88 protein-coding genes and 2 pseudogenes (1 of these 90 cut by a window edge) are annotated in these 105,423 nt (G+C 63.9%); 36 read left to right on the top strand and 54 right to left on the bottom strand.

The features are described 5' to 3' along the window. Positions 1–179 precede the first annotated feature (179 nt). Positions 180–1,610, bottom strand: coding sequence for an aldehyde dehydrogenase family protein (locus QQL28_RS28810; RefSeq protein WP_284270896.1), 1,431 nt, complete (start codon positions 1,608–1,610; stop codon positions 180–182). Between the two features lie 289 nt (positions 1,611–1,899). Beyond that, the gene (locus QQL28_RS28805; protein WP_284270895.1) at positions 1,900–4,263 is read right to left on the bottom strand and encodes a transketolase; all 2,364 of its coding nucleotides are present in this window, start codon (positions 4,261–4,263) and stop codon (positions 1,900–1,902) included. A gap of 132 nt (positions 4,264–4,395) precedes the next feature. Here QQL28_RS28805 and QQL28_RS28800 point away from each other — a divergent pair, with 132 nt between their 5' ends. Then, positions 4,396–4,857 carry an Lrp/AsnC family transcriptional regulator gene (locus tag QQL28_RS28800; RefSeq protein WP_027525536.1) on the top strand — a complete coding sequence of 154 codons (462 nt, stop codon included), beginning with the start codon at positions 4,396–4,398 and terminating at the stop codon, positions 4,855–4,857. Positions 4,858–4,873: 16 nt separating this feature from the next. Here QQL28_RS28800 and QQL28_RS28795 read toward each other — a convergent pair whose 3' ends face one another. Next, positions 4,874–6,355 (bottom strand): hypothetical protein, encoded by a 1,482-nt coding sequence (locus QQL28_RS28795; RefSeq protein ID WP_284270893.1) that lies wholly within the window; start codon positions 6,353–6,355, stop codon positions 4,874–4,876. Positions 6,356–6,520: 165 nt separating this feature from the next. Between QQL28_RS28795 and ppk2 the strand changes: the two genes are divergently transcribed. Both ppk2 and QQL28_RS28785 read left to right on the top strand, forming a co-directional pair. Continuing rightward, the gene (gene ppk2 / locus QQL28_RS28790) at positions 6,521–7,441 is read left to right on the top strand and encodes a polyphosphate kinase 2 (RefSeq protein ID WP_284270892.1); all 921 of its coding nucleotides are present in this window, start codon (positions 6,521–6,523) and stop codon (positions 7,439–7,441) included. 42 nt (positions 7,442–7,483) lie between these two features. Beyond that, positions 7,484–8,923 carry a TAXI family TRAP transporter solute-binding subunit gene (locus tag QQL28_RS28785; protein ID WP_284270891.1) on the top strand — a complete coding sequence of 480 codons (1,440 nt, stop codon included), beginning with the start codon at positions 7,484–7,486 and terminating at the stop codon, positions 8,921–8,923. Here QQL28_RS28785 and QQL28_RS28780 read toward each other — a convergent pair. The 12 genes from QQL28_RS28780 to QQL28_RS28725 form a co-directional block, all read right to left on the bottom strand. Then, positions 8,901–9,980 carry a zinc-binding dehydrogenase gene (locus tag QQL28_RS28780; RefSeq protein ID WP_284270890.1) on the bottom strand — a complete coding sequence of 360 codons (1,080 nt, stop codon included), beginning with the start codon at positions 9,978–9,980 and terminating at the stop codon, positions 8,901–8,903. The genes QQL28_RS28785 and QQL28_RS28780 overlap by 23 nt on opposite strands. Positions 9,981–10,040: 60 nt before the next feature. Next, positions 10,041–10,982, bottom strand: coding sequence for a DMT family transporter (locus tag QQL28_RS28775; RefSeq protein WP_284270909.1), 942 nt, complete (start codon positions 10,980–10,982; stop codon positions 10,041–10,043). Between the two features lie 187 nt (positions 10,983–11,169). Beyond that, the gene (locus QQL28_RS28770) at positions 11,170–12,009 is read right to left on the bottom strand and encodes an aldo/keto reductase (protein WP_284270889.1); all 840 of its coding nucleotides are present in this window, start codon (positions 12,007–12,009) and stop codon (positions 11,170–11,172) included. A 102-nt stretch (positions 12,010–12,111) separates the two neighbouring features. Beyond that, on the bottom strand, positions 12,112–13,008 hold the full coding sequence (locus QQL28_RS28765) for an SMP-30/gluconolactonase/LRE family protein (protein WP_284270908.1): 897 nt from the start codon (positions 13,006–13,008) through the stop codon (positions 12,112–12,114). A gap of 295 nt (positions 13,009–13,303) precedes the next feature. Beyond that, positions 13,304–16,006 (bottom strand): nitrate reductase, encoded by a 2,703-nt coding sequence (locus QQL28_RS28760; protein ID WP_284270888.1) that lies wholly within the window; start codon positions 16,004–16,006, stop codon positions 13,304–13,306. Between the two features lie 14 nt (positions 16,007–16,020). Then, entirely contained in the window at positions 16,021–17,238 is a 1,218-nt protein-coding gene (locus QQL28_RS28755) for an NAD(P)/FAD-dependent oxidoreductase (protein WP_284270887.1), read from the bottom strand. Positions 17,239–17,247: 9 nt separating this feature from the next. Beyond that, positions 17,248–17,676 (bottom strand): globin family protein, encoded by a 429-nt coding sequence (locus QQL28_RS28750; RefSeq protein ID WP_284270886.1) that lies wholly within the window; start codon positions 17,674–17,676, stop codon positions 17,248–17,250. A gap of 124 nt (positions 17,677–17,800) precedes the next feature. Then, complete coding sequence (locus QQL28_RS28745; RefSeq protein ID WP_284270885.1) at positions 17,801–19,180, bottom strand: MFS transporter; 1,380 nt, start codon at positions 19,178–19,180, stop codon at positions 17,801–17,803. Between the two features lie 340 nt (positions 19,181–19,520). Continuing rightward, positions 19,521–20,315, bottom strand: a complete 795-nt coding sequence (locus QQL28_RS28740; RefSeq protein WP_284270884.1) for an ABC transporter ATP-binding protein — start codon at positions 20,313–20,315, stop codon at positions 19,521–19,523. Between the two features lie 14 nt (positions 20,316–20,329). Further along, positions 20,330–21,223, bottom strand: coding sequence for a nitrate ABC transporter permease (ntrB, locus tag QQL28_RS28735; protein WP_431309657.1), 894 nt, complete (start codon positions 21,221–21,223; stop codon positions 20,330–20,332). A 65-nt stretch (positions 21,224–21,288) separates the two neighbouring features. After that, on the bottom strand, positions 21,289–22,608 hold the full coding sequence (locus QQL28_RS28730; protein WP_284270882.1) for a CmpA/NrtA family ABC transporter substrate-binding protein: 1,320 nt from the start codon (positions 22,606–22,608) through the stop codon (positions 21,289–21,291). 345 nt (positions 22,609–22,953) lie between these two features. Further along, positions 22,954–23,871 carry an intradiol ring-cleavage dioxygenase gene (locus QQL28_RS28725; RefSeq protein WP_284270881.1) on the bottom strand — a complete coding sequence of 306 codons (918 nt, stop codon included), beginning with the start codon at positions 23,869–23,871 and terminating at the stop codon, positions 22,954–22,956. 156 nt (positions 23,872–24,027) lie between these two features. Between QQL28_RS28725 and QQL28_RS28720 the strand changes: the two genes are divergently transcribed. After that, positions 24,028–25,302, top strand: a complete 1,275-nt coding sequence (locus QQL28_RS28720; RefSeq protein ID WP_284270880.1) for a serine hydrolase domain-containing protein — start codon at positions 24,028–24,030, stop codon at positions 25,300–25,302. Positions 25,303–25,465: 163 nt separating this feature from the next. On the opposite strand, the gene QQL28_RS28715 is transcribed toward QQL28_RS28720, so the two are convergent. Both QQL28_RS28715 and QQL28_RS28710 read right to left on the bottom strand, forming a co-directional pair. Beyond that, a complete protein-coding gene (locus QQL28_RS28715) occupies positions 25,466–25,699 on the bottom strand; it encodes a hypothetical protein (protein WP_284270879.1) in 234 nt (77 codons plus the stop codon). Between the two features lie 203 nt (positions 25,700–25,902). Continuing rightward, positions 25,903–27,624 (bottom strand): SulP family inorganic anion transporter, encoded by a 1,722-nt coding sequence (locus tag QQL28_RS28710; RefSeq protein WP_284270878.1) that lies wholly within the window; start codon positions 27,622–27,624, stop codon positions 25,903–25,905. Positions 27,625–27,929: 305 nt separating this feature from the next. Between QQL28_RS28710 and QQL28_RS28705 the strand changes: the two genes are divergently transcribed. Further along, a complete protein-coding gene (locus tag QQL28_RS28705) occupies positions 27,930–29,387 on the top strand; it encodes a sensor histidine kinase (protein WP_284270907.1) in 1,458 nt (485 codons plus the stop codon). Positions 29,388–29,717: 330 nt separating this feature from the next. Next, entirely contained in the window at positions 29,718–30,119 is a 402-nt protein-coding gene (locus tag QQL28_RS28700) for an ACT domain-containing protein (RefSeq protein ID WP_284270906.1), read from the top strand. 6 nt (positions 30,120–30,125) lie between these two features. Here the strand turns inward: QQL28_RS28700 and QQL28_RS28695 are convergent, their stop codons facing one another. Then, the gene (locus QQL28_RS28695; RefSeq protein ID WP_284270877.1) at positions 30,126–30,857 is read right to left on the bottom strand and encodes a cytochrome c biogenesis CcdA family protein; all 732 of its coding nucleotides are present in this window, start codon (positions 30,855–30,857) and stop codon (positions 30,126–30,128) included. A gap of 205 nt (positions 30,858–31,062) precedes the next feature. After that, the gene (locus QQL28_RS28690; protein ID WP_284270876.1) at positions 31,063–31,578 is read right to left on the bottom strand and encodes a hypothetical protein; all 516 of its coding nucleotides are present in this window, start codon (positions 31,576–31,578) and stop codon (positions 31,063–31,065) included. 201 nt (positions 31,579–31,779) lie between these two features. On the opposite strand from QQL28_RS28690, the gene QQL28_RS28685 reads away from it, so the two are divergent. The 7 genes and pseudogenes from QQL28_RS28685 to QQL28_RS28655 all read left to right on the top strand — a co-directional run bounded on the left by QQL28_RS28685 (position 31,780) and on the right by QQL28_RS28655 (position 39,997). Further along, entirely contained in the window at positions 31,780–32,823 is a 1,044-nt protein-coding gene (locus QQL28_RS28685) for a LysR family transcriptional regulator (RefSeq protein WP_284270875.1), read from the top strand. A 29-nt stretch (positions 32,824–32,852) separates the two neighbouring features. After that, the gene (locus QQL28_RS28680) at positions 32,853–33,224 is read left to right on the top strand and encodes a helix-turn-helix domain-containing protein (protein WP_020608151.1); all 372 of its coding nucleotides are present in this window, start codon (positions 32,853–32,855) and stop codon (positions 33,222–33,224) included. Positions 33,225–33,732: 508 nt separating this feature from the next. Next, positions 33,733–35,088, top strand: a complete 1,356-nt coding sequence (locus tag QQL28_RS28675) for a L,D-transpeptidase family protein (protein WP_284270871.1) — start codon at positions 33,733–33,735, stop codon at positions 35,086–35,088. 70 nt (positions 35,089–35,158) lie between these two features. Continuing rightward, on the top strand, positions 35,159–35,977 hold the full coding sequence (locus QQL28_RS28670; RefSeq protein ID WP_284270869.1) for an enoyl-CoA hydratase: 819 nt from the start codon (positions 35,159–35,161) through the stop codon (positions 35,975–35,977). A gap of 324 nt (positions 35,978–36,301) precedes the next feature. Continuing rightward, positions 36,302–36,577: pseudogene (locus QQL28_RS28665) on the top strand (hypothetical protein). Between the two features lie 118 nt (positions 36,578–36,695). Further along, entirely contained in the window at positions 36,696–37,952 is a 1,257-nt protein-coding gene (locus QQL28_RS28660; RefSeq protein ID WP_284270868.1) for a tetratricopeptide repeat protein, read from the top strand. Positions 37,953–38,674: 722 nt separating this feature from the next. Further along, entirely contained in the window at positions 38,675–39,997 is a 1,323-nt protein-coding gene (locus QQL28_RS28655; protein ID WP_284270867.1) for a hypothetical protein, read from the top strand. Positions 39,998–40,272: 275 nt separating this feature from the next. Here QQL28_RS28655 and QQL28_RS28650 read toward each other — a convergent pair whose 3' ends face one another. From QQL28_RS28650 to QQL28_RS28640, 3 genes are all read right to left on the bottom strand, one after another. After that, on the bottom strand, positions 40,273–41,352 hold the full coding sequence (locus QQL28_RS28650; RefSeq protein ID WP_284270866.1) for an isocitrate/isopropylmalate dehydrogenase family protein: 1,080 nt from the start codon (positions 41,350–41,352) through the stop codon (positions 40,273–40,275). 158 nt (positions 41,353–41,510) lie between these two features. Next, positions 41,511–42,578, bottom strand: a complete 1,068-nt coding sequence (locus QQL28_RS28645; protein WP_284270865.1) for an alcohol dehydrogenase — start codon at positions 42,576–42,578, stop codon at positions 41,511–41,513. Between the two features lie 111 nt (positions 42,579–42,689). After that, the gene (locus QQL28_RS28640) at positions 42,690–43,829 is read right to left on the bottom strand and encodes a CaiB/BaiF CoA transferase family protein (protein WP_284270864.1); all 1,140 of its coding nucleotides are present in this window, start codon (positions 43,827–43,829) and stop codon (positions 42,690–42,692) included. A gap of 194 nt (positions 43,830–44,023) precedes the next feature. On the opposite strand from QQL28_RS28640, the gene glgA reads away from it, so the two are divergent. Beyond that, a complete protein-coding gene (gene glgA, locus QQL28_RS28635) occupies positions 44,024–45,439 on the top strand; it encodes a glycogen synthase GlgA (RefSeq protein ID WP_284270862.1) in 1,416 nt (471 codons plus the stop codon). A 131-nt stretch (positions 45,440–45,570) separates the two neighbouring features. Here glgA and QQL28_RS28630 read toward each other — a convergent pair whose 3' ends face one another. Next, on the bottom strand, positions 45,571–46,521 hold the full coding sequence (locus QQL28_RS28630; RefSeq protein ID WP_284270905.1) for an oxygenase MpaB family protein: 951 nt from the start codon (positions 46,519–46,521) through the stop codon (positions 45,571–45,573). 94 nt (positions 46,522–46,615) lie between these two features. Next, positions 46,616–47,758 carry a patatin-like phospholipase family protein gene (locus QQL28_RS28625; protein WP_284270861.1) on the bottom strand — a complete coding sequence of 381 codons (1,143 nt, stop codon included), beginning with the start codon at positions 47,756–47,758 and terminating at the stop codon, positions 46,616–46,618. Positions 47,759–47,961: 203 nt separating this feature from the next. On the opposite strand from QQL28_RS28625, the gene QQL28_RS28620 reads away from it, so the two are divergent. Beyond that, entirely contained in the window at positions 47,962–48,849 is an 888-nt protein-coding gene (locus tag QQL28_RS28620; protein ID WP_284270860.1) for a LysR family transcriptional regulator, read from the top strand. 175 nt (positions 48,850–49,024) lie between these two features. Here QQL28_RS28620 and QQL28_RS28615 read toward each other — a convergent pair whose 3' ends face one another. After that, complete coding sequence (locus QQL28_RS28615; RefSeq protein WP_284270859.1) at positions 49,025–49,741, bottom strand: peroxiredoxin-like family protein; 717 nt, start codon at positions 49,739–49,741, stop codon at positions 49,025–49,027. Positions 49,742–50,003: 262 nt separating this feature from the next. On the opposite strand from QQL28_RS28615, the gene QQL28_RS28610 reads away from it, so the two are divergent. Both QQL28_RS28610 and QQL28_RS28605 read left to right on the top strand, forming a co-directional pair. After that, a complete protein-coding gene (locus tag QQL28_RS28610; RefSeq protein WP_284270858.1) occupies positions 50,004–50,486 on the top strand; it encodes a cupin domain-containing protein in 483 nt (160 codons plus the stop codon). 80 nt (positions 50,487–50,566) lie between these two features. Beyond that, a complete protein-coding gene (locus tag QQL28_RS28605) occupies positions 50,567–51,775 on the top strand; it encodes an MFS transporter (RefSeq protein WP_284270857.1) in 1,209 nt (402 codons plus the stop codon). 99 nt (positions 51,776–51,874) lie between these two features. On the opposite strand, the gene ccoS is transcribed toward QQL28_RS28605, so the two are convergent. From ccoS to QQL28_RS28555, 10 genes are all read right to left on the bottom strand, one after another. Next, positions 51,875–52,057, bottom strand: coding sequence for a cbb3-type cytochrome oxidase assembly protein CcoS (gene ccoS / locus QQL28_RS28600; protein WP_284270856.1), 183 nt, complete (start codon positions 52,055–52,057; stop codon positions 51,875–51,877). Continuing rightward, complete coding sequence (locus QQL28_RS28595; protein WP_284270855.1) at positions 52,045–54,249, bottom strand: cation-translocating P-type ATPase; 2,205 nt, start codon at positions 54,247–54,249, stop codon at positions 52,045–52,047. The genes ccoS and QQL28_RS28595 overlap by 13 nt, the downstream gene beginning before the upstream one ends. Positions 54,250–54,260: 11 nt before the next feature. Beyond that, a complete protein-coding gene (locus tag QQL28_RS28590) occupies positions 54,261–54,755 on the bottom strand; it encodes a FixH family protein (RefSeq protein WP_284270854.1) in 495 nt (164 codons plus the stop codon). 21 nt (positions 54,756–54,776) lie between these two features. Then, entirely contained in the window at positions 54,777–56,243 is a 1,467-nt protein-coding gene (gene ccoG, locus QQL28_RS28585; RefSeq protein ID WP_284270853.1) for a cytochrome c oxidase accessory protein CcoG, read from the bottom strand. Between the two features lie 103 nt (positions 56,244–56,346). Then, the gene (gene ccoP / locus QQL28_RS28580; protein WP_284270852.1) at positions 56,347–57,219 is read right to left on the bottom strand and encodes a cytochrome-c oxidase, cbb3-type subunit III; all 873 of its coding nucleotides are present in this window, start codon (positions 57,217–57,219) and stop codon (positions 56,347–56,349) included. Positions 57,220–57,225: 6 nt separating this feature from the next. Next, entirely contained in the window at positions 57,226–57,390 is a 165-nt protein-coding gene (locus QQL28_RS28575) for a cbb3-type cytochrome oxidase subunit 3 (protein WP_284270851.1), read from the bottom strand. A 13-nt stretch (positions 57,391–57,403) separates the two neighbouring features. After that, entirely contained in the window at positions 57,404–58,138 is a 735-nt protein-coding gene (ccoO, locus tag QQL28_RS28570; RefSeq protein ID WP_284270850.1) for a cytochrome-c oxidase, cbb3-type subunit II, read from the bottom strand. A gap of 11 nt (positions 58,139–58,149) precedes the next feature. Continuing rightward, entirely contained in the window at positions 58,150–59,799 is a 1,650-nt protein-coding gene (gene ccoN / locus QQL28_RS28565) for a cytochrome-c oxidase, cbb3-type subunit I (protein ID WP_284270849.1), read from the bottom strand. A 213-nt stretch (positions 59,800–60,012) separates the two neighbouring features. Next, complete coding sequence (locus tag QQL28_RS28560) at positions 60,013–60,438, bottom strand: CBS domain-containing protein (RefSeq protein ID WP_284270848.1); 426 nt, start codon at positions 60,436–60,438, stop codon at positions 60,013–60,015. 32 nt (positions 60,439–60,470) lie between these two features. Continuing rightward, entirely contained in the window at positions 60,471–61,304 is an 834-nt protein-coding gene (locus QQL28_RS28555; RefSeq protein WP_284270847.1) for a universal stress protein, read from the bottom strand. Positions 61,305–61,520: 216 nt separating this feature from the next. Here QQL28_RS28555 and fixL point away from each other — a divergent pair, with 216 nt between their 5' ends. The 4 genes from fixL (at position 61,521) to QQL28_RS28535 (ending at position 64,947) form a co-directional block, all read left to right on the top strand. Then, complete coding sequence (gene fixL / locus QQL28_RS28550) at positions 61,521–63,038, top strand: sensor protein FixL (RefSeq protein WP_284270846.1); 1,518 nt, start codon at positions 61,521–61,523, stop codon at positions 63,036–63,038. 3 nt (positions 63,039–63,041) lie between these two features. Continuing rightward, positions 63,042–63,659, top strand: coding sequence for a response regulator FixJ (gene fixJ / locus QQL28_RS28545; RefSeq protein ID WP_284270844.1), 618 nt, complete (start codon positions 63,042–63,044; stop codon positions 63,657–63,659). Between the two features lie 59 nt (positions 63,660–63,718). After that, complete coding sequence (locus QQL28_RS28540; protein ID WP_284270841.1) at positions 63,719–64,141, top strand: response regulator; 423 nt, start codon at positions 63,719–63,721, stop codon at positions 64,139–64,141. 116 nt (positions 64,142–64,257) lie between these two features. Next, positions 64,258–64,947 (top strand): helix-turn-helix domain-containing protein, encoded by a 690-nt coding sequence (locus QQL28_RS28535; protein WP_284270839.1) that lies wholly within the window; start codon positions 64,258–64,260, stop codon positions 64,945–64,947. A 60-nt stretch (positions 64,948–65,007) separates the two neighbouring features. Here QQL28_RS28535 and QQL28_RS28530 read toward each other — a convergent pair whose 3' ends face one another. The 4 genes from QQL28_RS28530 to QQL28_RS28515 form a co-directional block, all read right to left on the bottom strand. Next, complete coding sequence (locus QQL28_RS28530) at positions 65,008–66,303, bottom strand: MFS transporter (protein WP_431309654.1); 1,296 nt, start codon at positions 66,301–66,303, stop codon at positions 65,008–65,010. A 22-nt stretch (positions 66,304–66,325) separates the two neighbouring features. Then, positions 66,326–66,823 (bottom strand): PRC-barrel domain-containing protein, encoded by a 498-nt coding sequence (locus QQL28_RS28525; protein WP_431309656.1) that lies wholly within the window; start codon positions 66,821–66,823, stop codon positions 66,326–66,328. A gap of 32 nt (positions 66,824–66,855) precedes the next feature. Further along, positions 66,856–69,060 (bottom strand): amylo-alpha-1,6-glucosidase, encoded by a 2,205-nt coding sequence (locus QQL28_RS28520; protein WP_284270836.1) that lies wholly within the window; start codon positions 69,058–69,060, stop codon positions 66,856–66,858. Positions 69,061–69,131: 71 nt separating this feature from the next. Beyond that, positions 69,132–70,895 carry an ABC transporter ATP-binding protein gene (locus QQL28_RS28515; protein ID WP_284270835.1) on the bottom strand — a complete coding sequence of 588 codons (1,764 nt, stop codon included), beginning with the start codon at positions 70,893–70,895 and terminating at the stop codon, positions 69,132–69,134. 306 nt (positions 70,896–71,201) lie between these two features. On the opposite strand from QQL28_RS28515, the gene QQL28_RS28510 reads away from it, so the two are divergent. Then, complete coding sequence (locus tag QQL28_RS28510; RefSeq protein WP_284270834.1) at positions 71,202–72,272, top strand: glycosyltransferase family 4 protein; 1,071 nt, start codon at positions 71,202–71,204, stop codon at positions 72,270–72,272. A 217-nt stretch (positions 72,273–72,489) separates the two neighbouring features. On the opposite strand, the gene QQL28_RS28505 is transcribed toward QQL28_RS28510, so the two are convergent. The 8 genes and pseudogenes from QQL28_RS28505 to QQL28_RS28475 all read right to left on the bottom strand — a co-directional run bounded on the left by QQL28_RS28505 (position 72,490) and on the right by QQL28_RS28475 (position 80,042). Beyond that, positions 72,490–74,433, bottom strand: coding sequence for an alkyl/aryl-sulfatase (locus QQL28_RS28505; protein ID WP_284270833.1), 1,944 nt, complete (start codon positions 74,431–74,433; stop codon positions 72,490–72,492). 103 nt (positions 74,434–74,536) lie between these two features. Continuing rightward, the gene (locus tag QQL28_RS28500; protein ID WP_284270832.1) at positions 74,537–75,163 is read right to left on the bottom strand and encodes an ATP-dependent Clp protease proteolytic subunit; all 627 of its coding nucleotides are present in this window, start codon (positions 75,161–75,163) and stop codon (positions 74,537–74,539) included. 43 nt (positions 75,164–75,206) lie between these two features. Next, positions 75,207–75,563 (bottom strand): SRPBCC family protein, encoded by a 357-nt coding sequence (locus QQL28_RS28495; protein WP_284270831.1) that lies wholly within the window; start codon positions 75,561–75,563, stop codon positions 75,207–75,209. Then, the gene (locus QQL28_RS28490) at positions 75,560–75,874 is read right to left on the bottom strand and encodes an ArsR/SmtB family transcription factor (RefSeq protein WP_284270830.1); all 315 of its coding nucleotides are present in this window, start codon (positions 75,872–75,874) and stop codon (positions 75,560–75,562) included. Before QQL28_RS28490 ends, QQL28_RS28495 begins: the two co-directional genes overlap by 4 nt. A gap of 66 nt (positions 75,875–75,940) precedes the next feature. Beyond that, a complete protein-coding gene (locus QQL28_RS45955; RefSeq protein WP_348522528.1) occupies positions 75,941–77,224 on the bottom strand; it encodes a TRAP transporter large permease in 1,284 nt (427 codons plus the stop codon). 237 nt (positions 77,225–77,461) lie between these two features. Continuing rightward, positions 77,462–77,896, bottom strand: a pseudogene (locus tag QQL28_RS45950) (TRAP transporter small permease); the annotation flags it as partial. A gap of 176 nt (positions 77,897–78,072) precedes the next feature. Continuing rightward, positions 78,073–79,074 (bottom strand): DctP family TRAP transporter solute-binding subunit, encoded by a 1,002-nt coding sequence (locus tag QQL28_RS28480; RefSeq protein WP_284270828.1) that lies wholly within the window; start codon positions 79,072–79,074, stop codon positions 78,073–78,075. 197 nt (positions 79,075–79,271) lie between these two features. Beyond that, positions 79,272–80,042 (bottom strand): methyltransferase domain-containing protein, encoded by a 771-nt coding sequence (locus QQL28_RS28475; protein ID WP_284270827.1) that lies wholly within the window; start codon positions 80,040–80,042, stop codon positions 79,272–79,274. A 137-nt stretch (positions 80,043–80,179) separates the two neighbouring features. On the opposite strand from QQL28_RS28475, the gene QQL28_RS28470 reads away from it, so the two are divergent. Then, positions 80,180–80,923 carry an SDR family NAD(P)-dependent oxidoreductase gene (locus QQL28_RS28470; protein WP_284270903.1) on the top strand — a complete coding sequence of 248 codons (744 nt, stop codon included), beginning with the start codon at positions 80,180–80,182 and terminating at the stop codon, positions 80,921–80,923. 87 nt (positions 80,924–81,010) lie between these two features. Here the strand turns inward: QQL28_RS28470 and QQL28_RS28465 are convergent, their stop codons facing one another. The 3 genes from QQL28_RS28465 to QQL28_RS28455 all read right to left on the bottom strand — a co-directional run bounded on the left by QQL28_RS28465 (position 81,011) and on the right by QQL28_RS28455 (position 86,196). Beyond that, on the bottom strand, positions 81,011–82,978 hold the full coding sequence (locus QQL28_RS28465) for a sigma-54-dependent Fis family transcriptional regulator (RefSeq protein ID WP_284270826.1): 1,968 nt from the start codon (positions 82,976–82,978) through the stop codon (positions 81,011–81,013). 309 nt (positions 82,979–83,287) lie between these two features. Next, entirely contained in the window at positions 83,288–84,481 is a 1,194-nt protein-coding gene (gene acmB / locus QQL28_RS28460; RefSeq protein ID WP_284270825.1) for a methyl acetate hydrolase AcmB, read from the bottom strand. An 80-nt stretch (positions 84,482–84,561) separates the two neighbouring features. Beyond that, the gene (locus QQL28_RS28455) at positions 84,562–86,196 is read right to left on the bottom strand and encodes a flavin-containing monooxygenase (RefSeq protein WP_284270824.1); all 1,635 of its coding nucleotides are present in this window, start codon (positions 86,194–86,196) and stop codon (positions 84,562–84,564) included. A 338-nt stretch (positions 86,197–86,534) separates the two neighbouring features. Here QQL28_RS28455 and QQL28_RS28450 point away from each other — a divergent pair, with 338 nt between their 5' ends. After that, positions 86,535–87,923, top strand: coding sequence for an MFS transporter (locus QQL28_RS28450; protein WP_284270823.1), 1,389 nt, complete (start codon positions 86,535–86,537; stop codon positions 87,921–87,923). Here the strand turns inward: QQL28_RS28450 and QQL28_RS28445 are convergent. Further along, entirely contained in the window at positions 87,904–89,526 is a 1,623-nt protein-coding gene (locus QQL28_RS28445; protein ID WP_284270822.1) for a B12-binding domain-containing radical SAM protein, read from the bottom strand. The genes QQL28_RS28450 and QQL28_RS28445 overlap by 20 nt on opposite strands. A gap of 286 nt (positions 89,527–89,812) precedes the next feature. On the opposite strand from QQL28_RS28445, the gene QQL28_RS28440 reads away from it, so the two are divergent. The 12 genes from QQL28_RS28440 (at position 89,813) to QQL28_RS28385 (ending at position 101,905) form a co-directional block, all read left to right on the top strand. Then, positions 89,813–90,202, top strand: a complete 390-nt coding sequence (locus tag QQL28_RS28440; RefSeq protein ID WP_284270821.1) for an SPW repeat protein — start codon at positions 89,813–89,815, stop codon at positions 90,200–90,202. Between the two features lie 245 nt (positions 90,203–90,447). After that, the gene (locus QQL28_RS28435; RefSeq protein WP_284270820.1) at positions 90,448–90,897 is read left to right on the top strand and encodes a (2Fe-2S)-binding protein; all 450 of its coding nucleotides are present in this window, start codon (positions 90,448–90,450) and stop codon (positions 90,895–90,897) included. Between the two features lie 10 nt (positions 90,898–90,907). After that, positions 90,908–93,094 carry a xanthine dehydrogenase family protein molybdopterin-binding subunit gene (locus tag QQL28_RS28430; RefSeq protein ID WP_284270818.1) on the top strand — a complete coding sequence of 729 codons (2,187 nt, stop codon included), beginning with the start codon at positions 90,908–90,910 and terminating at the stop codon, positions 93,092–93,094. A gap of 59 nt (positions 93,095–93,153) precedes the next feature. Then, a complete protein-coding gene (locus QQL28_RS28425; RefSeq protein WP_284270902.1) occupies positions 93,154–94,419 on the top strand; it encodes an FCSD flavin-binding domain-containing protein in 1,266 nt (421 codons plus the stop codon). A 264-nt stretch (positions 94,420–94,683) separates the two neighbouring features. Beyond that, positions 94,684–95,055 (top strand): sulfur oxidation c-type cytochrome SoxX, encoded by a 372-nt coding sequence (gene soxX / locus QQL28_RS28420; protein WP_431309653.1) that lies wholly within the window; start codon positions 94,684–94,686, stop codon positions 95,053–95,055. An 8-nt stretch (positions 95,056–95,063) separates the two neighbouring features. Continuing rightward, positions 95,064–95,522, top strand: a complete 459-nt coding sequence (locus QQL28_RS28415; protein WP_284270816.1) for a SoxY-related AACIE arm protein — start codon at positions 95,064–95,066, stop codon at positions 95,520–95,522. Then, on the top strand, positions 95,522–95,842 hold the full coding sequence (gene soxZ, locus QQL28_RS28410; protein WP_284270814.1) for a thiosulfate oxidation carrier complex protein SoxZ: 321 nt from the start codon (positions 95,522–95,524) through the stop codon (positions 95,840–95,842). The genes QQL28_RS28415 and soxZ overlap by 1 nt, the downstream gene beginning before the upstream one ends. Beyond that, positions 95,839–96,618, top strand: coding sequence for a sulfur oxidation c-type cytochrome SoxA (gene soxA / locus QQL28_RS28405; RefSeq protein ID WP_284270813.1), 780 nt, complete (start codon positions 95,839–95,841; stop codon positions 96,616–96,618). Before soxZ ends, soxA begins: the two co-directional genes overlap by 4 nt. 84 nt (positions 96,619–96,702) lie before the next feature. Beyond that, the gene (locus tag QQL28_RS28400; RefSeq protein ID WP_284270812.1) at positions 96,703–98,028 is read left to right on the top strand and encodes an ABC transporter substrate-binding protein; all 1,326 of its coding nucleotides are present in this window, start codon (positions 96,703–96,705) and stop codon (positions 98,026–98,028) included. Beyond that, on the top strand, positions 98,025–98,963 hold the full coding sequence (locus QQL28_RS28395) for a carbohydrate ABC transporter permease (RefSeq protein ID WP_284270811.1): 939 nt from the start codon (positions 98,025–98,027) through the stop codon (positions 98,961–98,963). The genes QQL28_RS28400 and QQL28_RS28395 overlap by 4 nt, the downstream gene beginning before the upstream one ends. After that, positions 98,960–99,784: a carbohydrate ABC transporter permease gene (locus QQL28_RS28390; protein WP_284270810.1), complete on the top strand. Its 825-nt coding sequence runs from the start codon at positions 98,960–98,962 to the stop codon at positions 99,782–99,784. The genes QQL28_RS28395 and QQL28_RS28390 overlap by 4 nt, the downstream gene beginning before the upstream one ends. 189 nt (positions 99,785–99,973) lie before the next feature. Then, entirely contained in the window at positions 99,974–101,905 is a 1,932-nt protein-coding gene (locus QQL28_RS28385; RefSeq protein WP_284270809.1) for a S9 family peptidase, read from the top strand. 71 nt (positions 101,906–101,976) lie between these two features. Here QQL28_RS28385 and QQL28_RS28380 read toward each other — a convergent pair whose 3' ends face one another. The 3 genes from QQL28_RS28380 to QQL28_RS28370 form a co-directional block, all read right to left on the bottom strand. Further along, positions 101,977–103,641 carry a regulator gene (locus tag QQL28_RS28380; RefSeq protein ID WP_284270807.1) on the bottom strand — a complete coding sequence of 555 codons (1,665 nt, stop codon included), beginning with the start codon at positions 103,639–103,641 and terminating at the stop codon, positions 101,977–101,979. A gap of 9 nt (positions 103,642–103,650) precedes the next feature. After that, the gene (locus tag QQL28_RS28375) at positions 103,651–104,349 is read right to left on the bottom strand and encodes a cysteine hydrolase family protein (protein ID WP_284270805.1); all 699 of its coding nucleotides are present in this window, start codon (positions 104,347–104,349) and stop codon (positions 103,651–103,653) included. Positions 104,350–104,590: 241 nt separating this feature from the next. Then, a protein-coding gene (locus QQL28_RS28370; protein ID WP_284270803.1) for a hotdog fold domain-containing protein crosses the window boundary here: on the bottom strand, positions 104,591–105,423 show its 3' portion. The gene runs 118 nt beyond the window's last position; only the last 833 of its 951 coding nucleotides appear in the window; its start codon lies beyond the right edge, outside the window; the stop codon is at positions 104,591–104,593.

Below are 105,423 nucleotides of genomic sequence, written 5' to 3'. Positions count from 1 at the left end.
CCCGTCCTCCGCAGCTGCCAGGCCGTCCTTGACGGCCGCGAGCACGGTGTCACGCTAGACCAGTACGGGCGATCACACGTTCTTATGGTTGCTACGAGGTTTGTTCCTTGCAATGACGCAACAAAAAAACGCCGGAGCGGTTGCCCGCTCCGGCGCTTGGTTTGTTCGAGCGCTGACGCTTACGCCGCGTTGAAGCCGGCGACCGCCTTCACCTCGAGGAAATCCTCCAGACCGTACTTGCCCCACTCGCGGCCGTTGCCGGACTGCTTGTAGCCGCCGAACGGCGCGCTGCGATCATTGGGCACGCCCTGGAGGTTGACGTTGCCGGCGCGGATCTGGCGACCGACGCGCTTGGCGTCCTCGACCGAAGCGCCGGAGACATAGCCAGCGAGGCCATAGGGCGTGTCGTTGGCGATCTGCACGGCGTCGGCTTCGTCCTTGGCGCCGAGGATGGTCAGCACCGGTCCGAAGATCTCCTCCTTCGCAATCGTCATCTCAGGGGTGACGTCGGCGAAGATGGTCGGGCGAACGTAGAAGCCCTTGTTGACGCCCTCGGGCAGGCCCGGGCCGCCGGCGACGAGCGTTGCGCCTTCGTCGATGCCCTTCTTGATCAGCGCCTGGATCTTGTCCCACTGGCCGCGGTTGACGACCGGACCGATGGTGGTGCCTTCGCCGCGCGGATCGCCCGCCTTGGTCTTGTCGGCGACCGCCTTCGCGATCGCAGCCACTTCCTTCATCTTGGACAGCGGCACGATCATGCGCGAGGGCGCGTTGCAGGACTGGCCGGAGTTGTTGAACATGTGCATCACGCCGCCCGTCACCGCCCTCGCGAGATCGGCGCCTTCGAGGATGACGTTCGGCGACTTGCCGCCGAGCTCCTGGCTGACGCGCTTCACGGTGGGAGCTGCGCGCTTGGCCACATCGATGCCGGCGCGGGTCGAGCCGGTGAACGAGATCATGTCGATATCGGGATGCTCGCTCATGGCGGCACCGACCTCGGGGCCGAGACCGTTGACGAGGTTGAACACGCCCTTCGGCACGCCAGCTTCATGGAGGATTTCCGCGAAGATCAGCGCCGAGGTCGGCGTGAACTCCGACGGCTTCAGGATCATGGTGCAGCCGGCGGCGAGCGCGGGCGCCACCTTGCAGGCGATCTGGTTGAGCGGCCAGTTCCAAGGTGTGATCATGCCGACCACGCCGACCGGCTCGCGCAGCACCATGGCGGTGCCGACCGGTTCCTCGAAATGATAGTTCTTGAGCACGTCGAGCGTGGTCATGAGGTGGCCGAGGCCGGCGCCGGCCTGGAGCTTCTCCGCCATCGGCAGCGGCGCGCCCATCTCGTCGGACACGGCCGCGCCAATCTCCTTGAGACGGCCCTTGTAGATCTCGATGACCTTGGAGAGCAGCGCGACGCGCTCCTCGCGGCTGGTCTGGGAATAGGTGGCAAAGGCGCGCTTGGCGGCAGCGACGGCCTTGTCCACGTCAGCCTTGGAGCCGAGCGCAACCTCATACATCGCCTCTTCCGTCGCCGGATTGACGACCGGCGTGGACTTCTTGACGGCGGGATCGACCCAGGCGCCGTCGATGTAGAATTGCATGCGATTGACCATCGTTAACCTCTTCTTGGGGGCATGGTGGGGGCGTTTCGGCAGGCATCCTTGCACGAAAGCGCCGGCAATTGAACCCGCCATATGCGGGGCCAGCGTTGCGGCGGACGGGGAGTATATGAGCCGATGGTGGGAACGTGGCAAGGTCTCGCCACACTCACGATGTCGTCCCCGCGAAAGGCCGGACCCATAACCACAGGGCGGAGTTGGCTTGCTCAGGCGTCTACCAGCCGCGGCCGACAACATCCGCCGCGGAGTATGGGCTCCGGCCTTCGCCGGGGCGACGGGGATTTTACACCGCCATCTTCCGATGCAGCACCGGCGCGCCGGTGGTGAGGCTTTCGGCCGCATCGATGATGGCGTTCGCGTCCAGACCATGGTGGCGATAGAGGTCGGCGATGGTGCCGGTCTGGCCGAACTGCTCGACGCCGAGCGCCTCGACGCGATGGCCGCGGACGCTGCCAAGCCAGCCGAGCGCGGCCGGGTGGCCATCGATCACGGTCACGAGACCGCAATCACGCGGCAGCGGTGCCAGCAGTTTTTCGATATGGCTCAAATGCTGCACGCCACGGCGGTCGCGCCGCAATTTCCGCGCGGCGGTCCAGCCTGCGTGAAGGCGGTCGGCCGAGGTGATCGCAAGCAGGCCGACGTCGCGGCGGCTCTCGCCGATGAAGCCGGTCGCCTCGATCGCCTCCGGCGCCACCGCGCCGGTATAGACGATCACGACCTCGGCATTGGGGCCAGGCTTGCGCAGCCAGTAAGCGCCGTCGGTGATGCCCTGCGCGAGCTCGGGAGTCATGATCCGCTGCGCCTGCTCGATCGTGCGCGTCGACAGACGCAGGTAGACCGAGCCACCCTCGCCCGCTTCGCGCTGCATGTGGTCAAAGCCCCAGCCCATGATCACGGCGAGTTCGTCGACGAAGGCCGGTTCGAAGGACGAGAGCCCGTCCTGCGCCATGCCGATCAGCGGCGTTGCGATCGACTGATGCGCGCCGCCTTCGGGTGCGAGCGTGATGCCCGACGGCGTCGCAGCCACCATGAAGCGAGCATCCTGATAGCAGGCGTAGTTCAGCGCATCGAGGCCGCGCTCGATGAAGGGATCGTAGAGCGTGCCGACCGGCAGCAGCCGCTCGCCATTGATCTGGTGCGAGAGCCCCAGGGCCGACATCATGATGAACAGGTTCATCTCGGCAATGCCGAGCTCGAGATGCTGCCCCTTGGGCGAGGCATCCCAGTTGAAGGTCGATGGAATTTTCTCGCTGCGGAATAAATCCGCCTTCTCGGCGCGCGCGAACAGGCCGCGGCGATTGACCCAGGGACCCAGATTGGTCGAGACGGTGACGTCGGGCGACGTCGTGACAATGCGCCTTGCAAGCTCGCTGTCGCTGCGCGCGATCTCGTTCAGCACCAGCCCAAAACCCTGCTGGGTCGACATCTGCGCCGACGGCTTGAAGGTGAGCTGCGAGGGCACCTCGACAACGGGCGCAGTCAGCCTGCGGCCGTCCTGGTTGAAGGGCACGCGCGCGAGGAAGGCTTCGAGCCCGGCGGCATCCTGCGCCATGCCTTCGAACTTCTCCCACTCATGTCCGGGGCGGATGTTCTGGGTGCTGCGAAACTTCTCCATCTGCGCGACCGTCATCAGGCCGGCATGGTTGTCCTTGTGACCCTGGAACGGCAGGCCGACGCCCTTGATGGTGTAGGCGATGAAGCAGACGGGCCGATCGTGATCGATGTTTTCGAACGCCTCCAGCATGCTCGCCATGTCGTGGCCACCGAGATTCGACATCAGCGCCAGCAATTCGTCATCGCTGCGCCGGTCGATCAGTTTCGTGATCGGCCCCTGATCGCCGATCTCGTCATGCAAATGCTTGCGGAAGGCCGCGCCGCCCTGGAAGCACAGCGCCGCATAGAGCGCGTTCGGGCAGTTGTCGATCCACCGCTTCAGCGCTTCGCCACCGGGCTCGGCAAAAGCCTCGCGCATCAGCCGGCCGTATTTCACGATGACCACGTCCCAGCCGAAATTGCGGAACATGGTCTCGAACTTTTCCCAGAGCCCCTCGCGCACGACGGCGTCGAGCGACTGCCTGTTGTAATCGACCACCCACCAGGTGTTGCGCAGGCCGTGCTTCCAGCCCTCCGCGAGCGCCTCAAAGATGTTGCCTTCGTCCATCTCGGCATCGCCGACGAGCGCGATCATCCGCCCCTCGCGACGATCCTTCATCCAGCCATGCGACTTGACGTAGTCCTGCACCAGCGACGAGAACAGCGTCTGCGCGACGCCGAGGCCGACCGAGCCGGTCGAGAAATCGACGTCGTCGATATCCTTGGTGCGCGAGGGATAGGACTGCGCGCCCTTGAAGCCGCGGAAATTCTCCAGCTTCTCGCGCGTCTGCCGACCGAACAAATACTGGATGGCGTGGAACACCGGGCTCGCATGCGGCTTCACCGCGACGCGATCCTCAGGTTTCAGCACGTGGAAATACAGCGCCGACATGATGGTCGCGAGCGAGGCGGACGAGGCCTGATGGCCACCGACCTTCAAGCCATCCGCATTCGAGCGGATGTGGTTGGCGTGATGGATGGTCCAGGACGACAGCCACAGCACCTTGCGGGCGAGCGCGGTCAATGTGTCGAGACGGGCGGAATCAACGGGCATGGCAATGCTCCGGAAAATGATGGCCCATGATACGCCTGCGGGAGCCGGCAAAATTCTCAATTTTTCGCGCCATACCCGCCAATATTGGGATATTTTACCAATTCATCGCCGCTCCACACAGGTTTCATCCCAATGCCAGAGCTCGACGCCATCGACCGAAAGATCCTCGCCCTGCTCCAGACCGACAGCAGGCTGACCATGCAGGAGCTCGCAGACAAGGTCGGGCTGTCGGTCTCGCCCTGCCACCGCCGGGTCAAGCTTCTGGAGGAGCGCGGCGTGATCACACGCTACATCGCGACCGTCGACCAGAAGGCGCTGGGCCTGCATGTCAGCGTCTTCATCTCGATCAAGCTGGCACGGCAGAAGGAGGAGGACCTCAACCGCTTTGCGCGGGCGATCTCGAAATGGGACGAGGTCTTGGAGTGCTATCTGATGACCGGCAATCGCGACTATCTCTTGCGCGTCGTCGCCGCGGACCTCTCGTCTTACGAGGCGTTCCTGAAGAACAAGCTGACGCGCCTCGATGGCATCGCCTCGATCGAGTCGAGCTTTGCGCTAAGCCAGGTGAAATATTCGATCGCGCTGCCGGTGTAGCGAAGCTGCCTGCCGCTCAGCGCTGCAACTGCGTCAGCGTCGCGAGCATCTCTGCCCGGCCGGGGGACTCCCGATAGGCGTTGACCAATGCGGTCGCCCCCTTCAGTTCAGCGTCCGCGGCACAGCCGTTCCGGGCGAGCCAAATCAGGGCACGCAATGGCTCCGTGCGTCCGAGCCGCTCGAGCAATTCAGAGTAAGGTGGCGGCTCGTCGTTCGGGCCAGGCCGGTACACCTCCGCAATCTCGTGGTGCAACTCGCTCAACGCATTCGTGCATAGTGGCACAGTTGCCTCGAGATCAAGCTCGCCGAGATACTGGAGTAGCGTATATCGCATGCCTGGATCATGCTCGCTCAGGATTTCAACGGCCTCGTCCATCCGACGATCGAGCTTGCGCGCACCCGCAAGCGCCTGGTCCCGCAGGCTCTTGTCGTCGGTAAACTTCAGCCATGCCTTGAGATGCGATTTTGGACCCAGCATCGAAAAACGCTCGGGCCGCTCGCGCAATGTCCGGCCTAATCGCCCGGGGTCACGCAGCTCGGCCAGCTCGTGGATCGTGTAGTTGGGGCGGACATAGTCCTTCGCCATGGCTTCCCAGGCCATCGCCTCAACATCGCACGAGCAGTCATAGCCGACCAGCCAGCTCATCGCTGCAACAGCATCCGATACCTGTAACGCGATATCCGAATACGGCCTGCTATTGGGCGTCTTGAGCATCAGAGGCTCGACGCGCTTGCGCAGCAGGCGGCGCGCCTTCTCGCAAAGCGCTGGCGTCGGATCGAGATCGAAATATCCGAGATTGCCGAGCGGGAAGTCACCACGGTCGAGCATGGTTTCCGCTTGCGTCTGCCGCTGATCGAGGCGTCGGATGCTATCGATCACCTTCACCCGCCTGTCGTTGTTTTGCGTATCGAGAAATGGCGTCCAGTCCCACATCGCGGCATCGGCCGGCACCCGCGCGATGTCCTCATCGTATTTGGCACGCCGCGCGTCCTCCGCATCTTCCGTCGCGTTGCGCATCCGCGACAACGGCTCAATCAGCAGGCACACCGCCAGGATCGCGACGGGAAGCGCGCCGCTGGCGATGCGCGACATCCGGCCCCGCCCCAGCAGAACCAGAAAACACCACCCCACGGCCAAGGGCGGCACAGCGGCGAGAATGACGATCGGCCAGCGAAACGGCGGCAGATCGGACTGCGCCAACAGAGCCATGGCGGTCAGGGCGACCCAGCCGGAGATGGGAACGATGACGAGCACTGACGCCTTCGCCAGGCGCGGAGCGCTGCCTTTCAGGCTCGCAATCGCGGTCATGATCGTCAGCAACGACCAGAGCACGTTGACCATGATGGCGGCGTAGGCCCGGCCGAGGGCGTCGCCCGCCGGATCGCTGTGCCCGGGGTCCACGGCCCCATCCAGTAAAAGGAGCCAAAGCAGGCCGGTGACAACGCCAAGCGCAATGCTGGCGATCAGCGCGCCCCTCGACACTTCAGCAGCCGGCATTCTTGCTCCACTCCGAGCCATTGGTCGCAGCTACAGTCGTACAGGTTCGTTGCCTGACCGGATTTGCACTACGGCCACCCCCCTGCCCGGCCGCCGGTGTCACATGGGCGCAATAAAGGCCGCCGATGGTCGTGGCCACAGGCACCTTAGCCGAGAGAAGGACCCATGACCGCAGCCGACCATACCGCCGAAGCCGCCAAGCGCGAGCGCATCATCCAGGAGATGGCCGACAATCTCGACGAGGAGCTGGAGCTGGAACTCGACGACAGCCGGCTCGACGACCTCCTGGACGAGACCAATACGCTCCACCCAACGCTGGACCGCAGGCTCTACTTCAAGGAACTGCTGCGGCTCCAGGGCGAGCTCGTCAGGCTCCAGGACTGGGTGCAGCATGAGAAGAAGAAGGTCGTCGTGCTGTTCGAGGGCCGCGATTCCGCCGGCAAGGGCGGCGTCATCAAACGCATCACCCAGCGCCTCAACCCGCGCATCTGCCGCGTCGCAGCCCTTCCGGCGCCGAGCGAGCGCGAGCGCACGCAGTGGTACTTCCAGCGCTACGTGGCGCACTTGCCCGCCGGCGGCGAGATCGTGCTGTTTGACCGGAGCTGGTACAACCGCGCCGGGGTCGAGCGCGTGATGGGCTTCTGCACCGAGGAGCAGTACCGGGAGTTCTTCCAGTCGGTGCCGGAATTCGAGCGGATGCTGATCCGTTCCGGCATCATTCTGGTCAAATACTGGTTCTCCATCACGGACGACGAACAGCAGTTCCGCTTCACCATGCGCATCCAGGACCCGCTGAAGCAGTGGAAGCTGAGCCCGATGGATGTCGAGGCGCGCAGCCGCTGGGAGCAGTACACCAAGGCCAAGGAGACGATGCTTGAGCACACGCATCTGCCGGACTCGCCGTGGTGGATCGTCGATGCCGTGGACAAGAAGCGCGCTCGGCTCAACTGCATTGCGCATCTCCTCGGCCAGATCCCCTACCAGGACGTTGCGCGCGTGCAGGTGGTGCTGCCGCCGCGCGTCCGTAACCCCGATTATCACCGCGGACCCATTCCGCAGGAGATGTACGTGCCCGCGAGGTATTGACACCGCCCGCCAGCGGGCGGGCTTCCGGATAAGGAAGGCAAGATGCCCGTGCCGAGCGATTTGAGCGTGAACAGCGAGACCCTGCCTCGCCGCCGCAATCGCTCCGGCCCGTGGCTCCTGCTTGCGAGTGCGCTTTCCGCGGTGACGGTGGCGCTCGCGATCGCCTATTGGGCGTGGCAGCCGGCGAGCTTGCGCATCGCCGTCGGCCCGCCCGGCAGCGACGACCTGACCGTGGTGCAGGCCCTCGCCAGGGCCTTCGATGCGAAGGGCGGGCCGGTGCGACTCACGCCGATCGAGACCGACGGCACGCTGCAAAGCCTCAACCTGCTCGGCAGCGGCAAGACTGATCTTGCGGTGGCGCGTGGCGACATCGAGATGCCCGCGGAAGCGAATTCGGTGGCGATCCTGCGCCGCAATTTTGTGGTGCTATGGGCGCCCACGGGCCGCAAGGGCGCCGCAAAATCGAAGGTGACGGAGATCGCAGGCCTCAGCGGTCGCCGCGTCGGCGTGGTAGGCCTCGGCGACGCCAACGTCATCCTGCTGCGCGTGATCCTGGCTGAGTCCGGTGTCAATCCGCAGAAGGTCGCGGTGGTGCAGTTCGGCACCGACCACATCTCCGAGATGACGCAGGACACAACGCTCGACGCCTTCATGATGGTCGGGGGGCTCGACGCCAAGGTCATCTCTGACACGATCGCGGCGACCGCACGCCTGCGCGGTGAGCCCAAATTCCTCGGCGTCGACGTCTCGGATGCCATCGCCGAGCGCCATCCGCTCTACGAATCCGAGGAGATCCCGGCCGGCGCGTTTGCTTCCTCGCCGCAGCGACCCGACGACAAGATCGACACCATCGCCGTCAACCATCTGATCGTGGCGCCGGCCTCGCTGTCGGAGGACACGGTCGCCGCCTTCACGCGGGAGCTGTTCACGATCCGGCCACAGCTCGCGAAGGAGCTCCCGGCTGTCAGCCACATCCAGAAGCCCGACACCGACAAGGACGCCGCGCTGCCGGCACATCCCGGTGCGGCCGCCTACATCGACAGCAATGAACGCAGCTTCATGGACAAGTACAGCGACTACATCTGGGGCGTGGTGCTGATCCTCTCCGGCCTTGGCTCGGTGGCTGCATGGCTTCGCCATTACCTCAGACGCAATGAGCGCAAGCTGAACACGCTGCACCGCGACCGCCTGCTCGGCGCGATCGTGAGCGTGCGCGAGGCGGCCTCCGTCGATGAACTGGCGGCGATGCAGCGCGCAGCCGACGACATCCTGCGCGAGACGCTGGTCTGTCACGAGGACGGCGCGATCGAGGATGGCGACCTCGCCGCCTTTGGCCTGGTGCTGGCGCAATTCCATCAGGCGATCGTCGATCGCCGCGCTGCGATCGGCAAGACAGCCGAGCCCGACGAGAGCGCCGCCGTGCCGACCCAGCCCGATGCTCCCGCCCGTCAGCTCGCCGCTATCTCCACGGCTCCACGATGATCTTGGTATGCGCCTCGGGGTTGGCGAGGTCGGCGAAGGCCCTCGCCACGCCGTCGATCCCGACTGTCGCCGTCACCATCGCGGCCGCATCGACCTCGCCTTCCGCGATCAGGCGCAGCGAGTAGGAAAATTCCTCCGGCGTGTAGCCGAGCACATATTGGACGTTCAGCTCCTTCATGATGCCGAGCATCGGCTCGCTCCTGTCGCTCTCCATGCAGACGCCGACCACGACGATGCGCGCATCGCGCGGGGCGCCTTCGAACACTTGCTGGAGCAGGCCGGGCACGCCGACGCATTCGAAGATCAGCGCGGGCTTCAGCGCCGGCAGCATCGCCTGGAGCGGCGGCCGCGCGGCTTTTTCCTGCTCCGACATCTGCGCGTGCTCGGCCCAGGCCGCGTAGGGCTGCGATACCCGGGGATCGACGACAATGTCGGCGCCGAGCTTTGCCGCAAGCGCGCGCCGCGCCGGCGAATAGTCCGCGGCCACGATCGGATGCAGGCCCTTGATCCTGAGCGCCGCTATGACCGCTAATCCCACAGGGCCGCAACCGATGACGAGCGGCACCTCGCCGCCGCGCACGTTTGCCTTGGCAACGGCATGGACGCCGACCGCGAGCGGCTCGGTGAGCGCAGCGTGCTCCGCGGCGAGGCCGTTGGGCACTTCGAGCAGCAGCGGTTCGCTGAGCAGCATCGCCTCGGCATAGCCGCCGATGTTGTCGTTGGAATAGCCGATGCCCTGGATACCCGCCGGCGTCAGCAGCGCCGGCAGCGAGCAGACGCGCGTACCAGGCTTCAACTTGCGTTCGGTACCCGGACCATGATCGACGATCTCGCAGCAGAACTCGTGGCCGAAAACGACGTCGCGCGACAGGTCCATCGGGGTGCGCCCAGCCTTCTTCGCCATCTCCGCCATGCGATGGGCGTGCTGGCGCGCGTGCAGGTCGGAACCGCAGATGCCGCAGTCGAGCGTCTTGACCAGCACCTGGCCGGGGCCCGGCTTCGGCTCCTGCATCCTGTCGACGACAATCTCGCCGTTTCTGAAAATAGCGGCCCGCATCCGGCTCCTCCCATTCTTGTTGGAGCCATTGATAGCACGAGCCAGCCCAGAGATATTGCGTCAGGCGTTCGGCGAACGCTCTTCGAGCACCAAAAGCTGCGCGCGGCGGACGCGCTCGCGATGGGCGATATAGAGGCCGCTCGCGACGATGAACGCGGCGCCCGTGATGGTCCAGGCGTCCGGCAGCTCGCCGAAGATGAAGAAGCCCAAAATGCTGACCCACAGCAATTGCGTGTAGGAGAACGGCGCCAGCACCGAAGCATCGCCATAGCGATAGGCGAGCACGATGATCCACTGGCCCACCGTAGAGGCGATCCCGATGAAGATACCGAGCCCGATGGCAGTCCAGCTCGGCGCGACCCAGACGAACGGCACCATCGCGGTGAGGATGGCAAGGCCAGTCAGCGCCGAATAGGCCATTGTGGTGACGACGGCTTCACGTCCGCTGATCATCCGCGTCAGGATCAGCGCGGCCGCCCAGCAGAACGCCGAGACGATCGGGAAGAACGCGGCGACGTGAAACGCGTTCGAGCCCGGCCGCAGGATGATCATGACGCCGACGAGGCCCAGCGCGGTTGCGAGCCAGCGACGCACGCCGACCTTCTCGCTCAGGAAGATGATCGACAGCGCCGTGACGAACAGCGGCGAGACGAAGCCCGTGGCGGAGGCCTCCGCGATCGGGAGAAAGCGCAAGCCGGTGATGAAGAACAGCGAGGAGCCGAGCAGCGCAGCGCCACGCATCAGTTGAAGACCGAGCCGCTCGGTACGCATCGCATAAAGCGGCGAGGCCGGCAGCATCACCGGCGTGAACATCAGTGCGAAGGTCAGGAAACGGATCCAGGTGATCTCGATCGACGGCAGGCTCGTCGAAAGGTATTTCGCGGTGACGTCGGAGCAGCCGAGGAATACCGTCGACAACAGGACCAGCGCAATGCCCTTGAAGGGATGGTCGACGCGCGCGGGTGCGCGGCGCACGGCCTGCTTCTTCTCTGGCATAGGCACGGAAATACTGTCGAGCCTTGCGGCTGCGGCGGGCGGCGGTGTCACGGCTGGAACTCGGGAAAATGCGAATCTATCAGCCTATAAAAACGCCAATTGCGCCGCGTTCACAACGCCCGAAAACAGGAAGCCGATATGCGCTGATGGGCGCGCGTGTGAACACTCCGTTAATAAAAGCGCCTTTTTTGCACTACAGCATCGGCAGGCTGCGCGGCTTGCTTCCGCGCGGAAACGCCGCATCCAGCGCGGCGATGTCGTCTCTGGTCAACACGAGATCGCCACTCGCCGCATTTTCGCCAGCATGCTCGGCGGACGACGCCTTCGGGATCGCGAACACCGTAGTTGCTCGGGTGAGGAAGCTCAGCGTGACCTGACGCGGCGTCGCACGATGCGCCTCTGCGATGCGCGCGAGCACCGCGCCGCCCTTGCTCGCGCTTGCCGGAAAATCATCATGGCCGAACGGCGAATAGGCCACCACCGCGACACCCTGCCGCTCGCACCACGGAATCACCGCGTGCTCGATCGCGCGCTCCTTCAGATGGTAGAGCACCTGATTGCAGGCGATCTTGCCTTCGCCCGCGACGTCAAGGATGTCGTCGAGATCGTCGGCGTCGAAGTTGGACACGCCCCAGGATTTGATCTTGCCGACCTTCACCAGCTCCTCGAACGCGGCAACGGTGTCCTCCAGCGGATAGGAGCCGCGCCAGTGCAGCAAATAGCAGTCGAGCCGGTCCGTCTTCAGCCGCTTGAGCGAGCGCTCACAGGCGGTGATGGTGCCGCGGCGCGAAGCATTGCTCGGCAGCACTTTTGAGACCAGGAACACCTCGTCGCGGCGACCGGCAATCGCATCCGCAATGACGAGCTCCGCATCGCCATACATCTCGGCGGTGTCGATATGTGTCATCCCGAGATCAAGCCCGCGCTGAAGCGCCACAATCGCGCGCTTGCGGTCGCCGTGGTCGAGATACCAGGTGCCCTGCCCGATGACGGAAACGTTGGCGCCGGTGCGGCCGAAGGGCTTCGTGTTCATGTTCTTCTCCACAGGCGAGATTGGAATGCTCCCTCTGCCCACTTTCGGGGGAGGCGAATGGAACGTGGCGCGCGAATTTCGTCAGACAACAAGTATCGAGGATTAGAGTTCACTGATATCCGCGACCAGCACGCTACCGGTCGACGACTCCGTAATATAGAGCCGATCCTTGTTTGCGCCACCGATTGCAACGTTGGTGCAGTTCGACCCGGCGCAGGACTTGATCCGCGCGATCAGCTCACCGTTCGGCGCGAACACGAAAACGTGTCCGAGCGAGGCGTGACCGACGAACAGGCGGCCGGCGCGGTCCATGGTCATGCCGTCGGGGCCGGAGGTGCCGAACAGCGAGCAGAAGCGGCCGACCTTCGAGACGCTACCGTCTTTCATGAACGGCAGGCGCCACACCGCATTGTCGCGCGTCATGGCGACGAACAGCACGGTCTCGGTTGGATCGAGCACGAGCCCGTTCGGACTGATGCCGGTATCGATCAGGCAATCAAGTCGACCGCCCGGGGTGAGCCGATAGACGCGGCCGCTCGGATCGTGCAGGCCGGTCTGCCCCTGGTCGGTAAAATAGATGTCGCCGTTGGAGGCGAGATGCAGGTCGTTGCAGCCGCGGAACGACTCCGAGTTGCGCGCGGTGAGCACCGGGGTGATGCGCCCCGCCATCGCATCCAGCTCCATGATGCCATGCATGTAGTCGGCAACCAGGATGCGACCGTCGGCTGCGATCTTCAATCCGTTCGGCCAACCCTCGTAATCGATGACCAGCGACCACACCCCATCGGGCGCGATGCGAAAAATGCGGCCGAACGGAATGTCGACGATGTAGAGATTGCCGTCCGCATCGAACGAGGGACCTTCGATGAAGGAGTCGGTCGCAACTCCCGGCCGGTTGGCATCCGCCCAATCCGTCCGCACGCCCTTGCGGCGGAAATGTTCGGGCATAGCGGAGAACAGCCTTGTCTGGGTCAGGCGGGGCGGCGTTTCCAGGTACATCATGCTTGTTGTAATTTTTATGTGACGTTGCGCGAGAAGCGCCGACACCATAAGCGACAATTGAGAAGCCGTCGATTGGCGCTCATATCATGGCGGCATTCGCGCAAGCTGGCGCTCTACGCTCCGCCGTTGTCTTGGCCTTCGCCAGGACAACGAATGGGAGGCAATGCGCAAGCTGCCTCCACCGATTCGTCATTGCGAGGAGCCCCTGCGACGAAGCAATCCAGAACCCCTCCGCGGAAGGATTCTGGATTGCTTCGCTGCGCTCGCAATGACGGCTGCGTAGCCAGGACTCTTAGCTCGCAGCACCCGCGAACTTTGCTTCCTTCGCAGCCCCACCCGTCTCCGCAATCAGCCGCTTCAGCTCGGGAATGCAGGAGCCGCAATTGGTGCCGGCCTTGAGTTTTGCGCCGATCTCGGCTGCGCTGCGCGCGCCGGCGGCGATGGTGTCGCAGATGGTGGCGCGGCCGACGCCGAAGCAGGCGCAGACCACGGGACCGGTCGAGGCGACACCCTCGGTCGACTTGCCGGAGAGCAACATGCGGCGCTGCTCGTCGCTGACGCTGTCTGCCGCGAACAGGCTCTTCACCACCTCCCAGTCACCGGCATCATGGGCTGGGCCGATGAACAGGCAGGCCTCGATGCGGTCGCCGACGAAGGACGCCGCGCGATAGACGCCGCCGCCGAAATCGCGGTATTCGGCGATATCCTCGCCCCCGATATCGTGCAGCCAGGCCGGCCAGCGCGACAGATCCGCGTTGTCGGCGAAGAGATAGCCGAAGCCGCCGCCGATCGCGGCGCGCGCCCACCACAAATGCGGCGGCAGCGCGAGTTGCTTGCGCGACAGCGCAAAGCCGCGGAAGACGTATTCATACGGCGCGATCGCGGCCGGCGTTGCCTTGGCTTCCGGCTGCCCCGAAAACGGATCGTTGAACGACTGCACCAGCGCGCCGATGCGGCCGTGCGAAGTGTTCATCGCGCTCCAGTGGATCGGCACGAACAGCGTGCCGCGCTGCTGGCGCTCGCTGACGACGACTTTCAGGATGCTCTGGCCGTAATCGGTGGTGACGCGGGCGAAGCTGTCGTCGACGACACCGTATTTGTTGGCATCATCCGGATGGATCTCGACGAAAGGCTCGGGCAGATGCGCCCCCAGCCGCTGGCTGAGGCCGGTGCGGGTCATGGTGTGCCACTGGTCGCGGATGCGTCCCGTGTTCAGGCGCAGCGGCCGCCCCGCATTGGTCTCGCTGCGCAGCGCCGGCACGTCTGGCGCGACGAAGCGACCTTTGCCGTCATTGGTGAAGAAGCCGCCGTTCGCGAAGAAACGCTCGCCAGGGCTCTGGCCCTCGCGCGCAGGCCATTGCAACGGAACGAGCGCGTCATAGGCCTCGTCGGACACCGATTGCAGCGCGCCGATGTCGAAGTCACGGCTGCCATCGTTCTCGAACGCCGAGAGCGCGGCGTGCTCGCGGAAGATCTCGGCGGCGGATTTGTAGTTGAAGCCCTCGCGGAAACCGAGGCGCTTTGCGACCTCGCTCAGAATCCACCAGTCCGGCCGCGCCTCGCCCGGCGCCGGCAGGAACGAACGCTGGCGGGAAATGCGGCGCTCGGAATTGGTCACCGTGCCCGACTTCTCGCCCCATGCGAGCGCGGGCAGCAGAACATGCGGCCCCGCCTCGACCGTGTCGTTGGAGAGCACGTTCTCCGAAACCACGAACAGCTCGAGCTTCTTCATCGCCTCGCGGACGATGTCGGCATCCGGCAGCGACACCGCAGGATTGGTGCCCATCACCCACAACGCCTTGACCTCGCCGCGGTTGATCGCCTCGAACAGCTGCACCGCCTTCAGTCCCTCATGGGTGGCGATGCGCGGCGCCTTCCAGAACCGCCGCACGCGATCGATCTCCGGCGGCGTGAACATCATGTGCGCGGCGAGCTGGTTGGCAAGCCCGCCGACCTCGCGCCCGCCCATCGCATTGGGCTGTCCCGTGAGCGAGAACGGCGAGGCCCCTGGCTTGCCGATGCGACCCGTGGCGAGATGGCAGTTGAGGATGGCGTTGACCTTGTCGGTGCCCTGCGCCGACTGGTTGACACCCTGCGAGTACAGCGTGACGACGCGCTCCGTCTCGCGGAACATCGCAAAGAACGCAGCGACGTCCTGCTCGGACAGGCCGGTCGCGAGCGCCGTAGCCGTGACGCTGCCGGCGATGCTGCGCGCGCGCGCCAGCGCATCGTCGAAGCCCGACGTGTTGTTCGCGATGTAGTCCTTGTCGAGGGCGCCGTTGTCGGCGAGATGAACGAACAGGCCCGCGAACAGCGCCGTGTCGGTGCCGGGCTTGACGCCCAGGAACAGATCGATATCGCTCGCGGTGTCGGTGCGGCGCGGATCGATCACGATGATGCGCGCGCCGCGCTCCTCCTTGTTCCTGCGCATGCGCTGGAACAGGATCGGATGACACCAGGCCGCATTGGAGCCGACCAGCACGAGCAAATCGGCCTTGTCGAGATCCTCGTAGCAGCCGGGCACGGTGTCGGCACCGAAAGCGCGGCGATGGCCGGCGACCGATGACGACATGCAGAGTCGCGAATTGGTATCGACATTCGCCGTGCCGACAAAACCCTTCATCAGCTTGTTGGCGACGTAATAGTCCTCCGTCAACAACTGGCCGGAGAGATAGAAGGCGACCGCATCCGCGCCGTCGCGGGCCACGATATGCTGCATGCGATGGGCGACATGGTCGAGCGCGTCGCTCCAGGCGACACGTTCCAGGACACCTTTGCAGCGGATCATCGGATAGAGCAGACGGCCCTCGAGTCCGACGGTCTCGCCGAGCGCCGAGCCCTTGGAGCAGAGTCGGCCGAAATTGGCGGGATGCTCGGGGTCGCCGGCGATCGCAGCGCCGCCACTGCCGTCGGGCGTAGCCAGCACGCCGCAGCCGACGCCGCAATAGGGGCAGGTCGTTCTGGTAGTGCGGAGCGTCGGGTCGATCGCTGTCATTCAGGCGGCATCCATCAAGCGGCTTTGGGCGGGAGCGCGAGCGCGCGGCCGAACATCATGTCGGTGCGGATCGCTGCGACCGCTTCGCGATTGCGGATCAGCTCGAGATACCAGAGCGCGTCCACGGTATCGCCGATCAGCACGGCGCCGGTGAGCCTGCCGTCGGCGATGACCAGCTTCTTGTAGGTGCCGCGCCTGCGATCGGAGAGCACGAGGCTCTCGCTGCCCGCGCCGCCGACGAAATCGCCCGCCGAGAACACGCTGACGCCGGACACCTTCAAATTGGTCGAGACCACGCTGCCCTGATAGGCCGCGCTCTTCCCGGCAAGGTGCCGCGCCAGCACGCGCGCCTGCTCATAGGCCGGCTCGACCAGTCCGTAGCAGGTGCCGCGATGCTCGGCGCACTCGCCGAGCGCGAAGATGTCGGACTCGCTGGTCTGGAGGCAATCGTTCACGACGATGCCGCGGTTGACGGCAAGCCCCGCCTCCTTCGCGATCGCGACGTTCGGCCGGATGCCGGCCGCAAAGATCACGGCATCGGCCTCGATGCGGCTGCCGTCGGCAAGCTCGACGGCCTCGACGTGGCCGTCGCCGTGAATGCACTTGGTGCTCGCGTTCAGGAGGACGTGGATACCCTTGCGCTCGACCAGCGTCTTGAGCAGCTCGGCCGCCGGCAGATCGAGCTGGCGCTCCATCAGGCGGTCCATGAGATGCAGCAGCGTCACCGGTGCGCCGGCTTTCGCAAGACCATAGGCCGCTTCGAGGCCCAAGAGGCCGCCGCCCACCACGACGACGCGCTTCCTCGCTGCTGCGAGCGTCAGGAGCAGGTCGACGTCGCGGCTGTCGCGAAAGGTGTGGACGCCCGCAAGATCCGCGCCCGGCACGTTCAGCCGCAGCGGCGTCGAGCCGGTGGCGAGGACGAGCTTGGAATATTCCATGCTCTCCTCGCCCACGATCTTCAGCTCGCGACGGCCGACATCGATCTCGGTAACGCGATAGCCGTAGCGCACGGTGACGCCGCGCTGGCGCCACCAGTCGGCGGGCCTGAGTTCGATCTCGTGCGAGCCGGTCTCGCCCGCGAGCACGGACGAGAGCAGCACGCGGTTGTAGGCGAGCCGCGGTTCTTCACCGATCACAGCCACTGCGTAGCGGCCGAGCGAGGTCTTGGCGAGTTCATCGACCAGACGGGCGGCCGCCATACCGTTACCGACGATGACGAGCGGTTCACTCACTTTGGTCCCCTATTCTGCAGCCTGCGGCCGCTGGCCATAGGCCTCGGAAATCATGAAGTTCGACAGCAGGCCGTAAGCCGCGGTCCACGCCGCCGCGACGTCGGGCGTCCAGGCCTCGCCCAGGCCCTTCTCCAGCGTCCACAACAACGTCGAGCCGACGACGGGATAGTGCTCGGGCTTGGCGCCGTAGGCAACGTGACGCTGCGCGAGCGCAGACGCCGCCGGCAGGATCGAGTCAAGATTGGTCAGACCGTTCACGACGACGGTGAGCGTCGCCATCAGCTTCTTGCGCTGCTCGGTCATGTCAGCAGGAAACATCGCCTTCACCGATGGCGCGACCTCGAACAGGCGGTCGTAGAACAGCACCGCGGCGGCTTCCGAAATCGGCGCGACCTTGGCGAAGCTCTGCTGGACGAGGTTGATCTGTTCGGGCGTCATATTGGTCTCCTTGCTGGTTTGAAGTCTGCCTTTGTCCGCGCCGTTGCGGATAAGGTTCATGGGTCAAACTCTCCGGCAAAACTTCTCCCCGCGTACGGGGAGAAGCGAGATTCGTACCAAGTCTCTAGACTCTTGCTTCGGCGAGGCTCGGCGCGCCTTCGGCCTGCGGGCCGCGACGCAGGTAGAACCACCAGGTAATCCCGAGGCAGGAGGCGTAGAAAGCGAGATAGATCGCGAGCGCGAGCTGCGGTCCGCCGGTCATGGCGATCGACTTGCCGAAGCCGCTCGGGATCAGATAGCCGCCGACGGCGCCGACCGCGCCGATGAAGCCGACCGCCGCACCGCTCTCGATGCTCGCCGTCTTCAGCGCAAGCGCGCGCGCCGCATCGCCCTTGCCGCGCACCTTGAACAGGTTCTCCTCACGGAAGATCGAGGGGATCATCCGGTAGGTCGAACCGTTGCCGACGCCCGTCGTGACGAACAGGATCAGGAACATCGACAGGAAGCCGATGAAGTCCTTCTGCCCGACGAAATAGAGCACGCCGATCGTCGCCGCCGCCATCGCGATGAAATTCCAGAACGTGATGATGGAGCCGCCGACCTTATCGGCCAGCCAGCCGCCGAACGGCCGCGACAGCGAGCCGACCAGCGGACCCAGGAAGGCGATCGAGATCGTCATCGCCGGGAACTGGGTCTTGATCAGCAGCGGAAACGCGGCCGAGTAGCCGATGAATGAGCCGAAGGTTCCGATATAGAGATAGGCCATGATCCAGGTGTGCTTGCGCTTGACGATCGCGAGCTGGTTCTTCACCGACGACTTGGCCGAGGTCAGGTTGTTCATGAAGAACACGGCGCCGAACACGGCGATCGCGATCGGCAGCACCCACATCAACCCGGCGTTCTGCAGGAAGATGCCGTCGACCGGGGTCGCCTGGAACAGGTTGATGACGCCGAGCGTCATCAGGATGGGGGTGAGGAGCTGCACGCTGGAGACGCCGATATTGCCGCCGGCAGCGTTGAGACCCAGCGCCGATCCCTTCATCCGGTCAGGGAAGAAGAAGGAGATGTTGGTCATGCTGGAGGCGAAATTGCCGCCGCCGAGGCCTGCGGTCGACGCAACGAGCAGCATCAGCCAGAACGGGGTGTCGGGCTGGCTGACGAAATAAGCAAGCGACAACGTCGGGATGAACAGGATCGCCGCGCTGAAGATGGTCCAGTTGCGGCCGCCAAAGGTCGTGACCGCGAAGGTGTAGGGGAAACGCATCAAGGCGCCGATCAGGCCCGGCACGGCGACGAGCTGGAAGAGCTGGTCGGTCGTGTAGTGAAAGCCTGCCTGCGGCAGCTTGGTGGTGACGATGCTCCAGATCAGCCAGACCGAGAAGCCGATATGTTCGGCCACGATCGACCAGATCAGGTTGCGTCGCGCGATAGTCTTGCCAGTCGCATTCCAGAACGCCTCGTCTTCGGGGCGCCAGTCTGAAATCCAGGTCGGATTCTTCGTCATTGATAATCCCTTCTAGGCTCACCGCTGCGTCGTTGCAGGCTCAGCCTCCAGGCATGGAGGCACGCTCCGAGGCTTCTCCCCGGTGGCGAGTTCACGATGCTGATTGATGATGTTGAGGGACGTCGTCGTTGGCGTCGCAAAATGACATTTCAAATTCCATGCCAAGTGCGCACATTCTGGAAATGCAGGGATTTCAGCGAGTTATTCGCGTGGCCCGAAATTCTTGCAGGACTTTTTCGCACGCAAATTTTGCGATTCGCTCAATCCTTGTGCGGCGCACAAGAATTGAGCGAGGTGTCGATTATTTAGGCGCGGACACTTCCGCGCGTTAACCACTCGTTTACGCGGCTTCGACGAAGCGATGACGCTCGTAGAGGAATTCGAGCACGCGCTGGCGGCACTTCAAGTAGGTGGCATTCGACGCGAGCTCGAGCCGTTTGCGGGGACGCGCGAGCGGCACGTCCAGCACCTCGCCGATGCGCGCGCTCGGACCGTTGGTCATCATCACGATGCGGTCGGATAGGAGCACGGCCTCGTCGACGTCGTGGGTGATCATCAGAATGGTGTTACCGAGCTTCTGATGCAGCGCCATCACCGAGTCCTGCAGATGCGCGCGGGTCAGCGCGTCGAGCGCGCCGAAGGGCTCGTCGAGCAGGAGCACCTTCGGCTCCATCGCGAGCGCGCGCGCAATGCCGACGCGCTGCTTCATGCCGCCGGAGATTTCCGACGGACGCTTGTCCTTGGCATGAGCCATCTGCACGAGGTTGAGATTGTGCATCACCCAGGCCTCGCGCTCGGCCCGCGTCTTGGTTCTGGCAAATACCTTGTCGACGCCAAGCTTGACGTTCTCGAACACGGTCAGCCAAGGCAGCAGGCTGTGGTTCTGGAACACCACGGCGCGATCGGGTCCGGGCGAGTTGACCTCGCGGTTCTCCAGTAGCACGCCGCCGGTCGAGGCGACGGTCAGGCCTGCGATGATGTTGAGCAAGGTCGACTTGCCGCAGCCGGAGTGGCCGATGATCGAGACGTACTCGCCCTTCTCGATGGTGAGATTGATGTCTTTCAGCACCTCGGTCGTGGCGGCGCCGCGGGTAAAGATCTTGTCGATGTGATCGAGCTTCAGATAGGCGGTCATGTGCTGCGCTCCCCTTAGCTCTGCGCGGTGCCGTGAGTGACGAACTTGCCGAGGCCCGCGATCAGGCGGTCGAGCACGAAGCCGATGATGCCGACATAGAACAGCGCCAGGATGATCTCGCTGATATGCGAGGAGTTCCAGGCGTCCCAGATGAAGAAGCCGATGCCGACGCCGCCGATCAGCATCTCGGCCGCGACGATCGCGAGCCAGGAGAGGCCGATGCCGATGCGCAGGCCGGTGAAGATATAGGGCGCGGCCGCCGGGATCATGATCTTGCCGAAGAACTCGAGCGGATTGAGCTGCACGACGGCCGCGACGTTGCGGTAGTCCTGCGGGATGTTGCGGATGCCGACAGCGGTGTTGATAATGATCGGCCACACCGAGGTGATGAAGATGACGAAGATCGCCGAGGGCTGGCCGTCGCGGAAGGCGGCGAGCGAGAGCGGCAGCCAGGCAAGCGGCGGGATGGTGCGAAGAACCTGGAACAGCGGATCGAGCCCGCGCATCGCCCAGACCGATTGCCCGACCAGCGTGCCGAGCGCGATGCCGACGATGGCCGCGATCGAATAGCCATAGGCGACGCGCTGGAGGCTGGCCGAGAGATGCCAGAACAGGCCCTTGTCGATGCCGCCATGATCGAAGAAGGGATCGAGGATCAGCTCCTTCGTGTCCTTGAACACTCTTGACGGCGGCGGCAGCGTCGAGCCGGCACGGCGGCAGATGAGCTCCCAGACCAGCGTCAGCAGCGCGAGCACGACGAGCGGCGGGATGACGCGGACAGCAGCCTCCTTCGCCATCCGGGCATAGGTCTCGCTGCGCGGCGGGCGCTTCGGTGTCATCGCGACGACCGCCGCGGCGGCGCCGGCGGAAGGCGCAACACCTTCAGCGTCGATCTTCTTCACGGACATGTTCATCGAATCTGTTCTCCGGCTGCAATGGTGATGCGGCCGCCCATGGGCGGCCGCGGGACCTATCAGACTTCGACGCGCTTGATCGCGAGCGACTTCAGATAGGCGGCCGGATTTTCGGGATCGAACACCTTGCCGTCGAAGAAGGTCTCCTTGCCGCGCGAGGTAGACGTCGGGATCTCGGCGGACGCGACGCCGAGCGTCTTGGCCGCGTCCTTCCAGAGGTCCTCGCGGTTGACCTTGGCGATCAGCGCCTTGGTGTCGAAGCCAGGCTCGTACTTGCCCCAGCGGATGTCCTCCGTGAGGAACCAGAGATCGTGGCTCTGGAACGGATAGGAAGCGAAGTCGCGCCAATACTTCATGATGTGCGGCGAGTTCTCGACCACCTTGCCGGGGATGCCATAGTCGAACTTGCCCGAGGTGCGATCCAGCACGTCCTCGACCGGGCAGTTCATCCACTGACGCTTGCCCATGATGGCGGCGAGCTCGGCCTTGTTCTCGGCCTTGTCGGCCCATTGCTGGGCTTCCATCACCGCCATCAGCAGAGCCTTCGCGGCCTTCGGATATTTGTCGACGAAGGCGGCGCGCATGCCGAAGGATTTTTCCGGATGCTTATTCCAGAGCTCGCCGGTATTGACGGCGGTGTAGCCGATGCCCTGATGGATCAATTGCAGGTTCCAGGGCTCGCCGACACAGAAGCAATCCATGGTGCCGACCTTCATGTTGGCCACCATCTGCGGCGGCGGCACCACGATGGTCTCGATGTCCTTGTCAGGATCGATGCCGCCGGCAGCGAGCCAGTAGCGGATCCAGAGATCATGGGTGCCGCCGGGGAAGGTCATCGCGGCCTTCACCGCCTTGCCGGAGGCCTTCTTCTTCTCCAGCGCCGCCTTGAAGGGGGCGGCATCGACGCCGAGCTTGAGGTCCGCATATTCGTTCGCAACCGAGATGCACTGGCTGTCGAGGTTGAGCCGCGCCAGGATGTACATCGGCGTCGGCTGATTGTTCTGCGTCACCTTGCCCGCCGAGATCAAATACGGCATCGGCGTGAGGATATGCGCGCCATCGATGCCGTTACCTTCGGAGCCGAGCACGAGGTTGTCGCGCGTGGTGCCCCAGGACGCCTGCTTCTGCACGTCGACGTCGGGCATGCCGTACTTGGCGAACAGGCCCTTGTCCTTGGCGACGAAGAGCGGGCCGGCGTCACTGAGCGCGATGAAGCCGAGCTTGGCGCCCTTGACCTCGGGGCCTGCATCCTGGGCGAACGCACCGGCGGGAAAATTCAGCTTGGCGGCGGCGAGCAGTGCGGCGGTGCTGCCGGTCGCCTTCAACAATTGACGGCGGCTGAGGCCGCTCTCGGAGGGGCGGCGAATGCGCTTGGTCATAGGTCGTGTCGTCCTTTGCGTCGTTGCAGAAATGGTGCGTCAGTGCACACGAGCCCGTCCGTCCGGTGACGCCGCCGTTGGCGCATGCGAACGCATGACGGGAGAGACCCCCGTCTGGTGGCGTCGGCAAATTCGGATAAGAAGTCTCGCGGGACGGCGTCAATGGCGTCGGCACAAACTATTCAAGCTTTGTGCCAAGCGGAACGAGACGAATATTGTTTATAAATCAATGCATTAAGGCATTTGAACAGATTGTCGCAGGCCGCTTCTCCGCGCGCGGAACTTGCGCTCTGCCCAGTTCTTGTGCGCCGCACACAAACTAGGCAGGCGCTCGGAAGGCCGCTCTCAGGCCTGCTCCGCGACCTTCACCCCGAGCGGTTTTGGCGCCAATCCGCCGCCCGGCTTGAGGTGGAATTCATAGGTCATCAGGTGCCAGGGCGCGGCCGCCTTGCCGCCGTCGGGCATCGCCGGATCGGTACGTTTCTCAACCTTGGCGATCAGCTCGTCCTTGACCCCGAACACCACGTCGGATTCGAGATATTTGTCGCCGTCGAGGAAGACGTGGGTGATCAGCGGCTCATAGCCCTTGGCATTGACCAGGAAGTGCACGTGCGCAGGACGCATCGGGTGGCGGTTGGTCTGCACGATCATCTCGCCGACCGGACCGTCGGTCGGAATCGGATAGCTGCACGGCAGGATGGTGCGGAAGAAGAAGCGGCCGTCGGAATCGGTGATGAAGCGCGCCCGCGCCGAGGCGCCGATCTCGTCGTAGCTCGGCTTCTGGGAATCGTAGAAGCCGTCGTCGTCGGCGTGCCAGACGTCGACGGGAACGTTCGCAAGCGGCTTGCCGCCGAGATCCGTGACGCGGCTCTGCACGAACATCTTCTCGCCGGTCAGATTGTGCGGCGAGATATCGGTGCCATGTGCGGTCACCTTGTGCTCGCCGACATAGAAGGGACCGAGCACCGTGGTCTCGGTGGCGCCGTCGCGGTCGCGGTGGTTCACCGCGTCGACCAGCATGGAGACGCCGAGCACGTCGGAGAGCAGGATGAACTCCTGGCGGGTATCGGTGCACTTCTGTCCGGTGCGGGTCAGGAAATCGATCGCATAGTCCCATTCCTCGAAGGTGAGACCGGTCTTGCTCACGTAATCGTGCAACGACTTCACCAATTCCTGGAGCAGGAATTTCGCGCGCGGGTTTGGCGTGTTGTCGAAGCTTTTGACGACGGCTTCCGTGAGCTCGGTTTCGCTGAACTGGGTCATTTCTCTTTCCCGCTGTCCGATTTTCTCGTTGTTTGGCCTGACGGCGTTCCGCTGCGAAGCCTACACCAGTCGGGTGGGCAGCGTTAAGCGCGACCGGCTTGGAATGGGGTCCTCATTTCGGCTATCACCTGTCCATAAAACCGTCCGGAGGAACTGATGCTCGCCCCCACCCCCGCCTCGCCCGAATCCGTCGGCATGTCCAAAGCCGCGCTCGACCGCGTCGATGCGCATCTGAAGAACCGGTATGTCGATGCCGGGCGCTTTCCGGGAACGCAGCTCCTGGTCTATCGCCGCGGCAAGATCGCCCATCGCTCGCTGCTTGGCCTTGCGGATGTCGAGCGCGAGGTGCCGGTCAAGGACGACACCATCTACCGCATCTATTCCATGACCAAGCCCCTCACCAGCGTCGCCTTCATGATGCTGGTCGAGGAAGGCCTCGTCGCGATCGACGAGCCCGTCGCCAAATACATTCCGGAGTGGAAGGACCTTGGCGTCTTCGTCGCCGGCACGCACCCGACTTTCCTCACCAGGCCGCCGTCACGGCCGATGCTGATCGTCGATCTCCTGCGCCACACCTCAGGGCTGACCTACGCCTTCCAGCAGCGTTCCAACGTCGATGCCGCCTATCGCGAGCAGAAGATCGGCGAGGTCGAGAAGGCCGGCACGCTTGAGACGATGATTGAAGGCCTGGCCAAGATCCCGCTGGAATTCTCGCCGGGAGATGCCTGGAATTACTCGGTTTCCACCGACGTGATCGGCTATCTCATCGGCAAGATCTCAGGCATTCCCTTCGAGCAGTTTCTGAAGCAGCGCATCCTCGATACGCTCGGCATGACCGACACCGATTTCCACGTGCCGGCCTCCAAGGTGCACCGCTTCGCCGCCTGCTATTCCGCCGACCCGCAAGGCGGCATGACCTTCCACGCCGGCCAGCGTCGTCAGGGCCTGACGCTCCAGGACGACCCCGCGACGAGCTCGTTCCTCGCCCCGCCTTCCTTCATCTCCGGCGGCGGCGGCCTGTGCACGACGGCGGCCGACTATCTCACCTTCTGCCGCGCGCTGCTGGGTGGCGGTGAGCTCGGCGGCGTCCGCCTGATCGGGCCGAAGACGCTGGCCCTGATGGCGACCAACCACATCCCGGGCGGCCGCTTCTTGCCCGAGGTCTCGCGCTCGCTGTTCTCCGAAGCGACCTATAACGGGATCGGCTTCGGCCTCGGCTTCGCCGTCACCATGCGCCCGGCGGAGACGCTGATTGCGGGCAGCGCCGGCGAGTACAGTTGGGGCGGCGCCGCAACGACCTCGTTCTGGATCGACCCGGCCGAAGAGCTGATCACGATCTTCATGACGCAGGTGCTGCCGTCGAGCGCCTACCCGATCCGGCGCGAGCTGCGCAGTATGGTCTACGCCGCGATCACCGAGAGTAATCTCTAGGATTTTGCAGCCTCACGGCACGGGCCCCGGCGATTCTTCGCCGCGGCCCAGCTGTATCGCGCTCAGTGCATATGACCAATCAGATAGATGCCGCCGCCGATGACCAGAATCGTCGGCACGGCCCACAGAATGAAGACCGAAATGATTGGCATCATCACCTCCGTCAGTTGGATGTGCAGACCTTGACGGTCTTCATGCCAGTCTCGGCTTCGGTACGCGATTTATAGACGGCGCCAGCCGGACCCACGACGGTCATCGACGATTCCGTCGGCTTCTTGTCGACGACGGTGCATTTCTTCGTCTTGACGTCCTGGACGACGTAAAATTCGTCGGCGGCAAAGGCTGGGACGACGAAGGCAGCGATCATCAGCGCCGCGGTAGTAGTTCTTAGTTTCATGCTTCCTCTCCTCCAATCGCCGAAGTCGTTGCTTCGGCAATTCGACAACGGGAAGAAGCGGCAGGTTGTTCCTCGTCGTTAGGAACGCGGTGAGCCTCGCACGGTTGTTGCCGCGCTCGTTTCAACGAGGAGGACATCATGAAGAAGCTGTTGCTGCTTTTCGCAGCTGTCGCGCTGATCTCGACCGGCGAGGCCCGTTCGCGCTAGCGTTCGATTTCGTCCTCCCAGTCCTCCCATTCCACATGATGGGTTTCGAGATAACGCGAGACGGCCACGCCGATGGTCGGGAAGAAGTAATTCTCGCCAAGCTGCGCGAACAAGCCAAATCTCTTCAACTTGTCCTTTACGGGGTCCTTGAGTTCGGCAAAGCACAGCTCAATCCCCTGCGCGTGCAGCGCTTCATCGAGTTCGGCGACCACGTCGCAGGCTGTGACGTCTACGCTCGTAACCGGCTCTGCTGCAACGACCAGCCAGCGTACGGGCGTCGGCGACGTCGCCATGGCATCAAGGATGCGTTCCCTGAAGAATTCGGCGTTGGCAAAGAACAGAGGCGCATCCCACCGAAACAGGACCAGCCCGGGGATTCGATGTGCATCCGGATATCTTGTGATGTCGTGATAACCTTTGACGCCATGGGCGCGACCCAATACGGCGGAATGCGGGCGCCAACCGTCCCAGAGGAACTCGGCGATGGCAATTACGATTGCCAGACCTATTCCTGGAATCACTCCGAGCACTGCGACACCGACAAAGCAGACGATCGCCAACCAAAACTCCCACCGCTGAATGCGATAGATTCGTTTCAGGTCGGTGACCTCGATCAAGCCGATCGCCGAGGTGATCACCACAGCGGCCAATGCTGCGCTCGGCAAATGCTGAAGGAGGTTTGGCGCCGCCAGCAAGAGCGCAACGATGGCCAGCGCGCCAACGACGCTGGTGAGCTGGGTGCGCGCGCCGGCGGCTTCCGCAACGGGTGTACGCGAACTGCTGCTGCTGATCGAGAACCCCTGAAAAAAGCCGGTCGCCAGATTGGAGACGCCGAGGCCCACCAACTCCTGGTTGGGGTCGACCCGAGTCCCCAATCGTGCGGCATAGGCCCGCGAAAGCACGCTGGTATCGGCAAATGATATCAGCGCTATTGCAAAACCGCCGACCAGCACAGGGACCATGTCGCCATAGCTGATCGAGGGAACGACGAAACCCGGCAGGCCCTGAGGAAGGGGACCCAGAACCTTCACGTCATAAGGCGCTGCGAGACCCAGCGCGCCGACGACGACCGTCGCGCCAAGTACCGCTATCAGAATGCCCGGGAGCCGCTTGCTGTTCCTGAGAAGCAGTATCACGACCAACGTGCCGAGCCCGATCCCAAACGCAACCCAGTTCGTCCGCCCTTCATAGATTGCGCCGCCGATCACCAACAAGCTTCGAAGGGGTCCTTCGCTCTCAATCGAGAAGCCCATAAGCTTCGGCAGCTGGCTGATCAATACGGTCAACGCGATTCCGTTCATGTAACCGTAGCGTATCGGCTTGGAGAGAAGCTCGGTCACAAAGCCCAGGCGCGCGATACCTGCCAGAATGCAGACCATCCCCGAAACGATCGCCATCATGGCGGCGAGCGTCGCAGCCCGCAGGGGATCACCACCGGACAACGGAGCGACTACGCCGAGGATGACCCCTGCCAGAGCAGAGTCGGGGCCGAGGACGAGGATACGGCTTGGGCCGAACAACGCATAGACCAGTAGCGGCACGATCGTTGCGTACAAACCATAGATGCCAGGCAAGCCCGATGCTGCGGCGTAGGCAATTCCGACCGGGACCAGCATTGTCGCCAGGACGATCCCGGCGAAGATATCGTGCGCAAGCCACGCTGCCTCATATCGACGGAGAGTATCGAGCCCCGGCAACCAGCGGATCCAATGCTTCATCGGCGATCACCCCCAAACCCAGACAGGGCTCGTTGGCCGCGCTAGATGCGCTGGCCGAGATCGGCGCGGCTGTAGGCTAGTACGCTCTTGGCAAGCTGAACAGTGGCGCAGTGTCACGCGAGTGACCAGGAACGCAGTGCAAAATCCGACGCGCCGTCATCTGCCATCAATTCGAAACCCGTGGCGCAAGCGAGAGGCTGCTCGTATGCTCTTTCGTCATCCGGCGCCGTCGCGCCGGAACCAGGGCGCCCGCGTTGTCAAAGTTCACACTGCCCGTACGACTCGCGCTCCTCGTCATGGGGACGATGCTGCCCTTGATCGTCTTCGCCGTCGGCATCGTCTTTTATAATTACACGCAGGACCGCAACGACGCGAACCGTCGCGTGCTCGAAACGGTGCGCAGCATCCGCCTGGTGCTCGATTCCGAGGTGCAGCGGATGACCGGGGGCCTGCAGGTGCTCGCGCTGACCAATGCGCTGCGAAGCGGCGACTTCCAAAGCTTTCGTCGCATCGTCACGGGCTTTCTCGACCAGTACGGCAAGGACGGCGTTGTGCTGGTCTCGGACCGCCAGGGACGGCTGCTGTTCTCGTCGGTGACGGATGACCCGGCGAGCCTGCCGCCGCGCAACAACACCGAGATCGTGGAAAAGGTCTTCGCAAGCAAATTGCCGCAATATTCCGACCTGTTCCTCGGCGCCATCAAGCAGCGCCAGGTCGTCACCGTGGAAGTGCCCGTGATGCGCGAGGGCGAGGTGGTCTACGATCTCGCCTTCAGCCCGCCGCTCGACATCTTCCAGACGCTGGTCGAGAAGCAACGGCCCGACGAGCATTGGACGGTGTCGCTGCTGGACAGCAAGGGAATCGTGTTCGCACGCGCGCCCAACCCCGGCGACACCTTCGGCAAGCGCGCCACGCCCTCGCTCTATGACGAGATGTTCCGCAAGGGCGAGGCGTCCTTGTCGGCGGTCTCGCTCGACAACGTTCCGCTCAGCGCCGCCTATACCCGCTCGCGGCTGACCGGCTGGACGGTTGCAGCCGGCGTCGCCGAGAGCTCGCTGGTCGCGCCGCTCTGGCGCAACATCGCGATCACGAGCCTGATCGGCGGCGTGCTGCTGCTGACCGGGCTTGCCTTCGCCTTGCGAATGGCCGCCACTATCGCGCGCGGCGAGATGCTGCACAATCTCTTGGTCGAAGAGCTCAACCACCGCGTCAAGAACACTCTCGCCCTGATGCAGGCGATCGCGGTGCAGTCGTTCCGCAGCGCGAGCCGCGACGAGCGCGTCAAGTTCGAGGGACGCCTCGGCGCACTCGCGGAAGCGCACAATCTCCTCAGCCAGGAGAAGTGGCAGGGCTCCGATCTGAAGGATGTCATTGCCCGTGCACTGGACCCGTTCCTGCTGAACAATCCGGACCGCATCCGGATGAACGGACCGGCGGTGCCGTTGTCGCCGCGCCTTGCCGTCGTGCTGTCGATGATCGTACACGAGATCGCGACCAACGCCGCCAAATACGGCGCGCTGTCGAACGAGACCGGGACGGTAACGCTGGACTGGGAGGTGACGGCGGATACGCCCAAGCCGCGGCTGCGGCTGATCTGGGCCGAGCGCGGGGGCCCGCCGGTGACGGCTCCCGTGCAACGCGGCTTCGGCTCCCGCCTGATCGAGCGCAGCGCGCGCGACCAGCTCGGAGGCGAAGCGACGGTGGACTTTCTGCCGCGCGGCGTCGTCTACACGATCAGCTGCGCGCTGGACGAGCCGCGCTAGACAAAAATATCGGAAACAACCCCATGCAAAGGAGCCAGCGAGGGCTGGCACGGAACTTCGTATTTTACGAAATTTCTTGACGCGTCGGGCAAATCAGGGGTATAGTGCCATGATCGCGAGGCTTGGACGTCCCCATCTTCCGCCGAGATGGAGCTGACGCATCGGGGTCCAACGCGAGGCAGCCCGCATCATGTGTTCGAGGCCGTGAATGGAAGCCTGAGCGCCGGCGCGAGCCGCGCCGACCTCCACTCATGCCGCATGCCGCCGGGGCTGACCGGTTCGCGGTCCAGTGACGTGAAGCGCTCGGGCGCAATTGAAAGGCGCATGGTCGTGGCAGGCGAAACCAACCTTGAGGCGCTATTGGGAGATATGCGGCCCGAGTTGCGAGAAGGTGTATTCGTGTTCTGCACGGTTACGGCAGACATCGAGCTCGCAGCTGCAATCAATCCGCTGCTGACATTCCGCGAGCATGAAGGAACGACACTCGTAATACGGCGTGAGGAGGCCGAAAAGGCAGGGCTGCGCTACCAATTCCCGTCGCGTTTGATCACCCTCACGGTTCATTCCTCGCTCGAGGCGGTGGGATTTCTCGCCGCAATCACGACTCGTCTCGCCGAAGCCGGCATCAGCGCGAATGCGGTTTCGGCCTACTACCACGATCACCTCTTCGTGCCCGATCACAGGGCCATTGAAGCTCTCGGTATTCTTCAACAGATGCGCAGTTCGCAGTAGCCGGAGCTAGCCGATGCTCTGGAGCACCGGAAAGGTCTCGAGCAGCCAGATGCTCATGTTGCTGATCGCACCGGTGAGAAAGAAGATGCCGGTGATCACCATCAGCACGCCCATGGCGCGCTCGACATTGACGAGATGGCCCTTCATGCGCGCGAACAGCGCCGAGAACTGCTCGATCAGGAGCGCTGCGATCAGGAAGGGAATGCCGAGCCCCGCGGAATAGACCGCGAGCAGGCCGGCGCCCTTGGTCACCGTCGCTTCCGCAGCGGCAATCGACAGGATCGCCGCGAGGATCGGCCCGATGCACGGCGTCCAGCCGAAAGCGAAGGCGAGCCCCATGATATAGGCGCCCCACAGACCGACCGGCTTGGGGATCGGCAGCCGCCCTTCCCGCATCAACAGGCTGATGCGTGTCAGCCCAAGGAAGTGCAGGCCCATCACGATGATGACGACGCCGGCGAGGATCGAGAGCTCGGCCGACCAGGCCCGGATCACGCTGCCGATCAGGGAGGCGCTGGCGCCGAGCGCAATGAAGATGGTCGAGAAGCCGAGCACGAACAGCAGCGCCGACATCATCACCGCGCGCCTGGAGGCGGACGGCTGCTCGTCGCTCTCGACGTGCTCGATCGTGGCGCCGGTCAGATAGATCAGATAGGGCGGAACCAGGGGCAGGACGCAAGGAGAGAGGAAGCTGACGAGGCCGGCAAGCAACGCCGCCGTAATCGAAACATTTTGCATGATGCAGTCGGGGCCATCTCGAGGCCCGCACCGCGCGCAGGGGGAGCGCGCCGGAACTTGGGCCGAACGGCCCTTGGTGTAACCGATGCAGGGCAATGCGCAACAGAGGCGCGGGAAACCAAGGCTCCTCCCGATGCCGCCTGTGATCACAGGTACGGCATCGGGACACGCACAAGTCTCGCGGATGCGAGAGATGGCGGCGCGGCTATTTCACCACGCGGAGCAGCGGACGCCGGGGCTGGTCCTGCGTCTGCTTGGAACGGGAGGCGGATTCGCTGGCAGCGCCCCGCAGCATTTCGTCGCACAATGCCCGCAATTCGGCATTGTCGACACCTTTGACCTTCATCCGCAAATCGAGGATGGCGATCGACAGCAATTCCACCGTCTCGCGGACATGGTTCTCACCGAGAACCCGACGGCACTCCTCGAGCGTTTCGAGCACCGACTGTAATTGTTCGTCTGAATGCGGCACCGACGTTCTTTCCGTTAGTTCAACCTGTAAGAATGAAAGGCAACGGTCCCCGCGGCCCATGGTTGCCGACGAGGATAGCATGATGAATCCGGGGCTTCGAATACGATTTCGGCGCGTCCCGGCGTGAAAATCAGGGTTCCATTGGAAACATGACGTCGTCTGAGCGAGGAACGGGCGGCAGCGCCACGCCTTGCCACGCGCCTCGACTTGCGGTCGATACTCTCCGGCTTCGGAGAACCCGATATCCACCCAGTCCTCTCAAGGCTCGCAACGAAACGCACGCGATACCCCTCTTCCGGACAATCCGTCTGTCCGATTCCCAGCCCTTTGGCACACTGCGATACCACAAAACCCTAGGTAAGGATGGCGTTAAAAACTCGCCACCCCGCAACCCGCCGTGGTTGTGGTTTGCCGAAGATTCTGCCAGTTTAGCTAGCCGAAAGGACTTGTATGCACCTCTTGGCGGAAAGGGGCGTTCCTCTGGAAGAACGCCAAAAAGCACTCCTCGGCGGCCTCTCGGATTGGGACGCGGCGAGGATTTTCCTTGAGGTCGTGCGTTGCGGCAGCTTCCGTTCGGCGGCCGAGCGCCTTTCGCTCTCCATTAATGCCGTCCGGCGACGAATCGACGATTTCGAGCGCCAGATCGGCTCCACCCTGTTCACCCGCGACGTCCACGGCACCCATCTCACCGATGAAGGCGCGATGGTGGTCTCGGCCGTGGAGCGCATGGAGGCCGCGACCTTCGACGTGATGCGCGCCAGCGATACGCTCGCCGGCACGTCCGGCGAGGTGCGGGTCGCCGTCACCGAGGGGCTAGGCACCTTCTGGCTGGCGCCGCGGCTGGTCGAATTCCAGCAGAGCTATCCGAACATCCTCGTCGACCTGCACTGCGCGATGCGCTCGGCCGATGTCTCCCGGCACGAGGCCGACGTCGCCATCCATCTGTCGCGCCCCTCAGCGCTCGACATCAAGCTGGTGCGGCTCGGCCGCATGCACCTGATGTTCTGGGCGGCCGAAAGATACATCGAGAAACACGGCGCGCCGCGCAACGCCGCCGAATTGATCAAGCACCGCCTGGTGCTGCAATTCGCCGACCAGCTCGCCGCCAAGGAAACATTCGAGAGCTTCTTCCCGGGCGTTGCGGAGCGTGACCTTCTGGTCATGAAGACCAACGTCTCAAGCGCCAACTACTGGGCTGTCGCGAACGGCGCCGGAATCGGCGTATTTCCGAGCTATGCCATCGCGCTTGGCGGGAAGTTGATACCACTGGAGGTCGCGCTGAACCGCCCGCTGGATATCTGGTTGTCCTACCATCCTGGTAGCGGCCGGATTCCACGGGTGCGGCACATGATTGACTGGCTCTTAGAAGCCTTCAATCCGGCGCGCTTCCCGTGGTTCAAGGATGAATTCGTGCATCCGCGCGAATTCAAGGAAGTGTACATGGGCGAACCCCTGACCCAACTCTTCGGGGGATTTTCAACCGAGGAACGGTGAAAAAAAGTATGAAAACAGCGGCGAAGAGAATGAAGCAGCGCAGTGCCGGCAAGCCGGACATTGAGCTTGGCAAACGGATCAGGTTGCGGCGCGTCGAGATGAAAATCTCGCAGGCTGAGCTTGGCGAGAAGCTGGGCGTCAGCTTCCAGCAGGTCCAGAAGTACGAAAAGGGCGTCAATCGCGTCGGCGCAGCCCGTCTGCAGCAGATCGCTTCGGCGCTCGATGTGCCCGTTACTTTCTTCTACGACGGCGACAACAAGGCGCGCGAAGTCGAGAGCCTTTTGTTCCTCGACAGTGCCTTCAGCCTCCGGCTGCTGCGCGCCTATAGCAAGATCAAGGACCAGACCGTGCAGCGTCAGCTCGTGTCGCTGATGGAATCGATCGCAGCGAACGAAAGCTAAGCGATCGACGGCTGGGCAGTCGGCCGTCCATCGTACCTGATGTTCAATCCGCCGCGTCGCGGGGGCGCGGCTGGATTGGACAGGACTTCGCCGCGCGACCGACGCGCGGCTTTTATTTATTTGGGCCTCCTTCCGAAGGGGCCTCAAAGCGCGATGGGATTGGGATGCATCTTCATCGCGCTTTAGGTTATTGTTTGAGCATGATCTCCGCGCAAACGCGTTCCGCTTTTGCCGCGAGGGAAAACCGCTTCACACTTTTCCGGATCATGCTCTAGCTGCTTTTCGCCCCTCTCCAGCGCGTTTTTTGCGAACCGATCCGAGCCGTCGAACGACCAAATCGAGGGCGGATGGGCCGGGACGCCTGCGTTTAATCGGACCGCAACCCCCAGGCCCTAGCCTGCCGCCGCCTCCGCGAATCGCCGAAAGCCGCGCCCGCGGCATCGCTGCAAGTAAAACGTCATGCGAGCGCCCGTCCGGGCCTCGTCTTTCCAAGGGGAAGATCAGACACATGTTGAAGCGCCAAGCCATCATCGTTGCGATTGGCCTGCTCGCGAGCGCCTCGGCCCTTGCGCAAACCGAAACCACCGGCCAGGCCGGCCCCGCCAAGCCCGCGGCCGCAGCGCCGGCCGGCACGACGCCCGCGACGGCCAATCCGGCCCACACGGCGGCGCCGAAGGCCGCTGCAACGCCTGCCTCGACCCCGGAGTCGCGCTCAGCCGCCGCACTTGCGCTGTCGCATGAGCCGACCTTCGACGAAGGCTCGGCCCAGCGGATCAAGGACGCCGCGCTGAGCTACTCCGACCTCGCCGTGCGCGGCGGCTGGCCGACGCTTCCTGCGGACGCGAAATTCGCGCTCGGCACGCAGGGGCCCAATGACGAGTTGCTGCGCAAGCGCCTGATCGTCTCCGGCGACCTCGCCTCCGACAAGGCAGGCGGCGCCTTCGACCAGGATCTGGCCGATGCAGTGAAGCGCTTCCAGGCGCGCCATGGCCTCGCTCCAACCGGCACGATGACGCCGCGCACGATCGCGGCGATGAACGTCTCCGTGCAGAAGCGCATCCGGCAGCTCGAGGCGTCGCTGGAGCGGCTCCAGAACACCAACTTCGGCTTCGGGCAACGCTATGTCGTGGTCAACATCCCCGCGACTTTTGCCGAAGCGGTCGAGAACGACGTGGTGGTGCGGCGCTATCGCGTCATCGTCGGCAAGACCGAAAAGCCCTCGCCGACCTTGACGGCCGAGATCACCGGCGTCGTCCTCAATCCGACCTGGACCGTGCCCTCCTCGATCGCCAAGACCGAAATCTCCGCGCATATGCGCAAGGATCCGACCTATCTGTCGCGCATGCACATGGAGGTGCTCGACGGCCACGACAATCCGATCGATCCGCATTCGGTCGACTGGTCGGGCACGCACACGCCGAACTTCACCGTGCGCCAGCAGAACGGCACATTCAACGCGCTCGGCGCGGTCAAGATCGACATGCCGAATTCTTACTCGGTCTACATGCACGACACCAACCAGCGCAATCTGTTCAGCGACGACTACCGCTTCGATTCCCACGGCTGCTCGCGCGTCGACAACGTCCGCGATCTCGCGGCCTGGCTGCTCAAGGACCAGCCGAAGTGGAACCGCGCCGCGATCGACGCCGAAATTGCCACCGGACAGCATCTCGAAGTCGCCATGGCCAAGAAGGTACCGGTGGCCTGGATCTATCTCACGGCGTGGATGACCAAGGACCAGACAATCCAGTTCCGCAACGACGTCTATAACCAGGACGAACAATTGCTGGAGGCGACCGCCGAAGAAGCCGCGTTCTTCAGCAACGCGGCCAACCATCCGCTGACGGCGCACATGGCGCAGTAGCCCCTACCCCGGTTGACCTCGCAGCACGGCCTGCCGCACATTGCCATCCGCCAACACGAGCGGGTGCGCGATGCCAGACATCTTCCAGCCGGACACTTCATTCGCCGACGGCAAAATCCTCAAGACGATCACCGACGGCGTCGGCGTGATCATTTTCAACAATCCCGACAAGCGCAATGCGATGTCGCTGGAGATGTGGGAAGGATTTGGCCAGGCGCTGACGAGCTTGCGCGACGACGACGCCGTGCGCGTGGTGATCCTGCGCGGCGCCGGCGGCAAGGCGTTCGTCGCCGGTGCCGATATCAGCCAGTTCGAGACGCAGCGCCACAACGCGGCAGCCTCCGAGGACTACGCGAAGCGCAGCGCCGCGCAGCGGGCGCTGCTTGCGTACTATCCCAAGCCGACCATCGCCTGCATCCAGGGCTTCTGCCTCGGCGGCGGCATGCAGGTCGCAATGCTTGCCGATATTCGCATCGCCGCCGCGAGCAGCCAGTTCGGCATTCCCGCTGCGAAACTCGGCATCGCCTACGGCTATGACGGCTTGCGTCACCTGGTGTCGCTGGTCGGACCGTCCTGGGCGCGACTGCTGATGTACACGGGCATGCGGATCGATGCGGCGGAGGCGCTGCGGATCGGACTCGTGGAGCGCGTGACCCCGGACGATCAGCTCTGGGGCGAGACGATGTTGATCGCCGAAACGATCTCGCAGAACGCACCGCTCGCAATCAAGGCTGCGAAAATCACCATCGCGGAGGTGCTGAAGGACGAAAGCCAGCGCGACATGGAGGCTATCAAGGCGATCGGCACCGCCTGCATGGACAGCGAAGATTTTCGCGAGGGCCGGCAGGCCTTCATGGAAAAGCGCAAGCCGCAGTTCCGGGGGCGGTGACGACGCGAGACCCGGGGTGAGTTGGTTCGCGCGCGCTCCTCAACCTCCGTCATTGCGAGGAGCGGAACGACGAAACCAATCCAGAAGTCTCCGCGGAAAGATTCTGGATTGCTTCGCGGAGCCTGTCATCGGGCCGCGCTTCGCGCGGACCCGGTGGCTCGCAATGACGATGTGGAGAGATCGAATCACGCGTCGATTTGGAACCGCTCACACCAGATGACGTGAACCGATATTCAGGAAGATTAAATTCCTCGCGGCCGCCTTCGCATATTGCAACCATCTGATCTCGCGACGGTTCTCTCGGCAACAACGAGGGAGATGACGATGAAACTCAGATTTGCTGTGCTTGGCCTCGCAGCCATCGGCGGCGTTGCGCTCGCGTCAGGGCAAGCTCTGGCGGCGATGCCGAATGGCATTCCGCAGGCCGACCGGATCGCCAGTGGCCCGGCTGCGAATGTCGATCAGGTCCGCATGGTGTGTAACGCCTGGGGCCGCTGCTGGTGGTGACCGAACTACTACGGCGCCTACGGCTATTATGGTCCTCGGCGGTTTCATGGCCCCGGGTGGGGCTGGGGCCACCGCCACTGGCGCCGCTGGTGATCGACGAAGGGGCCCGATGGGCCCCTTTTTCTTGACCCGGGTTGAGATACAGAATGTCTGCCGTTGATGCTAAAGTCGTCACGCCTGTACGCGTCGCGTCGGGCGGAGGGGAGACAGCATGGCAGCGCGCGGATTGGGTGGACTGCTGCTTTGCGTGGGTCTCCTGCTTGCGATGCCGGCGCTGGCCGCGGCGCCGGCCGACCGGGACGAGTGCGGCGCCAGCGCCGACAGGCCCGAAGCTGCAAGCACGGCCTGCAGCCGCATCATCGGCGATGCAAGCGAGCAGGTGGCAGAACGCATCCAGGCGTTCAAGAACCGTGGCCGCGGCTCCTTCAACAGGAAGGATTACGATCGCGCGATTGCCGACTACAGCGAGGCCATCAAGCTCAGCCCGACGGACGCCTGGGCCTTTGCGCATCGATGTGAGGCCTACGAGAGCAAGGAGGACCACAACGCGGCGATTGCGGATTGCAGCGCGGCGATCAAGATCGATCCGAAATATGCCTGGGCCTACAACAACCGCGGCATCGCCTACTACGGCCTGCATGACTACGACGCAGCGCTGGCCGACCACGCCGAGGCGATCAGGATCGATCCGGGGGACACGTGGGCCTATGCCCGCCGCGGCATGGCGCGGACGGAAAAGGGGGAGTTCGACCAGGCGATCGCCGATCTCACCGAGGCAGTCAAGATCGATCCGAAATACGCCTTTGGTTTCGGCCAAAGGGGTCAGGCGCTCTTCAAGAAGAGGTTGATCACGAAGAAAGGCGGATGGGAGCCCGCGATCGCGGACTACAGCGAGGCCATCAAGCTCGATCCAAACCTGCTATGGCTGTACAGCTCGCGCGGCGTTGCCTACAGCAACAATCGCAAATACGAGCTCGCCGTTCCCGATTGCAGCGAGGTCATCAAGCGTGAGCCCAACAATGCCGGCGGCTACAATTGCCGCGGCGTCGCCTACGAAGGCCTGATGGAATTTGGCCGCGCGATCGCCGACTATGATCAGTCGATCAGCATCAATCCAAGGAACGGCGTGGCGTATTGGAATCGCGGCAATGCCCGCAGGTCGCAGCGCAAATACGATGAGGCGATCCGCGACTATGACCAGGCGATCGCGATCAACCCCAAGGACTTCAACGCCTTCAACTCCCGCGGCAAAGCCTACTTCGCAAAGGGTGACCGCAACCAGGCGATTGCGGATTTCACGCAAGCCACCCAGCTCGATCCGTCCTATGTCGAGGCCTACGACAACCGCGGCCTCGTATACGAAGAGCTGGGCCGTCGCACTGATGCGATCGCCGATTTCCGCAACGCGCAATCGATCGACCCGGGCGACCCGCTCAGCAGGCAACGGCTCCGCGTGTTCGGTTTCTGACCGCGTGCCGCGCTCCGACTTCGGCACGGGTCTATCGGTACACGGCTTAGAGCGCGGCAAGTACCGCGTTGGCGATGTCGGCGGTGCCGTTGTTGCCGCCAAACTCCATTCGGCTTGATGCCGCCGGCATTGACCTGATTATTGTCGTTGAGTCGAAGGTATTCTGGGTTTCGGGAAAAGATTGGCTCGAAACGCTTCTGCTTGCGAGAGGAAGGAATCCCTCGAACAAAACTGCTAACCGGATTCTCGAGGGGGGCCGGTCCTTCAGTTCCATCGCGACCAGGGGCGCCGTCCAGCGAACTTTGGTCTTGCTTGTGAGCTGCGTCACAAACCTGACCCGCTTAATCATGTTAGGTCGTTGCCAGTAAGGGTCCGCGGCTTCGAAGTTCGATACCCGACGCCCATTGATAATGCGAAGTCTCCTGGCTTTACCGGCTCGAAACGCCAGCAAACAGCCACCTGAGCGGCTTGCGGGCGGAACTCAGCAGTCAAGCAGTTTGCGTAGCGCGACTAACGCTCATGCAACGACAGACACGCTATCCACCGCTGCGGTTCCAACTGATCAAAAACTCGGTGGAGGAGCAGGCTTAGCAGGGCTAATCGAGGCCGTCTGGAAATGTCGGTTAGAGAGGCGATCGGAGAAATATCCGGTCTGGTGTGTGATGGCTCTATTCAGTGAGGAGAAAAAGCACACGGCGCCACCGGCGGCTCGTCGAACGCCCGTGTCATTCTCACTGACAGGGGCGCTGCAGACTGGATTGTGGCTACCCTTCACCCTGTTAGTCAGCTACGTGCGCACGCTAAGGAAACTTTGCGAGCCGTTTCTTCCTCGCTTCTATAAGGTCTACTCCGCGGGTCAACGACGTCGGTATAAGGACATCTATCGAGCCGCATTCGCCAATGGAGAGAAACCACCCTTAGAGGTCGCCAGAAAGGCCGTTCAATACTTCAACAGCATTGGCACAACCGAAGCTTGGCTCGTCGCCGTAACGTTGTTTGGAGGGCTGATTATTGTTGTTCCCTTATTTGTGTTTGTTCTTCCGTCGCATCTCCTGCCTTTGGTTCAAGCACTGGTAAATCCCAACGAATACCCGATTTCCAAGGCAAGTGGCACCTCGATGTTTACGCTTGCCTTCCTAGTTGCGCTTACCTCGATCTTTTCCTCTCGAGGAGAAGAGCGCAAAGCCATGATATTCTGCGCTCTTGGCTTTATTGCATTTGTGGTGCTCGGGATTTCTGTCGAATACGATCCAAGTATGGGAATCGCAAAATTTGCAAATCTGGTCGCGATAGGTGGTGTTCTGTACCTCTTGTACTTCGCTTCCTACATGACAGCACTAGCTGCAATTGGTCGACTTGCCCGCGTGTTCAAGGAAAGATATTTGGCGCGCGCCTACCCTGATGCAGCTACATTTCTCGCCATAATGAATATTGCAGCGGATTGTAATAAAGGTGAAAGAGATTGGAATAATCTGAATTTCAGAGCCGGCATCATCGGCCAATTGGATCGGGCCGCCAACATAATTGAGAACAATCTGGCAAAACAACTGGCAAGCTTGGCATCGGACTCATCGGATGTGGTGAAGGACCAATGGCATCAGATCGCCAACGGTATTCGCAGCAAGGTTCAATGGATAACAACTCCTCGAGACAGCACTCGGCAAGACATGGTCGTCCGATTGCAAGCGTTCCTAATCAACTTCGCTTCGGGCAGGTGGTACGCTCTCATCGAGAACGAAAAATTCGAGACGACGACGTTGCGCAACGCATCGACGGCAAAGCGCATCGTAACCGCTGGCCGTTCGTGTTTGCTCGCGGTGGCGCCAATAGCATTGACATATGGCTATCAGCGATTGGTGGCGCCACTAGGTGAGCCCGTGGGAAGCTATGCTACGGGTTTCTCACTATTGTGGCTTTTTGCGTGCGCGCTTCCAATCATAGACCCGCAATGGAAGGAACGTCTCGCCAACGTGAAGGACGTTGTCGGCAGCGTGAAGGATGCCAAAGATCTCTTTAAATCTGGAGATGCCAAACCAACCGCCTAAAGCGCGATGAGATTAGGATGAATCGTCATCGCGCTTCAGGTTGTTGTTTGCGCATGATCTTTCCGGAAAACCGCTTCACACTTTTCCGGATCATGCTTTAGCGTGTTGCACTGTTGCCAAGTTAGGAGCCACTTGCAGCATGCTAACGCGCGATGGGATCGGGATGAACCGTCATCGCGCTTTAGGTTGTTGTTCGAGCATGATCTCCGCGCAAGCGCGTTCCGCGTTTGTCGCGAGGGAAAGCCACTTCATACTTTCCGGATCATGCTCCAGATCTACAGCACCGCAAGTACCGCGTTGGCGATGTCGGCGGTGCCGTTGTTGCCGCCAAACTCCATCGGCTTGATGCCGCCGGCATAGACCTGATCGACCGCGCGCTCGATCTGCTCGCCGGCTTCGGCGGCGCCTTCCACACCGTGCTTCTCGGCGAGCCAGTCGAGCATCATTGCCGCCGACAGGATCATGCCGGTCGGATTGGCCTTGCCCTGCCCCATGATGTCGGGCGCAGTGCCGTGGCAGGGCTGGAACACGGCGTACTTGTCGCCGATGTCGGCCGACGGCGCCATGCCGAGGCCGCCGATCAGGCTCGCGGTGATGTCGGAGACGATGTCGCCGAACATGTTCTCCATCACCATCACGTCGAAATCCCAGGGCCGCTTCACCAGCATCGCCGAGCAGGCGTCGACATAGAGGCGATCGGCCTCCACGTCCGGATGCCGTTTGGCGGCTTCATCAAAAATCCCGCGGAAGAACGCAAAGGCCTTGAACACGTTCGCCTTGTCGACGCAGGTCAGCGCACCCGGCTTGCCCCGCGCCTTGCGCCGCTCGGCAAGACGGAACGAGAACTCGAACAGGCGCTCGGACGTCTTGCGCGTGATCACCATCGTCTCGCGCGCATCCTCGTGGGTAACGACGCCTTTGCCCATCGAGGCGAACAGGCCCTCGGTGGATTCGCGGATCACGACGAGATCGATGCCGCGCTTGTCGGCGCCGACGATCGGGCTCGGCACGCCCGGAATGAGGCGCGCCGGGCGCACGCCGGCATAGAGATCGAAGATGAAGCGCAGCTCGATCTGCGGCGCGATCTCGGTGTTGTCGGGGTAGCGCACCGACGGCAGGCCGCAGGCCCCGAGCAGGATTGCATCGGCCTCCTCGCACAACCGAACCGTCGACTCCGGCATCGACTTGCCGGTGGCGAGATAATTGTCGGCGCCAGCCGGCGCCTCGGTGAAACGGAAGCTCAGCCCGGACTTCTCGCCGACCTTGCCCAAAACCTCCAGCGCCGGCGTCATGACTTCGGGACCGATGCCGTCGCCGGCGAGCACGGCAATGTGGAAAGCGTTATTTGCGGACATGGGGATTCCTGAGCGAAGAACGAGGCCACACTGTCATTGCGAGCGAAGCGAAGCAATCCAGAAATGCAACCGCGGAACCAGCCTGGATTGCTTCGCGGATCCTGTCATCGAGCCGCGCACCGCGCGGACCCGTTGGCTCGCAATGACGGCGGATAAAGCTACGGCGTCAGCACCGTGCGTCCGACCACCGCGCCCTGCTGCAATTGTACGAGAGCGTCGTTGGCCTTGCTGAGCGGTAATGGCGTCACCGGGATCGGTGGCACTTTCTTGGCACGAACGAGGTCGAGCAATTCCTGCGTCTCGCGCAGATTGCCGACATAGCTGCCCTGGATCGTCACCGCCTTAATCGGGATCAGCGGCAGTGCCCAGGTGGCGCCGCCACCGAACAGGCCGACGATCACGAGCTTGCCGCCCTTGGTCAGGCAGTCAAAGCCGAGCTGGGTGGTCGCGGCGTTGCCGACGAGATCGATCACCGCGCGGAGCGGGCCGCCTGCCTTCCTGGCGAGCTGCTCCAGCGCATCCGGCGCCATGGGATCGACGGTGGCGAGCGCGCCGGCCTTCTCGGCCGCCTCGCGCTTCTTCGCATCGATATCGACCATGATCGCGCCCTTGCCGCCCATCGCCTTGAGCAGCGACAGCGCCATCAGGCCGAGGCCGCCGGCGCCGAACATCACGATCGGCGTGTCGAAATGCTGCTCGACCTTTTTCAGCGCGCTGTAGGTGGTCACGCCGGAGCAGGCATAGGGCGCCGAGGTGGCAGGATCGAGTCCCCTGAGATTGAGCAAATAGCGCGGATGCGGCACCAGCATGTGATCGGAATAGCCGCCATCGCAATAGACGCCGAGCGAGCGCGGCGTCAGGCACATGTTCTCGTCACCGGACAGACACGTCGCGCACTTGCCACAACCGATCCAGGGATAGACCAGACCAACATCGCCCTTGTTCAGGTCACCCTGATCGGACGGTTTCACATCGGGACCAAAGGCCAGGACCTCACCGACCGTCTCATGGCCCATCGTCAGAGGCAGCGCGATGCCACGGTCCTTGAGCGAGAGCGGCTTGCGGCCATGGCCGAGATCATAGCCGCCTTCCCAGATGTGCAGGTCGCTGTGACAGACGCCGGCCGCCTTCACCTTGATCAGCACCTGCGTGCCCGAGGGCTGCGGCGTCGGCTCGTCGAATTCCTTCAGCGGCGCTTTGAAATCGGCGACCTTGAAGCTCTTCATGGCGTCTCTCCCGCAAACTTCTTGTTATGGCCGTCACCATGCCATGGCCGGCCGCAGTAGACAAACGGCGCTGGCTCGGCTTTCGCGAGCCACTGCATTCGAAAGACCTGTCTACTCGAGCAGCTCACGCGTATGCTCGCCGAGCGCTGCGATGTGCTTGCCGGGCGTCGTGTCCGCACCCGACATCCGGAACGGCAGATTAAGCACCTGGAACGAGCCGCCCTCGTCCTCCACGTCCGACAGCGCCTGACGATGGGCAAGCTGCGGATCGCGCAATGCTTCGGCGACGGTGCGATAGGCCGAGGCCGGCACGCCCTCGGCGCCGAGCGCGGCGAGACATTGCTCGGTCGTGATCTGCCGCGACCAGGCTTCGACACCGTCCATCAAGTCGGCCCAGTTGTCGCGCCGCACGCCATAGGCTGCGAAGCGCGCATCCGAAACCCAGTCCGGGCGGCCGATCACCTTCATCAGGCCCTGGAAGGTCTTCTCGCTCGCGACGGTGATCATGACGTAGCCGTCGGCCGTCTCGGTCGGACCGAACATCGGACGCGGCGGCGGCTTCACCTCGAATTGCGAGCTCTGCAGCTCGATCACCGTGAGCGTGAGCATCGACTCCAGCATGGAGACGTCGATGTGCTGGCCAAGGCCCGTGACAGTGCGCTGGTAAAGCGCCGACGCAATCGCGCCAAAGCCGTAGGTCCCGGTGACGACGTCGGCATGATAGATGCCGCAATAATCGGGGCGGTTGCGACCGGGCTGATAGGCAAGATGCGCCATGTCGTAGCCGGAGGCGGCATGGATCACCGGCGCATAGGCCGGCAACTCCGCCGACGGGCCGGTCTGCCCGTAGCCCGAGATGGAGCAATAGATCAGCCTCGGATTGAACGGGCGTAGCGTGTCGTAATCGAGCCGCAGGCGGCGCATCACGCCGGGACGGAAATTCTCGACCAGGACGTCGGCGGTGGCGACGAGGCGTCGCACCGCCTCTTTGCCGTCCTCCGACTTCAGGTCGAGCACCATGCTCTTCTTGCCGACATTGAGCTGGCCGAACACGGTGCTGCAGCCGTTGCGCACCGGCGGGCGCGTCCGCATCGTCTCGCCGCCGTCGGTCTCGATCTTGATGACCTCGGCGCCCATGTCGGCAAGCATCCGCGCGCAATGGGGACCGGCGATGGTGGTCGAAAAATCCAGCACACGCAGGCCGGCGAAGGCCTTTGTCGTCGTCCCCTCATGCTGATCTGCTAGCTGCATCCCTGAACCTTGTCCTTGCCCTTCCCCGGAACCACGCGCGTTCTTGCTTGTTGTTGCGCCGACCCTAGATGGCGGCAGCCTGGTAGGAAAGTCTTTACCCGAACAGCAGCTTCCCGGGGCGGGCTTGGAATTCCGAGGGCAACTGGACCCGATCTTGCATAGCAGCAAACGGGCTCGGCAGAGGGCGGCTGTTCTTGAGGGTCTTATTCGTCACGACAGAGATGGACGATTTTGTCCGCGTCGGCGGACTTGGCGCCGTTTCTGCTGCCCTGCCGAGAGCGCTCCGCCCCTTCGCCGATATCCGGATCATGCTGCCCGGCTATCGCGACATCATCGAACAACTCACGCATATTCAGATCGTTGGCCGCTGTCCGGCGTTCGCGGAGATGCCGGCCTGCACGCTTGGCCGGGCCGCGACGCGCGACGGCCTGCCAGTCTATGTGCTGCTCTGCTCGCAGCTCTACGACCGCCCCGGCAATCCCTATGGCGACGAAAGCGGGCACGACTGGCCGGACAACGACATTCGCTTTGCGCGCTTCGCCTCGGCAGCCGCTGAGCTCGCGACGGGCAATTTGGACAAGAATTGGGCAGCAGACCTGATCCATGCCAATGACTGGCAGGCTTCGCTCGTGCCGGCCTACCTCGCCTGGCGCGGCTCGAAGCTGCCGTCGATCCTGACCATCCACAATCTCGCCTATCAGGGCCTCTTCCCGAAAGACGCGCTGCGGCGGATCGGCGCACCCGAGAGCTCCTTCCACATCGACGGCGTCGAGTTCTACAACAAGCTGTCCTTCCTGAAGGCCGGCCTCGTCTACGCCTCGCATCTGACCACCGTGAGCGCGACCTATGCGCGGGAGATCACCACGTCGGAATTCGGCTGCGGCCTGGAGGGCCTCTTGCGCGCCCGCTCCGACGCGGCCGAGCTCACCGGCATCCTGAACGGAATCGATGAGAGCTGGGACCCCCGCTATTGCGCGCAGCTCGCGCAGCAATTCGGCGCCGGCGATTGGGTCGGCAAGAAGGCCAATGCAGACTACGTGCGCAAGCAGTTCGGACTCGCGGTGTCGCGCGGGCCGATGTTCGGCATCGTCGCGCGGCTGGTGCATCAAAAGGGCATCGACCTCGTGCTGTCGGCGGCCGACGAGATCATCGAGGCCGGCGGACAGATCGTCGTCACCGGCTCCGGCGAGCCGGCGCTCGAGCAGGCGCTGATCGACGCCCATCGCAGGCGGCCCGATGCGATCGGCGTCGCCATCGGCTTCAACGACGCGCAGGCGCGGCGCATCTTTGCCGGCAGCGATTTCACCCTGATGCCCTCGCGCTTCGAGCCCTGCGGGCTCAGCCAGATGTACGCCCAGCGCTTCGGCTCGCTGCCGATCGGCCACCAGACCGGCGGGCTTGCCGAAACCATCACCGATGGCGAGACCGGCTTCCTGTTCACGCAGCCGTCCTACGAATCCTTCCTCGGCGGGGTTCGCCGGGCCTTCACGACGTTCATGGCCCAGGAGCGTCTCGACTCCATGCGCCGCACTGCGATGTCACGGTCTTTCAGCTGGAACATTTCCGCCGCCTGCTACAGCGCGCTCTATCGGAAGATCGCGTCGGCGTAAGGAGGTGGCACGGCCTCCGCATATTTCGTCATTGCGAGCGCAGCGAAGCAATCCAGAATCTTTCCGCGGCGACAGTCTGGATTGCTTCGCTGCGCTCGCAATGACGGTGTTTGTGGCACCGGCAGAGAACTTCAACCCCTGCCACGCTCATCCATTTGCGGCCGGCCGATCCAGGCCCGGTTGAGACAGCGCGTCATCCAGTCGGGTTGCGGCTCGCCGCGCAATCGCGCCTGGGCTTCCTGATATGGACCGACATAGCGCAGGCGATCGGGCAAGCGGGGATAGACGCGCCGTATCCACCTCAGCGCGTTATCCGCGGCCCTTTGGTCCCGTTCGTCGAGAGCGAGACCAAAGCCTATGCGCAATCGCTCCGGCAACATCCTCGCCGTCAGCGCCCGATACCATCGCGGCGGCCGCAACCACGGACGTCCCCCGCTCAGGATCTGGGTGGCGACGTCGCGCGCCGCCGCACTGACCGAGAGCGTGTCCGACTGAACCATCGCCTCGGTGTAGGCCGCAAAGGCGGCCCAGTCCGCCGGAAGGTCGGACGGCGTCAACCCGAACAAGGCGCCAAAGAGCCGGCTCTCAGCCCAGTACTGCTCGCGTTCTTCGACCGAGAATGGCGGCAGAATCAGATCGTGAACGATGAGAGCGGTATCGACCAGCGTTGCGTGGACCCAGCGCAGCGCCGCAATGTCGTTGGCGCAATAGGGCGAGCCCGCCGCGAAGGGACCGGCAGGTTCGGGCATGCGGCCCACAATCATCGTGTGACGCCGGTGGAGCTGTCGGGCCGAAGCCAGCGCCCGGTCGAGCGAGCCGAACACCATGGCAAACACGATGTCGAAGGTGCGATGGAATCGACCGATCGGATCGGCAAAGGTCCGGGAATGCTCGGCGATGGCGGCGGCGACCCAGGGGTGGGCGAGCTGGAGCAGCAGCGCACGGCCAGCGCCCAGAAAGACGATGGCCTCCCGATCGATTTTCCAGGTCAGAGACTCCGGACCGAATATGCCTTCGACCCGTCCATCGGCTTGGGCCCTGACGAGCTCAAGTGTCGTTTCCAGATCTTTCGCGGAGACCAATTGCAAACCTTTCGACAGCACGGCTACCGCAAGATAGACCAACCCTGCGGTACCGCGAAGTCGTCACGCGAGGTGCGTCGGCTGCAATGACGGGTTACTCCGCCGCCATCGGCATCTCCTCCATGTGCTCGTGCAACACCACGCCCGAGAGCGGGTCGAACTCGCCGATCCACGGCGCGCGTGCCAGCACCGATCGCGTATGGAGATAGCCTGCGTCCCAGCGCCGCATAATGCCGGATGGGCTGAAATCGATGTCCTTGGTGTGGGTCTCGCGGTCGAGCTGCGGCGCAAGCAGCCGCACCACGTGCATCCGCGTCGGACAACCATAGCTCGTGAGCTCTCGCACCGCAGGATCGTTGCGCTCGCTTTCGGGCATCCGCGCGGCGAGCTGGTTGATGACGTGGCGCAGGCGGTGCGCCTGCTGCTGCCGCGCGATCTGGCTTGCGATCCGGCTGGAATATTGCACGTCCTTGTGGCGGTTCAGCACCTCCGCCATCGTGGTCGGCTCCGCGCCGACCGGATTCCATAGGTGCACTGCGAAGATCAGCGAATTCTTGCGCGGATTGTCGTCGAACACGGCTTCGGTCGGCGTGTTCGAGAGGATGCCGCCGTCCCAATAGAGCTCGCCGTCGATGCGCACGGCCGGAAAGGCCGGAGGCAGCGCGCCCGACGCCATGACGTGCTTCACCGTCAGCTCGCCGTCGCGGCTGTCGAAATAGCGCATCTGGCTGGTGCGAACATGCGCGGCTCCGACCGTGAGGCGCGGCGTGCAGCGGTTGACGAGCTTGAAATCGACGAGCTCGGTGAGCGTCTTCTCCAGCGGCGCGGTCGAGTAGAAGCCGGCGTGATCCGCACCGAGCGGGAAGGAATCGCCGGCATGCGCCAGCGGATTGGGCCGGAAGAAACCGGGTATGCCGTTGGTGACCGTCGACCAATAGGCGAGCTTCTCGTTGAAGCCGGGAAAGGCGTTGCGCAGGTTCCAGACCGGATTCTGCTCCATCCGCTTCCAGAATTCCTTCAGCCGCGGCAACCGGTCCTGCGGCGCATTGCCGGCGATCAGGCTGGCGTTGATTGCGCCGATCGATGTGCCGATGATCCAGTCCGGCTCGATCCCGGCCTCGTGCAGCGCCTGGTAGACGCCGGCCTGATAGGAGCCGAGCGCTCCGCCGCCCTGGAGCACCAGCACGACCTGACCCGGCAGGCCTTTTGACCCGGTGCACTGCGTGATCCTCTGCATGTGCCGTCTCCTGTCGAGCTTGCCCCGTACGAATATTCGTCAGGCGTACCGCGTTGTTACGCCCTGCCGTTTTGAGGGAGGGCCGGCAAGAACGGAAATGCCGGTTGGCTTCCGAAACCATACCCGCGCGCTATCGCGGGCGAGATGTCATTCCCCACGCCGATAGGATAGATTTCAAACCGATCTTGCCGGGGAGCCGATCCATGGAGATGCACCAGGTCCGCTATTTCCTCGCGGTGGCGCAAACGTTGAACTTCACGCGCGCGGCCGACGAGTGCAACGTGACGCAGCCTTCGCTGACCCGCGCCATCAAGCAGCTCGAAGCCGAGCTCGGCGGCGATCTGTTCCGGCGCGAACGGCCGGCGGCACAACTGACCGAACTCGGCCAGCGCATGCATCCGCTATTGAAGCAGTGCTACGAGGCCGCGGCCGGCGCACGCTCGCTCGCCTCCTCCTTCAAGAGCGGCGAGATCGGCGCGTTGCGCGTCGCGCTGGCGCATTCGATCGATCTGGCGCTGCTCATCCCGCATCTCAACCAGATCAAGCGGCAGTTCAACCGGCTCGAATTCCGCTTCCTGCGGGGCTCGAGCCGTGAGGTCGGCGAATTCCTCAAGAAAGGAGAGGCCGAGCTCGGCATCGCCGCCGAGATCGACGAAGCCTGGGAGCGGCTCGACGTCTGGCCGCTGTTCACCGAGAATTTCGAGCTCGTGATCGGCAAGGGCCACCCGCTCGCCGAGCGCAGCACGATCGAATTCGACGATCTACGCTCCGAGCAGCTGCTCAGCCGGAGCTATTGCGAGCACGCAACGCGCATCTCGGCAAACCTGCGCGAGCATGGCGTCGATGTCGACCACAGCCACGAGATTTCGAGCGAGCGCGACCTGATCGAGCTGGTCGAGGCCGATATCGGCGTCGCCATGGTGCCGCACACCTCGCCGGTGCCTGACAGCCTGAAGCGGACGTCCGTGGCCGGGCTCGATGCCCGCCGCACCGTCAACCTCTACGGCGTGGCCGGCCGCCAGCGCACGGCAGTCGCCTCCGCCGTGATGCGCATGCTGCGCGGCGCCGACTGGCGGGACATTGCGGGGTAGCTCTACGGACGCAAAGGAGGTGTCTGCGCTCCCTCGCCCCGCTTGCGGGGAGAGGGTTGGGGTGAGGGGGAGTCTCCACGGGGAGGTAACAGTTGGACTCGCGGAAAGTCCCCCTCACCCGGATTGCACCTTCGATGCAATCCGACCTCTCCCCGCAAGCGGGGCGAGGTGAAGTTCAGCGCTCCCAGCTCGCGCCTTCGAGCGCCGCGAGCAAATCGTCGATCTCCATACGCCTGCGGAAGTCGGGATCGACGAAGCGCGCCTTGACCATGCTGTCGCGGCCGACCACGAAGACCGCTGGAATCGGCAGCACCCAGCCATCGTTGCCGTGGAACTTGGCCATGTCCTGATAGGACAGCAGCTGCTGGATCTCGGTACCGAGCCAGATCACCAGATTGAGCGAGAGCGCGTAGCCATTGTCGAGATCGGTGAGCACCGGGAACGGCGCACCGGACTCGGCCTTGAACTTCTCCGAATATTCCTGCGTCTCCGGCATGATCGCGACGATCTGGGCGCCCATCGCCGTGATGCGGTCATGCGCCTCGGTCACCGCACGCACATTCAGCCGGCAGTATGGACACCAATGGCCGCGGAAAAACATCACGGCCGTCGGACCGCGTTCCAGTAACGAAGGCAGCGCGATCAGCTTGCCATTCTCGTCGGGCAGCATGAACGGCGGCATCGCCTCACCCGGGCGCGGCGCGTTTTCGCCGCCGCCGTTTTCGGAAAGCCGCACGACCAAACGATCGACCGCCGCACCATAGGCCGGAAAGATCTCGCGGCCGGCATCTGCATAGGCCCTGAGCTGCTCGTTCAGCGTGCCCTCCATGTCGCGGCAGCGCTGGAAGGCGAGCCTGAGCCGCTCGGCATCGGCTGGTGAGAGGGACGTCATGTTCCGCTCCGGCGTTTGAAATCGAATATTAGGTTCGTCGCGGGGCCACCTGCAAGGGGAGCGCTGGACCGGCTGACATCGAACGCCGAACCGCACCGAAGCGGAAATGCCGATCCCCAATCGCTTCGATAGCCGCCGCCTATCGATAGCGCGGGGCTATCGCGTCCAGAGCGAGACGGCATTTCATCAAACATGTGGCTTCGAGGAAGGTGATGCCATAGCCGGCCATCAACCAGGCCCTGGTCAACAGAGGAGACTTTCCATGTTCACGCATCTCACCTCGTCGCGCGCAGTCTGGGCGGGCCTTGCGCTTGCCGGCGCACTCGCGGTCTCGGCCCAGCCGGTGTTCGCCGGCGAATGCCCGGCCGACAAGATCAAGCCGAATGCACGCCAGATGGTCGACTACAAGCCGGTCGGCGTCACTGACGTCACGCTCGGATCGATCGATCTCGAAAAGCAGCCCGCCCATATCGAAGGCCGCGAGCTGCGTTTCCGCAAGCTGACCATTGAGCCCGGCGGCATCGTGCCCTGGCACAGCCATGACGACCGCCCTGCCCTGATCTTCGTGCAGCAGGGTGAGATCGTCGAATACGCCTCCAATTGCATTGACCCGATCGTGCACAAGGCGGGCGATCTCCGTCCTGAAGTCTACGGGACCTCGCACTGGTGGAAGAACCTCGGCAAGGAGACCGTCATCCTCTATGTCGGCGACGTCCGCAGGGACCCGAAGGACCACAACATGTAACGAGCGCCCAGTCATTCCGGGGCGGCCCGAAGCGCCGAACCCGGAATGACGACCGGACCCAGTTCAGGAGACATCGTGTCATGACCGATCTGTCTGCACGCATGAAGCCGGCTGCAATGGAGATGAGCCAGCATTCGCGCGGCGCAGTGCTGCGCTCCATCACCATCGGCCTGACTGCGTTCCTCACCGTGGTCGATCTGTTCGCCACACAAGCGATCCTCCCCTCGCTGACACGGCACTACGGCGTGACGCCAGCGGCGATGGGCTTTGCTGTGAATGCCAGCACTTTCGGCATGGCAATCGCGAGCCTCATCGTCGGCTTCTTCAGCCCGCGCATCGATCGTCGGCTTGGCATCCTATTGAGCCTGACCCTGCTCGCCGTCCCCACCAGTCTGCTCGCGTGGGCGCCCAACCTTGCGGTCTTCACCGGCCTGCGCATTATCCAAGGCCTCTGCATGGCCTCGGCTTTCGCGCTGACGCTCGCCTATCTCGGCGAGCAGTGCAGCGCAATGGACGCTGGTGGTGCGTTCGCCGCCTACATTACCGGTAATGTCGCAAGCAACCTGATTGGCCGGCTGCTTTCTGCGGCGGTCGCCGACGGCTTTGGCCTTGCCTGGAATTTTTATTTCTTCGCAGCGCTGAACCTCACGGGCGCGGCGCTGGTCTATTTCACCATCCAGCACGTCCCGCCGATGCCAGCCATGACGCTGACAGACTCTCCGCTTGCGGCCATGATCTCGCATTGGCGCAATCCGCGGCTGCGCGCGGCCTATGGAATCGGCTTCTGCATCCTGTTCGCCTTCATCGGCACGTTCACTTTCGTCAACTTCGTGCTGGTGCGGCCACCGCTGTCGCTGGGCATGATGGACCTCGGCTTCGTCTACCTGGTCTTCCTGCCGTCGGTCGTCACCACCCTGTTCGCCGGCCGGGCCGTGGCGCGCGTCGGAACGCGGCCGACGATCTGGGCGGCGCTCGGCGTTGCCGCGCTCGGCCTGCCCTTGATGCTGGCTGCGCAGCTGGCCAGCGTATTGGCCGGCATGGTTCTTGTTGGCGTTGGCACCTTCTTCGCCCAGGCGGCCGCGACCGGCTTCGTTGGACGGGCGGCAACAGAGAACCGCGGTGTCGCCAGCGGGACATATCTGGCCTGCTATTTCAGCGGCGGCCTCGTCGGCACGGCGGTGCTTGGCCGTCTGTTCGATACCCAGGGGTGGACGGCCTGCGTCATCGGCGTCGGAGCAGCGCTGGCAGTTGCCGCACTCCTGACGCTTGCGTTCAGAAGCGATGCCTAAAGCGCGATGAAATCAGGATGAATCGTCATCGCGCTTTAGGTTTTTGTTTTGAGCATGATCTTTTCGGAAAACCGCTCCACACTTTTTCCGGATCATGCCCTAGCGCTTCACCTGCGCCAGGTCAGACTGCGTCTCCTGCGGCGGATCGTCATCGGCGATCGCGCGCCAGGCCGCACCGTCGAGATCGTCATACTGGCCGCTTTTGAGTGACCAGAGGAAGGCGACGAGGCCGGCAAGTCCAAGCCCCAGCGCCAGAGGAACGAGGATGATCAGGACTTCCATGATGTGATCCCCCGCGAGGTGCTGCGCGCGCGCAGCGCGTTCAGCATGACCAGGATCGACGATCCGCTCATCGCGGCGGCCGCGATCAACGGCGTCACGATGCCGCTGATGGCGATCGGCACCGCCAGGATGTTGTAGCCGATCGCGAGCCAGAGATTCTGCCGCATCAGGTGCAGCGCCTTGCGCGCGTAGTCGACGGCGGTCACGACCGGCGCCAGCGGCTTGCCGAGGAAGACGAGGTCCGCGGTCGCCTGGCTGAGATGCGCGGCCGAGATCGGCGACATCGAGACGTGGGCGGCCGCAAGCGAGGGCGCATCGTTCATGCCGTCGCCGACCATCAGCACGCGCGTGCCGCGCCGTTTCAGCTCCTCGATCCGTGCGATCTTGTCGGCCGGCGTGACGCCGGCGCGCCACTCGGGAATCCCGAGCGCATTGGCCGCCGCCTTGACCGCCGGCTCGCGGTCGCCTGAGAGGATCTCGAGGCCGACATTGCGCGGCTTCAGCGCCGCGATCACCGTCACCGCATCCGGACGGAGGGCCTGCCGCACCGTGAAGACGATTTTTTCGGCTCCCCTGCTGAAGGCCACGACGGAGGCTTCCGGGTCGAGATCGGCGCCGCCCCGCACGAGCTCCTCGGCGCCGCAGAAGGACGGACGGCCGAGACGGATCTCGACGCCGTCGACGCACGCGCGCACGCCCTGCCCGGCCTCCTCGACCGCGCCAACGATCGGCGACTTGGCGCGGGCGGCCTGCGCCACCGCGGCCGCCACGGGATGATGGCTCGACAGTGCGAGCTGCCCGGCGAGCCCCAGGATTTCGGCAGGGATCGCTGCCGCGTTGACTACATCGAGATCAGGCAGCGTCAACGTGCCGGTCTTGTCGAAGATGATGTGATCGGCTTCCGCCAACCGCTCGATCGCATCGCCGGCATTCAGCAGCACGCCGGATTTGAACATCGCGCCCGAGGCCACCGTCTGCACCGTCGGGATCGCAAGTCCGAGCGCGCAGGGACAGGTGATGATCAGCACGGCGACGCCGGTGACGATGGCATCGTGCCAGCCCGCGCCGGCGAGCACCCAGCCGAGGACGGTGAGGAACGCGGTGGCATGCACCACCGGCGCATAGAGACGCGAGGCGCGATCGGCGAGCCGCCGATAGCGCGAGCGCGCCTCGAGCGCGTTGTCGAGCAGACGCGTGATCTCCGCAAGCAGCGTCGCCTCCGACGCCGCAGAGACCCGCACCCGCAAAGTGCCGGAGATATTCATCGAGCCGGCGTAGACCGGCGTGCCCCTGTCCGCGGTGACGTAGAGCGTCTCGCCGGTGATCAGGCTCTGGTCGATCTCGGAACGGCCCTCGATCACGGTGCCGTCGACCGCGCAGCGTTCGCCCGGCCGCAGCAGCACGATGTCGCCCGGATTGATCGCGGCGACCGGTACCTGCGAGATTTCGTCGGGCCCGACGAACTTCGTCGCGGTCTCGGCCTTCAGCGCGGCGAGGTTGCCGGCGACCGCACGCGTTCGGCGGCGCATGTTCTGGTCGAGGACGCGGCCGACCAGGAGAAAGGTCAGCAGCATGATCGCGGCATCGAAATAGGCGTGCTCGGCGTGGTTGATGGTCTCGACCACGGACATGCCGAGCGCGAGGGTTACCCCGATCGAGATCGGAACGTCCATGTTGGTGGTCTTCGCCGCGAGCGCGCGCCAGGCCGAGCGGAAGAACGGCTGGCCGGCATAGGCCGCTGCCGGCAGCGCGATCAGTGCCGACAGCCAGTGGAAGAAATCGCGCTGCTCGGGCAACATGTCGCTGACATTGCCGGACCACACCGGGATCGACAGCATCATCACGTTCATAGTGGCGAAGGCCGCAACGCCGAGGCAGCGCAGCAGGAAGCGCGACTCCGCGACCTCGGTCGCCTCCGCGCTTGCGGTCTCGTAAGGGTAGGCCTTGTAGCCGAGCTCTTCGAGCCGATCGATGAAGCGCGCGGGATCGAGGGTGCCCTCCTTCCATTCCAGCGCGACGCGGCGGTCGGTGAGATTCACCCGCGCCAGCGTCACGTCGGGAATGGCGGACAGACCACGCTCGATCTTCGCCATGCAGCCGGCGCAGTGCACGCCCTCGACCGCGAGATCGATGTGCTGGAGGCCCTCACCCGCGGCACGAACATAATGGGAGAAGTCGCGCGAGACCTGCATGACGAATTCCTTCAGTTCAGGATCACGCGATTGCGCGACATGAACATGCGCTCACCGCGCGCATCGCCCTCGAGCACGAGATCCCACTGACCGGGCGCCACGGCCGACGCGTTGCCGCCATAGACGCCGATGCCGATCTCGGCGAATTCGACGGCAAGGTCAGCGCGCTTGTCAGTCGGCCGCTCCAGGCGGCCTGCGAATTTCAGGCCGGTAATCGGCCGGCCGGCGGCATCGCGTGCCTCGATCCGCACCGTCGCACCACCATCGGCGCTGCGCTGGATCTTCGCGTCGACCTGCCATTTCCGGGCCGCCTGCCCGCGCGCTGCGGCGATCTCCTTCTCGTAGGTGAGACCGGCGGCATAGGGACTGTCGACGTCGGTGCCGGGAAGCGTCGCGATCGCAAGCTTCATCATGGTGACGTTGACGCCGATCACGACGCCGAAGAACGCGACCAGGATGATGAAGACCTTGGGGCCGGTCAGTGGCTTCGGTGCGGCGGATGCCATGGCGAACTCCAGACGATGCTCTCAGGGCGCGACGAAATTGTCGGTGGCGGTTGCGACCTCGCCGAGCCCGATATCGGTGACGTGGAAGCGGACCGGGGTCGATTTCTCCGGATTGAGCTCGGCCGGCGCCGTCACGAGCAGCCGCAATTCAGCGGTCTGGTCGCGACCGATCACGATCATCGGCCGATCCGGCGTCACGGAATCGACGCCGACGACATGGACCTTCGCATTCACGGGCCCATCGACATCGATCGCGATGACGCGGTCGAAGCCGCGCTTGTTGAGCAGCCGGACGGTGTAGGCGTTGCGGATCGAGCCATCGCTCAGCTTGACGGCGATCGGGTTGCGGTCGTGCAGCACGTTGACATCGAGCAGGCTGCGGGTCAGCAGTGCATAGAGCATGATGCCGCCGACGGCCGCGATCACCAGGTTGTAGATGATGGTGCGGGGCCGGACGATGCGGTAGATCGGCGGCCTGCCTTCCTGGCGGCGGTGGATGTTGATGTCGTTGTCATAAGCGATCAGACGGGTTGGCCGGCCGATCTTCTTCATCACGGTGTCGCAGGCGTCGATGCACAGGCCGCACTGGATACATTCGAGCTGCGGTCCGTTGCGGATGTCGATGCCGGTCGGGCAGACCGCAACACACTGGTAGCAGTCGACGCAGTCGCCGACCTGCTCGCCGAGCGCGCGCAGCTCGGCGGCCTTCTTGACCGACGTGCGCTTCTCGCCGCGGTCGTAGCGGTAGGTGACGTTGAGCGCCCATTCGTCGGTGAGCGCAGCCTGGATGCGCGGCCACGGGCACATGTAGGTGCAGACCTGCTCGCGCATGTAACCGGCGAGCACATAGGTCGTCGCGGTGAGGATGCCGATCCAGATATAGGCGATCATCGGCGCCTGGAAGGTGACGAGCTCCTTCACGAGCGTCGGCGCGTCGTTGAAATAGAGCACCCAGGCGCCACCGGTCCACCAGGCGATCAGGAGCCAGATCGAATGCTTGAGCACGATCTCGGAGATGCGCTCAAGCTTCATCGGGTCGGACGAGGCATCCTTCTTCATGCGCTCGCGCCGATCGCCCTCGATCAGCCGCTCGACGGCGTAGAACAGGTCGGTCCAGACCGTCTGCGGACAGAGATAGCCGCACCAGATGCGGCCGCCGATGGAGTTCATCAGGAACAGCGCCACCGCAGCGACGATCAACAGGCCGGTGAAGTAGTAGACCTCCTGCGGCCACAGCTCGATGAAGAAGAAATAGAAGCGACTGTTGGGCAGATCGATCAGCACCGCCTGGCTCGGGGCGCCCAGGCCACGATTCCAGCGCACGAACGGCAGGAAGTAGTAGACGCCAAGGCATAACGCCATCAGCCCCCATTTGATGCGGCGGAACGTGCCGGAGACGCGCTGGGGGTAAACCTTCTTGTGAGCCGCGTAGAGCGGCCCGTAGTCATCGTCCGAGGTGAGTTCGTTCGGGTTCACGGCCGTGTTCATCGCTGGAAGACGTCTCGCAGTTGCGACCATACCTAGAGCCAACTCCGGCCGACCGATTGATCCAGCTCAAGGAGGGGCGGGTTCCCCCTGCCCCTCCGTCTGGCTACTTTCCGCCGCCGAGCGAGTGGACGTAGACCGCCATCGCCTTCAGGGTGGCGGGATCGAGCCGTCCCTCCCACGCCGGCATGACACCGGAACGGCCCTGGCTGATGGTCTCGATCAAGGTCGCCTCATCCGGGCCGTAGAGCCAGATCTTGTCGGTCAGGTTGGGTGCGCCCATCTCCTGATTGCCCTTGCCGCCCTCGCCATGACAGGCGACGCAATTCTCAGTGAAGATCTTCTCGCCCTTGGCCGCGTCATAGCCCTGCCGGGTCGGCAGGCCCGAGAGCGAGCGGACGTAGTTGGCGACCGTGACGATCTCGTCGGGTTTGAGCACGCCGTCCTTGCCGAAGGCGAGCATCTGGCCCTCATGGGTCTTGGCGTGGCCGGACCGCGCGCCATACTGGATGGTCTGCATGATCTGGTCGAGCGTGCCGCCCCACAGCCAGTCGTCATCGTTCAAATTCGGATAGCCCTTCGCGCCAGCGCCGCCGCTGCCGTGGCACGGCGCACAATTGTCGCCGAACACGGTCCTGCCCTTGGCGCGGGCCAGTGCGAGCAGCGCCGGATCCTTCTCGATGTCGGCGAGCGAGGCCTTGGCCAGCGCCGCCATCTTCTCGCCGCGGGCCGCCTCGAGATTGGCGAGTTCCACCGCAACGCTGGCGCGCGTCGAATAGCCCAGCAGGCCGGGAGTGTTGGTGGTGATCAGCGGCCACGCCGGATAGACGATCCAGTACCCGACCGCCCAGATGATGGTGAGATAGAAGGTCGTCAGCCACCAGCGCGGCAGCGGCGTATTGAGCTCCTTGATGCCGTCCCACTCATGTCCGGTCGTGGACTTGCCGGAGACGTGGTCGATGTCGCTGTGATCGGTCATGATCCCTTACTCCTCCCGCAACGGCATCTTCGCCGCTTCGTCGAAAGCGGCCTTGTTGCGGGGCCAGAATGCGTAGGCGACGATCGCGAGGAAGATCGCGACGAAGACCGGCGTCCAGATCGTCGTCACGAGATCGGACGCAAGGTTATGGACTGTCAGAATTGCTTTCATCGTTCATGCCTTCTCAGCGGAGATTGGCTTTCTCGTTGTAGAGCTTGAAGTCGACGAGCGTGCCGAGCATCTGCAAATAGGCGATCAGCGCGTCCATCTCGGTCGGGGTGCCCGGCTTGCCGTCGAAATTGCGCACCACCGCCTTGGCGTAGCGTTTGGTGAAGGCATCGCTGCCGGCATTGTCCGGATCGGCCTGCGCCTTCATGTCGGCGGCCGCATTGGCGATCTGGTCATCGCTGTAGGGCGTGCCGACAGCCCTGAGCGTTCGCATGTGATCGGCAATCGTTGCGGGATCGACCTCGGTCTCGCTGAGGAACGGATAGCCCGGCATCACCGACTGCGGCACGATGGCGCGCGGGTTGGTCAGATGGGTCACGTGCCAGTCGTCGGAATATTTGGCGCCGACGCGGGCGAGATCCGGACCGGTACGCTTGGAGCCCCACTGGAACGGGTGGTCGTACATGCTCTCGGCGGCGAGCGAGAAGTGACCGTAGCGCTCGACCTCGTCGCGCAAGGGACGGATCATCTGCGAGTGGCAGAGATAACAGCCCTCGCGGACGTAGATGTTGCGGCCGGCGAGCTCCAGCGGCGTGTACGGCCTGACGCCGTCGACCACCTCGATAGTGCTCTTGAGATAGAAGAGCGGCGTGATCTCGACGAGACCACCGATCGAGATCACCAGCAGGATGCCGACGACCAGGATGATCGAGTTCTTTTCGAAGATTTGGTGGCGTGTCCAGAAAGACATTGCTTGGCTCCTCATTCCGCCGGCTGAAGAGCGACGGGCGCCTGGACTTCCGCCTCGCCGACGCGAACGGTCATCCAGAGATTGTAGGCCATGATCAGCGCGCCGATCACGAACAGGGCCCCGCCGGCTGCGCGGATGACGTAGAAGGGATGCATCGCCTCGACGGTTTCGATGAAGGAATATTCGAGGAAGCCGAGCGAGGTGTAGGCGCGCCACATCAGGCCCTGGAGGATGCCGGACACCCACATCGCCGAGATGTAGAGCACGATTCCGAGCGTCGCGATCCAGAAGTGCCAGTTGACGAGCTTGAGGCTGTAAAGGCTCTTGCGATTCCAGGCCCAGGGCACCAGGCAGTACAACGCGCCGAAAGAGACGAAGCCGACCCAACCGAGCGCGCCGGAATGCACGTGGCCGATGGTCCAGTCGGTGTAGTGGCTGAGCGAGTTGACGACCTTGATCGACATCATCGGCCCCTCGAAGGTCGACATGCCGTAGAAGGCGACGGAGACCACCAGCATGCGCAGCACGGGATCGGTGCGCAGCTTGTCCCAGGCGCCCGACAGCGTCATCAGGCCGTTGATCATGCCTCCCCAAGAGGGCATCCACAGCATCACCGAGAAGGTCATGCCGAGCGTCTGCGTCCAGTCCGGCAGCGCGGTGTAGTGCAGATGATGCGGGCCGGCCCAGATGTAGAGGAAGATCAGCGACCAGAAATGGATGATGGACAGCCGGTAGGAATAGATCGGCCGCTCTGCGCGCTTGGGGATGAAGTAGTACATGATGGCGAGGAAGCCGGCGGTCAGGAAGAAGCCGACCGCGTTGTGGCCATACCACCACTGGAACATCGCATCCTGGACGCCGGCCCAGGCGACGTAGGACTTGGAGCCGAACACCGACACCGGCAGCGCGGGATTGTTGCCGAGATGCAGGACGGCGATCGTCACGATGAAGGCGAGATAGAACCAGTTCGCGACGAAGATGTGCGGTTCCTTGCGCTTGATCACCGTCACGAGGAAGACGAGCAGGTAGACCACCCACACGATGGTCAGCCAGAGGTCCGCATACCATTCCGGCTCGGCATATTCCTTGGACTGGGTGACTCCGAGCAGATAGCCGGTACCGGCGACGAGGATGAAGAAGTTGTAGCCGACCACGACGAACCAGGGCGCCAGCTCGCCGGCGAGCCGGACGCGGCACGACTTCTGCACGACGTAGAACGAGGAGGCGATCAGCACGTTGCCGCCGAACGCGAAAATCACCGCCGAGGTGTGCAGCGGACGTAGGCGGCCAAAGCTCGTCCAGGGCAGATCGAAGTTGAGCGCGGGCCAGGCCAGCTGCGAGGCGATGATCAGCCCCACCAGGAAGCCGGCGATGCCCCAGAACATCGCCATAAAGGCGGAGAACTTGATCGGGCCCATGTTGTAGTTGGGCCGTCCGTTGATCTCCGCGGGCGGCAGCGCCGCCGGGCGCTCGAAATAGCGATTGATGATGACGAAGACAGCCGCGATGCTCGCCGCGGCGCTGAGTGCCGCATGGAAGGCGAAGGGCGCGTCGAGCGCCTTGGCCGCCGCGATCACGCAGAGAAAGGCGGTGACTGCGAACACTGCCGCCAGGCCGCTTTCACCGACGGTCATGGATTTGGAAATGGAGGGCTGGCTCATGCGGATTCTCTCTGAAAGAACACGGAGCCAGAAACCACATTCACACTCGCGCGGAATTGATTGAAATCAAGATAGCTGGATTTCCGGCGATCCCGGTCGACAGGAAATCCGGAAGCGATATCAGCCGCTTATGCGCGTTTCCGCGCGCAGGACTGGCCGCGCCTCAGGCAAATCAGCGAGCTGGTCTGTCGCAGAAATGAGCCAGCCGACGGGCTAGTCGCGCGCGGTCGCCTTGAGCGCATTGATGACGTCCTCCCGCGCGATGATGCCGACGAGCTTCTGCGCGCCGTCGAGCACAATGATGCTCCGGATCCGATGCTCGACCATGAGCTGAAGCACGCGGGTCAGCCGCGTGTCCGGGTGGACGTAGATGAATTCCGGTGTCATGACGTCGCCGACCTTCCGATTCATCAGGTCGAGATAGCGCGGCACCATCTGGCTCGGCGTGAAGGCGAAACACTTCAAAATGTCGAACTTGGTGACGATGCCGACGACCTGGCCGTCCTCCTCGACCGGATAGCCGTTGAAGTCGTCGCGCTCGAACATCTCGCTGAGTTCGAGCATGTTGAGGTCGCGCACCACGGTCTTGACGTTGCGCGTCATGTGGCCGTCGGTGGTCTGTTCAAGGAATCTGTACACGGCGCGTCCTCATGTCTTTCAGTCAATACGTGTCAGTGCGACAGCAGCACGCAACGGGTTGACTGGGTGAGCAGAAATTGCGTGACGCCGCCGAGGACCAGTTCGCGGAACCGCGAATGGCCATAGGCACCGGCCACGATCAGGGCGGCTCCGACATCGGCGGCCACCCTACCCAAATGGTCAGCCGCGGTTTCGTTCCGGCCCGCTTCCGACACCCGGGCGGTTGCCGTGACGCCATGGCGGGTGAGCCAGGCGATGACGTCGGTGACGGAGCCCAGCACCGCCGGGCGATCGTCTTCCGGCTCGGGGATCGCGACGACCGTGATCTCCCTCGCCTTGCGCAGCAGCGGCAACGAATCGGCGACCGCGCGCCGCGCCTCCGGCGTATCCTTCCAGGCCACCAGCACGCTGCGCAGATCGAGCCACTGGATACCGTCAGGCACGACCAGCAGCGGACGGCCAGCCTGCATCACCAGATCCTTGGGGCTGGCGAGCGAGAAGGCGTCCGAGAAGGCCGGGCTTGGTCCGCCGCTGACGATGATGTCGGCGCAGCGCGCCTGCTGCAACGCGTAACGCGCCGGGAAATCGACCGCGCCGCGCCACTCGACGTGCCCGCCGCGATTCCTCGTTGCAGCACGGAATTGTCCCTCCAGTTCCGAAAGGCGTTGGCGGACCGACGCCTCGCCTCGGTCGACCAGACGCTGGGCCTCCGCACCGTCGGTGAAATAGAGTGGCGGCGCGAACTGCGCCGCAGCAACTCCGACGATCGCCGCCTCGAAGCGCTCCGCGAGCTCGCCCGCGACCTGAAGCCTCGCTTCATTGGGCTGACCAAGCGCCAGGCTGACCATGACGGTCGCGTATGTCATTCCGTGTCTCCAGAACTGCGTAGCTTGGCAATGCTAGGCGCACCCCGATGGCAGCGGGATGAGATAGATCAAGCCGACAAGAGGTCCGGACCGCGGCTGGACTGATCGCCCTGTTGCGGGGTACCCGATCGCCGAACTTGCCTCCGGGGCGGCCATGCGCGAAATTGCGACCAAACGAACCGCGCTCCGGACCCACGACGCAAGGATGGAAGCGAATTGAGCCCGACCCGCGTAACTCATCCGGCAGATGACGGTCGGGGCGAACATTTCCGGGTCCGAATCGAAGGCTTCGGCGTCGGCACCTGGGACCTCGATCTCAAGACGCAGGAACTGGAATGGTCGGATGCGGCGGGGGCCATGTTCGGCGTCGCGCGCGACCAGCCGATCACCTACGAGCTCTTCCTGTCGCGTCTCGAGCCGAGAGACCGCGAGCGTGTCGAAGCCGCGATCAGGCGCGTCGCCGAGCGCGGCGGCGGGTTCGACGTGTCATTCCGGATTTCCGCTGATTCCGGCAGAGGGCAATGGATCCGGGCCCGCGCCGGCCTGATCCGGGACGAAGCCGGTAGCGCGCGCCATCTCAGCGGTATCTTCCTCGACATCGACGAGGAGAAGCAGGTCGAGGAGGCGCTGCGCACGCGCGAGACCCACCTCCGCTCGATCCTGCACACGATCCCCGATGCCATGATCGTCATCGACGGCCATGGCATCATCCAGCTGTTCAGCACGGCGGCGGAGCGCCTGTTCGGCTATTTGGAGCATGAGGCGATCGGCCAGAACGTCAGCCTCCTGATGCCCGAGCCCGACCGCTCCCGCCACGACAGCTATATCGCGCGCTACCGCACCACGCGCGATCCCCACATCATCGGCATCGGCCGCATCGTCACCGGCAAGCGGCGCGACGGCACGACGTTTCCGATGCACCTGTCGATCGGCGAGATGCAGTCCAGCGGCGAGCCCTATTTCACCGGCTTCGTCCGTGACATGACCGAGCACCAGCAGACCCAGGCGCGGCTGCAGGAGCTGCAGTCCGAGCTCGTCCATGTCTCGCGCCTGAGCGCGATGGGCGAGATGGCCTCGGCGCTCGCGCACGAGCTCAACCAGCCGCTGGCGGCCATCAGCAACTATATGAAGGGTTCGCGCCGGCTGCTGGCGGGCAGCAGCGATCCGAACATTAACAAGATCGAGAGCGCGATGGACCGCGCCGCCGAGCAGGCACTGCGCGCCGGCCAGATCATCCGCCGCCTGCGCGACTTCGTCTCGCGCGGCGAATCCGAGAAGCGGGTCGAGAGCCTCTCCAAGCTGATCGAGGAAGCCGGCGCGCTGGGCCTTGCCGGCGCGCGCGAGCAGAATGTCCAGCTCCGCTTCAACCTCAATCCGGAGGCCGACCTCGTGCTGGCCGACCGCGTCCAGATCCAGCAGGTGCTGGTCAACCTGTTCCGCAACGCACTTGAGGCCATGGCGCAATCGCCGCGGCGCGAGCTCGTCGTCACCAACACCAAGGTGGCCGACGACATGATCGAAGTCGAGGTCAGCGACACCGGGTCCGGATTCCACGACGACGTGATACCGAACCTGTTCCAGACCTTCTTCACGACGAAGGAGACCGGCATGGGCGTCGGACTTTCCATCAGCCGCTCGATCATCGAGGCTCATGGCGGCCGCATGTGGGCCGCGAGCAACGCATCGGGCGGCGCAACGTTTCGCTTTACCTTGCCGGCAGCCGACGAGAACTGATCAATGACCACAAAGGGACATGTCTACGTCATCGACGACGACGAGGCGATGCGGGATTCGCTCAACTTCCTTTTGGACTCGTTCGGCTTCGAGGTCCGGTTGTTCGAGACGGCGCAAGGCTTTCTCGACGCACTGCCGGGCCTCTCCTTCGGCTGCGTGGTGTCCGACGTGCGCATGCCCGGGCTTGACGGGATCGAGCTCTTGAAGCGCATGAAGGACACGCAAAGCCCGTTCCCGATCCTCATCATGACCGGTCATGGCGACGTGCCGCTGGCGGTCGAAGCCATGAAGCTCGGCGCTGTCGATTTCCTCGAAAAGCCGTTCGATGACGATCGCCTGACCGCGATGATCGAAGCCGCGATCCGCCAGGCCGAGCCTGCCGCCAAGAGCGAGGCGATCGTGCAGGACATCACCGCGCGTGTGGCTTCGCTGAGCCCGCGCGAGCGCCAGGTCATGGAGGGGTTGATCGCGGGCCTCTCCAACAAGCTGATCGCCCGCGAATACGACATCAGCCCGCGCACCATCGAAGTGTATCGGGCGAACGTCATGACCAAGATGCAGGCGGGCAGCCTGTCGGAGCTGGTGCGGCTCGCCATGCGCGCCGGCATGCTCAACGATTGAGGCGACTTCGACTTGAGGCATGTCAAGTCCGCGCTCTCGCCGCGTGTTAGCAAGGTCGCATGACCGAGATCAGCTTACACCATAGGCGGGATCCGATGTCGTCCCCACTCAAGCCCACCGTCTACGTGGTCGACGACGACGACGCCGTCCTTGGATCACTGCGATTCCTACTGGAAACCGACGGCTTCGCCGTGCGAACCTTCAGGAATGCCACGGCATTGCTCAATGCACCCCACTCCCCTGGCGCAGACTGCTACGTGATCGACTACAAGATGCCCGACATCAACGGCGTCGAGCTTACGAGGCGCCTGCGCAAGTCGGAGGGCGACGCGCCCGTGATCCTGATCACGGGCTATCCGGACGAGAATATTTCGACCCGGGCCGCAGCGGTCGGAATCAAGGACGTGATCTTGAAGCCGCTTCTCGACGAGAATCTCGTCAAGCGCATCCGCGGCGCCATCCAGGGCAAGCCCAAAGACTGACCTCAAGGACTGACCTACGGGATTTTACATAGGTAGACCTCCTTAAGATATCGCTCGAAATTTTCACGCCGCTCGGCGCGCGGTAACCATCTGCCATCACAACGGAGATGGCACAGATGCTCACCCAGACACTCAACACCCAGGTTCACGGCAGCACGATCGCCCCGGCCACCCATCCCGTTTCCGATCAGTTCGGCGCCATCACCGGCCATGTCGGCCTTGTCGCCTCCGAGTTCTCCTACCGCAAGGATGAGGAGATCTACGGCGAGGACGAGCCTGCTGAATACGTCTACCAGGTCGTCTCCGGCGCGGTGCGCAGCTACAAGCTCCTTTCCGACGGCCGCCGCCAGATCGGCGCCTTCCATCTCCCCGGCGACGTGTTCGGCCTCGAATCCGGCGCCACCCACCGCCTCGCCGCGGAAGCCATCATCGACACCACCGTGCGCCTCGTGAAGCGCTCCAGCCTCGAGAAGGCCGCCGGTACCGACGTGCAGGTCGCGCGCAAGCTCTGGGCGATGACCGCAGGCGAACTGCGCCACGCCGAGGACCACATGCTGCTGCTCGGCCGCAAGACCGCGATGGAGCGGGTTGCGACCTTCCTGCTCGAAATGGATCGCCGGCTCGCCGTCGCCGGCATGATGGCGCTGCCGATGTGCCGCCGCGACATCGGCGACTATCTCGGCCTGACGCTGGAGACGGTGTCGCGCGCGCTGTCACAGCTCCATTCCCAGGGCATTTTGGGCTTCTCCGGCGCCCGTCAGATCGTGCTGCGCAACCGCCAGCGCCTGCACAATCTCGACGCCTGATTTCTTCCTCCCTGCCATCTTCCCAACTGGCCGGCCGAACCCGCTTCGGCCGGCATTTTCTCATGCTCCACGTGCGCTGCGCCGCGTCTCCGGCATTACCAGGAGAATCAGGACGAGCCCGACTGCTGCGACGCAGGCGAGGCTGATGAAGGCGGTGCTGCTGCCGTATCTGTCGCTGATGAAGCCGCCGAGCACGGTGCTGAGCGATGCGCCGATCCCGGTCGCGGTTCCCACGACTCCCTGCGCGAGATTGAAGTGGCCGCTGCCGAAGGCAACGTCGGCGACGATCAGCGGGATCATCACCGCGAACACCGCGGCCGTGATGCCGTCGAACACCTGCACCAGAACCAGGAGATAGGGATCGCGGACGGTCGCGAACAACAGGCCGCGAATCGCCAGCGCGCCAAATCCGAGCAACAACAGCGGCCGCCGTCCCCAGGCCTGCGCCTTGCGCCCGACCGTCGGCGACATCAGCGCCACGATCGCCTGCGGTACGATGATGCAGCCCGCGATCAGCACGGTGGCCCACTGGCTCGACCGCGTCGTCACCACGCTCGCCATCAAGGGCAACATCGCCGCGTTCGCGAGCTGCAACAGGAGCACGCTACAGGCGAAGATCAGCAGCGGCCGCTGCCGCAGCAGATGCCATACATTGGTGTCCCCTTTGTCGGACAGCTCGCGCGGCATTGCACCATGGCACCGGGCCGCATCAACCTCCTCCTCGCGAATGCGCGAAAGCGCAATCAGGGTCGGAATCGCGAGCAGGAAGGTGACCAGGAAGACCGAACGACTCGACAGCAGATAGCCGGCCGTGCCCATGACCGCAGCCGCAACGCCATTGCCGAGCGAGGCGAAGCGCGCGTTGCGGCCGAGCCGCTCGCCGATCGCCAGCGGTCCGACCAGGCCGAGGCTGATCGCGGCGATCGCAGGCCCCAGCACGCAGCTCGCAGCCGCATGCAAGGTCGCTGCCGTCACCACGACAGGGAAGATCGGCATCGCCGCATAGGCGAGCGCGCAGAATCCTATGGTCGTGATCGCGAATCCCGCGACAAGCCGCTCCGACTTCGCGGCATCGATGATCGCGCCGCCCGGCATCTGGCCGATCAGGCCGACGATGCCGCCAATCGACAGCACGAGGCCGATCTCGACCTGGGTCCATTTCTGCGTCGTCAGATAGACCGCGATGAAGGGGCCGAAGCCGGTCTGCACGTCGGCCAGGAAGAAGATGAACCAATCCAGGGCCCGCAGGCTTTGCTTTGATGGCGCAGGTAGCGGAAGCGCGAGCACAGCGTTGCGGCTATCGGCTCGGCCACGTTCGTCATCGCTCGGATGGCTCGGCTTCCTGGACAAGCGCACCGACAGTCTGCCCTCCTCTTCCTTACGGAATGAACTGCAGCGGTTGCAGGGTACCGGAGGCACCCAGCACGACGATCGGTGTGTCCTCCTTGTATTCCGGCGCGGCGGCGACCTGCGCCTTGGTCAGCTCAAGGCTGATGCTGTCCTTCTTGTTGGCGATCTTGCCGAAATGCAGCGCGTTCCAGTCGACCACGATCTTGCGGCTGCCGACGCCAAGGAAGCCGCCGAAATCGATCACCGCCGCCCGCACCTGGCCGGTACGATCGACGATGACGTCGACGATGCGTCCCATATCCTCATCGGCCGCGCTGCGCACATCCCGCCCGAGCACGCCATGCGCGTCGCTGGCACCGATGATGGTGACCGAGGGCGGCGGCGCCGCGTCCTTCGGCACCACGGGCACGGCCGGCGGCGGCGGCGCGTTCGGCTCGGCTTGCGCCGCAGGCGGGTCCTCAGCTGCGTACGGGACCGCAGGCGCGATGCTCCCCACGATCACTGCGACCAGCATCAACCGCGTCATGCCGCGCATACGACCTCCTCCGACTGATTGCGCTAGTGCGCCAACACGATCGATACCTGGATCTGGCCGCGCGTGCGCAACACCTCGAGCGCGACATCGTTGCCGTGGCGGCGAATCCGCAAATCGACGCTGGACGAGCCCAGTTGGAGCTCGCGCAGCACGACCTCGTTCAGGAACGCCGGCAGATGCGGATTGCGCAGGCGGATCTCGCTTCGTGCGACGTCGAACTCGATGCCGAGCGCCGCTTCCAGCAACGTGAACGGCGTCGCGCTGGCCCAGGCCTGCGGCGCGCAGGCGACCGGATACAGCGTCGGGCCGCGGCGCTTCTCGCGCCGGAAGCCGCAGAACAGTTCCGGCAGCCGCCGGAGATCCATATAGGTCGCGGCCTCGAACAGGCCCTTGAAGACATGCGCCACCGAATGCTTCAGGCCATAACGCGCAAGCCCGAGCACAATCAGCGCATTGTCGTGCGGCCAGATCGAGCCGTCGTGATAGGACATCGGATTGTATCTGATTTCGCCGAGCGCCACGGTGCGGATACCCCAGCCGGAGAAGAAATGCGGCCGTAACAGGTCGGCAGCAACCTTGCGCGCACGGTCCTCCCTGATCATGCCGCTGAACAGGAGCTGGCCGGCATTCGACGTCCGCACCTTGCAGGGTCGCTTGGCGCCGTCGAGCGCGAGCGCATAGGTGCCGAGCTCCTCGCACCAGAAGGCGTCCTCGAAGCGCGCCGCGAGCGCCTTTGCCTCGGCCTCGAGCTTCCTTACCTTGTCCGGCTTGCCCAGCCGCAAGGCACAGCGCGCGGCGAGCTGCTTGGCGGCGAAGACGTAGCCCTGCACTTCGGCGAGCGCGATGTAGCCTTCCGCAAGCGTACCGTCGGCATGGAAGATCGCATCATAGGAGTCCTTCCAGCCCTGGTTGGCGAGGCCCTGCTCGGAGGCGCGCTGATATTCGACGAAGCCGTCGTGGTCGGGATCGCCGGGTCCGTCGATCCATTCCAGCGCAGCCTCGATCGCGGGCCACAATTCCAGCAGCGTCTCGACATCGCCCGTGCGCTCGAAATAATGCCCTGCGAGCAGCACGAACAGCGCGGTGGAATCGACGCTGCCGTAATATTGCGCGAACGGCACCTCGCGCAGCGCTGCCATCTCGCCGCCGCGCATCTCGTGCAGGATCTTGCCGGGCTCGGCGTCGGCGAGCGGATCGGTGGCCTTTGCCTGGAAGTGCGCGAGCCGCCGCAGCACGCCCCTGGCAACCCGCGGATCGATCCACAGCATCTGCAAGGCCGTGATCAGGCCGTCGCGGCCGAACGTCGTCGAGTACCAGGGAATGCCGGCATAGGGATAGCGGCCCTGAGGCGTATCCGTCATCAGCATGTTGAGGTCGGCCATCGCCTGGCACAGCACCTCGTTGAAGATGTTGTTGGAGGTCTCAACGCTGGCCGCCCCCGCCGTGCAGGCGCGCATCTCGCGGCGATGCGCCAGCATCGCCGGAAAGAAACGCACCGGCTTGAGCGTCTGCGGCCGGTTGCAGGACACGGCCACGAACAACGACTTGGTATGATGCGGCTCGAGCTCGAGCTGCCAGGTGGCGGCATTGACCGAGAGACGGGTTGGCCTTGGATCGAAATGCAGCCCGGTCGTGCGCTGCGTATCATCGAGCCCGCGATATTCGAACAGCACGTCGGTCGGGCCGAGCAATTTGCTCGCGCCGGTCCCCCGCCGCGGCCGCCTCTCGCCGCGCACCTCGAACAAATCGGCGAAATCGCTATCGAACAGCAGCGTCAGCTCAAAACTTGCCGGCCGGTCGCCGTGGTTCTGCAGGCCGATACGCTGATAGGCCGTGCCACGCCACAGGAACACCGTGCGCACGATATGCAGCAGGTCCTTCTGGAGGACGATGCGGCCATTGCGGTAGATATCGGGATTGGTGAGATCGATGGTCAGGGCCGAGTTGTCATCACGCAAGTTCGAGCCGAGCAGCAGCGGCTGAAGATCGTCGAGCACGAGCTCGAGCCGCGCGAGATAGCGCGTGTCGCAGTTGAACAGGCCGTCCGGGCCACCGGCGGAGGCGCCGATATCGCCATGGCTGTCGAGCACGATGAAGGTATCGTCGTGCTTGAGCGAACGCCGCGGCCTCGCCGCAGGTCCCGTCATGGGAATGTAGAACGGCTGCTCCTCCACCACTTCCACGGTTCGTGATGCCGCGACGAACTGGGTGACGACTTCGGCTGACATGCGCTATTCCCCTGCGCCATTATCCAAAACGCAATCGACCTGAACGCAACGACCTGAACGCGGCTGACGACTTACGCGGCGAACTTCGAGAGCCGGTTCATCTCCTGCGTGACCAGCTCGCGATAAGGCCCGTGGTTCTGCATCAGGCGGTCGGGCGAGCCGTCCTCGATGATCTTGCCGGCCTTCAGCACCACCACGCGGTCGAAATTGCGCAGCGTTGCCAGCCGGTGCGCGATCGCGATCACGGTTCGGCCCCGCATCAGGCGTGACAGCGCCTCGCGGATCGCCTCCTCCGCCTCGCTGTCGAGCGCCGCGGTCGCTTCGTCGAGCAGCAGGATCGGCGCGTCCTTCAGGAAGGCGCGCGCGATCGCGATGCGCTGGCGCTGACCGCCGGAGAGCTTTACGCCGCGATCGCCGACCATGGTGTCGAGCCCTCCGGGCATGCTCTCGACGAAATCGCAGCGCGCCGCGATCGCCGCGCGCAAGACTTCGTCGTCGGTCGCGTTGGGCCGGCCGTAACGAATGTTCTCGCGGACCGAGCGATGAAACAATGAAATGTCCTGCGGCACCACGGAGATCGCCTCGCGCAGGCTCTGCTGCGTCACCCGCGCGATATCCTGGCCGTCGACGGTGACGTTGCCGTCATCGACGTCATAGAACCGCTGCAACAGCGTGAACAGCGTCGACTTGCCGCCGCCGGACTGCCCGACCAGGCCGACGCGCTGGCCGGGTTGCAGCCGCAGGCTGAAACGCTCGAATATCTTCGACGCCCCGGGATAGCCGAACGTCACGTTGTTGAAGGCAATCGCGGCACCGCGCTTGACCAGCGGCTCGGCCTCGGGGTGGTCGCGCAATTCATGCGGCACCAGGAGCGTTGCGATCGCCTCGGTCAGCCGCGCGACATGCTGGGTGACGTCGACCAGCGCGACCGCAAGATCGCGCGTGGCGTTGAGGATCGAGAGCCCGAGGGTGCAGACCAGAACGACGTCGCCGGTGGTCGCCTCGCCCTTTTGCCAGAGCATGATCGCCCAGGCGAGCAGCGCGATCGTCAGCGCCACGGTGACGGCGGCGTGGGTCAGGCGCAGCTTTTCCAGATAACGCAGGCTGCGACCGCGCGCCGTGAGCTCCCGGTTCACGGTGGCATCGAAGCGCTGATGCTCGTGGCTGATGCCGCAGAACGCCCGCACCAATGGCATGTTGCTGATGACGTCGATCATCTCGCCGTCGACGACGGCGGCCTTGTCGGCGAAGTCGTCATGCAACGGCTTGCCGGCGGCCGCGAGGTGGAACATCGCAATCACCATGCCGCCGGCGACCACGATCAGGCCCGCCGCCATATAAGGGCTCACGGTTCCAATCAGCAGGATTGCCGCAATTGTGGCAGCGCACGGGGGCAGCACGTTCCAGACGAACATGTTCTCGACCGTGAACACGGCGTTGGAGGTCGCCGTGATGCGACTGCTGAGCATACCCGGCATGCGATCTGAGAAATAGCTGGGTGCGTGGCCCGTGAGATGGCGGAAGATGTCGCGACGCAGATCGCCGGTCACGCCGACAAAGGTGAAACTCGCTGTCCAACTTGCGATGCGCCAGAGGAAGTTGTCGGCGGCAATCAGCGACATGAGGAAAACGAATGCCAGCCATACACCACCGCTATGCGATGCGCCGGCCGAGAGGCTGTCGACGAGCGACTTGACGCCATATTGCGTGCCCACCGAGCAGGCAACCGCGGCCACCACGGCCGACAGGATCACCAGATGCGACGCGAGCCGCCGGCGAAGATAGCGTAAAACAAAGGCAAACGGCCGCCTCGCGTAGCCGGACAGATGATCCATATGGTTGCCACCCCGTCTGAGAATTGTCAGTCGTGCCTGCGCGGCACTGGCTGAGTGAACATCGACCGGCGCGTTCCGGTTCCATTGCAATGCGATCACGACATGACGATGCGGACGGACTGAGAAGCAGTCGTGACATCATCAAGACCAGATTGCGGACGAGTCACGCCGCATTGCAGACGTGTCGAATAAGTAACCTTTGACGGGCGGAACTTCGCAGATGCGGGAACGTTCCCATGGCTGGCATGCCGGTGCCGAAGTGAGCTGGGGGTTCAACTTTCATGATCGCGAAAAGGAGATGATGAGATGCGCATCGCGCAGGTAGCTCCGTTGACGGAGGCTGTTCCACCCAAGCTTTATGGCGGCACCGAACGGGTGGTGCATTGGTTGACGGAGGAACTGGTGGCGCTGGGACACGACGTGACCCTGTTCGCCAGCGGCGACTCGCATACCTCGGGCAAGCTCGACGCAATGTGGCCGAAGGCGCTGCGCCTCGACGGCGCGGTGCGCGACCCCAACGCACTGCATATGGTGATGCTGGAGCGGGTCCGGCAGAAATGCGACGACGAGGAATTCGACTTCCTCCACTTCCACCTCGATTACTATCCGTGGTCGCTGTTCTACCGCCAGCCGACGCCATTCCTGACGACGCTGCACGGCCGGCTCGACCTGCCCGAGCACCAGCCGGTCTTCAACACGTTCTCCAAGATCCCCGTCATCTCGATCTCGAATGCGCAGCGTCGGCCGGTGCCGCAGGCGAACTGGGTACGCACAATCCATCACGGCCTGCCGGAGAATCTGCTGACGCCGGTGCCCGCGAAGCAGGATTACCTCGCGGTACTCGGCCGCATCGCACCGGAGAAGGGCGTCGATCGCGCCATCAAGGTCGCGACCCGTTGCGGCATTCCGCTGAAGATCGCAGCCAAGGTCGATCGCGCCGACCAGGATTACTACGACGAACTGATCCGGCCGCTGATCGAGAAAAATCCGCTGGTCGAGTATATCGGCGAGATCAGCGACAACGAGAAATCTGAGTTCTTGAGCGGTGCGCTCGGCCTTCTGCTCCCGATCGATTGGCCCGAGCCGTTCGGGCTCGTGATGATCGAAGCCATGGCCTGCGGCACGCCGGTGGTCGCCTACAATCGTGGCTCGGTGCCCGAGATCATCGATGAAGGCCTGACCGGATTCGTCGTCGAGGACGAGACCAGCGCGGTCGCGGCCGTTGGGCGCCTGCCGCAGCTCAGCCGCGAAGCAATCCGCAAGCGGTTCGAGACACGCTTCACCGCAAGGCGCATGGCACTCGACTATCTCGCCGCCTACCGCGGCCTGATGGAAGCCACCGCGCCGAAGATCAAGCTGGTGAGCAGCGCGGAGTAGCGCGGCACAATCTCAGTTGTCGTCCCGGACAAGCGAAGCGCAGATCCGGGACCCATAACCACAGGAAGTGGTTTGGCGAAGACCAATAACCACGATCGCGCGCCACAACTTCTCCCTGGGGGTATGGGTCCCGGCCTTCGCCGGGACGACAGTTGTATGTGCTTCGGCTTCAACGCGTCATTGCTAGAGACTGTTCGCCCGCAATGACGGGAATGTATTACATCACCACCGCCCGCTTCGGCTCGACGATCTCGAACATGCGCGGGAATTCGTCCATCAGGGCCATCAACTCGGCGAGGCGCAGCGCGTTGCCCGACAGCTTGATCTTGCCGGCGGCAACTGCCTCCGGGAAGCTCGTGAGCTTCGCGATCACCTCGTCGAGCGTGGCGCGGGCGAGCGTGAAGCTGGCATCGGCTTTTTCCGACTGCGTGCCTTCGGTGTAGGTGAGCGCGGAATTCTCCAGATTGAGCACGAATGTCTCGCCGGTGTCGGAAAAGCTCCAGTTCAGCACGATGTGCTTGCCCTCCGCCTTCGGGCCGTTGAGACGGATTCCGAGCACGTCCCAGAGCTGCGAGGTGCGAAGCGCGGCCAGCGTCTCGCGCGGCATGGGCGGACGCGGCGGCGTCTTCGGCATGCCCTGGCGCAGCTCCTGGGCGCCGAACAGATAGGCGTTGCGCCAGGTCGCGCTTTCGGCGGCATAGCCGAGCTGCTCCAGCGTGTCGGCGAGCAGCGCACGCGCCGCTGCATGATCCGGCTCGGCGAAGACGAGATGGCTCAGCGCCTGCGCCACGAAACGAAACTCAGCCTTATCGAAGTCCTTCTTCGCCCGTGCGAGGATCGCGTCCGCGCCGCCCATGTACTCGACGTACTTCTTGCCGGATTCGACCGGCGGCAGCGGATCGAGATTGACGGGGTTGGCATCGTACCAGCCGAGATATTTCTGGTAGATCGCCTTCACATTGTGACGGATGTGGCCGTAATAGCCGCGGCCATGCCAGGCGCCCTCCAGACCTTGCGGCAGCTTGATCGTCTCGGCGATCTCGGTTGCGGTGAGGCCGTGATTCATCAGCCGGATGGTCTGGTCGTGCGCGAACTTGTAGAGGTCGCGCTGCTGGCGGATCATGCTGTCGATGCGCTCGCGTCCCCACACCGGCCAGTGATGCTGGCCGCACATCGCTTCCGCCTTGCCGCCCCACAGGGACAGCGCCTCGTTGAGGTATTTCGACCACGCCAGCGCATCGCGCACGTCTGCGCCGCGGAACGGCAGAAGATTGTGGAAATTATGCGTGCAGTTCTCGGCGAGGTTCAAAACCTTGTAGCGCGGGATGAAGAAGTGCATCTCGGCCGGCGCCTCGCTGTTCGGCGCCATCTGGAATTCGAATTCGACGCCGTCGATCACCCGTGTATCGCCGGTCGCCATGATCAGGTCAGTCGGACGCAGCAGCGCCACCGAACCTGCCGCCATCGACTTGCCGAGACCGCAATCGACCTGCCCGCGCGGCCCCTTGGCGAGGAAAGGGCCGAACTGATATTGCGCCCGGCGCAGCATCGCAGGGCCGGCAATGATGTTCTCGGAGACCGCATGCTCCATGAACAGGTTTGGCGCGATGATCGGCACCCGGTCCGTGGCGAGCGCGTCCTCCTCCAGAACCCCGCGCGCGCCGCCCCAGTGATCGGTGTGGGTGTGGGTGAAGATGACGGCTGCGACCGGCCGCAGGCCGCGATGCCTGAAATAGAGATCGAGCGCGGCGCGGGCACCCTCGATCGAGGTCAGGGTGTCGACCACGATGACGCCGCTGTCGCCTTCAATCAGCGTCATGTTGGCGATGTCGAGCCCGCGCACCTGATAGACGCCGGGCACGACCTCGAACAGGCCGTGATGCATGTTGAGGCGCGACTGCCGCCACAGGCTCGGATTGACCGTCGGCGGCGCCTGTTCCGCTGCCAGGAAACCGTAGGGCTCGAGGCTCCAGACCGTCCTGCCTTGCGGATGATTGATCCTGGCATTCTCGATCGTGCCGAGGAAGCCACGCGCCGCGTCCTCAAAATCCCGCGTGTCGGAAAACGGCAGCGCGCTCAGAAGCGCGTCATGCTGCGCAATGACCTGATGCGTAGCGTCCTTTGGTTGCTCCGCGGCCTTCTCGGTGCCGATGTTCGTCATCGCATTCTCCCTGCGCGTATTGATCGAACATCTAACCGCATCTCAACCTGGATTGCCACGGCTCGCCTACCTGCCGACGCCGATTGGCTTGAGCTCGGGGCTGTCAGGTCGCGTTCGGATCTTGATCCCGCTCGCCCTCCCGCGCCTGAAGGACACGGTCGACAAGCCCCCACTCCAACGCTTCTTGCGGCGTCATGAAATGGTCGCGGTCCATGGCCCGCTCGAACTCCTCGTAACTCCGCTTGCAGTGTTGGGCATAAAGCCGCGTCATGCGGGTCTTGGTCCGCAGAGTCTCTTCGGCGTGGATGAGGATGTCCGACGCCTGCCCCTTAAACCCGCCCGATGGCTGGTGAATCAGGATGCTCGCGTTCGGTAGGACGGCGCGCGCGCCGGGCTCGCCCGCCATCAGCAGGAATGAGCCCATGGACCAAGCCGTTCCCATGCAAAGCGTATGCACGGGTGCTCGGATGTAGCGCATGGTATCATACATGGCGAACCCGCTGGTCACGACGCCGCCCGGCGAGTTGATGTAGAGGTTGATCGGCTTCTTCGGGTTATCGGCTTCCAGAAACAGCAATTGCGCGCAGACCAGAGCCGAAACATCGTCGTTCACCTCTCCGTTCAGGAAGATGATCCGTTCGCGCAGAAGGCGCGAATAAATGTCGAATGATCGCTCCCCTCTGGAGGATTGCTCGACGACCATAGGGACGAGTTGCATCGCTTCGCGCATGGGCGAACTCCAGTCTGCTCGAATGTGTGGTGAGCGCGCCGGATCAGGCGGCGCGCATACGGATCGGGCTGTTGCTGTTTGCGGCGGCCTTCGTCATCCGGCCGAAGCTCGTGCCGTCGAGCTCGTGAATGATCCGCAGGCTCGTCCCGCCCGTCCCGTTCGGGATGATCCTGAATGTCACCGTGCTCTCGAGAAAGGGTGGGACACTCTCGCGCAGGGCATATCGGACTTCTCGACCGGGCGTAATGGTGGTTGGCTCGGGATTGGCGAGATCCTGCCCCGGCAGCCACGCCTCTCGAAGCTCGGGATTGCTGATTGCCCGCCACACCTTCTGAGGCGGCTCGTTGAGGTCGTATTCGAGCTCGATACCGTTCTGCTCTCTGGTCTCTTCGGAGGTCATTGATCCATTTCCTTCAGCAAGATCTTGAGAGCTTCGATGCGTGCCGGCCAGTAGGCCCGATATTTCGCCAACCAATGCGCGATGAGGGAAAGCCCTTCGGGATCGACCTCGTAGTTCACGAAGCGCCCCTGCCGCTCCTCCTTCACCAGCCTGGCGCTCCGGAGGACTGCAAGGTGCTGAGACATCGCCGGCTGACTGATCTCCATGCCCGCTCGCAGGGCGCTCGCGTTCATCCCGCCAGCCGCAAGCTTTTCGAAGATCGCCCGGCGGGTGGGGTCGGCCAAGGCGCGAAAAATGTCGTTCTCGATCATGTTTGTTACATAAGCATACACTTATGTAACGCGCAAGACCGAAGATTTGGCCCCGCGGGCAAGTGGCTAATGCATCCCGAGGACTCTTGGCAGGAACAGCGTCAGCTCGGGCCAGTAGGTCACGACGACCAGGAAGGCGAGCATCGTGAGCAGCCACGGCATGACGGCCACCGCGAGCTCGGTGATGCGCATTCGCGCGATCATCGAGGCGACGTAGAGATTTAGCCCGACAGGCGGATGGCAGAGGCCGACCTCCATGTTGACGTCGATGACGATGCCGAAATGCACGAGATCGATGCCGAGCTTCTTGGCGGCCGGAGCAAGGATCGGGGCCATGATCAGGATGATCGAGTTCGGCTCCATGAAATTGCCGGCGAGCAGCAACAGCACGTTGACGACCAGGAGGAAGCCGACCCAGCCGAGATTCTGCGCCGCGATCCAGTCGGCGAGCGTCGCCGGCAGGTTCTCGTTGGAGAGCACGAAGGAGAACAGCACCGCGTTGGTGACGATGTAGAGCAGCATCGCGCTGGTGTTGGCGGCGCGCAGCAGCACGCGCGGCACGTCCTTCATCCCGATCGCCTTGTAGACGAAGACCGAGATGAAGAAGGAATAGACCGCCGCCATCGCGGCCGCCTCGGTCGCCGTGAACAGGCCGCTATAGATGCCGCCGATGATGATGACGACCAGCATCAATCCCCAGATGCTCTCGCGGAACGTGCGCACCGTCTCGCCCCAGCTCGCCTTCGGCAGGCGCGGATAGTCGCGCTTGCGCGCGAGCCACCAGGTGACGATGCACAGCATCGTGGTCAGCATCATGCCGGGCAAAAGGCCGGCGACGAACAGCGCGCCGATCGAGGTGTTGGTCGAGACCGCGTAGACGATCTTCGGGATCGAGGGCAGCATCAGGATGCCGAGCGAGCCGGCGACCGTGATGATGCCGGCGCCGAAGCGCATCGGATAGCCGTGGCGGACCATCTCGGGCAGCACGATGGCGCCGATCGCGGCCACCGTGGCGACGCTCGAGCCGCACACCAGCGCAAACATCGCGCAGGCGACGATGCCGGCAAGTCCGAGGCCTCCGTGCCAGTGGCCGATCAGCGAGGTCGCGAAATTGATCATACGCCGCGCCACGCCGCCATGGGTGAGGAAATTTCCCGCCAGGATGAAGAACGGGATCGCCATGATCTCGAAGCTCTCGATGCCCGTGAAGAGCTTCATCGAGACCGCTTCGATCGGCACCGTCGTCAGCGTGAACAGAAACGTCATCACGGTGAGGCCGAGCGCAATCGAGACCGGGATGCCCGTCAGCATCAGCGCGATCAGCAGCGCAAACACAGTGGCAGCGCGCATCCAGTGCGGCAGCACGATCACGCCGGACTTTTCGGCAAGGCACAGCGCGAAGATCAGGATCGGTGCCAGGATCAGGATGACGCCGAGCGGCGAAACCTTTCGCGCAGCCGCCTTTGTCGCGGCACCCGCCGGCTGCGGATGCAGCGCTGGCGAACCATCGGCCTGCACGCCTTCGACATGGGTCTCGTCGTGATGCGGCAGCTCGCCGGTCCAGAAATAGAACCAGGCGACCTGGATAAAGCGGAAGCACATCAGGCCGGAGCCGAGCGGGATCGCCAGATAGACGATCCACATCGGCGCTTCCAGATCGTTCGACTGCTGTCCGGTGTGGAACATCTCGCCGACGAAGGAGGCGCCGAAGGCCGCGATCATGCCGGTGAAGATCGCGCCGCAGAGCAGCGCGAACAGGATCACGTGCTTGCGGGAATGTTCGGGCAGGCGGTTGACGAGGAGGTCGACGCCGACATGGATGCCGGTGCGCACGCCATAGGCCGCGCCGAACTTCGCCATCCAGATGAACATGTAGATGCAGAGCTCCTGCGCCCAGGACAGGTCGAGCTCGGACAGGAAGGTGAATGCGGCTTTCGACAACGCCGCGAGCCAGGTCAGCCCGTGCGCGGTGGCCCATCTGGAGAGAGCGATCGACTCGCCGGCGCCGTAACGATGCAGCACGGCGATGAAGATCAGGCCCGTTGCAGCCGCAATGAGCGTCGCGATCAGCCACTCTTCGAGATGATTGAGCGCACGATTGAGCACGCGAAGCAAATCAAGTCCCCCCTATCAGACCGAAACGGCCGGGAGTGCGTTCACTCCCGACCGTTCTTGTTGTTGTTCTTCGCCAGGCCGCGTCAGTTCATCTTGACGTCGAGTTCCTTGGCGACGAGGTCGAGCACCTCCTGCCCGACCCGACCCTTGGCCCATTTGTAAGTCGGCTGCATCGCCTCCTGCCACGCCTTGCGGTCGGCATCGGAGAGGTAGTGCAGCGTGGTCTTGCCCGACTTCTTGATCTCGGCGAGCGCGTCCTCGTTCTCCTGGCGCGCGATCGAGTTGGTGTAGTCGGTCGCCTCCGCCATCGCCTTCTCGAGCTGGCCGCGGACGTCCGGCGGCAGGCCGGCCCAGAATTTCGAGTTGACGATCACTGCGTATTGCAGGTGCGCGTGATAGGAGACGGTGATGTCCTTCTGCACCTCGAAGAACTTCTGCGTCAGGTAGTTCGAGGCCGTGTTCTCGCAGCCGTCGACGACGCCAGTCTGCAAGGCCTGATAGACTTCGGAGAACGCCATGATCTGCGGGATCGAGCCGACGAGGCGGAAATACTGGTCGGCGATTTTCGAGCCGGAGATGCGGAACTTCAGCCCCTGGAAGTCGGCGGGCTTCATCAGCGGGCGGCTGGAGGAGACCATGTGGAAGCCGTTGTCCCAATAGGCCAGACCCGTGATGCCTTTTGCCTCCAGCTTCTGGAACAGCCACTTCCCGACGGTGCCCTTCATCGCACTGGAGTAGGTCGCGTCGTCCTTGAACAGCCAGGGCAGGTCGAGCGCCTCGAACTCCTTCACCCCGAGCGGCGCGAACTTCGCGGTCGAGGGCGCGAGCATCTGTACCGAACCGAGCTGGAGCGCCTCGATCTCTTCCTTGTCCTTGTAGAGCGAGGAGTTCGGATAGACCTCGATCTTGACCTTGCCGTCGGTGTATTTCTCGGCGAGCTCCTTGAACTTGAGCGCGCCCTTCCCCTTCGGCGTATCGTTGGCGACGACGTGGCTGAACTTGATGACGATCGGGCTCTGGGCCTGCACCGCGGCAGGCGCCAATGCAAGCGCGGCCGCAGCGGCCGCAAGCAGCAGTTTGCGCATAAAGTACCTCCCAACAACCTCTAAAGCCGGTTCTTTTTTGTTTTCCGGCTTCAGTAGTGGCAGCAAACCACCAGGCGAACAACTAGACCTAAGCCCAATTTGCCGCAGCCAAATCGCCTTGACGGCACTTGTATACGCAAGCTTGCGCCCGCTCCAGCCCCGACGGGCGAGCGCTTATGTCGCATCGGCGAACGAAGTTAACCCTTGCGCTGGGCGACCATGAACAGCCGCCGGAACGGGAACAGCGTCTGCCCCGCGGCATTCTTTGGATAGGCTTTTGCGACGCGCTCGCCATAGGCGGCCTCGAAGGCGGCCTTCTCTTCGCCCTGCAAGACGTCGAGATAGCGCGTCAGCCAGGTGCCCTTCGTCCACTCCTTGACGGGATTGTCGCCTTCCAGGACCTGGAGATATTCGGTCTCCCAGATGTCGATGTTCTGCGACAGGGGCGCAAGCAGACCGTGATAGAAGGCCGGCTCCTCGACCGGCGGCGGGGTGACGAGATGCTCGACCTTGGCCCGCCACGGTCCGTTCAGCGCGGTCTCGCCGATCAGAACATGCGAGGGCGCGGTAAAATTGCGCGGCATCTGTACCGCAAGCATGCCGCCCGGGGTGACCTTCTCCATCACCGAGGGGAAGAGTGCCGCATGATTGGGCAGCCAGTGCAGCGCGGCATTGGAATAGATCAGGTCATATCGCTTCACCGGACGCCAATGGCCGAGATCCTCGTGCGACCATTCCACCTCCGGCGCCGCCTTGCGACCGGCGGCGACCATCTCGGCCGAACCTTCGACGCCGGTGACGGCCGCACCCGGCCAGCGCTCCTTGATCAGTTTTGTGACGTTGCCGGCACCGGCGCCGAGATCGGCAATGCTCGAGACGGCAAAATCCGGGATGCGCATCAAGAGATCGACGGCGGGTCTCAAGCGGTGACCGGAGAATTTCAGATATTGCTGCGGATCCCACACCATCTTCGCGAACCTGCTTTTCGTGTTTCCTTCGGCTTGGCTCTTCGTTACCACTGCTCGTCCCGGTCGGGCAAATCGCTGCCGGGGCGGGTTGGAAACGAACCGCAACCCAACAAAAGCAAACAAGAGAGCGTGTGACCATGGACCTCGGGCTCAAGTCGAAAACCGCAGTCGTCACCGGCGCGAGCATCGGCATCGGCCGCGCCATCGCCAAGGGCCTTGCCACTGAGGGCGTGCGCGTGGTGGCGGTGGCACGGCGCAAGGACCTGCTCGACCAGCTCGTGCAGGAAGCCGGCGCGGGGTTGATCACGCCGTTCGAGCAGGACGTGATGGCGAACGATGCCGCCGAGCGGCTGGCCGCCTTCGCGCTGAAGCAGCTCGGCCATGTCGACATCCTCGTCAACAATGCGGGCGGCAGCCGTCCCCTGCCCGTCGATGCATCCGACAGCAAATGGGACGAGGCCATCGCACTGAACTTCACCAGCTACCGCCGCATCGCGCATTCGCTCCTGCCGCAGATGATCGAGCGCAACTGGGGCCGCATCATCAACATCACCGGCAAGTCCGAGCCGGAAGGGCTCAACGCCGCCTTCGCCGCCAAGGCCGCCGTGCACGCCTGGGCCAAGGGCCTGTCGCGCGAGATCGGCAAGCACGGCATCACCATCAACTGCATCCCGCCCGGCCGCATCATGAGCGAGCAGATCCGCCGCAACTATCCGCCGGATTATCGCGAGCGCTTTGCGGAAGAAGAGATTCCGGTCGGCTATTGGGGCGAGCCGGAGGACCTCGCGGCCCTCGCCGTGTTCCTGGCCTCGCCGGTGGCGCGCTACATCACAGGCACGGTGATTCCGGTCGATGGCGGGTTGCGAAGGTATCAGTTCTAGCGCGCTAATCTGCTCCGTCTCCCCGCTCTTATACCGATGCGATCCGGCCTCTCCCCGCAAGCGGGGAGAGGCGAAGAGAGCCGAATCTCAACGCGAAGAGTTTGCCGAGCCCTCATCGAAGCGAATGTTGTAGCGATGCAGCTTCGCGTAGACGGTGCTCTTGGCGAGACCGAGCGCGGATGCGGTCGCCGTCACATTGCCGCTACACGACCGCAGTGTACGCGCTATCAAGTCACGTTCGGCTGACTCGGCCAGAGACAGACCCGGCTCGCGCGCTTCTTCCGTCCGCCGGATGCAATCAGGCAAGTCCGAAGCTTCGATCGGGTCCCCGTTGCTGGTCAGCATCAGACTCTCGATCAGGTTGCGCAGCTCGCGGACGTTGCCGGGCCAGTCATAGCGACGCAGGAACTCGAGCACCTCCGGGGCAAAACGGCGATCGGCAAGGCCGTAGCGCGATCTTGCCTGGGCGACGAAATGATCGACCAGCAGCGGAATGTCATCGCTGCGCTCACGCAGCGGCGGTATGACGACGGGCACGACAGCCAGCCGGTAGTACAGATCCTTGCGGAAGCGCTGTGCGTCCACCTCGGCTCGCAGATCGCGATTGGTCGCGGCGACGAGGCGGAAGTCCACCTTGCGGGCCGCGGTGTCGCCGACCCTGCTGATCTCGCCATTCTCCAGAGCTCGCAGCAACATGGGCTGGAGATCGAGCGGCAATTCGCCGATCTCGTCGAGGAAAAGGGTACCGCGGGAGGCTGCTTCGATCTTTCCGGACATGCCGCCCCGCCGCGCGCCCGTGAACGCGCCGTCGACATAGCCGAAGAGCTCGCTCGCCAGCAGCTCGCGCGAGACGGAGCCACAATTCACGACGACCAGCGGGCCGCTCCGGCGCGGGGACGCAGAATGAATGGCCTGAGCGAAAACCTCCTTGCCGACACCGGTCTCGCCAAGCAGCAGGACGGGAGCCGCGGTCGCGCCGACACGACGGCATTTTTCGACGACGGCGTGCATCTTGGGGTCTGCATGGATGATGCTGGTGAAAGCCCTGGCATCACCCTGAGCGGGCGGCAAAACGGATCTGCTCGAAGCCACCGGCTTCGGCGCCACCATGACGGTTCCCAGATGTTCGCCCTGATAGCCAACCGGTCTCAGCCATTCCTCCTTGATCCAGGCTGGACGCGAACTGCTCCATGGCCGATCGTCGCTGCTGCCGAGATGCGGAAAATTCGACTGGCATTGCGGCGCGCCGAGGTCGCGCATGATCTGCGCCATTTCGCCGTTGGCCTTGAAGGGCCGTCCGGCACTATCGAATAGCACGGCGTGATGCCGATCCGAAGGCGGCAGCATCCAGAAGCATTGGTCGAGAAGGCGGTAGCGGGCGTCCAGCTCCATCTGCAGCAGCTGGGCCTCGATGCGCGCCGCCGCCGAAATCGCCAGCGCGAGTGCCGGCCGCCCGTAGGACGAGGACAAGCCGGAGATATCGATCACTCCGATCACGGCGCCGTCGATGGGATCGCGAATGACGCTGGCCGAGCAAGTCCAGCGGTGGATGCCGGAGCAGAAATGCTCCGTAGCATGCACCTGAATCGGCTGCCCGGTTTCAAGCGCAGTGCCGATCGCATTCGTTCCGCAGGTCGTCTCGCTCCAATTGCTGCCGGGCAGCAAATGCGTCTTCTCAACGGCATCGCGCAGCGCGAGCTTGGTGTCACCCTCAAGGCGCAAGACAACGCCGTCGACATCGGTCAGCACCATCACGGTGCCGGTTTCCAGCATGTAGTCGCGCGCCAGCGCCATCGTCGAAGCGCCGGCCTGGACGAGACGGCTGCGCTTGTCGAGGAGGCGTTGCAGCCGGTCATCCCTGATCGGCATCGGAGCCTGACCACGCCGATAGTCGACCGCCGATTGCTGGCAGCGCTGCCAGGAATCAGTGATGGCTGATCGCACGACCTGTTGACGCGTGCTGCCGCTTCCGGACAGGAAGTGCTCCCAGCTCGTCAGGACGTCGCGCTCAATACCTGGATTCGCAAAAGCTTCCTCTGGCGTCTGACCCAACACGCTTCCTCCTTTGACGCGCTGAGCGGTCCAAGATCTTCTTGTTGTTGGGGGACCCCAAGCTTTATCGGCCGACTTTGAGATCATTCCACGCCAACGCGCAACTGACAACCGGATCACGGCGCAACTTTGGCGCGCGCCTCCGACCGCACTGCAAAAGCGTGAGGCCGGAGGCGCACCAATTTGCCGGCCCCTGAGGCGCGATGAGATTGGATGAATCGTCATCGCGCTTCAGGTTATTGTTGAGCATGATCTTTTCGGAAGGCCGCTTCACACCTTGCGCTAACGCGGCCCTCCGGGTCCGGGTCGTGCTCAGGCTGCCTTGCGCCGGTGCAGGGTGTCATAGAAGGCCGTCTCGAAGCGCATATATCCGGTGAACGAAGCCGGATCGCCGAACGGCAGGATCTGGGTCGCCCAATAACCGCCGAAGCCATTCTGCCGATCGATCCAGTAGAACAGGTTCGCCAAGCCGGCCCAGCCGAGCGCGCCGGCGGGCCGGCCCGTCGGAGCCTCCTCGTCGTTGACCATGAACGTGAACGACCAGGATTTCGACTGGCCCGGGAAGAACTCGGCATCGTTGGAGAGCGATTTGATCACCCCCGGCAGCGCCGTGACCTTGAGATCGCCGAGATGGTTCTTTTCCGCCATCATCACGGTCTCCGCCTTGAGCACCCGGCCGTGCGGGCCGTTCCCGTCGTTCAGCCACATCCGAATGAAGCGCATGTAGTCGCCGACCGTGCTGTAGAGGCCATGCCCGCCCATATGGACCTCCGGATTTGACGGCAATTCGAAGTCCATCGGCGTGAGCGAGCCGTCGGCGTTGCGGGCGTGCATGCCGGCGAGCTTGCTGCGCACCGTGTCGTTGATCTCGAACGTCGTGTTCGCCATGCCGAGCGGTTTGAAGATGCGTTCGGCGAAGACCTCGCCGAGCCGCTTGCCTGTGATGCCCTCGACGACCTGCCCGACCCAATCGATGTTCGTGCCGTACTCCCATTTCGAACCGGGATCGAAAAGAAGCGGTGTCATGATCGCGGCCTTCGACGAGGTGATCACGCTCGGCTGTCCGTGCTCGGTCGCCAGGCGCAGATAGTTCTCGTTGAAGAAGTCGTAGCCGAAGCCGCCGGTGTGCAGCAGCAGCATGCGCGTGGTCACGTCGCGTTTCGGCGCGCGAAGCCTGGGCTGGCCCTTGGCGTCGAAGCCGTCGATCACCTGCAGCTTGCCGATGTCGGGCGCATATCTCTTCGCGGGAGCATCGAGGTCAAGCCGGCCCTCTTCGATCAGTTGAAGAGCGGCGGTGCCGGTGATCGCCTTGGTGGTCGAGAAAATAGCAAAGCTCGTGTCCGTCGTCATCGCCTCCGGCTTGTCGGTCCGACGTTTGCCCGCGGCACCTTCGTAGATATTGCCGTTGCGATCCGTCATCATGGCGGCGACGCCCGGAACACCCGGCCCCGTCGAGACCGTCTCATTGAGGATTGCGTCGGCGTCTACAGCAAATTCTCTGCACATGTGTTTCCTCCGTTGATTTTTGGGAGATGCGAAGAAGAAGGGCCGCGCTCGCGGGGAGCGCTCGCGCGACCCTGCGTCGATCACTGCTTGGCAAAGCCCGGATAGGCCGAGGAGGCGACTTCATCGCACTTCTGGCGATAGGTCCCGACGCCGCCGATATAGGAGAGCAGACGGCGCGGCTTGCCCTCGACATTCGAGCCCATGTACCAGGAGTGCGTCTTGGTCACGAGGGTCGTGTTCGCGACCTCATCGTGATGCGCGACCCAGGCGTCCTGCGTCTCCTTGGTGGGCTCGATGACTCTCAAATGGTTCTTCTTGAGGTAGGCGATGCAATCGCTGATCCACTCGACCTGCTGCTGAAGGCATGTCGTCATGTTGCAGAGCGCCGTCGACGGCGCCAGCGGCGCACCGGTCGTGAAGAGGTTCGGGTAGCCGTGCACCTGAAGCCCCATCGTGGTCCTGATGTCGCGGCTCCACTCGTCCTTCAGCGACCGGCCGTCGCGGCCACGGATGTCGATGCGCGTCAATGCCCCGGAGCCGGCGTCGAAGCCGGTCGCAAGGATGATCACATCCAGCCCATACGACGTTCCGTCGGTGAGCTCGATACCCTGGGGCGTGATCCGCTTGATCGGGTTGTTCTTGACGCTGACCAGCTCGACGTTCGCCTGGTGAAATGCCTCCAGATAGTTGGTCTCGAGCGGCACCCGATGCGTGCCAAAGCCGTAATCGGTCGGGATCAGCGCCTCGCACAGCTTGGGGTCCTTCAGGCGTGCACGCATCTTCTTGCGGACGAACTCGGAGATCTCCTCGCTGACATCCTCCTCGAAGAACATCTCGACGAACGAGGCGAGCCACAGCCGCAGCGAGCCTTCATCCCAGATCTTCTCCAGAACGGCGTGACGCTGGTCCGCCGTGAGATCCTTCCAATTGCCGTTGGTGAAGTCGTATTCGAAGCCGGTGAAGGAGTGAGGCAGGACCTTGCGGAATTCCTCGAACCGCGCCTTGTAGGCCTCGACCTCTCTCGGCCCGTATTTCGGGTTCTTCATCGGGATGATGTATTGCGGCGTGCGTACGAACACCTTCAGGCTGCCGACCTCGCCGGCGATGGTCTGGATGACCTGGATGCCCGTGGCACCATTGCCGACCACGCCGACGCGCTTGCCGGCGAGGTCGAGCGTCTCCTTCGGATAGCGGCCGGTATGGACGAGCGTGCCCTTGAACGTGTCCTGTCCGGGAAACACCGACGTCAGCGGCGCCGACAGCATACCGCAGCAGGTGATCAGGAACTGTGCGTCGATGACATCGCCCTTGTCGGTCGTGATCGTCCAGCGCTGTGTCGCCTCGTTGAAGACGGCACTCGTGATCGTCGTTGAGAAGCGGATGTCCTTGCGCAGATCGAGCTTGTCGGCGACGTAGTTGAGCCACTTTTCGATCTCGGGCTGACCGGGGAAACGCTCGCTCCAGCTCCAGCCTTTGTAGAGCTCCTCTGAAAAGAGATACTGGTAGATATAAGCCTCGGAGTCGAAACGTGCTCCCGGATAGCGATTCCAGTACCAGGTGCCGCCGACGCCGGTGGCCGTGTCGACGGCCTTGACCTTCAGGCCCTGCTCGTCGCGCAGCTTGTAGAGCTGGTAGAGGCCGGCAACTCCCGTGCCGATCACCACCGCATCCAGGCTCTCATGTTTGCGCGCGCCGTTGGTCTTGTACTCACTCATGCATTCCCTCCCAATCTCAGATTTGTTCTCCCCCCGCAGCAAAGCGAGAGACGCAATTGGAGGAACGCAGCTTGCGTGCCAGGTCAGGCTTTCGGATTTAAGCGCTTGCAGTCATTAGGTTGTTTGCCGAGCAATCCAGGGTGCATCCGTTCGAAATTCGAACCGGATGCACGTGGCGAGACCGAATTTCGAACGCCAGGCTTCGACATCGCAATCTCGAGACGGGCCCAACGCTGGCCGCATGGACATCATGCGCCCCGATGGCTGGGGCGATGGACCCGGCCGTAGTACATGGCGTGAGCCATATTGGAGCCTCACGCCGGAGCAAAGCGCAGGCAATGACAATCACGTTACCTGCGCTCGCGACGGAGCCCGAACGCCCCGTCGCCGACGGCCTGCCCACGATGCGCCGGCGCTGGGCGATCGCCGCGATCTTCACCGCGCTTGCGATGGCCTCGCTCGACACAGCGATCGCCAACATCGCCCTGCCCGCCATCGCCGCCGATCTTCATGTCAGCCCCGAGCAGGTGGTCTGGGTGGTCAACGTCTACCAGATCGCGCTGGTCGCGACGCTGCTCCCGCTGGGAGCGCTCGGCGAGATCGTCGGGCATCAGCGCATCTATCTCGGCGGGCTCCTCCTGTTCACGATCGCCTCGCTGCTCTGCGCAGTCGCCTGGTCGCTGCCGAGCCTGCTCGTGGCGCGCACGCTGCAGGGCTTAGGGGCGAGCGGCATCATGAGCGTCAACACGGCCCTGGTGCGTTTCGTCTATCCCGGACGGATGCAGGGCCGCGGCTTCGGTCACAATGCGCTGGTGGTCGCGACTGCCTTCACGATCGGGCCGTCGATCGCGTCCGCGATCCTCGCGCTCGGGCCGTGGCCGTGGCTGTTCGCGGTGAACATTCCCTTCGGCCTCGTCGCCATGGGCATCGGATTTGCGATGCTGCCGAAGACGCCGCGCGCCGATCACGGCTTTGATTTCCTGGGCGCCGTACTGGCGGCGATCTGTCTCGGCCTGTTCATTACCGGCATCGGCAGCGCGGCGCATAATCTCTCCCCGCGCCTCGTCGCGGTGGAGCTTGTGGCAGCGCTCGTGACCGGCTTCATCCTGACGCGCCGGCATGCCGATCACCCCGCACCGATGTTGCCGATCGACCTGTTCAGCCGTCCCATGTTCGCGCTGTCGGCGGCGACCGCGGTCTGCTCCTTCGCCGTGCAGGGCCTCGCCTTCGTCTCGCTGCCGTTCTATTTCGAGGACGTGCTCGGCCGCTCCCAGGTCGAGACCGGCTTCTTCATGACTCCGTGGCCGCTGGTCGTCGCCATCATGGCGCCGATCGCCGGCCGCCTGTCCGATCGCCATGCGGTCGGACTCTTGGGCGGCATCGGGCTCGTGCTGCTCGGCATCGGCATGGCGCTGCTGGCGACGCTTCCGGCCAATCCCTCCATGCCAGACATCATCTGGCGCATGGTGATCTGCGGCATGGGCTTTGGCTTCTTCCAGGCGCCAAACATGAAGGCGGTGATGGGAAGCGCGCCGCCGCATCGCAGCGGCAGCGCCTCGGGCATCGTCGCCACCGCGCGCCTGACCGGACAGACGACCGGCGCGGCGCTCGCTGCGCTCTGCTTTGCGCTTGCGGGACATGACGGCGCCACCGTCGCACTGGCCCTCGGCGCCGGTTTCGCCGCGCTCGGCAGCGTGATGAGCTTCCTCAGGCTGGCGGTGAAATAGCCTGCGGCGCGGAGGCGACCGCCGCCGGGAACGGCATCGGCTCGTCCAGGGCAGCCAGGCGCGCATCGATGGCGTCGATGACCTTGCGCGAGAACGGCCCAAGATGGGCATAGGCCGCAATCATCTGCACGGCGATGCGTGCCGATGACGTATCGCGCTTGGCGCAGTTCATGAAGGTCTGCCAGAGCGGCCCGCGCGCCTCCGGAATGGCGGTGACCACACGGTGCACGGTCTCCATCGCACCGACCTTGGCACGGATGTCGCCTTCGGCCAGCTCATGGCGCTGCCGAGAGCGGTCGAGCAGTGTCATCAACCGGTCGACACGGCTCGCATAGGCCTCCGGGCTGTAGACGCGCTCCAGCACCGTCTTGTAGTCCATCAGGATGTCGCGCAGCGGGCGGACCGGATCGAAGTTGATGCCGCCCGTGCACTGATCGCCGCTCGTGGTCGATGCCAGATCGTGATCCGCATGCAGCCGGCCTTCCTTCGCCAGACGGCGGGTGAGCTGCGTGTTCGGCAAGGCATAGAGCAGGCCGACCATGCAGACGGGAATCGCCGCCTCCTCGATGAATTCGATCATGGCGTCGGCCATCGAGACCTTCTCGCTGTCGAAGCCGACGATGAACCCGGCGGTGACGAGCATTCCGGCGCCGTAGATCCTGTGAATGCTCTCGGCGATGTTGCGCCGCGTGTTCTGCTTCTTCCGCATCGCGACCAGCGTCGCCGGGTCCGGACTCTCGATGCCGACGAAGATGCCGAAGAAGTTCGCCGCCGCCATCATGTTCAGGAGCTCCTGATCATCGGCGAGATTGACCGAGGCTTCGGTCGAGAACTCGAAGGGATAGCCGTGCGCGCGCTGCCATTCGGCGAGCTGGGGGAGGAACAACTTGAGCGACTTCTTGTTGCCGATGAAATTGTCGTCGACGAAATCGAGATGGCCGCGGTAGCCCATCCGGTACAGCGTCTCGAGCTCGGTGAACATCTGCGGCGTCGTCTTGGTGCGCGGGACGCGTCCGTAGAGCTCGATGATGTCGCAGAACTCGCAGGTGAAGGGACAGCCGCGGGAATACTGCACACCGAGATAGAGATAGTCCTCGAATTTCAGAAGGTCGAAACGCGGCACCGGCGTCCTGGTCACGTCGGCCTGGAATTTCGGCGCGGTGAAAACGCCTGAGCGTGCGCCGCCCTCCCAGGCGGCGACGAACTCGTCTATGACGCCCTCGGCCTCGCCCAGCACCTGGAAGTCGGCTCGCGCGTAGAGATGCGGACTGGATGTCGGATCGGGGCCGCCGACGACCACGGGCCTCGCCTTCGCGCGGCACAGCTCGATCAGCCGCAGCGTATCGGTCTGTTGCGGCAACATCCCGCCGGTGAAGACGACATCGGCCCAGTCGAGATCGTCATCCCCAAGCGGGGTCGTGTTGCAGTCGATGAGACGTATCGCCCAGCTCTCGGGCAACATCGCCGCGACGGTAATCAGCCCCAAGGGTGCTGCCGGGCGCTGCACGCCCATCAATTTGCAGGATTCGCCGAAGCTCCAGAACGACTCAGCAGTGAACAGCGGATAGAGCATCAGCACGTTGCAAGGGCGCGGCGCGTTCATGGAACCCCCTTAGGCTTCGTGCCGAGTGTACCAAAGGATGCCCGTATTACATCCCCACAACGCGGGACGCGTTGTCACTTTCTGTTCCACGGCCGTAAGCGGCGGAGCTCTCGTCACGTCGTATCAGGCCGCCTTGCTGACGCCTGGGGCGGCGCAACGGCTCAGGACGCCCTGACTCGTGGAAGTCACCCGCGACCAAAGTCTATCCCTGCGGCGCTTGTTGCTCGGGAACCGAGCGGCGGCCGAAGGCTTTGCTGAACGTATCCCCACGCGCAGGAGGTGCGTCATGAGCAAGTGGCAAGAGCGCGAAACGGTCCCCGATCTTTACAACCTGTTTCTCGCCGCCGTGCTGTTCTTATCGCCATGGCTGTTCAGGCTGACGAACGAGCCCGGCAAGGTCGATCTCTGGATCTCAGGCATCATCATAGGCCTGGTCTCGCTGGCGGCCGTCATCGCCTATCGGGACTGGGAGGAATGGCTCAACGTCCTCATGGGAGTCTGGCTCATCGCCTCGCCCTGGCTCCTTGGATTCCCGCATACGCGGGCCATGCACATCAGCATCGGTGTAGGCGTGGTCGTCGTGCTCCTGGCCTTGTTCGACCTCTTCCTCCACTACGAGAAGAGGCACCTCGATGATGAGGCTGCCGCAGGCGGACAGGAAAGTGCCCATCAATAGAGTGCGACGCAGCACCGCGACCCGGGCCTTGCGCCCCAGCGGCGTCATGAGTTCTGCGCGCGTCGCCGTTGCGCACGCCGCATGGCCGTGGAAGACGGCGTAACACCGCGTCCGCGACAATCTTCCCGCAGCCTCAAGATTCTTAGCAGGCCCAACCCCAGATTGTTGATTTGAAACGGTTTCGTTTGCCGGACAAATTGCGCGCCTTGGGCCTCATCGGTGGATGGGCCAAATAGGGGACTGCGATGGCAAACCTTACGATCAACGGAAAATCAATCACTGTCGACGTCGAGCCGGACACGCCACTCTTGTGGGCGATCCGCGAGAATGTCGGCCTCACCGGCACCAAATATGGCTGCGGCATCGCACAATGCGGCGCCTGCACGGTTCACATCGACGGCGTCGCCATCCGCTCCTGCGGGGTCGCGGTCAGCGAGGCCGAGGGCAAGCAGATCACCACGATCGAGGGCCTCGCAAATGGCGGCACGCTGCACCGGGTGCAGCAGGCCTGGATCGCCCATGATGTCCCGCAATGCGGCTATTGCCAGAGTGGCATGATCATGGCGGTCGCGGCGCTGCTCAAGGAGAAGCCGAAACCGACCGACGCCGATATCGACGATGCCATCACCAATATCTGCCGCTGCGGCACCTTCCAGCAGGTGCGCGAAGCGATCCACACGATCGCGAACGCTTGAGGAGGCGGCCATGAACAAACACGTTTCGCCCGCCATAAATCGCCGTGCCTTCGTCATTGGCACCGCCGCGGTCGGCGCCGGCCTTGCGCTCGGCCTCGACATCCCCTTCGGCGGGCCGGCCGTGGTCCGCGCCGCCGACGGATCGCCCGAGGTCAACGCCTGGGTCGTGGTACGGCCCGACGACACCGTGGTGATCCGCATCGCCCGCTCCGAGATGGGCCAGGGCTCGCTCACCGGCCTTGCCCAGCTCGTCGCCGAGGAGCTGGAATGCGACTGGTCGAAGGTCACGACCGAATATCCGACGCCCGGCCAGAGCGTCGCCCGCAAGCGCGCCTGGGGCGATTTCTCGACCGGCGGCAGCCGCGGCATCCGCTCTTCGCAGGACTACGTTCGCAAGGGCGGCGCCACCGCGCGCGTGATGCTGATCGAGGCCGCCGCCAACGAGTGGAAAGTGCCGGCCTCCGAATGCAAGGCCGCCAACAGCGTCATCACCCATACGCCGTCGGGAAAGACCACGACATACGGCAAGGTCGCCGAGGCCGCCGCGAAGCTGACGCCGCCGGCTGAGGTCAAGCTGAAGGATCCAAAGGACTGGACCATCGCGGGCAAGGGCCTGCAGCGGCTCGACACCGCCGACAAGACCACCGGCACGATGACGTACGGCATCGACGTCAAGCTGCCGGGCATGCTCAACGCTGCGATCAAGGACTGCCCGGTGTTCGGCGGCAAGCTGAAGAGCTATGACGAAGCCAAGATCGCGGGCATGAAAGGCGTCAAGAAGGTCGTCAAGGTCGGCGATACCGCGGTCGCGGTCGTTGCCGACACCTGGTGGCACGCCAAGACCGCGCTGGAAGCGCTGCCGATCGTCTGGGACGAGGGCGACAACGCAAAGGTCTCCAGCGAGACGATTGCGAAGTGGCTGGCCGAGGGACTCGACAACGAGCATCCGGCCTACGTCGGCAACAAGAACGGCGACGCCAAGGCGGCGATTGCCGGCGCCGCCAAGAAGATCGAGGCCGTCTACAACTATCCCTACCAGAACCACGCCACCATGGAGCCGATGAACGCCACCGCGCTCTACACGGCGGACAAATGCGAGGTCTGGTGCGGCACGCAGAATGGCGAGGCGGCCTTCGCGGCGGTGCTGGAGGCCTCGGGCCTGCCGGCGGAGAAGTGCGACGTGCACAAGCTGATGCTCGGCGGCGGCTTCGGCCGGCGCGGCATGACGGACTATGTCCGCCAGGCGGTCGCGATCGCCAAGCAGATGCCGGGCACGCCGATCAAGCTGTTGTGGTCGCGCGAAGAGGACATGGCGCACGGCAGGTATCACCCGATCACCCAGTGCAAGATGACCGGCGCGTTCGATGCCGACAACAATCTGGTCGCGCTGCACTACCGCCTATCCGGGCAGTCGATCCTGTTCTCGCTCCGCCCCGAAGCGCTGCAGAACGGCATGGATCCGGCCGCGTTCCAGGGCGTCGCCCAATCCGGTGAAGCCGCGTTCGGCTACTCGGTGCCGAACCTCCTGATCGAGCACGCGATGCGCAACCCGCACGTGCCGCCGGGCTTCTGGCGCGGCGTCAACGTCAACCACAACGCGATCTACATGGAATGCTTCATGGACGAGCTGGCCCATGCCGCAGGCCAGGACCCGCTCGAATTCCGCCGCAAGCTGATGGGCAATCACCCCAAGCATCTGGCGGTGCTCAATGCCGTGGCCGAGAAGATCGGCTGGAGCAAGCCCGCGCCGCAGGGCGTCTATCGCGGCGTCGCGCAAATCATGGGCTATGGCAGCTATGTTGCCGGCGCCGCCGAAATCTCGGTGACCGACGGCAGCAAGATCAAGGTGCATCGCATCGTCGCCTCCACCGATCCCGGCTACGTCGTCAATCCGGCACAGGTGGAGCGGCAGATCGCGGGCTCCTTCGTCTTCGGCCTCTCCGCGCTGTTCTACGGCGGCTGCACCGTGAAGGACGGCCGCATCGAGCAAAGCAACTTCGACACCTACAATTCGATGCGCATCAACGAAATGCCGAAGGTGGAAGCGGTGATGGTGCCGAGCGGCGGGTTCTGGGGCGGCGTCGGCGAGCCGACCATCGGGGTTGCCGCCCCGGCGGTGCTCAACGCCTATTTCGCGGCGACCGGCAAACGCATCCGCTCGGTGCCGCTGCGCGACCAGAACATCACCTTCGCCTAGGGAACGTGCGGCTGCGGCGGTCGATCGGCCGCCGCAGCGTTTTCCGGATGATGCTCATGATGACCTGCCCGGTGACACGGCGGACAGCCGCCCTCGGCATCGCGGCCGCATCGCTGGCCCTGCTCGCGATTGCGCGCGCGCAGGGTGCGGCGCGCGTCGTCGTGATCGGCGGCGGCTTTGGCGGGGCTGCCTGCGCCCGCGCGCTGAAGCGGAGCGAAACGACTTTGCAGGTCACGCTGGTCGAGCCGAACAGGACCTTCACCGCCTGCCCATTCAGCAACGAGGTGATCGCGGGCCTGCGCGAGATCGAGGCGCAGCAGTTCGGCTACGAGAAGATCGCCTCAGACGGGGTGAGCGTCATCGCGCAGGCCGCAACAGCGATCGATCCGCAAGCGCGGCGCGTCACGCTGGCCGATGGCTCATCGCTTTCCTACGACCGTCTCGTGCTCTCGCCCGGCGTCGATTTCCATTTCGATGGCCTGCCCGGCTATGACGAAGCCGCGAGCCAGAAGATGCCGCATGCCTGGACGGCCGGCGAGCAGACGCTGCTCTTGCGCAGGCAGTTGGAAGCCATGGAGGATGGCGGCGTGGTCGCAATCGCTGTGCCCGCCAATCCCTCGCGCTGCCCGCCGGCGCCTTACGAGCGCGCCAGCCTGATCGCGCATTATCTGAAAGCAAACAAGCCGCGCTCGAAGGTGCTGATCCTGGACGCCAAGGACAATTTCACGCAGCAAAAACTGTTCGAGAAAGCGTGGGCGGAGCTTTACGGCGGCATGATCGAGCGCGTATCGCTGTCGCAGGGCGGCCGCGTCACCTCCGTCGATCCCGCAAGCAACACTGTGATCACCGAGTTCGGCAATTACACCCCGCAAGTCGCCAATGTCATTCCGCCACAGCGCGCTGGGCGCATCGCGGCGATTGCCGGGGCTGCGGATACGACCGGTTGGTGCCCGATCGATCCGATGACCTTCGAATCCAGGCTCATGCCGAGCATCCACGTCATCGGCGATGCCTGCCTCGGCGGCGGCATTCCGAAATCGGCCTCGGCCGCGAGCGCGCAAGGCAAAGCCTGCGCGAACGCGATCGTCAACCTCATCGCAGGCCGCGCGCCGGAGACACCGCGGCTGACCGGCGTCTGCTACAACACGGTTGCGCCCGCCTACGGCTTCTCGCTCGCCGGCAACTATCAGCCCAAGGGCGACATCTTCGCCGAGGTTGAGGGCGGCGCCACAAGTCCCCTCGATGCGCCGCCGGAGCGACGCGCCCGCGAGGCCGCGGACGCCGAGCGCTGGTTTCAAACCATCACGGCGGCGACCTTTGGCTAGAGCAAGATGAGACCAAGCTGTCGCCACGAACACGGTGTGCCCCCTCGCCCGCCTGCGGGGGAGGGTTGGGGAGAGGGTGTCTCCTCACGCGAGATTCCCCAAGAGGAAAGAGCCCTCACCCGGCGCTACGCGCCGACCTCTCCCGCAAGCGGGAGAGGTCAAAGGAGCCCGCGGCTCGATCTCTCGCGTCACATCCAATCGATTGTCGCTGCGGTGGTTACGATAAGCCTTGCACTAGCAACAGGTGCGAAAGCCGAAGAGCTGGTGTCCTACAGCATCGTCGGCGACGGCATTCCGGAGCCGCTCACCGGCGCACCCGGCGATGCGGCACACGGGCGGGCGTTGGTGCTCGATCGCGGCACGACTTGCATCCTCTGCCATTCCGGGCCGTTTCCGGAAACGCGGTTCCAGGGCGATCTCGCGCCTGACCTGGCGGGCGCCGGGAACAGATGGTCGACAAGTCAGTTGCGGCTGCGATTGGTGGACGCATCGCGGTTCAACCCAGAGACCATCATGCCGTCCTACTATCGCACTGACGGGCTTGTTCGCCCCAGTCGCAACCTCGCCGGCAAGCCGATCCTCAACCCCGGCCAGATCGAGGATATCGTGGCCTTTCTTGCAACGCTTCGGGACTAGGACAGGAAATGCCAAGCACACGTCGACAATTTTTGGGCTTCACGGTCACCGCCGGGACGATCCCCATCGTCACGATCCACCCGCTCGAGGCGACGCCCGCGATGCTCAGCACGGCGATCCGCAACGTCGTCGGCGAGGCACAACTGCGCTCCGGCAAGGTCAGGCTCGACATCCCGCCGCTGGTCGAGAACGGCAACACCGTGCCGATGACGGTCAGTGTCGCGAGCCCGATGACGGCCACCGACTACGTCAAGAGCATCCACGTCTTCAACGAGAAGAATCCGCAGCCGAACATCGGCAATTTCCATCTCGGCCCATGGGCCGGGCGCGCGCAGGTCGCAACCCGCATCCGGCTCGCGGACAGCCAGAAGGTTGTCGCGATCGCGCGGCTATCCGACGATTCCTTCTGGCAAGTCGCAGCCGACGTCGTCGTGACGCTCGCCGCCTGCACCGAGGAGGTGAACTGATGGCCTCCGCCCTGATCAACGTTCCGGCACGCGCGAAGCGCGGCGATGTCGTCGAGATCCGGACCCTGACCTCGCACATCATGGAGACCGGCTTTCGCCGCACGGCGGCCGGCGACCTCGTGCCGCGCGACATCATCACGAGCTTTACCTGCCGCTACAATGGTACCGAGATTTTTCGCGCCGACCTTTTTCCGGCGATAGCTGCAAACCCGTATCTGTCGTTCTTCACGGTTGCGAGGGAGAGCGGCAAGTTCGAGTTCGAATGGATCGGCGACAACGGCTTCGTGTCGACCGCGTCGGCGTCGATCACGGTCGAATGAGTTTTTTGCGCGCAATAGCCGTCACCGTGATGCTCGCTGCGGCACCTGTCCTGCTCGCCGGCGAAATTCCGCCGGGAGAGCGCCGCTCGGGCTATTCCTTCATGGGACCCGACACGCGCGCCATGCAGGACGACGACACGTCCAATCCGGGCATGCTGTTCGTGCTGGACGGCGAAACATTGTGGACGGCGAAAGGCGGCAGCGCCGGCAAGGCGTGCGCCGATTGCCATGGCGATGCGCGCGAGACCATGAAGGGCGTCGCCGCGCGCTATCCCGCCTTCGACAAGACGCTGGGCCGCCCCGTCACGCTCGACCAGCGCATCAATCTCTGCCGCGCCAACCATCAGCAGGCAACGCCGCTGCCTTACGAAAGCCGAGACCTGCTCGCGCTCTCCGCCTTCGTCGCCCACCAGTCGCGCGGGGCTGCGATCACGGCCGCTGACGATCCACAGCTCAAACCGTTCGTCGAGCAGGGCCGCGCGCTCTTCATGCTGCGGCAGGGGCAGCTCAACCTCGCATGCGCCAATTGCCACGACGACAACTACGACAAGCATCTCGCGGGCGCATCGGTCACGCAGGGGCAGCCGACCGGCTATCCGCTCTATCGCCTGGAATGGCAGACGCTAGGATCGCTGGAGCGCCGCTTGCGAAGCTGCATGAGCGGGGTCCGCGCCCAGGCCTACGACTATGGCGCGCCCGAGTTGGTTGCGCTCGAGCTCTATCTGATGGCGCGGGCGCGCGGCATGCCCATGGAGAGCCCGGCCGTGCGGCCATAATCCGCGGCGGAATATTAGGACTAGGCAGGCGCGGCGCGGACGCTAGTATCCCCTCCCAAGAAACGAGTCACAGGGAGGATAAACGTGGCTGACCATCGTATCTCGCGCCGCACGCTTTTGCAGGGGACCGCCGCGGCTGGCGCGCTCAGCCTGACCGGATTTCCGGCGCACGCAGAGGTGAATTGGAAGAAATATGCCGGGACCAAGCTGGAGGTGATCCTCGCCAAGGGTCCGCGCGGCGACAACCTGCAAAAGAACATCAAGGAGTTCACCGACCTCACCGGCATCCAGGTCGAATCCGAGCAGATCCCCGAGCAGCAGCAGCGCCAAAAGGTCGTGATCGAGCTCACCTCGGGCCGGCCGAGCTTCGACGTCGTGCATCTCAGCTATCACGTGCAGAAGCGGCAGTTCGAAAAGGCCGGCTGGCTTGCCGACATCACGCCCTTCATGAAGGATCCGACGCTGACTGCGCCGGATCTCGTCGAGAGCGATTTTTCGGCCGCAGGCCTGCAATACGCCAAGAACGACAAGGGCCAGATGCTGTCGCTGCCCTGGTCGGTCGACTACTTCATCCTCTACTACAACAAGGAGCTGTTCCAGAAGAAGGGCATTGCGGTGCCCAAGACGCTGGACGAGATGGTCGCGGCTGCCGAAAAGCTTACCGATGCCAAGGACGGCACCTACGGCTTCGTCGGGCGCGGCCTGCGCAACGCCAACATGACGTTGTGGACCAACTTCTTCCTCGACTGTGGCGGTGAATTCCTCGACGCCAAGGGCAACATCCTGACCGACGGTCCCGAAGCCGTCGCGGCGACGAAGCTCTACCAGACGCTGCTGACGAAGGTCGCCCCGCCCGGCGTCGCCGGCTTCAACTGGATGGAGTCGATGGCCTCGTTCTCGCAAGGGCGGTCGGCAATGTGGATCGACGGCGTCGGCTGGGCGCCGCCGCTGGAGGATCCGGCTGCCTCGCGCGTGGTCGGCAAGGTCGGCTACACTGTCGTGCCTGCCGGGCCGAAGGGACAATATTCGGCCACCTATGGCGACGGCCTCGGCATTGCCGCCGCGAGCAAGAACAAGGAAGCGGCCTATCTGCTCTGCCAGTGGGCGGTCTCCAAGACGCAGGGCGCGCGGCTGTTGCAGGCCGGCGGCGGCGTGCCGTTCCGCAACTCGATCCTGAACGATGCCGAGGTGCAGAAGGGCGTCAAGATGCCACCGGAGTGGCTGCAATCGGTGATCGATTCCGCCAAGATCAGCAAGCTCGGCCTGCCCGTGGTGATCCCGGTCGCCGAATTCCGCGATCTCGTCGGCGCTGCAATCACCGCGACCCTGGCCGGCGCCGATCCCGCAACCGAGCTGAAGAAGGCCCACGAACAGTATCGGCCGATCCTGGAGCGTAGCGAAAAGGCGTGAGTGCGTTGACACAAGCAACTCCGGCTACGGCACAATCAGGTGCCGTGCCGGAGAAGGAGTTGCGACCACCGTCCTACTGGCCGTTCGTGGTGCCGGCGCTGGTCGTCGTGCTCGCGATCATCATCTTCCCGTGGGTGTTCACGATCTGGATGAGCCTGAACGAGTGGAAGGTCGGCTCGCCGACCACCTTCGTCGGGCCTTCCAACTATCTGCGGCTGACGAGCGATCCGCGCTTCCTCGAGGCGGTCGGCCACACGATGGTCTACACCTTGCTGTCTGTGCTGCTGCCGCTGATCCTCGGCACGCTGGCGGCGGTGGTGTTTCACCAGAAATTCCCCGGCCGCGGTTTCCTGCGCGGCGTCTTCATCATGCCTATGATGGCAACGCCCGTGGCAATCGCGCTGGTGTGGACCATGATGTTCCACCCGCAGCTCGGCGTGCTGAACTACCTGTTGTCGCTGGTCGGGATTCCGCCGCAGCTCTGGGTGTTTCATCCCGCGACCGTCATTCCCTCGCTGGTGCTGGTCGAGACCTGGCAGTGGACGCCACTGGTCATGCTGATCGTGCTCGGCGGCCTCGCCGCGATCCCGACCGAACCTTACGAAAGCGCGCAGATCGACGGCGCCAATCTCTGGCAGGTCTTCCGCTTCATCACGCTACCGCTGATCATGCCGTTCCTGTTCATCGCCGGCATGATCCGGATGATCGACGCGGTGAAAAGTTTCGACATCATCTTCGCGATCACGCAGGGCGGACCCGGCTCGGCATCGGAGACCATCAACATCTATCTCTACAGCGTCGCCTTCACCTATTACGACCTCGGCTACGGTTCGGCGATCGCGGTGGTGTTCTTCCTCCTCATCGTCGCACTCGCTGCCGTGATGCTTTACATGCGCCAGCGCATGCTGTGGACCGAGATCGCGAGCGGCGCATGACCCCACGTCAGATCCTCGGCCAAATCGGCCTGTGGCTTTCGGTGCTCGTCATCGTGTCGCCGGCGATCCTGTTCTTCCTCTGGATGGCTTCGCTGTCGCTCAAGTTCGAGGTCGACAACGCCGCCTACCCGCCGGTGTTCTTCCCCGAGCGTATCGCGTGGAAGAACTATGCCGACGTGCTCGCCTCCAACCGCTTCCTGACCTATTTCTTCAACAGCCTGATCGTGACCGGCAGCGCGACCGCGCTGGCGCTGATCGTCGGCGTTCCCGCCGGCTACGGGATCGCGCGGATGGCCGCGCACAAATCCGCGATCGTGATCCTGATCGCCCGCATCACACCCGGCCTGTCCTACCTGATCCCGCTGTTTCTCTTATTCCAGTGGCTTGGACTGCTCGGCACGCTGGTGCCGCAGGTCATCATCCACCTCGTGGTGACCGTGCCGATCGTGATCTGGATCATGATCGGCTATTTCGAGACCACGCCGATGGAATTGGAAGAGGCCGCGCTCATCGATGGCGCCACGCGCTGGCAGGTGTTCCGCCATGTCGCGCTTCCGATCGCCCGGCCCGGCATCGCGGTCGCCTTCATCCTGGCCGTGATCTTCTCCTGGAACAATTTCGTCTTCGGCATCGTGCTGGCCGGACGCGAGACGCGCACCCTGCCCGTCGCCGTCTACAACATGATCTCGTTCGACCAGTTGAGCTGGGGGCCACTCGCGGCCGCCGCGCTGATCGTCACCTTCCCGGTGCTGCTGCTGACGGTGCTCGCCCAGCGCCAGATCGTCGCCGGGCTGACGGCGGGCGCCGTCAAGGGCGGGTAGCCACGCCGCCGGCGCGGCACCGCGCGCACCACATCACCGGAATGACTGCCGGGTGGCGGGCGATTTCGTTCGCCGCCCCGTTCTACGTGGAGTTGACCGCCGGCTCACGCACACATATGCTACAATTTGTAGCGCTACTCGATGTGACAAGAAGGCCCGTGCGGCCTTCGAACACGATAGAGACGTCGAATGTCAGCTCGTCCCCTGATCCCGCGCCAGAAGCTGTTTGGTAATCCGACCTACGTCGGAGCCAAGTTGTCGCCGGATGGTCAATTTCTGTCCTGGCTCGCCCCGGTCGACGGCGTTCTCAACGTCTGGGTGTCGCCGATCGACAGCATCGCGGCAGGGCAGCCCGTGACACGCACCAGGGGCAGACCGATCAACTGGCAGAGCTGGAGCCCGGACGGCCGCTACATCATGTTTCTCAACGACGAGAACGGGGATGAAAATCTGCACCTGTTCGTGGTCGATCCCCACACGCTGGAGCTGCGTGATCTCACGCCCTTCGCCAATGTCCGCGCGATGCCGACCTACTGGTCGCACGTTGTCCCCGACAAGATCGCGATCAGCCTCAACGACCGCGACGTGCGATGGCACGATACCTTCATGCTCGACCTCGCAACCGGCGAGCGCACTCTGGTTTGGGAAAACCGCCAGGAATTCCATTTCGTCGGGCTCGACTGGCGGTTGAAGCCGCGTTTCGCCCACAGCAATGCGCCCGACGGAGGTACGCGGCTGTGGCGCATTGACGACGGGAAGGTCGCGCATTGGCGCGACGTCCCGTTCGAAGCCTATACGAGCACACGGCCCTGGACGTTCGACGCCGGATGCAACCACCTCCACATGAGCTCGAGCCTGGAGCACGACAAGGCGGCGCTCCTGCGGATCGACTGGTCGACCGGCGAAGAGCGTGTCCTGTTCAGCAGCGACCGCGCCGACGTGACGGGCGCGATATTCAATGCCCGGACATTCGAGCCGGAGGCGGTCTGCATCGATCCGGGCCGGCCGGAATGGACGGCCTTGACGCCTGCGATTGCCGCCGAGCTTGACTTGATAAGAGCGCAGCGTCCGGCTCATGCGTTTTTCGTGGAGAGTCAGAGCGACGACGGTCGTCGCTGGATCGTGGCGAGCCATGCGGCAGAGCAACCTGTCACCTATCATCTGCTTGATCGAGACAGGCAGACTCTCACGGAGCTGTTCACGGCACGTCCCGAGCTGAAGCCCTACCGCCTGGCGCCGATGCAGGCTGTGCAAGGCAAGTCCCGCGACGGTCTCACCCTGGTCTCGTACCTGACCCTGCCGGCGGATATCGAAGGTGACCGTCCGCCCCGGCCATTGCCGATGGTCCTCATCGTCCACGGCGGTCCGTGGGGGCGCGACATCTATGGCTATCGCAGGGATCACCAGTGGCTGGCCGATCGTGGCTATGCCGTCCTTTCGGTCAACTATCGGGGATCGACGGGCTTCGGCAAGGCGTTCGTTGCCGCCAGCGAGAAAGAGCATGCGCGAAAGATGCATGACGATCTCATCGACATGGTCGATTGGGCGGTCGCGGAAGGGATCGCGCAAAAGGACAAGGTCGCGATCTTCGGCGTGTCCTACGGCGGACTGGCTTCGTTCATCGGCGCGACCTTCACGCCCGAGGTGTTCTGTTGCACGGTGCCGGTGGTCGGCATCTCCAACCTGCAAACGCTGCTGGAATCGATGCCGCCCTATTGGGCCGGTTTCGCGGAGTTCATGTACCGCAGCTACGGCGATCCGCGCACCGAGGAAGGCCGCAAGCTGCTCGCCGAACGCTCACCGATCAACAAGGTCGACAATATCAAGAAGCCCATGCTGATCTTTCATGGCGCCAACGATGTTCGGTGCAAGATCGCGGAGAGCGACACCATCGTCGCTGCCATGCAGGCAAAAAACATTCCGGTGACCTACATCGTCTACCCCGACGAGGGACACGGATTCCAGAGACCACCCAATCAGCTCTCCTACATCGCAATTGCCGAAGCGTTCTTTGCACGACATCTGGGCGGTGCCTGCGAGCCCGTCGGCGACGATTTCCAGGGGTCGAGTCACGAGGTTCGCGCCGGGGCCGATATCCTGTCCGATCTGGGCGTGGCCTGACAAAAACTTCGGCAGAAAAAAGCGGCCGGGCGACATGACGTCACCCGGCCGCGATCATTGCCGGCTGCAGCCTACTCCGCCGGCGCCGCCGACATCTCCGGATGCGGCGCGTAGTGCTCGCTGCTGCGCCGGCTGAGCGCGAATAGGCCGGCCGCCATCACGGCATAGGACAGCGCCACCGCCGGCGTGACGCCGAAGCCGCCGCCGATGCCGACGGCTTCGCCATGCATGAAGCCGAAATAGGTCAGGACTGCACCGACCAGCGCGAAGGCCGAGGCCTTCTCGAAATCGCGCTCGATGATGAATACACCGATCGCGCCCAGGATCAGGCCGGCGAGGATCGAGCCGCCGCCCATCACCTCGAGGCCGTGATAGAACACGCCCTGCTGCGGCAGCGCGGCGATCGCGGCAGCCTTGACAGCGTCGGCCTTGTCGGCGGCGAGCCCGCCCACGCTCTGCGCCGCCATCATGGTCGAGCCAAGCATGGTGTCGATCTGGAGCTTGGCCCAGGCCGCCAGATGCGGCGTCAGCGCCAGCACGATCGCCGGTGCGTGCTTGACCGGCGTGGTCTGGAACGCCTGCGCACCGATCAGCATGCCGATATAGAGCAGGATCGGCGAGATCGCGACCACAGGCACCAGCGCCAGCAGCACCGAGATGATGCCGAACCAGGAGAGCACCACCACCATCACGCCGGTCGCGGCGGAATAGCCGATGCGGCCGCCCATCGCCTTCCAGCCAGGATGGCCGATATAGACCGCGTTGATGAAGGGATTGCCCATCAGGCAGCCGATCAGGCTGACGACGCCGTCGGCCGTGAGCACGCGCGTGGTCGGATATTCGTCGCCGGCGGCCTCCGCGCTCTCGACATTGTCCATGGCCTCGACGAGGTCATAGATGCCGAAGGGGATCGCGGTGACGAGGATGACGCCGAGGAATTCGAAGCCGGAGAACACGTAGCCGACTGCGGGAATCGGCACCGAGAAGCCGAAATTGGCGAAGGCATCGCCGACGCCCTTCACGCTCAATCCGCCGAGACCCAGGCCGAACAGGTTCGAGCCCCAGGCGATGATCATGCCGACCGCGATCGCGACGAGGCCCGCCGGAATGCCGCGCGGATATTTCACGCCGCCAAACCAGCTCACCAGGATGATCGCGAAGCAGACGAGACCAATCTGCGGCGTCATGTACATTTCGAGCGCCGGCCGCATCGAGATGAAGGTGACGGAGACGCCCGCGAGCGTGCCGAGCAGCGCCGCGCGCGGCGTGATCCTGCGGATGAACGGCGCGATGAAGCCGCCGATCATCAGGATGAAGCTCTGGAAGAACACCCAGACGAGGCCGGCCGACCAGCCCTTGAGGGGATCACCCGTCTTGATCGTGATCGGCAGCATGATCACGAAGGTGACGATGAACATATGCGGCACGCTGACGCCCGAAGGCAGCGCGCAGACGTCGCTGCGGCCGGTCTTCAGCGCCAGCCGATAGGCGAGGAAGGCATAATAGAAGGTCGAGAGGCACATCATGAGCCCGAGCGCGGGCAGGATGCGGCCGAACACGAGGCTGTCCGGCATCTTCAGCACGAAGCGCAAGAGGCCCGTGAGCACCAGCATGTTGACGAGGATGTTGGTGCCGAAGCCGAAAAACGCGTTCCAGTCGCCCGATGTCCAAAGTGCCGGCTTGAACTCGGACTTATCGATCTCAGATTTGCCGGCCGTCCCCGTCAATGTGCTCATGGTGATCCCCTAAATGGTCGTGGTCTTCAACGCCTCCAGTACTGCGGCCGAGCTTGCGACCCAGCCGAAGATTCCGCCCTGGGCCTTGATCATCTTCAGGCCCATCTCGTGAAACTCGGGGAAGTAGGATGCGCAGCCGTCCGAGATGACGACGCAGCGATAGCCGCGGTCATTGGCCTCGCGCACGGTGGTGTTGACGCAGACTTCCGTCGTGACGCCGCACACCAGGAGATTTTCGATGCCGTATTTCTCCAGCACATCGGTGAGCTCGGTGGCGTAGAACGCGCCCTTGCCGGGCTTGTCGATCACCACCTCGCTGTCGAGCGGATAGAGCTCGGAGATGATGTCGTGGCCGGCCTCGCCGCGGATCAGGATGCGGCCCATCGGGCCGGGATCGCCAATGCGTAAAGAAGGTGCGCCGCGCTCGACCTTCGCAGGCGGCGCGTCGGAGAGATCGGGCAGATGGCCTTCGCGGGTATGGATGACCAGCATGCCGGTGTCGCGTGCCGCGGCCAACACGGCGCCGATCGGCTTCACCGCGCGCGCGAGCTGGGAGACATCGTTGCCGAGCGTCTCGCCGAAGCCGCCGGGCTCCATGAAGTCGCGCTGCATGTCGATGATGAGAAGCGCAGTGGTCGACCAGTCGAGCTTGATCGGCTCGGGCTCGGCTTCGATGACGCCAAGTGTCGGCTTCGCTGAGTTCAACATGCACGCCCCTCGCGAGAACTCCTGTCAGGAGAGTTCTGCAAGCGCCGTGCCATTGTGTACAATAGCGATGGCGCCGGGGACGCAGAGGAATCCGCTGCGCTCTCAGGACGTTACGCCGGGCGCTTAAGCCTGCTCATTCCCTGTGCGACGGCTTCGCGACGGGCATTTGCTCAAAGGATGAGCGGCGGTCGCGCACTCTCCCGCCCGTCATTCCGGGGCGCGACGAGTGGAGGATTGGCGCCTACCGCGCGCTTCCATACAACCGCCGATACTCCTCCTCGTACGCCGCATACGAATCCTTGATCGTCGCCATGTTGAGCAGCATGGTCGCGACCAGTTCGCCGTCCTTATCGAACACACGAGTCTTCACCCAGGCGCTTTCGGTGCGGCGGCTGCCGGAGAGCGCGATCACCTCGCGCTCGACTTCATATTCCTCGTCGACGAAGAGCGGCCCCCTCAGGAGCCGGATCTCCTGATCGGCGAACAGGCCGACGGCCGGTCCCTTGGACGGTAACGGATCCTCTTTCGCGCGGTACTGGAAGAGCACGCTGAGCATCTCCATCGGGATGATCGCCCTGTCCCAAGGGTTCGCTGAGCTCGAATAGAACGGCGAGTTCTCGGTGATGACGGCAAGCTTCTGCCGCAGCGAGAACGGATAGAGGTCGCCCATGTTCTGGTCGAGACCCATGCGGACGGTTTGACGCTTGCTCTTCATACCGACCTTCATATCGCGAAGGATGACAGGATCAGCGAGCGACTTCAGCTCACGGAGACGTATGTCGAGGGCCGATGGGCTGCCGACGATGGATGCCGTGCCGCGCAGCACTTCGGTGCGGTCACGCTTGAACATCTGGATCTGACACTCCGGCTGCTGCTCAGTTAAGGAGGCCAACATAATCGCCTGCACCTCCTCGCCTTCGAAGCAGGCGTTGCGATAGTGCGCGGAGAGACATCCCGTTTCGAACCAGGCCCGTCCCCACAGCCGCGCGCCGAGCGGCGCGAACTGGCTGAAATGGGTCGGGCCTTCGATGGTGCCGCCCTTGAAGCCGAGCTTTTGCGCGGTGGCATCGTCGT

Source organism: Bradyrhizobium iriomotense, assembly GCF_030160715.1.
GTDB classification, from domain to species: Bacteria; Pseudomonadota; Alphaproteobacteria; order Rhizobiales; family Xanthobacteraceae; genus Bradyrhizobium; species Bradyrhizobium iriomotense.
Note: the sequence above shows the minus strand (reverse complement) of the source record. Positions and strands in the feature narration are given on the sequence as shown.

Excerpts from the sequence above, each read along its gene's own strand:
- QQL28_RS28810 (WP_284270896.1), bottom strand. The coding sequence starts at position 1,610 with ATGGTCAATCGCATGCAATTCTACATCGACGGCGCCTGGGTCGATCCC.
- QQL28_RS28805 (WP_284270895.1), bottom strand. The coding sequence starts at position 4,263 with ATGCCCGTTGATTCCGCCCGTCTCGACACATTGACCGCGCTCGCCCGC.
- QQL28_RS28800 (WP_027525536.1), top strand. The coding sequence starts at position 4,396 with ATGCCAGAGCTCGACGCCATCGACCGAAAGATCCTCGCCCTGCTCCAG.
- QQL28_RS28795 (WP_284270893.1), bottom strand. The coding sequence starts at position 6,355 with ATGCCGGCTGCTGAAGTGTCGAGGGGCGCGCTGATCGCCAGCATTGCG.
- ppk2 (WP_284270892.1), top strand. The coding sequence starts at position 6,521 with ATGACCGCAGCCGACCATACCGCCGAAGCCGCCAAGCGCGAGCGCATC.
- QQL28_RS28785 (WP_284270891.1), top strand. The coding sequence starts at position 7,484 with ATGCCCGTGCCGAGCGATTTGAGCGTGAACAGCGAGACCCTGCCTCGC.
- QQL28_RS28780 (WP_284270890.1), bottom strand. The coding sequence starts at position 9,980 with ATGCGGGCCGCTATTTTCAGAAACGGCGAGATTGTCGTCGACAGGATG.
- QQL28_RS28770 (WP_284270889.1), bottom strand. The coding sequence starts at position 12,009 with ATGAACACGAAGCCCTTCGGCCGCACCGGCGCCAACGTTTCCGTCATC.
- QQL28_RS28765 (WP_284270908.1), bottom strand. The coding sequence starts at position 13,008 with ATGTACCTGGAAACGCCGCCCCGCCTGACCCAGACAAGGCTGTTCTCC.
- QQL28_RS28760 (WP_284270888.1), bottom strand. The coding sequence starts at position 16,006 with ATGACAGCGATCGACCCGACGCTCCGCACTACCAGAACGACCTGCCCC.
- QQL28_RS28750 (WP_284270886.1), bottom strand. The coding sequence starts at position 17,676 with ATGACGCCCGAACAGATCAACCTCGTCCAGCAGAGCTTCGCCAAGGTC.
- QQL28_RS28745 (WP_284270885.1), bottom strand. The coding sequence starts at position 19,180 with ATGACGAAGAATCCGACCTGGATTTCAGACTGGCGCCCCGAAGACGAG.
- QQL28_RS28740 (WP_284270884.1), bottom strand. The coding sequence starts at position 20,315 with ATGACCGCCTATCTGAAGCTCGATCACATCGACAAGATCTTTACCCGC.
- ntrB (WP_431309657.1), bottom strand. The coding sequence starts at position 21,223 with ATGTCCGTGAAGAAGATCGACGCTGAAGGTGTTGCGCCTTCCGCCGGC.
- QQL28_RS28730 (WP_284270882.1), bottom strand. The coding sequence starts at position 22,608 with ATGACCAAGCGCATTCGCCGCCCCTCCGAGAGCGGCCTCAGCCGCCGT.
- QQL28_RS28725 (WP_284270881.1), bottom strand. The coding sequence starts at position 23,871 with ATGACCCAGTTCAGCGAAACCGAGCTCACGGAAGCCGTCGTCAAAAGC.
- QQL28_RS28720 (WP_284270880.1), top strand. The coding sequence starts at position 24,028 with ATGCTCGCCCCCACCCCCGCCTCGCCCGAATCCGTCGGCATGTCCAAA.
- QQL28_RS28715 (WP_284270879.1), bottom strand. The coding sequence starts at position 25,699 with ATGAAACTAAGAACTACTACCGCGGCGCTGATGATCGCTGCCTTCGTC.
- QQL28_RS28710 (WP_284270878.1), bottom strand. The coding sequence starts at position 27,624 with ATGAAGCATTGGATCCGCTGGTTGCCGGGGCTCGATACTCTCCGTCGA.
- QQL28_RS28705 (WP_284270907.1), top strand. The coding sequence starts at position 27,930 with ATGCTGCCCTTGATCGTCTTCGCCGTCGGCATCGTCTTTTATAATTAC.
- QQL28_RS28695 (WP_284270877.1), bottom strand. The coding sequence starts at position 30,857 with ATGCAAAATGTTTCGATTACGGCGGCGTTGCTTGCCGGCCTCGTCAGC.
- QQL28_RS28685 (WP_284270875.1), top strand. The coding sequence starts at position 31,780 with ATGCACCTCTTGGCGGAAAGGGGCGTTCCTCTGGAAGAACGCCAAAAA.
- QQL28_RS28680 (WP_020608151.1), top strand. The coding sequence starts at position 32,853 with ATGAAGCAGCGCAGTGCCGGCAAGCCGGACATTGAGCTTGGCAAACGG.
- QQL28_RS28675 (WP_284270871.1), top strand. The coding sequence starts at position 33,733 with ATGTTGAAGCGCCAAGCCATCATCGTTGCGATTGGCCTGCTCGCGAGC.
- QQL28_RS28670 (WP_284270869.1), top strand. The coding sequence starts at position 35,159 with ATGCCAGACATCTTCCAGCCGGACACTTCATTCGCCGACGGCAAAATC.
- QQL28_RS28660 (WP_284270868.1), top strand. The coding sequence starts at position 36,696 with ATGGCAGCGCGCGGATTGGGTGGACTGCTGCTTTGCGTGGGTCTCCTG.
- QQL28_RS28650 (WP_284270866.1), bottom strand. The coding sequence starts at position 41,352 with ATGTCCGCAAATAACGCTTTCCACATTGCCGTGCTCGCCGGCGACGGC.
- QQL28_RS28645 (WP_284270865.1), bottom strand. The coding sequence starts at position 42,578 with ATGAAGAGCTTCAAGGTCGCCGATTTCAAAGCGCCGCTGAAGGAATTC.
- QQL28_RS28640 (WP_284270864.1), bottom strand. The coding sequence starts at position 43,829 with ATGCAGCTAGCAGATCAGCATGAGGGGACGACGACAAAGGCCTTCGCC.
- QQL28_RS28625 (WP_284270861.1), bottom strand. The coding sequence starts at position 47,758 with ATGCAGAGGATCACGCAGTGCACCGGGTCAAAAGGCCTGCCGGGTCAG.
- QQL28_RS28620 (WP_284270860.1), top strand. The coding sequence starts at position 47,962 with ATGGAGATGCACCAGGTCCGCTATTTCCTCGCGGTGGCGCAAACGTTG.
- QQL28_RS28615 (WP_284270859.1), bottom strand. The coding sequence starts at position 49,741 with ATGACGTCCCTCTCACCAGCCGATGCCGAGCGGCTCAGGCTCGCCTTC.
- QQL28_RS28610 (WP_284270858.1), top strand. The coding sequence starts at position 50,004 with ATGTTCACGCATCTCACCTCGTCGCGCGCAGTCTGGGCGGGCCTTGCG.
- QQL28_RS28605 (WP_284270857.1), top strand. The coding sequence starts at position 50,567 with ATGACCGATCTGTCTGCACGCATGAAGCCGGCTGCAATGGAGATGAGC.
- ccoS (WP_284270856.1), bottom strand. The coding sequence starts at position 52,057 with ATGGAAGTCCTGATCATCCTCGTTCCTCTGGCGCTGGGGCTTGGACTT.
- QQL28_RS28595 (WP_284270855.1), bottom strand. The coding sequence starts at position 54,249 with ATGCAGGTCTCGCGCGACTTCTCCCATTATGTTCGTGCCGCGGGTGAG.
- QQL28_RS28590 (WP_284270854.1), bottom strand. The coding sequence starts at position 54,755 with ATGGCATCCGCCGCACCGAAGCCACTGACCGGCCCCAAGGTCTTCATC.
- ccoG (WP_284270853.1), bottom strand. The coding sequence starts at position 56,243 with ATGAACACGGCCGTGAACCCGAACGAACTCACCTCGGACGATGACTAC.
- ccoP (WP_284270852.1), bottom strand. The coding sequence starts at position 57,219 with ATGACCGATCACAGCGACATCGACCACGTCTCCGGCAAGTCCACGACC.
- QQL28_RS28575 (WP_284270851.1), bottom strand. The coding sequence starts at position 57,390 with ATGAAAGCAATTCTGACAGTCCATAACCTTGCGTCCGATCTCGTGACG.
- ccoO (WP_284270850.1), bottom strand. The coding sequence starts at position 58,138 with ATGTCTTTCTGGACACGCCACCAAATCTTCGAAAAGAACTCGATCATC.
- ccoN (WP_284270849.1), bottom strand. The coding sequence starts at position 59,799 with ATGAGCCAGCCCTCCATTTCCAAATCCATGACCGTCGGTGAAAGCGGC.
- QQL28_RS28555 (WP_284270847.1), bottom strand. The coding sequence starts at position 61,304 with ATGACATACGCGACCGTCATGGTCAGCCTGGCGCTTGGTCAGCCCAAT.
- fixJ (WP_284270844.1), top strand. The coding sequence starts at position 63,042 with ATGACCACAAAGGGACATGTCTACGTCATCGACGACGACGAGGCGATG.
- QQL28_RS28540 (WP_284270841.1), top strand. The coding sequence starts at position 63,719 with ATGACCGAGATCAGCTTACACCATAGGCGGGATCCGATGTCGTCCCCA.
- QQL28_RS28535 (WP_284270839.1), top strand. The coding sequence starts at position 64,258 with ATGCTCACCCAGACACTCAACACCCAGGTTCACGGCAGCACGATCGCC.
- QQL28_RS28525 (WP_431309656.1), bottom strand. The coding sequence starts at position 66,823 with ATGACGCGGTTGATGCTGGTCGCAGTGATCGTGGGGAGCATCGCGCCT.
- QQL28_RS28520 (WP_284270836.1), bottom strand. The coding sequence starts at position 69,060 with ATGTCAGCCGAAGTCGTCACCCAGTTCGTCGCGGCATCACGAACCGTG.
- QQL28_RS28515 (WP_284270835.1), bottom strand. The coding sequence starts at position 70,895 with ATGGATCATCTGTCCGGCTACGCGAGGCGGCCGTTTGCCTTTGTTTTA.
- QQL28_RS28510 (WP_284270834.1), top strand. The coding sequence starts at position 71,202 with ATGCGCATCGCGCAGGTAGCTCCGTTGACGGAGGCTGTTCCACCCAAG.
- QQL28_RS28505 (WP_284270833.1), bottom strand. The coding sequence starts at position 74,433 with ATGACGAACATCGGCACCGAGAAGGCCGCGGAGCAACCAAAGGACGCT.
- QQL28_RS28500 (WP_284270832.1), bottom strand. The coding sequence starts at position 75,163 with ATGCGCGAAGCGATGCAACTCGTCCCTATGGTCGTCGAGCAATCCTCC.
- QQL28_RS28495 (WP_284270831.1), bottom strand. The coding sequence starts at position 75,563 with ATGACCTCCGAAGAGACCAGAGAGCAGAACGGTATCGAGCTCGAATAC.
- QQL28_RS28490 (WP_284270830.1), bottom strand. The coding sequence starts at position 75,874 with ATGATCGAGAACGACATTTTTCGCGCCTTGGCCGACCCCACCCGCCGG.
- QQL28_RS45955 (WP_348522528.1), bottom strand. The coding sequence starts at position 77,224 with ATGCGCGCTGCCACTGTGTTTGCGCTGCTGATCGCGCTGATGCTGACG.
- QQL28_RS28480 (WP_284270828.1), bottom strand. The coding sequence starts at position 79,074 with ATGCGCAAACTGCTGCTTGCGGCCGCTGCGGCCGCGCTTGCATTGGCG.
- QQL28_RS28475 (WP_284270827.1), bottom strand. The coding sequence starts at position 80,042 with ATGGTGTGGGATCCGCAGCAATATCTGAAATTCTCCGGTCACCGCTTG.
- QQL28_RS28470 (WP_284270903.1), top strand. The coding sequence starts at position 80,180 with ATGGACCTCGGGCTCAAGTCGAAAACCGCAGTCGTCACCGGCGCGAGC.
- acmB (WP_284270825.1), bottom strand. The coding sequence starts at position 84,481 with ATGTGCAGAGAATTTGCTGTAGACGCCGACGCAATCCTCAATGAGACG.
- QQL28_RS28455 (WP_284270824.1), bottom strand. The coding sequence starts at position 86,196 with ATGAGTGAGTACAAGACCAACGGCGCGCGCAAACATGAGAGCCTGGAT.
- QQL28_RS28450 (WP_284270823.1), top strand. The coding sequence starts at position 86,535 with ATGACAATCACGTTACCTGCGCTCGCGACGGAGCCCGAACGCCCCGTC.
- QQL28_RS28445 (WP_284270822.1), bottom strand. The coding sequence starts at position 89,526 with ATGAACGCGCCGCGCCCTTGCAACGTGCTGATGCTCTATCCGCTGTTC.
- QQL28_RS28440 (WP_284270821.1), top strand. The coding sequence starts at position 89,813 with ATGAGCAAGTGGCAAGAGCGCGAAACGGTCCCCGATCTTTACAACCTG.
- QQL28_RS28435 (WP_284270820.1), top strand. The coding sequence starts at position 90,448 with ATGGCAAACCTTACGATCAACGGAAAATCAATCACTGTCGACGTCGAG.
- QQL28_RS28430 (WP_284270818.1), top strand. The coding sequence starts at position 90,908 with ATGAACAAACACGTTTCGCCCGCCATAAATCGCCGTGCCTTCGTCATT.
- QQL28_RS28425 (WP_284270902.1), top strand. The coding sequence starts at position 93,154 with ATGACCTGCCCGGTGACACGGCGGACAGCCGCCCTCGGCATCGCGGCC.
- QQL28_RS28415 (WP_284270816.1), top strand. The coding sequence starts at position 95,064 with ATGCCAAGCACACGTCGACAATTTTTGGGCTTCACGGTCACCGCCGGG.
- soxZ (WP_284270814.1), top strand. The coding sequence starts at position 95,522 with ATGGCCTCCGCCCTGATCAACGTTCCGGCACGCGCGAAGCGCGGCGAT.
- soxA (WP_284270813.1), top strand. The coding sequence starts at position 95,839 with ATGAGTTTTTTGCGCGCAATAGCCGTCACCGTGATGCTCGCTGCGGCA.
- QQL28_RS28390 (WP_284270810.1), top strand. The coding sequence starts at position 98,960 with ATGACCCCACGTCAGATCCTCGGCCAAATCGGCCTGTGGCTTTCGGTG.
- QQL28_RS28385 (WP_284270809.1), top strand. The coding sequence starts at position 99,974 with ATGTCAGCTCGTCCCCTGATCCCGCGCCAGAAGCTGTTTGGTAATCCG.
- QQL28_RS28380 (WP_284270807.1), bottom strand. The coding sequence starts at position 103,641 with ATGAGCACATTGACGGGGACGGCCGGCAAATCTGAGATCGATAAGTCC.
- QQL28_RS28375 (WP_284270805.1), bottom strand. The coding sequence starts at position 104,349 with ATGTTGAACTCAGCGAAGCCGACACTTGGCGTCATCGAAGCCGAGCCC.